The 115,343-nt window shown below is 46.4% G+C and carries 116 protein-coding genes (2 of these 116 cut by a window edge); 115 read left to right on the top strand and 1 reads right to left on the bottom strand.

Features of this window, described 5'->3' with window-relative positions:
• The 9 genes from fmt to spoVM form a co-directional block, all read left to right on the top strand.
• A protein-coding gene (fmt, locus tag AUL54_RS02760) for a methionyl-tRNA formyltransferase (RefSeq protein WP_060962818.1) crosses the window boundary here: on the top strand, positions 1-367 show its final stretch. It extends 587 nt beyond the left edge of the window; 367 of the gene's 954 nt are visible here — the last part of the coding sequence; the start codon falls outside the window, past its left edge; it ends in the stop codon at positions 365-367.
• On the top strand, positions 354-1,697 hold the full coding sequence (gene rsmB / locus AUL54_RS02755; RefSeq protein WP_060962817.1) for a 16S rRNA (cytosine(967)-C(5))-methyltransferase RsmB: 1,344 nt from the start codon (positions 354-356) through the stop codon (positions 1,695-1,697). The genes fmt and rsmB overlap by 14 nt, the downstream gene beginning before the upstream one ends.
• A gap of 3 nt (positions 1,698-1,700) precedes the next feature.
• A complete protein-coding gene (gene rlmN / locus AUL54_RS02750; protein ID WP_016936160.1) occupies positions 1,701-2,792 on the top strand; it encodes a dual-specificity RNA methyltransferase RlmN in 1,092 nt (363 codons plus the stop codon).
• Positions 2,793-2,797: 5 nt separating this feature from the next.
• The gene (locus tag AUL54_RS02745; RefSeq protein WP_060962816.1) at positions 2,798-3,559 is read left to right on the top strand and encodes a Stp1/IreP family PP2C-type Ser/Thr phosphatase; all 762 of its coding nucleotides are present in this window, start codon (positions 2,798-2,800) and stop codon (positions 3,557-3,559) included.
• Positions 3,553-5,496, top strand: a complete 1,944-nt coding sequence (gene pknB, locus AUL54_RS02740; RefSeq protein WP_060962815.1) for a Stk1 family PASTA domain-containing Ser/Thr kinase — start codon at positions 3,553-3,555, stop codon at positions 5,494-5,496. The genes AUL54_RS02745 and pknB overlap by 7 nt, the downstream gene beginning before the upstream one ends.
• Positions 5,497-5,511: 15 nt before the next feature.
• Entirely contained in the window at positions 5,512-6,402 is an 891-nt protein-coding gene (gene rsgA / locus AUL54_RS02735; RefSeq protein ID WP_047475063.1) for a ribosome small subunit-dependent GTPase A, read from the top strand.
• Position 6,403: 1 nt separating this feature from the next.
• On the top strand, positions 6,404-7,057 hold the full coding sequence (rpe, locus tag AUL54_RS02730) for a ribulose-phosphate 3-epimerase (RefSeq protein WP_060962814.1): 654 nt from the start codon (positions 6,404-6,406) through the stop codon (positions 7,055-7,057).
• Between the two features lie 67 nt (positions 7,058-7,124).
• Positions 7,125-7,769, top strand: coding sequence for a thiamine diphosphokinase (locus AUL54_RS02725; RefSeq protein WP_060962813.1), 645 nt, complete (start codon positions 7,125-7,127; stop codon positions 7,767-7,769).
• Between the two features lie 86 nt (positions 7,770-7,855).
• On the top strand, positions 7,856-7,936 hold the full coding sequence (gene spoVM / locus AUL54_RS02720) for a stage V sporulation protein SpoVM (RefSeq protein ID WP_003154329.1): 81 nt from the start codon (positions 7,856-7,858) through the stop codon (positions 7,934-7,936).
• A 77-nt stretch (positions 7,937-8,013) separates the two neighbouring features.
• On the opposite strand, the gene rpmB is transcribed toward spoVM, so the two are convergent.
• Positions 8,014-8,202 carry a 50S ribosomal protein L28 gene (gene rpmB / locus AUL54_RS02715; protein ID WP_003154328.1) on the bottom strand — a complete coding sequence of 63 codons (189 nt, stop codon included), beginning with the start codon at positions 8,200-8,202 and terminating at the stop codon, positions 8,014-8,016.
• Positions 8,203-8,460: 258 nt separating this feature from the next.
• On the opposite strand from rpmB, the gene AUL54_RS02710 reads away from it, so the two are divergent.
• The 106 genes from AUL54_RS02710 to yfmH form a co-directional block, all read left to right on the top strand.
• Entirely contained in the window at positions 8,461-8,823 is a 363-nt protein-coding gene (locus tag AUL54_RS02710; RefSeq protein WP_016936154.1) for an Asp23/Gls24 family envelope stress response protein, read from the top strand.
• A 15-nt stretch (positions 8,824-8,838) separates the two neighbouring features.
• Complete coding sequence (locus AUL54_RS02705) at positions 8,839-10,506, top strand: DAK2 domain-containing protein (RefSeq protein ID WP_047475059.1); 1,668 nt, start codon at positions 8,839-8,841, stop codon at positions 10,504-10,506.
• A gap of 142 nt (positions 10,507-10,648) precedes the next feature.
• Positions 10,649-11,311, top strand: coding sequence for an L-serine ammonia-lyase, iron-sulfur-dependent subunit beta (gene sdaAB / locus AUL54_RS02700; RefSeq protein ID WP_016936152.1), 663 nt, complete (start codon positions 10,649-10,651; stop codon positions 11,309-11,311).
• A gap of 20 nt (positions 11,312-11,331) precedes the next feature.
• Positions 11,332-12,234: an L-serine ammonia-lyase, iron-sulfur-dependent, subunit alpha gene (gene sdaAA, locus AUL54_RS02695; protein WP_060962812.1), complete on the top strand. Its 903-nt coding sequence runs from the start codon at positions 11,332-11,334 to the stop codon at positions 12,232-12,234.
• Positions 12,212-14,260 carry an ATP-dependent DNA helicase RecG gene (gene recG, locus AUL54_RS02690; RefSeq protein ID WP_060962811.1) on the top strand — a complete coding sequence of 683 codons (2,049 nt, stop codon included), beginning with the start codon at positions 12,212-12,214 and terminating at the stop codon, positions 14,258-14,260. Before sdaAA ends, recG begins: the two co-directional genes overlap by 23 nt.
• A 106-nt stretch (positions 14,261-14,366) precedes the next feature.
• Entirely contained in the window at positions 14,367-14,933 is a 567-nt protein-coding gene (fapR, locus tag AUL54_RS02685; protein WP_016936149.1) for a transcription factor FapR, read from the top strand.
• A gap of 13 nt (positions 14,934-14,946) precedes the next feature.
• Positions 14,947-15,945 carry a phosphate acyltransferase PlsX gene (gene plsX, locus AUL54_RS02680; RefSeq protein WP_007409758.1) on the top strand — a complete coding sequence of 333 codons (999 nt, stop codon included), beginning with the start codon at positions 14,947-14,949 and terminating at the stop codon, positions 15,943-15,945.
• Positions 15,946-15,963: 18 nt separating this feature from the next.
• On the top strand, positions 15,964-16,917 hold the full coding sequence (gene fabD / locus AUL54_RS02675) for an ACP S-malonyltransferase (RefSeq protein WP_060962810.1): 954 nt from the start codon (positions 15,964-15,966) through the stop codon (positions 16,915-16,917).
• Positions 16,910-17,650, top strand: a complete 741-nt coding sequence (fabG, locus tag AUL54_RS02670) for a 3-oxoacyl-[acyl-carrier-protein] reductase (RefSeq protein ID WP_016936146.1) — start codon at positions 16,910-16,912, stop codon at positions 17,648-17,650. Before fabD ends, fabG begins: the two co-directional genes overlap by 8 nt.
• An 84-nt stretch (positions 17,651-17,734) precedes the next feature.
• Positions 17,735-17,968 (top strand): acyl carrier protein, encoded by a 234-nt coding sequence (acpP, locus tag AUL54_RS02665; protein ID WP_003154310.1) that lies wholly within the window; start codon positions 17,735-17,737, stop codon positions 17,966-17,968.
• A 138-nt stretch (positions 17,969-18,106) separates the two neighbouring features.
• Positions 18,107-18,856: a ribonuclease III gene (gene rncS, locus AUL54_RS02660; protein ID WP_003154303.1), complete on the top strand. Its 750-nt coding sequence runs from the start codon at positions 18,107-18,109 to the stop codon at positions 18,854-18,856.
• A gap of 101 nt (positions 18,857-18,957) precedes the next feature.
• Positions 18,958-22,518, top strand: coding sequence for a chromosome segregation protein SMC (gene smc, locus AUL54_RS02655; RefSeq protein WP_060962809.1), 3,561 nt, complete (start codon positions 18,958-18,960; stop codon positions 22,516-22,518).
• Between the two features lie 19 nt (positions 22,519-22,537).
• Entirely contained in the window at positions 22,538-23,527 is a 990-nt protein-coding gene (ftsY, locus tag AUL54_RS02650) for a signal recognition particle-docking protein FtsY (RefSeq protein WP_047475039.1), read from the top strand.
• Positions 23,528-23,608: 81 nt separating this feature from the next.
• Positions 23,609-24,379, top strand: coding sequence for a phosphotransferase family protein (locus tag AUL54_RS02645; RefSeq protein ID WP_060962808.1), 771 nt, complete (start codon positions 23,609-23,611; stop codon positions 24,377-24,379).
• A gap of 120 nt (positions 24,380-24,499) precedes the next feature.
• Positions 24,500-24,832 (top strand): putative DNA-binding protein, encoded by a 333-nt coding sequence (locus tag AUL54_RS02640; RefSeq protein WP_003154299.1) that lies wholly within the window; start codon positions 24,500-24,502, stop codon positions 24,830-24,832.
• A gap of 13 nt (positions 24,833-24,845) precedes the next feature.
• Entirely contained in the window at positions 24,846-26,186 is a 1,341-nt protein-coding gene (gene ffh / locus AUL54_RS02635) for a signal recognition particle protein (RefSeq protein ID WP_060962807.1), read from the top strand.
• Between the two features lie 105 nt (positions 26,187-26,291).
• On the top strand, positions 26,292-26,564 hold the full coding sequence (gene rpsP / locus AUL54_RS02630) for a 30S ribosomal protein S16 (RefSeq protein ID WP_003154296.1): 273 nt from the start codon (positions 26,292-26,294) through the stop codon (positions 26,562-26,564).
• The gene (locus AUL54_RS02625; protein ID WP_007611392.1) at positions 26,564-26,809 is read left to right on the top strand and encodes a KH domain-containing protein; all 246 of its coding nucleotides are present in this window, start codon (positions 26,564-26,566) and stop codon (positions 26,807-26,809) included. The genes rpsP and AUL54_RS02625 overlap by 1 nt, the downstream gene beginning before the upstream one ends.
• An 88-nt stretch (positions 26,810-26,897) precedes the next feature.
• Complete coding sequence (locus tag AUL54_RS02620; protein WP_060962806.1) at positions 26,898-27,284, top strand: YlqD family protein; 387 nt, start codon at positions 26,898-26,900, stop codon at positions 27,282-27,284.
• A 4-nt stretch (positions 27,285-27,288) separates the two neighbouring features.
• On the top strand, positions 27,289-27,813 hold the full coding sequence (gene rimM, locus AUL54_RS02615) for a ribosome maturation factor RimM (RefSeq protein ID WP_060962805.1): 525 nt from the start codon (positions 27,289-27,291) through the stop codon (positions 27,811-27,813).
• Positions 27,810-28,541, top strand: coding sequence for a tRNA (guanosine(37)-N1)-methyltransferase TrmD (gene trmD, locus AUL54_RS02610; protein WP_045926117.1), 732 nt, complete (start codon positions 27,810-27,812; stop codon positions 28,539-28,541). Before rimM ends, trmD begins: the two co-directional genes overlap by 4 nt.
• 140 nt (positions 28,542-28,681) lie before the next feature.
• Positions 28,682-29,029: a 50S ribosomal protein L19 gene (gene rplS, locus AUL54_RS02605; RefSeq protein ID WP_003154288.1), complete on the top strand. Its 348-nt coding sequence runs from the start codon at positions 28,682-28,684 to the stop codon at positions 29,027-29,029.
• Between the two features lie 142 nt (positions 29,030-29,171).
• Positions 29,172-30,020, top strand: coding sequence for a ribosome biogenesis GTPase YlqF (gene ylqF / locus AUL54_RS02600; protein WP_047475028.1), 849 nt, complete (start codon positions 29,172-29,174; stop codon positions 30,018-30,020).
• 72 nt (positions 30,021-30,092) lie between these two features.
• Entirely contained in the window at positions 30,093-30,860 is a 768-nt protein-coding gene (locus tag AUL54_RS02595; RefSeq protein ID WP_060962804.1) for a ribonuclease HII, read from the top strand.
• A 16-nt stretch (positions 30,861-30,876) separates the two neighbouring features.
• Positions 30,877-32,580, top strand: coding sequence for a hypothetical protein (locus AUL54_RS02590; RefSeq protein WP_060962803.1), 1,704 nt, complete (start codon positions 30,877-30,879; stop codon positions 32,578-32,580).
• Entirely contained in the window at positions 32,577-32,858 is a 282-nt protein-coding gene (locus AUL54_RS02585) for a FlhB-like flagellar biosynthesis protein (protein WP_060962802.1), read from the top strand. Before AUL54_RS02590 ends, AUL54_RS02585 begins: the two co-directional genes overlap by 4 nt.
• Positions 32,859-33,032: 174 nt before the next feature.
• On the top strand, positions 33,033-34,190 hold the full coding sequence (gene sucC / locus AUL54_RS02580; RefSeq protein ID WP_016936134.1) for an ADP-forming succinate--CoA ligase subunit beta: 1,158 nt from the start codon (positions 33,033-33,035) through the stop codon (positions 34,188-34,190).
• Between the two features lie 28 nt (positions 34,191-34,218).
• On the top strand, positions 34,219-35,121 hold the full coding sequence (sucD, locus tag AUL54_RS02575; RefSeq protein ID WP_060962801.1) for a succinate--CoA ligase subunit alpha: 903 nt from the start codon (positions 34,219-34,221) through the stop codon (positions 35,119-35,121).
• A 67-nt stretch (positions 35,122-35,188) separates the two neighbouring features.
• A complete protein-coding gene (gene dprA, locus AUL54_RS02570) occupies positions 35,189-36,088 on the top strand; it encodes a DNA-processing protein DprA (protein ID WP_060962800.1) in 900 nt (299 codons plus the stop codon).
• A 181-nt stretch (positions 36,089-36,269) separates the two neighbouring features.
• A complete protein-coding gene (topA, locus tag AUL54_RS02565) occupies positions 36,270-38,345 on the top strand; it encodes a type I DNA topoisomerase (RefSeq protein ID WP_060962799.1) in 2,076 nt (691 codons plus the stop codon).
• A gap of 64 nt (positions 38,346-38,409) precedes the next feature.
• A complete protein-coding gene (gene trmFO, locus AUL54_RS02560; RefSeq protein WP_016936130.1) occupies positions 38,410-39,717 on the top strand; it encodes an FADH(2)-oxidizing methylenetetrahydrofolate--tRNA-(uracil(54)-C(5))-methyltransferase TrmFO in 1,308 nt (435 codons plus the stop codon).
• Positions 39,718-39,786: 69 nt separating this feature from the next.
• Positions 39,787-40,704: a tyrosine recombinase XerC gene (gene xerC, locus AUL54_RS02555; RefSeq protein WP_060962798.1), complete on the top strand. Its 918-nt coding sequence runs from the start codon at positions 39,787-39,789 to the stop codon at positions 40,702-40,704.
• 15 nt (positions 40,705-40,719) lie between these two features.
• On the top strand, positions 40,720-41,265 hold the full coding sequence (gene hslV, locus AUL54_RS02550) for an ATP-dependent protease subunit HslV (protein ID WP_060962797.1): 546 nt from the start codon (positions 40,720-40,722) through the stop codon (positions 41,263-41,265).
• 16 nt (positions 41,266-41,281) lie between these two features.
• Entirely contained in the window at positions 41,282-42,685 is a 1,404-nt protein-coding gene (gene hslU / locus AUL54_RS02545; RefSeq protein WP_060962796.1) for an ATP-dependent protease ATPase subunit HslU, read from the top strand.
• Positions 42,686-42,722: 37 nt separating this feature from the next.
• Complete coding sequence (gene codY / locus AUL54_RS02540; protein ID WP_013352252.1) at positions 42,723-43,502, top strand: GTP-sensing pleiotropic transcriptional regulator CodY; 780 nt, start codon at positions 42,723-42,725, stop codon at positions 43,500-43,502.
• Between the two features lie 352 nt (positions 43,503-43,854).
• Positions 43,855-44,244: a flagellar basal body rod protein FlgB gene (gene flgB, locus AUL54_RS02535; protein WP_016936126.1), complete on the top strand. Its 390-nt coding sequence runs from the start codon at positions 43,855-43,857 to the stop codon at positions 44,242-44,244.
• Positions 44,244-44,696, top strand: a complete 453-nt coding sequence (gene flgC, locus AUL54_RS02530; protein WP_016936125.1) for a flagellar basal body rod protein FlgC — start codon at positions 44,244-44,246, stop codon at positions 44,694-44,696. The genes flgB and flgC overlap by 1 nt, the downstream gene beginning before the upstream one ends.
• A 10-nt stretch (positions 44,697-44,706) precedes the next feature.
• Positions 44,707-45,027, top strand: coding sequence for a flagellar hook-basal body complex protein FliE (gene fliE / locus AUL54_RS02525; RefSeq protein WP_060962795.1), 321 nt, complete (start codon positions 44,707-44,709; stop codon positions 45,025-45,027).
• Between the two features lie 45 nt (positions 45,028-45,072).
• Positions 45,073-46,683 carry a flagellar basal-body MS-ring/collar protein FliF gene (gene fliF, locus AUL54_RS02520; protein ID WP_060962794.1) on the top strand — a complete coding sequence of 537 codons (1,611 nt, stop codon included), beginning with the start codon at positions 45,073-45,075 and terminating at the stop codon, positions 46,681-46,683.
• Between the two features lie 12 nt (positions 46,684-46,695).
• Positions 46,696-47,712, top strand: coding sequence for a flagellar motor switch protein FliG (gene fliG, locus AUL54_RS02515; protein ID WP_003154256.1), 1,017 nt, complete (start codon positions 46,696-46,698; stop codon positions 47,710-47,712).
• The gene (gene fliH, locus AUL54_RS02510; protein WP_060962793.1) at positions 47,705-48,457 is read left to right on the top strand and encodes a flagellar assembly protein FliH; all 753 of its coding nucleotides are present in this window, start codon (positions 47,705-47,707) and stop codon (positions 48,455-48,457) included. Before fliG ends, fliH begins: the two co-directional genes overlap by 8 nt.
• Positions 48,454-49,770 (top strand): flagellar protein export ATPase FliI, encoded by a 1,317-nt coding sequence (fliI, locus tag AUL54_RS02505; RefSeq protein ID WP_060962792.1) that lies wholly within the window; start codon positions 48,454-48,456, stop codon positions 49,768-49,770. Before fliH ends, fliI begins: the two co-directional genes overlap by 4 nt.
• A gap of 5 nt (positions 49,771-49,775) precedes the next feature.
• The gene (gene fliJ, locus AUL54_RS02500) at positions 49,776-50,219 is read left to right on the top strand and encodes a flagellar export protein FliJ (RefSeq protein ID WP_016936120.1); all 444 of its coding nucleotides are present in this window, start codon (positions 49,776-49,778) and stop codon (positions 50,217-50,219) included.
• Between the two features lie 11 nt (positions 50,220-50,230).
• On the top strand, positions 50,231-50,857 hold the full coding sequence (locus tag AUL54_RS02495) for a MotE family protein (protein WP_060962791.1): 627 nt from the start codon (positions 50,231-50,233) through the stop codon (positions 50,855-50,857).
• Between the two features lie 6 nt (positions 50,858-50,863).
• On the top strand, positions 50,864-52,207 hold the full coding sequence (locus AUL54_RS02490; RefSeq protein WP_060962790.1) for a flagellar hook-length control protein FliK: 1,344 nt from the start codon (positions 50,864-50,866) through the stop codon (positions 52,205-52,207).
• Positions 52,208-52,639, top strand: a complete 432-nt coding sequence (flgD, locus tag AUL54_RS02485) for a flagellar hook assembly protein FlgD (protein WP_060962789.1) — start codon at positions 52,208-52,210, stop codon at positions 52,637-52,639. It abuts the gene before it with no gap.
• A gap of 25 nt (positions 52,640-52,664) precedes the next feature.
• Positions 52,665-53,441, top strand: a complete 777-nt coding sequence (gene flgG / locus AUL54_RS02480; protein ID WP_016936116.1) for a flagellar basal body rod protein FlgG — start codon at positions 52,665-52,667, stop codon at positions 53,439-53,441.
• A 39-nt stretch (positions 53,442-53,480) separates the two neighbouring features.
• Entirely contained in the window at positions 53,481-53,696 is a 216-nt protein-coding gene (locus AUL54_RS02475) for a swarming motility protein SwrD (RefSeq protein WP_003154243.1), read from the top strand.
• Complete coding sequence (gene fliL / locus AUL54_RS02470) at positions 53,693-54,112, top strand: flagellar basal body-associated protein FliL (RefSeq protein WP_016936115.1); 420 nt, start codon at positions 53,693-53,695, stop codon at positions 54,110-54,112. The genes AUL54_RS02475 and fliL overlap by 4 nt, the downstream gene beginning before the upstream one ends.
• A gap of 33 nt (positions 54,113-54,145) precedes the next feature.
• Positions 54,146-55,144 (top strand): flagellar motor switch protein FliM, encoded by a 999-nt coding sequence (fliM, locus tag AUL54_RS02465; RefSeq protein WP_047475000.1) that lies wholly within the window; start codon positions 54,146-54,148, stop codon positions 55,142-55,144.
• The gene (gene fliY / locus AUL54_RS02460) at positions 55,134-56,270 is read left to right on the top strand and encodes a flagellar motor switch phosphatase FliY (protein ID WP_060962788.1); all 1,137 of its coding nucleotides are present in this window, start codon (positions 55,134-55,136) and stop codon (positions 56,268-56,270) included. The genes fliM and fliY overlap by 11 nt, the downstream gene beginning before the upstream one ends.
• Before the next feature lie 26 nt (positions 56,271-56,296).
• Positions 56,297-56,659 carry a chemotaxis protein CheY gene (cheY, locus tag AUL54_RS02455; protein WP_003154238.1) on the top strand — a complete coding sequence of 121 codons (363 nt, stop codon included), beginning with the start codon at positions 56,297-56,299 and terminating at the stop codon, positions 56,657-56,659.
• A 14-nt stretch (positions 56,660-56,673) separates the two neighbouring features.
• A complete protein-coding gene (fliZ, locus tag AUL54_RS02450; protein ID WP_060962787.1) occupies positions 56,674-57,327 on the top strand; it encodes a flagella biosynthesis regulatory protein FliZ in 654 nt (217 codons plus the stop codon).
• Positions 57,320-57,985 carry a flagellar type III secretion system pore protein FliP gene (gene fliP / locus AUL54_RS02445; RefSeq protein WP_016936111.1) on the top strand — a complete coding sequence of 222 codons (666 nt, stop codon included), beginning with the start codon at positions 57,320-57,322 and terminating at the stop codon, positions 57,983-57,985. Before fliZ ends, fliP begins: the two co-directional genes overlap by 8 nt.
• A 14-nt stretch (positions 57,986-57,999) precedes the next feature.
• Complete coding sequence (gene fliQ / locus AUL54_RS02440; protein WP_013352270.1) at positions 58,000-58,269, top strand: flagellar biosynthesis protein FliQ; 270 nt, start codon at positions 58,000-58,002, stop codon at positions 58,267-58,269.
• 6 nt (positions 58,270-58,275) lie between these two features.
• Positions 58,276-59,055 (top strand): flagellar biosynthetic protein FliR, encoded by a 780-nt coding sequence (gene fliR / locus AUL54_RS02435; RefSeq protein WP_016936110.1) that lies wholly within the window; start codon positions 58,276-58,278, stop codon positions 59,053-59,055.
• On the top strand, positions 59,055-60,134 hold the full coding sequence (flhB, locus tag AUL54_RS02430) for a flagellar biosynthesis protein FlhB (RefSeq protein ID WP_060962786.1): 1,080 nt from the start codon (positions 59,055-59,057) through the stop codon (positions 60,132-60,134). Before fliR ends, flhB begins: the two co-directional genes overlap by 1 nt.
• Before the next feature lie 33 nt (positions 60,135-60,167).
• The gene (flhA, locus tag AUL54_RS02425) at positions 60,168-62,201 is read left to right on the top strand and encodes a flagellar biosynthesis protein FlhA (protein ID WP_060962785.1); all 2,034 of its coding nucleotides are present in this window, start codon (positions 60,168-60,170) and stop codon (positions 62,199-62,201) included.
• Positions 62,201-63,292 carry a flagellar biosynthesis GTPase FlhF gene (gene flhF, locus AUL54_RS02420; RefSeq protein ID WP_060962784.1) on the top strand — a complete coding sequence of 364 codons (1,092 nt, stop codon included), beginning with the start codon at positions 62,201-62,203 and terminating at the stop codon, positions 63,290-63,292. Before flhA ends, flhF begins: the two co-directional genes overlap by 1 nt.
• Positions 63,289-64,182 (top strand): MinD/ParA family protein, encoded by an 894-nt coding sequence (locus tag AUL54_RS02415; protein WP_060962783.1) that lies wholly within the window; start codon positions 63,289-63,291, stop codon positions 64,180-64,182. The genes flhF and AUL54_RS02415 overlap by 4 nt, the downstream gene beginning before the upstream one ends.
• Positions 64,179-65,246: a protein-glutamate methylesterase/protein-glutamine glutaminase gene (locus AUL54_RS02410; RefSeq protein ID WP_060962782.1), complete on the top strand. Its 1,068-nt coding sequence runs from the start codon at positions 64,179-64,181 to the stop codon at positions 65,244-65,246. Before AUL54_RS02415 ends, AUL54_RS02410 begins: the two co-directional genes overlap by 4 nt.
• A gap of 5 nt (positions 65,247-65,251) precedes the next feature.
• The gene (gene cheA / locus AUL54_RS02405) at positions 65,252-67,270 is read left to right on the top strand and encodes a chemotaxis protein CheA (protein WP_060962781.1); all 2,019 of its coding nucleotides are present in this window, start codon (positions 65,252-65,254) and stop codon (positions 67,268-67,270) included.
• A gap of 22 nt (positions 67,271-67,292) precedes the next feature.
• Positions 67,293-67,766 (top strand): chemotaxis protein CheW, encoded by a 474-nt coding sequence (gene cheW, locus AUL54_RS02400; RefSeq protein WP_016936103.1) that lies wholly within the window; start codon positions 67,293-67,295, stop codon positions 67,764-67,766.
• Positions 67,767-67,781: 15 nt separating this feature from the next.
• The gene (gene cheC, locus AUL54_RS02395) at positions 67,782-68,411 is read left to right on the top strand and encodes a CheY-P phosphatase CheC (protein ID WP_014417781.1); all 630 of its coding nucleotides are present in this window, start codon (positions 67,782-67,784) and stop codon (positions 68,409-68,411) included.
• On the top strand, positions 68,408-68,908 hold the full coding sequence (gene cheD / locus AUL54_RS02390) for a chemoreceptor glutamine deamidase CheD (RefSeq protein ID WP_060962780.1): 501 nt from the start codon (positions 68,408-68,410) through the stop codon (positions 68,906-68,908). The genes cheC and cheD overlap by 4 nt, the downstream gene beginning before the upstream one ends.
• Positions 68,909-68,934: 26 nt before the next feature.
• Positions 68,935-69,699, top strand: coding sequence for an RNA polymerase sigma-28 factor SigD (gene sigD / locus AUL54_RS02385; protein ID WP_003154217.1), 765 nt, complete (start codon positions 68,935-68,937; stop codon positions 69,697-69,699).
• Positions 69,700-69,726: 27 nt separating this feature from the next.
• A complete protein-coding gene (locus AUL54_RS02380; RefSeq protein ID WP_060962779.1) occupies positions 69,727-70,203 on the top strand; it encodes a DUF6115 domain-containing protein in 477 nt (158 codons plus the stop codon).
• Between the two features lie 144 nt (positions 70,204-70,347).
• Positions 70,348-71,088, top strand: a complete 741-nt coding sequence (gene rpsB / locus AUL54_RS02375) for a 30S ribosomal protein S2 (protein WP_016936099.1) — start codon at positions 70,348-70,350, stop codon at positions 71,086-71,088.
• A 99-nt stretch (positions 71,089-71,187) separates the two neighbouring features.
• Positions 71,188-72,069: a translation elongation factor Ts gene (tsf, locus tag AUL54_RS02370; RefSeq protein WP_003154214.1), complete on the top strand. Its 882-nt coding sequence runs from the start codon at positions 71,188-71,190 to the stop codon at positions 72,067-72,069.
• A gap of 145 nt (positions 72,070-72,214) precedes the next feature.
• Positions 72,215-72,937 (top strand): UMP kinase, encoded by a 723-nt coding sequence (gene pyrH, locus AUL54_RS02365; protein WP_003154213.1) that lies wholly within the window; start codon positions 72,215-72,217, stop codon positions 72,935-72,937.
• A gap of 2 nt (positions 72,938-72,939) precedes the next feature.
• Positions 72,940-73,497: a ribosome recycling factor gene (frr, locus tag AUL54_RS02360; RefSeq protein WP_016936097.1), complete on the top strand. Its 558-nt coding sequence runs from the start codon at positions 72,940-72,942 to the stop codon at positions 73,495-73,497.
• 125 nt (positions 73,498-73,622) lie between these two features.
• Positions 73,623-74,405, top strand: a complete 783-nt coding sequence (locus AUL54_RS02355; RefSeq protein WP_060962778.1) for an undecaprenyl pyrophosphate synthase — start codon at positions 73,623-73,625, stop codon at positions 74,403-74,405.
• A gap of 3 nt (positions 74,406-74,408) precedes the next feature.
• A complete protein-coding gene (locus AUL54_RS02350) occupies positions 74,409-75,206 on the top strand; it encodes a phosphatidate cytidylyltransferase (RefSeq protein WP_016936095.1) in 798 nt (265 codons plus the stop codon).
• Positions 75,207-75,261: 55 nt separating this feature from the next.
• Positions 75,262-76,413 (top strand): 1-deoxy-D-xylulose-5-phosphate reductoisomerase, encoded by a 1,152-nt coding sequence (gene dxr, locus AUL54_RS02345; protein ID WP_060962777.1) that lies wholly within the window; start codon positions 75,262-75,264, stop codon positions 76,411-76,413.
• A gap of 6 nt (positions 76,414-76,419) precedes the next feature.
• Complete coding sequence (rseP, locus tag AUL54_RS02340; RefSeq protein WP_095240712.1) at positions 76,420-77,688, top strand: RIP metalloprotease RseP; 1,269 nt, start codon at positions 76,420-76,422, stop codon at positions 77,686-77,688.
• 31 nt (positions 77,689-77,719) lie between these two features.
• Positions 77,720-79,414: a proline--tRNA ligase gene (locus tag AUL54_RS02335; RefSeq protein ID WP_060962776.1), complete on the top strand. Its 1,695-nt coding sequence runs from the start codon at positions 77,720-77,722 to the stop codon at positions 79,412-79,414.
• A gap of 111 nt (positions 79,415-79,525) precedes the next feature.
• On the top strand, positions 79,526-83,839 hold the full coding sequence (locus tag AUL54_RS02330) for a PolC-type DNA polymerase III (RefSeq protein WP_060962775.1): 4,314 nt from the start codon (positions 79,526-79,528) through the stop codon (positions 83,837-83,839).
• A gap of 240 nt (positions 83,840-84,079) precedes the next feature.
• On the top strand, positions 84,080-84,550 hold the full coding sequence (gene rimP / locus AUL54_RS02325; protein WP_016936090.1) for a ribosome maturation factor RimP: 471 nt from the start codon (positions 84,080-84,082) through the stop codon (positions 84,548-84,550).
• Positions 84,551-84,589: 39 nt separating this feature from the next.
• Positions 84,590-85,711, top strand: a complete 1,122-nt coding sequence (gene nusA / locus AUL54_RS02320; protein ID WP_047474959.1) for a transcription termination factor NusA — start codon at positions 84,590-84,592, stop codon at positions 85,709-85,711.
• Positions 85,712-85,724: 13 nt separating this feature from the next.
• Complete coding sequence (gene rulR / locus AUL54_RS02315) at positions 85,725-86,000, top strand: RNase P modulator RnpM (RefSeq protein ID WP_003154193.1); 276 nt, start codon at positions 85,725-85,727, stop codon at positions 85,998-86,000.
• 1 nt (position 86,001) lies between these two features.
• Positions 86,002-86,304 carry a YlxQ family RNA-binding protein gene (locus tag AUL54_RS02310; RefSeq protein WP_003154192.1) on the top strand — a complete coding sequence of 101 codons (303 nt, stop codon included), beginning with the start codon at positions 86,002-86,004 and terminating at the stop codon, positions 86,302-86,304.
• 19 nt (positions 86,305-86,323) lie between these two features.
• Positions 86,324-88,477 (top strand): translation initiation factor IF-2, encoded by a 2,154-nt coding sequence (infB, locus tag AUL54_RS02305; RefSeq protein ID WP_047474957.1) that lies wholly within the window; start codon positions 86,324-86,326, stop codon positions 88,475-88,477.
• Positions 88,474-88,752: a DUF503 domain-containing protein gene (locus tag AUL54_RS02300; RefSeq protein ID WP_016936087.1), complete on the top strand. Its 279-nt coding sequence runs from the start codon at positions 88,474-88,476 to the stop codon at positions 88,750-88,752. The genes infB and AUL54_RS02300 overlap by 4 nt, the downstream gene beginning before the upstream one ends.
• Before the next feature lie 16 nt (positions 88,753-88,768).
• Positions 88,769-89,122 carry a 30S ribosome-binding factor RbfA gene (gene rbfA / locus AUL54_RS02295; protein WP_003154185.1) on the top strand — a complete coding sequence of 118 codons (354 nt, stop codon included), beginning with the start codon at positions 88,769-88,771 and terminating at the stop codon, positions 89,120-89,122.
• 83 nt (positions 89,123-89,205) lie between these two features.
• Positions 89,206-90,135, top strand: a complete 930-nt coding sequence (truB, locus tag AUL54_RS02290; protein ID WP_060962774.1) for a tRNA pseudouridine(55) synthase TruB — start codon at positions 89,206-89,208, stop codon at positions 90,133-90,135.
• 19 nt (positions 90,136-90,154) lie between these two features.
• Complete coding sequence (ribF, locus tag AUL54_RS02285; protein WP_060962773.1) at positions 90,155-91,096, top strand: bifunctional riboflavin kinase/FAD synthetase; 942 nt, start codon at positions 90,155-90,157, stop codon at positions 91,094-91,096.
• 165 nt (positions 91,097-91,261) lie between these two features.
• Complete coding sequence (gene rpsO / locus AUL54_RS02280; protein WP_003154182.1) at positions 91,262-91,531, top strand: 30S ribosomal protein S15; 270 nt, start codon at positions 91,262-91,264, stop codon at positions 91,529-91,531.
• Between the two features lie 173 nt (positions 91,532-91,704).
• Complete coding sequence (pnp, locus tag AUL54_RS02275; protein ID WP_016936084.1) at positions 91,705-93,828, top strand: polyribonucleotide nucleotidyltransferase; 2,124 nt, start codon at positions 91,705-91,707, stop codon at positions 93,826-93,828.
• A gap of 111 nt (positions 93,829-93,939) precedes the next feature.
• Positions 93,940-94,899 carry a polysaccharide deacetylase family protein gene (locus tag AUL54_RS02270; RefSeq protein WP_060962772.1) on the top strand — a complete coding sequence of 320 codons (960 nt, stop codon included), beginning with the start codon at positions 93,940-93,942 and terminating at the stop codon, positions 94,897-94,899.
• Positions 94,900-94,939: 40 nt separating this feature from the next.
• Positions 94,940-96,175 carry a M16 family metallopeptidase gene (locus AUL54_RS02265; RefSeq protein ID WP_016936082.1) on the top strand — a complete coding sequence of 412 codons (1,236 nt, stop codon included), beginning with the start codon at positions 94,940-94,942 and terminating at the stop codon, positions 96,173-96,175.
• A 74-nt stretch (positions 96,176-96,249) separates the two neighbouring features.
• Positions 96,250-96,507 (top strand): YlmC/YmxH family sporulation protein, encoded by a 258-nt coding sequence (locus AUL54_RS02260; RefSeq protein ID WP_003154176.1) that lies wholly within the window; start codon positions 96,250-96,252, stop codon positions 96,505-96,507.
• Between the two features lie 154 nt (positions 96,508-96,661).
• A complete protein-coding gene (gene dpaA / locus AUL54_RS02255; protein WP_016936081.1) occupies positions 96,662-97,552 on the top strand; it encodes a dipicolinic acid synthetase subunit A in 891 nt (296 codons plus the stop codon).
• A 2-nt stretch (positions 97,553-97,554) separates the two neighbouring features.
• A complete protein-coding gene (gene dpaB, locus AUL54_RS02250; RefSeq protein WP_060962771.1) occupies positions 97,555-98,142 on the top strand; it encodes a dipicolinate synthase subunit B in 588 nt (195 codons plus the stop codon).
• Between the two features lie 136 nt (positions 98,143-98,278).
• The gene (gene asd / locus AUL54_RS02245) at positions 98,279-99,319 is read left to right on the top strand and encodes an aspartate-semialdehyde dehydrogenase (protein WP_060962770.1); all 1,041 of its coding nucleotides are present in this window, start codon (positions 98,279-98,281) and stop codon (positions 99,317-99,319) included.
• An 88-nt stretch (positions 99,320-99,407) separates the two neighbouring features.
• Positions 99,408-100,622: an aspartate kinase gene (dapG, locus tag AUL54_RS02240; RefSeq protein WP_060962769.1), complete on the top strand. Its 1,215-nt coding sequence runs from the start codon at positions 99,408-99,410 to the stop codon at positions 100,620-100,622.
• Between the two features lie 30 nt (positions 100,623-100,652).
• Entirely contained in the window at positions 100,653-101,522 is an 870-nt protein-coding gene (gene dapA, locus AUL54_RS02235) for a 4-hydroxy-tetrahydrodipicolinate synthase (protein ID WP_003154166.1), read from the top strand.
• 178 nt (positions 101,523-101,700) lie between these two features.
• Positions 101,701-103,368 carry a ribonuclease J2 gene (gene rnjB / locus AUL54_RS02230; protein ID WP_016936077.1) on the top strand — a complete coding sequence of 556 codons (1,668 nt, stop codon included), beginning with the start codon at positions 101,701-101,703 and terminating at the stop codon, positions 103,366-103,368.
• Between the two features lie 117 nt (positions 103,369-103,485).
• Positions 103,486-104,223 (top strand): ClpP family protease, encoded by a 738-nt coding sequence (locus AUL54_RS02225; RefSeq protein WP_047474942.1) that lies wholly within the window; start codon positions 103,486-103,488, stop codon positions 104,221-104,223.
• Complete coding sequence (locus AUL54_RS02220; protein ID WP_016936075.1) at positions 104,220-104,429, top strand: YlzJ-like family protein; 210 nt, start codon at positions 104,220-104,222, stop codon at positions 104,427-104,429. The genes AUL54_RS02225 and AUL54_RS02220 overlap by 4 nt, the downstream gene beginning before the upstream one ends.
• Before the next feature lie 134 nt (positions 104,430-104,563).
• Positions 104,564-106,927 (top strand): FtsK/SpoIIIE family DNA translocase, encoded by a 2,364-nt coding sequence (locus tag AUL54_RS02215; protein ID WP_060962768.1) that lies wholly within the window; start codon positions 104,564-104,566, stop codon positions 106,925-106,927.
• A gap of 124 nt (positions 106,928-107,051) precedes the next feature.
• On the top strand, positions 107,052-107,777 hold the full coding sequence (locus tag AUL54_RS02210) for a GntR family transcriptional regulator (protein ID WP_060962767.1): 726 nt from the start codon (positions 107,052-107,054) through the stop codon (positions 107,775-107,777).
• Positions 107,778-107,948: 171 nt separating this feature from the next.
• Positions 107,949-109,118 carry a bacillibactin exporter BcbE gene (locus tag AUL54_RS02205; RefSeq protein WP_101605610.1) on the top strand — a complete coding sequence of 390 codons (1,170 nt, stop codon included), beginning with the start codon at positions 107,949-107,951 and terminating at the stop codon, positions 109,116-109,118.
• A 106-nt stretch (positions 109,119-109,224) separates the two neighbouring features.
• Entirely contained in the window at positions 109,225-109,680 is a 456-nt protein-coding gene (locus AUL54_RS02200; protein ID WP_060962765.1) for a MarR family winged helix-turn-helix transcriptional regulator, read from the top strand.
• Positions 109,680-112,799, top strand: coding sequence for an MMPL family transporter (locus tag AUL54_RS02195; protein ID WP_060962764.1), 3,120 nt, complete (start codon positions 109,680-109,682; stop codon positions 112,797-112,799). The genes AUL54_RS02200 and AUL54_RS02195 overlap by 1 nt, the downstream gene beginning before the upstream one ends.
• A 151-nt stretch (positions 112,800-112,950) precedes the next feature.
• Positions 112,951-114,231 (top strand): EF-P 5-aminopentanol modification-associated protein YfmF, encoded by a 1,281-nt coding sequence (yfmF, locus tag AUL54_RS02190; RefSeq protein ID WP_060962763.1) that lies wholly within the window; start codon positions 112,951-112,953, stop codon positions 114,229-114,231.
• Positions 114,228-115,343, top strand: partial view of an EF-P 5-aminopentanol modification-associated protein YfmH gene (gene yfmH, locus AUL54_RS02185; RefSeq protein WP_016936068.1) — the 5' portion only. The gene runs 171 nt beyond the window's last position; 1,116 of the gene's 1,287 nt are visible here — the first part of the coding sequence; its start codon is at positions 114,228-114,230; its stop codon lies beyond the right edge, outside the window. The genes yfmF and yfmH overlap by 4 nt, the downstream gene beginning before the upstream one ends.

Below are 115,343 nucleotides of genomic sequence, written 5' to 3'. Positions count from 1 at the left end.
ATCAAAAGCGACTTACGCGCCTAACATTAAGCGTGAGCAGGAGCGGATCGACTGGACAAAGCCCGGGGAAGAGATTTACAACCAGATCAGAGGCTTAAACCCTTGGCCTGTCGCCTATACAACATTAAACGGACAAAATATCAAAGTATGGGCGTCTGAAAAAGTTGCGGCAAAAACTGAAGCAGCGCCCGGAACAGTCATCCGCACGGAGCAAAACGGCATTGTCGTCGCATCGGGAAACAGCACCGCCCTTTTAATCACAGAGCTGCAGCCGTCAGGTAAAAAACGGATGAAGGGCGAGGATTTTGTAAGAGGAAAAAATGTTCAGTCAGGTGACGTGTTAGGAGCAGCAGATGAAAAAAATTAATGTCCGTGAGCTTGCCCTTGAAGCGCTTGAGAAGCTTGAACAAAATCAGGCATACAGCAACCTGCTTCTTACATCGGTTATCAAAACGAACACGCTCAGCGACCAGGACAGGGGACTGCTGACAGAGCTTGTCTACGGAACGCTGCAAAATAAAATCGCTCTAGACTATATACTGAAGCCTTTTATCCGCAAGCCGAATAAGGTGAAGCCATGGGTGATTCAGCTGTTGCGTCTGTCCGCATATCAAATGGAATATTTAGAAAAAATTCCGGATCGCGCCGCCATCCATGAAGCGGTTGAAATCGCCAAAAAACGCGGGCATAAGGGAATCGCGTCCTTTGTCAACGGCATCCTGCGCTCCCTGCAGCGTGAGGGCGCGCCGTCATTCGCTGAAATTGAAGACCCGATTCTCCGCCTTTCAACAGAGACGAGCCATCCCGAATGGCTCGTAAAGGAGTGGGTTGAGGCATACGGCTTTGAGGCGGCCGAAAAGATCTGCCGGGTTCATCTCGTTCCGCCGAAACAGACGCTCCGTGTCAATCACATCAAGGCTGACAGGGAAAAGCTGCTGAATGAGATGGAAAATGCGGGTCTGGAAGCGGAAGCCGGAGACCTTTCTCCTGATGCGATTAAGCTTTTAAAAGGAAGCATCGCAAACACGGAATTTTTCCAAAACGGGCAAGTATCCATCCAGGATGAAAGCTCAATGCTCGTCGCGCGGGCGCTGGACCCGAAGCCGGGGGAAACCGTGTTAGACGCATGCGCCGCACCCGGAGGAAAGTCGGCTCACATCGCGGAATTAATGGAGAACGAGGGGAGCCTCACATCGCTTGATCTTCACCGCCATAAAGTGAAGCTGATTAAAGAAGGCGCGGAACGGCTCGGACTTACGATCATCGACGCGCAAACGATGGATGCCAGAAAAGCTGGGGACGCTTTTGGCGCAGAACGGTTTGACCGGGTTCTCGTCGATGCCCCGTGCTCAGGTTTCGGCGTCATCAGAAGAAAGCCTGATATGAAATATACGAAGACGCCGGATGACAGCAGACGGCTGTCAGAGATCCAGCTCGGTATTTTAAGGGAAATCGCCCCATTAGTAAAAAAAGGTGGCACACTCGTATACAGTACGTGTACAATGGACCGGACAGAAAATGATGAAGTTATGCATGCGTTTATACAAGAACACCCTGAGTTTGAACCCGATTTGTCTCTTGAAAAGCGGCTGCCTGAAAAGGCGAGACCCTTTGTTCAGGATGGAAGCCTTCAAATTCTTCCGCATTATTTCGGAACAGACGGTTTCTTTATTAGCAGCATGAGAAAGAAGGGATAAAAAATGACACAATTAAAAAAGACAAGCATACGGAAAGAGCTGCGGACTGAACAGCCGTCCATTTACTCTTTTGAATTAGATGAAATCAAACAATGGCTGACCGAGAATGGCGAAAAGCCGTTCCGCGCAGCACAGATTTTTGAATGGCTTTATGAAAAACGGGTTTCTTCTTTCGAGGAAATGACAAACCTTTCAAAAAGCCTGCGTGAAAAACTCGAGAGCAATTTTGTGCTGACAACGCTGAAAACGGCTGTAAAACAGACGTCACAAGACGGCACGATGAAATTTTTATTTGAGCTTCACGACGGTTATACAATTGAAACGGTTTTAATGAGACACGAGTATGGCAATTCTGTATGTGTAACGACACAGGTCGGCTGCCGGATCGGCTGCACATTTTGCGCGTCAACACTTGGCGGACTGAAACGGAATCTTGAAGCGGGAGAAATCGTCGCTCAAGTCGTGAAAGTGCAAAAGGCGCTTGATGAAACGGATGAACGCGTCAGCTCAGTCGTCATCATGGGAATCGGAGAGCCGTTTGATAATTTCAATGAAATGCTCGCTTTCTTAAAAATCATTAACCATGATAAAGGACTGAACATCGGAGCGCGTCATATCACGGTTTCCACAAGCGGCATCATTCCGAAGATTTACGATTTCGCCGATCAAAAAATGCAGATCAATTTCGCGATTTCTCTGCATGCCCCGAATACGGAGATCAGAAGCCGTCTGATGCCGATTAACAAAGCCTATAAGCTTCCTGACCTTATGGAAGCCGTCAAATATTACATCGAGAAAACAGGCAGACGGATCAGCTTTGAATACGGTTTGTTCGGAGGCGTAAATGATCAGGTCGAACACGCGGAAGAGCTTGCAGAACTGTTAAAAGACGTGAAATGCCATGTCAACTTAATTCCGGTAAACTATGTGCCTGAACGGGATTACGTCCGCACACCGAGAGATCAGATTTTCGCATTCGAAAAAACGTTAAAATCCCGCGGTGTAAATGTCACGATCAGAAGAGAGCAAGGCCATGACATTGACGCGGCCTGCGGTCAGCTTCGCGCGAAGGAGCGTCAAGACGAGACGAGGTGAAGAGGTTGATTACAGCCTTGAAAACAGATACAGGTAAAGTCCGCCAGCATAATGAAGATGCGGCGGGCATTTTCACAAAAGAAGAAGCGGTGCTTGCGGTTGTCGCCGACGGCATGGGCGGTCATCTTGCCGGAGATGTGGCAAGCAGGATGGCGGTTGCAGCGATGGAAGAGCAGTGGAACCGGGCCGAATCCGTTCCGTCTCTGCCGTCTGATTGTGAGGTTTGGCTCAAAGACCGGATTCATGAGGCGAATGTCAGGGTGTATGAACACGCAAAAGCGAATGAAGAATGCCGGGGAATGGGCACCACCGTTGTCTGCGCTTTATTCACGGAGAAGTTTGTCACTGTGGCCCATATCGGAGACAGCCGGTGCTACCTGCTTCAAGAGGGTGAATTCGTTCAGCTGACTGAAGACCACTCGCTTGTGAATGAGCTGGTCAAGACGGGAGAAATTTCGAAAGAGGACGCTGAGCATCATCCGCGGAAAAATGTATTGACGAGAGCGCTGGGGACAGATGAAACCATCAGCCCCGACGCCCGTTCTTTTGAGCTGTCTGACGGCGATCAGCTGCTTTTATGCTCTGACGGACTTTCAAATAAAATAGAAGATCACGAGATCAAACAAATGCTTCAAGCCGAATCTGCTCCTCAGGAAAAAGTAGACCTTCTCATCAGCAAAGCGAATCAAAACGGCGGCGAAGATAATATCACGGCTGTATTGATTGAGTTTTCCGCAGATGCAAAAGAGGGTGAAGACAAGTGCTAACCGGCAAGCGGATCAGCGGGCGTTATCATATCCTCCGGCCCATTGGCGGCGGCGGAATGGCGAACGTTTTTTTAGCTGAGGACATCATTCTCGAACGTGAAGTCGCAATTAAAATTCTGCGGTTTGACTTTGTGAATGACATTGAGTTTATCAGGCGTTTCAGAAGAGAAGCACAGTCGGCATCAAGCCTTGACCATCCGAATATCGTCAGTATTTACGATATCGGGGAGGAAGGCGATATTTATTACATTGTCATGGAATATGTGGAAGGCATGACATTAAAGGAATACATAACCGCACACGGACCGCTTCATCCGAAAGAAGCGCTGTCCGTTATGGAGCAGATCGTCTCAGCCATCGCCCATGCCCATCAAAATCATATTGTGCACCGGGATATTAAACCGCACAATATTTTGATAGATCATTCAGGGCATATTAAGGTGACGGATTTCGGCATCGCCACAGCCCTCACCTCGACGACAATCACACATACGAATTCTGTGCTGGGCTCGGTTCATTATTTGTCTCCGGAGCAGGCGAGAGGCGGTCTGGCAACGAAAAAATCAGATATTTACGCACTCGGCATCGTGCTGTTTGAGCTTTTAACAGGCAAAATCCCTTTTGACGGAGAATCAGCCGTAAGCATAGCATTAAAGCACTTGCAGACAGAAACGCCTTCCGCCAGAAAGTGGAACCCTTCGATTCCGCAGAGCGTTGAAAACATTATTTTAAAGGCAACCGCCAAAGATCCGTTTCACCGCTATGACAGCGCAGAGGACATGGAAGCGGACATCAGAACGGCTTTTGACGCCGGCAGGCTGAATGAACAAAAATTTTCCGTGCAGGATGATGAGGAAATGACGAAAGCGATTCCCGTTATTACTGACGGCGCAAAAGCCGCGCCTCATGCGGAAACGCCGGAGGAGACGGACGATAAAGAACAGCAGCCCGCCAAAAAGAAAAAACGGAAATGGCCGTGGATTCTGCTGGCCGTCTGCTTCATTTTCATTATGGCGGCTGTTCTTGCAGTCACCGTGTTCCCGTCTCTGTTTATGCCCAAAGATGTAAGCGTCCCCGACGTACGGGGCATGAAGTACGAAAAAGCGGAAGCCCTGCTGGAAAAGAACGGTCTCGAAGCCGACCCTGATATGGCGGACATTGAAGATGAAAAAATCGAAGAGGGATTAATGGTCAAAACTGATCCGAAAGCGGGATCTGCCGTTAAAGAAGGCTCTTCTGTAAAACTGTACAAAAGTATCGGGAAACCGAAAACGCAGCTGATCGACGTGAAAAGCCGGCAGATCGACGACGCGAAAAAAGCGCTGAAGGATAAAGGCTTCAAACATGTCAATATAAAAGAAGAGAATGATGACAGTGCGGCAGGCACCGTGATTGACCAGAGCCCGTCAGCCGGCACCGACATGGTCGCAAGCGATGATGAAGTCAGCTTAACGGTCAGCCTCGGGCCGGCGGATGTTACGCTGAGGGACTTAAAAACTTACAGCAAAGAAGCGGCTTCGGGGTATCTTGAAGATAATGGCCTGCAGCTTGTTGAAAAAGAAGCGCATTCAGATGACGTGCCGGTAGGACAAGTCATGAAGCAAGAGCCGTCAGCCGGCACAGCGGTTAAGCCGGGAAGTAATGTTGAAGTGACGTTTTCGCTCGGACCTGAAGAAAAACCGGCGAAAACGGTAAAAGAAAAAATCAGCATTCCCTACGAACCCGAACATGAAGGGGACGAGCTTGAAGTGCAAATCGCCATCGACGATAAAGACCACAGCATCTCTGATACGTATGATTCGTTTAAAATTAAAGAGCCGACTGAAAAAACGATTGAACTGAAGATTGATCAAGGACAAAAAGGGTATTATCAAGTGATGGTCGACCATAAAGTCGTCAGCTATAAGACGATTGAATACCCTGAAGATAAAGACTGACCAAGGAGGGACCGTATGCCTGAGGGCAAAATTATTAAAGCATTAAGCGGATTCTATTATGTCTTGGATGAATCACAGAACAAGATCATTCAATGCAGGGGCCGGGGCATTTTCAGAAAAAATAAAATAACGCCTCTAGTCGGCGATTATGCCGTTTATCAGGCTGAAAATGATAAAGAAGGCTACCTGCTGGAAATCAAAGAACGAACAAACGAGCTGATCAGGCCGCCGATTTCAAACGTCGATCAGGCCGTTCTCGTCTTTTCCGCCGTTCAGCCGGCGTTCAGCACGTCATTATTGGACCGTTTTCTCGTCCTTGTGGAAGCCAACGGCATTCATCCGATCATCTGCATAACCAAAATGGACTTAGCTTCAGACGCGGAAACGAAAGAGAAGATCCTGTCTTATGTGAAAGACTATCAGGCGATCGGTTATGACGTATATGTGACGTCATCAAAAGAAAACAGCGGTTTAACAGACATTGTGAAACACTTCGAGAACAAAACCACGGTGTTTGCCGGCCAGTCCGGAGTCGGAAAATCTTCGCTTTTAAATGCGATCAGCCCGGAGCTTGAACTGAAAACAAACGAGATTTCCGCACATTTAGGACGCGGGAAACATACGACGCGCCATGTGGAGCTCATTCATACATCAGGCGGTCTTGTGGCGGATACCCCCGGGTTCAGTTCGCTTGAGTTTACCGATATTGAAGAAGAAGAGCTCGGCAGCACGTTCCCTGAGATCAGAGACATAAGCGCCTCGTGCAAATTCAGAGGCTGTCTGCATCTTAAGGAGCCGAAATGCGCGGTAAAGCAAGCGGTGGAAGAAGGAGACATCCGGACGTACCGCTATGAGCATTACAAAGAATTTATGCAGGAAATAAAAGAGAGAAAGCCGAGGTATTAATATGATTAAGGTTGCGCCATCAATTCTTTCCGCCGATTTTGCTTCACTGGGCGAGGAAATTAAAGACGTGGAAAAAGGAGGGGCGGACTATATCCATATTGATGTCATGGATGGCCATTTAGTCCCTAACATTACAATCGGGCCGCTTATCGTTGAAGCCGTCCGTCCGGTGACGGATCTGCCGCTGGATGTCCATCTTATGATTGAAAACCCGGACCGCTACATCCCGGCATTCGCAAAAGCCGGCGCGGACATCCTTTCCGTCCACGCCGAGGCATGTCCGCATCTTCACCGGACCATTCAATTGATAAAAGAGCAAGGGGTAAAAGCGGGAGTTGTGCTCAATCCGCATACGCCCGTTCAAATCATTGAACATGTGATCGATGAGCTGGACCTTGTGCTGTTAATGACGGTTAATCCGGGTTTTGGAGGACAGCGCTTCATTCATTCGGTCCTGCCGAAAATCCGTCAGGTCAAACAGCTGGCTGAGGAGAAAGGCCTTACTGAACTTTTAATCGAGGTGGACGGCGGCGTTAATAAAGAAACAGCACCTTTATGCGCTGAAGCGGGCGCCAACCTGCTTGTTGCCGGGTCTGCCGTATATAATCAGCCGGATCGGAAAAAAGCCATCGCTGACATCCGAAACGCAGAATAAACATGCTGAAAAAGAGCCCGGTGAAAGCCGCCGGCTCTTTTCGTATTTAAGAGAGAAAGGATAATATATGAAGACAATCAATATTGTTGCGGGCGGCCCCCGGGAGTTTATTCCTGAGCTGTTCGCGTACACAGACGGAGATACGACGTGGGTCGGAGTGGATAAAGGGACGGTCGCTCTTTTGGAGGCCGGGATCATTCCGCAGGAGGCTTTCGGTGATTTTGACAGCATTACAGAAGAAGAGCTCCTGCAGATTCAAGAAGCTGCCCCGTCCCTCCATGTGTATCAGGCGGAAAAAGATTATACCGATCTGGAACTCGCTCTTGACTGGGCTTTACAAAAAGAACCGGAGCACATTCGGATATTCGGTGTGACGGGCGGAAGAGCCGATCATTTTTTAGGGAACATTCAGCTGCTGTATAAAGCCGTAAATAAGGACACTGATGTCAAACTGATCGACAGGCAGAATGAGATTCAGATGTTCGGACCCGGCCATTATACAATTGAAGAAAAAAGCAACAGACGCTATGTTTCTTTTATTCCGTTTGCGGAAGCGGCAGACGGCCTGACGCTCGACGGTTTTAAATATCCTCTGGATAATTGTCATATTCCCCTGGGTTCCACACTATGTATTAGTAACGAACTCATTCATTCACGAGGTACTTTTTCGTTTGCAAAAGGCATATTAATAATGGTAAGGAGCGCGGATTAAAAAAGCGGCTTCTGCCATATGCGGAAAAAACCATGAATCCTAAAGTGATGAACGCAGCGGATACGGAACTTATAGGAGGGGACAAAATGAAATTTTATACCATTAAATTGCCGAAGTTTTTAGGAGGAATTGTCCGGGCGATGCTGGGCTCATTTAGAAAAGAGTAGGCCCAAGGAGCTGAAATCGCCCTCTTTGAACGCATAAAAAACGCCTGCCGCATAAAAGGGCAGGCGTTCATTTTTGCTTATACACGCTCAACTTTTCCGGATTTTAAAGCCCGGGCAGATACATATACTTTTTTAGGTTTGCCGTCAACGAGGATGCGGACCTTTTGAAGGTTGGCGCCCCAAGTACGTTTAGAAGCGTTCATTGCGTGAGAACGGTTGTTTCCGGCTTTTGTTTTTTTACCTGTAATAAAACATTTACGTGCCATTTGTTTCCCTCCTAACTGCGCGAAACATCTTTTCAAACATAGTGTCTCAGATGCTTTCGTTATACAATACTTTAAATAATTTACCACAGCTAAAAACCGTTTGCAACTATTGTTTACCTTACTTTCAAGAAAAATCACTTGACATGTAAAACCAATCACATTTCCGCGCTGAAGGCCGCTGTCTGTATCTTTTCTTTTCATAATGGGATACATATAGTAGAATAATGATAACTCTATGCACCTGAAGGAGGAACCTGTGTGTCCATTGAAATGAAGACAAAATACGGACAGATTGATATATCCAACGAAGTCATCGCAATGGTTGCCGGAGGCGCTGCCATTGACTGTTACGGAATAGTGGGGATGGCCTCCAAAAACCAGATTAAAGACGGTTTGTCTGAAATCCTCCGGAAAGAGAACTTCGCAAAAGGCGTACATGTCCGTCAGGAAGCCGAACAAATACATATCGACATGTACATTATTGTCAGCTACGGCACGAAAATATCCGAAGTAGCCCACAATGTTCAGACGAAGGTAAAATACACAGTAAATCAAACAATCGGACTTGCAGTTGATTCTGTAAATATTTATGTCCAAGGCGTACGAGTAACGAACCCGTAGTGAGGAGGATGAGTATTGTCTAGACGAAACTTAGATGGGAGAGCTTTTGCGGCAATGATTCTGGCGGGGGCTGAGACATTGTCTCAAAACGCATCCGCGGTGGATGCGCTGAACGTGTTTCCCGTGCCGGACGGCGATACCGGAACAAACATGAATTTATCGATGTCATCCGGTGCAAGAGAGGTAGAACACCTTGACTCACCTGACATCGGCAAAGTCGGCATCGCCCTGTCAAAAGGCCTGCTTATGGGAGCAAGAGGAAACTCAGGGGTGATCCTGTCCCAATTATTCAGAGGTTTCACAAAGAGCATTGAAAACAAAAAAGAAATAAACGCCCAAGAATTTGCCGCTGCACTCCAAGCGGGAGTGGATATGGCATATAAGGCGGTCATGAAACCGGTTGAAGGAACGATTTTAACCGTGGCAAAGGACGCGGCTAAAAAAGCGGTCGCCTCGGCCAAAGAAGAAACCGATATCATTGCTCTCATGGAGGCCGTTATTGAAGAAGCGGAAGCGTCGCTCAACCGCACGCCGGATCTGCTCCCTGTTTTAAAGGACGTCGGTGTCGTTGACAGCGGCGGAAAAGGTCTGCTTTGTGTATATGAAGGCTTTTTGGCTTCCTTAAAAGGAGAGTCCGTACCGAAAAAAGCGGTTCTTCCGGCACTCGATGATATGGTGAATGCCGAACATCATAAAAGCGCGCAGAGCATGCTGAGTACAGAAGACATTGAATTCGGATTTTGTACGGAAGTGATGGTAAGGCTGGATCAAGATAAACGGACGTTCAAAGAAGAGACGTTCAGAAATGAACTGAGCCGTTTCGGTGATTCGTTGCTGGTCGTCGCTGATGATACGCTGGCGAAAGTTCACATTCATGCCGAAGAGCCAGGGAACGTGCTCAATCTCGCGCAGCGTTACGGCGATTTGATTAAAATCAAAATTGAAAACATGAGGGAGCAGCATACGTCCATCATCAGCCAAGAACATGATGAAAAAAAGCCGGCCGGTGTAATGAAAGAAGCCCGTAAACCTTTTGGGATCGTGACTGTGGCAATGGGCGAAGGCATTTCTGAACTGTTTGCGAGCATCGGTGCCTCACACGTTATCGAAGGCGGCCAGACAATGAATCCGAGCACGGAAGATATTGTTGAAGCCGTTCAGTCTGTGAATGCGGAAACGGTTTTCATTCTTCCGAACAATTCCAATATTGTGATGGCTGCCAATCAGGCGGCGAGCGTGGCTGAAGAAAATGTCATTGTCATTCCGGCAAAAACGGTGCCTCAAGGCATGACCGCCCTGCTTGCGTTTAACCCTGACCAGCCGGCTGATGTAAATGAAGCCAATATGCTTGAAGCCATCCGGAATGTGAAAAGCGGACAGGTGACATATTCAGTCAGAGACACCCATATCGACGGCAAGGATATCAAAAAAGGTGATTTTATCGGCATTTTAAACAGTTCGATTATCGGCAGCGCCGAAGACCGGATAAATGCGGCGAAATTACTGCTGGATGAGATGATCGGGGAAGAAGATGAAATCGTCACCATCCTGTACGGAGAAGACGCGCCGGAAGAAGAAGCTGAGAAACTCGCTGAGTATATTACAAGCGTCTGTGAAGATATCGAAGTTGAAATCCATAACGGCAGACAGCCTCTTTATCCATATATATTTGCGGCAGAATAGAAGGGCTTATCAGGCCCTTCTATTCTTATGCCTTAATTTACCTGCGGCAGTGCGGCAGTGTGCCTGCTTGCCAATTGATAAATGTTCAATTAGTCTAAAGAAAAGCGCTGAATGAAGTGATGTTAAGGAGGAACAAACCAGCATGAAATATAGAAGCGTTTTTGATATTATCGGCCCGGTAATGATCGGCCCGTCCAGTTCACACACCGCAGGCGCAGCCCGGATCGGCAGAGTGGCCAGAAGCTTATTCAGACGGGAGCCCCGCCGGATCGTTGTGTCTTTTTACGGATCATTTGCAGAAACGTATAAGGGTCACGGCACTGATGTGGCGATTATTGGCGGCCTGCTTGATTTTGATACATTTGATGAACGGATTAAAACAGCGATTCAAATTGCTGAAGAGAAGGGCATAGATATAGAGTTCCGCACAGAGGATGCCGTGCCCGTTCATCCGAATACGGCGCGTATCATCATTTCTGATGATGAGGGGGAGCTTGCCTTAACCGGTATTTCAATCGGCGGCGGGAAAATAGAAATCACGGAGCTTAACGGCTTTGAGCTGCGGCTTTCCGGAAACCACCCGGCTATTTTAGTCGTTCATAATGATAAATTCGGCACAATTGCAGGCGTTGCCAATGTGCTTGCGAAATTCTCGATCAACGTCGGACATATGGAAGTGGCGCGTAAGGACGTCGGCCAGCTTGCGCTGATGACGATTGAGGTCGATCAGAATATTGAAGAAGAAGTGCTGGACGAACTTTCAACACTTCCTAATATTATACAGGTTACTAAGATAGCTGACTAAAAAGTCAGGAGGAAAATGACATGTTTCGTAATGTAAAAGAATTAATAGAAATCACTCAAGAAAAACAAATTCCGATCTCAGAAGTGATGATCACCCAAGAGATGGAAGTGACACAAAAAACGCGGGAAGAGATCTTTCAAGGAATGGAACGCAATCTTTCCGTTATGGAAGCGGCGGTTGAAAAAGGGCTGAAGGGCGTCACGAGCCAGACCGGTTTAACAGGAGGAGATGCCGTGAAACTGCAGGCATACATCCAATCGGGAAAAAGCCTGTCAGGCAATCTGATTTTAGACGCCGTGTCTAAAGCTGTGGCCACAAATGAAGTCAATGCGGCGATGGGAACGATCTGCGCTACACCGACCGCCGGCTCTGCCGGGGTTGTGCCGGGAACGTTATTCGCCGTAAAGCATAAGCTGAACCCTACGACGGAACAAATGATCCGTTTTCTGTTTACAGCCGGCGCGTTCGGTTTTGTCGTAGCAAATAACGCGAGTATTTCGGGAGCGGCGGGAGGCTGTCAGGCGGAAGTCGGATCGGCATCCGGTATGGCTGCCGCTGCGATTGTGGAAATGGCGGGCGGAACGCCTCAGCAATCAGCGGAAGCAATGGCGATTACGCTGAAAAATATGCTCGGTCTCGTATGTGATCCGGTCGCCGGCTTGGTAGAAGTGCCGTGTGTCAAACGGAACGCAATGGGAGCCTCCAATGCGATGATCGCGGCGGATATGGCGCTGGCAGGGATTACGAGCCGCATTCCTTGCGATGAGGTAATAGACGCGATGTACAAAATCGGCCAGACGATGCCGACAGCACTGCGTGAAACGGGACAAGGCGGTTTAGCCGCGACACCGACGGGAAGAGAATTAGAGAAAAAAATTTTCGGAGGAGCGCTGAAATCAAGTGAAACACCAGCAGCAAACTAGTATAGCGGAGATTAAGGGCATTGGGCCGGAAACAGAAAAAACATTGCATGAACTGGGTATCTATGATATTTCTGATCTTCTGAATTATTTCCCTTACCGTTATGACGACTATGAGCTGAGGGATTTAGCAGAAGTAAAACATGAAGAAAGAGTGACGGTAGAAGGGAAGGTTCATTCAGAACCTTCTCTTACCTATTACGGCAAAAAACGGAACAGGCTGACATTCAGAGTGCTTGTCGGCAATTATTTAATTACCGCGGTTTGTTTTAACCGTCCGTACTTAAAAAAGAAACTGACGCTCGGTTCTGTCGTCACGATATCCGGTAAATGGGATAAACACAGGCAGACCGTATCCGTGCAGGAACTAAAAAACGGCCCTCATCAAGAAGATAAAAGCATTGAGCCTGTTTATTCCGTTAAAGAAAACGTCACCGTTAAAATGATGAGACGATTTATTAAGGATGCGCTGCAGCATCATTTGGACAGTGCGGCCGATCCGCTTCCTGAAAAATTGAGAATCCGCTACAAGCTGCCCGATTACAAACAAGCCCTGCAGACGATGCACCAGCCGGAGACGAGGGAATCGCTGCAGCAGGCAAGACGCCGGTTTGTGTACGAGGAATTCTTATTGTTTCAGCTGAAGATGCAGGCGTTCCGTAAAGCGGAAAGAGAACAGTCAAAAGGCATCAGCCACGTGTATCCTGCTGAAAAGCTCGCCGCTTTCACAGACAGCCTTCCGTTTTCGCTCACGAACGCACAGATGCGCGTGCTCCGTGAAATTACCGCTGATATGACATCGCCTTACAGAATGAACCGTCTGCTGCAAGGTGATGTCGGTTCAGGAAAAACGGCGGTCGCCGCCATCGCTTTGTACGCTGCGATTCTGTCGGGGTATCAGGGGGCATTAATGGTGCCGACAGAAATTCTGGCCGAACAGCATGCTGACTCTCTCGTATCGTTGTTTGCAAATGAAGACGTGAATATCGCGCTTTTGACGAGTTCTGTAAAAGGCAAGCGGCGCAGGGAGCTTTTGGAGCGGCTTGCTCTCGGAGAGATTGATATTTTAGTAGGGACTCATGCTTTAATCCAGGATGAAGTGGAATTTAAAGCGCTGGGCCTTGTCATTACGGACGAGCAGCACCGGTTCGGGGTCGAACAGCGCAAAAAACTCAAGAATAAAGGCCAGGATCCGGACGTGCTGTTTATGACAGCCACCCCGATTCCGAGAACGCTGGCCATTACCGTCTTCGGAGAAATGGATGTTTCCGTGATAGATGAAATGCCCGCGGGACGAAAGCAAATCGAAACGTATTGGGTGAAACACGACATGCTGGAGCGGATTTTGGCTTTTGTTGAAAAAGAGCTGAAACAAGGCAGACAAGCCTATATAATCTGTCCGCTCATTGAAGAATCGGATAAGCTGGATGTGCAGAATGCGATTGACGTATATAACATGCTGTCTGATGTGTACCGCGGCAAATGGAATGTCGGTCTGATGCACGGGAAGCTCCATTCTGATGAAAAAGATCAGGTGATGAGAGAATTCAGCGCCAATCAATGTCAGGTTCTCGTGTCAACAACCGTCGTAGAAGTCGGGGTGAACGTGCCGAATGCGACGATTATGGTCATCTATGACGCCGACCGTTTCGGATTATCTCAGCTCCATCAGCTCCGCGGCCGGGTCGGACGGGGAGACCACCAATCTTTCTGCATCTTGATGGCCGATCCGAAATCCGAAGCCGGGAAAGAGCGGATGAGAATCATGTCGGAGACAAATGACGGGTTTGAACTGTCTGAAAAGGATCTTGAACTGCGCGGTCCCGGCGATTTCTTCGGAAAAAAACAAAGCGGTATGCCCGAGTTCAAGGTGGCGGATATGGTTCATGACTACAGAGCTTTGGAGACGGCCCGTCAGGATGCGGCCAATCTTGTGTCTTCAGAAGCTTTTTGGAAAGATGACGAGTACAGCATGCTTCGCGCTCAATTGCTTTCAAGCGGTGTCTTAGAAGGGGAGAAATTAAGCTGATTCTGCAAAATTCGGCGGCTTTCAAAAAACAATCATTGCATTCCAATCTATGAAATTATATACTACTATTAGTACCTAGTCTTAATTGTCCGGATGGTGTTTATAGATGAGAAGAAGCAAGAAAGAACGCCAAAAATTATTGCAGCAGACGATCAAATCGACACCCTTCATCACAGATGAAGAATTAGCGGGGAAATTCGGCGTCAGCATTCAGACGATCCGTTTAGACCGCTTAGAGCTCTCAATACCGGAGCTGAGGGAAAGAATTAAAAACGTGGCAGAGCAAACGCTTGAAGATGAAGTGAAATCACTGCCTTTAGATGAAGTGATCGGTGAAATCATTGATCTGGAGCTTGACGGCCAGGCCATTTCTATATTAGAAGTAAGACGCGAACATGTTTTCAGCCGCAATCAGATTGCGCGGGGGCATCATTTGTTTGCGCAGGCGAACTCACTCGCCGTAGCCGTCATAGATGATGAGCTGGCGCTGACCGCAAGCGCAAATATCCGCTTTACAAGACAGGTGAAAGAGGGCGAGCGCGTCGTTGCGAAAGCCAAAGTGACGGCAGTCGAAAAAGAAAAAGGCAGAACGGTAGTGGAAGTAAACAGTTATGTGGGAGAAGAAGTCGTATTCTCCGGCAACTTTGACATGTACCGTTCAAAACAATCATAAAGGTGGAGCATGCATGAGAATAGCTGTAGATGCAATGGGAGGCGACAACGCACCCAAAGCTGTTATTGACGGAGTAATGAAGAGTATTGAGGCATTTGATGACCTTCATATTACGCTGGTCGGTGACAAGACAACGATAGAATCACACTTGCCAACAACATCAGACCGCATCACCGTATTGCACGCCGATGAAGTGATTGAACCGACGGATGAACCGGTCCGCGCCGTACGCAGAAAGAAAAATTCTTCTATGGTGCTGATGGCGCAGGAAGTGGCTGAAAACAGAGCGGACGCCTGCATTTCAGCGGGGAATACGGGTGCATTGATGACAGCGGGACTGTTTATTGTCGGCAGAATTAAAGGAATCGACCGGCCGGCCCTTGCGCCGACGCTTCCGACCGTATCAGGCGACGGTTTCCTTCTTTTAGACGTGGGCGCCAATGTCGATGCCAAGCCGGAGCACCTTGTCCAGTACGGAATAATGGGGTCTGTATATGCCCGGCAGGTTCTCGGAATCAGCTCGCCGCGCGTCGGCTTGTTAAATGTCGGCACGGAAGAAAAGAAAGGAAACGACCTGACAAAAAAGACGTTTGAACTATTAAAAGAAACAAACGTGAATTTTGTCGGAAACGTTGAGGCGAGAGACTTGCTCGAAGGCGCTGCTGACGTCATCGTCACAGACGGCTTTACGGGCAACGTCACGTTGAAAACATTGGAAGGTTCAGCGTTATCGATTTTCAAAATGCTGAAAGATACACTGACTTCAAGTTTTGTTTCTAAGCTCGCAGCGGGAGTGCTGAAGCCGAAGCTGATGGAAATGAAACTGAAAATGGACTATTCTGAGTACGGCGGGGCGAGTCTTTTCGGTTTGAAAGCGCCCGTCGTTAAAGCGCACGGCTCTTCTGACGCACGCGCTGTTTACCATGCGCTGCGCCAGGCGAGAGAAATGGTCAGCCAAAACGTGGCCGCATTTATAGAAGAAGAAGTAAAAGAAGAAAAAACAGATGAGTAGTCTGGAGGTTACCGCATCATGAGTAAGATTGCATTTTTATTTCCCGGACAGGGATCACAATATATCGGTATGGGAAAAGACCTGTACGAACGCGAAGAAGCGTCAAAACGTATTTTTGATGAAGCGGACGAAACGCTTGAAACAAAGCTGAGCTCGCTCATTTTTGAAGGTGACGCCGAAGAATTGACCCTTACATACAATGCGCAGCCCGCGCTGTTGACAACGAGCATTGCCGTATTGGAAAAGTTTAAAGAATCCGGCATCACGCCTGATTTCACCGCCGGCCACAGCCTCGGAGAATATTCGGCGCTTGTTGCGGCGGGAGCGATGACATTTAAAGATGCCGTTTACACGGTAAGAAAACGGGGAGAATTCATGAATGAAGCCGTGCCGGCCGGAGAAGGCGCCATGGCCGCTATTCTCGGCATGGATGCGGAGTCATTGAAAAAGGTGACGGATCAAGTGACGGAAAGCGGTCATCTCGTACAGCTTGCAAACTTGAACTGCCCCGGCCAGATCGTAATTTCCGGAACGGCAAAAGGCGTGGAGCTGGCTTCAGAGGAAGCGAAAAACAACGGAGCAAAACGGGCAATCCCATTAGAAGTAAGCGGACCGTTCCATTCTGAATTAATGAAGCCGGCAGCGCAAAAACTCGAGGAGGTGCTCAGCGCCTGTGAGTTAAAAAATGCGGCTGTTCCCGTGATTTCAAACGTTTCGGCTGACGTTATGACAGAAAAAGACGATATCAAGAAAAAACTGATCGAACAGCTGTACTCACCTGTTCGCTTTGAAGAAACCATTAACAAACTGATTGACGAAGGCGTCACGACGTTTGTTGAAATCGGGCCGGGAAAAGTGCTTTCAGGCCTTGTGAAAAAAGTGAACCGCCGCCTTAAAACAATCGCGGTTTCTGACCATGAAACCATCGAACTGGCGATTCAAACGCTGAAGGAGGAGAATCAGGATGCTTAATGAAAAAACAGCAGTCGTAACGGGAGCGTCCCGCGGAATCGGGCGGGCGATCGCGCTTGATCTTGCGAAAAACGGATGTAACGTAGTTGTCAACTACTCCGGAAGTGAAGCGAAAGCGAACGAAGTCGTAGATGAAATCAAATCTTTGGGCCGAAACGCGATCGCGGTAAAAGCCGATGTATCAAATTCCGAAGAAGTACAAAACATGATGAAAGAGGCTGTCGCCGAATTCTCTTCAATCGACATTCTCGTGAACAATGCGGGAATCACAAAGGACAATCTCCTGATGAGAATGAAAGAAAATGAATGGGATGACGTCATCAACATTAACCTGAAAGGTGTTTTCAACTGCACGAAAGCCGTGACAAGACAGATGATGAAACAGCGCTCCGGCCGGATTATCAACGTATCATCAATCGTCGGCGTCAGCGGAAACCCGGGCCAGGCGAACTATGTGGCGGCAAAAGCCGGTGTGATCGGCTTGACAAAGTCCTCTGCCAAAGAGCTTGCGAGCCGTAATATTACGGTCAACGCCATCGCTCCGGGCTTTATTTCGACGGATATGACGGACAAGCTTTCTAAAGAAGTCCAAGATGAAATGCTGAAGCAGATTCCGCTCGCGCGTTTCGGTGATCCTTCCGATATCAGCAGCGTTGTCACGTTCCTTGCTTCTGAAGGATCGCGTTATATGACGGGTCAGACCCTCCATATTGACGGCGGAATGGTGATGTAAAGATTTGTTTTTAAAATTTCATCCTAGTTTCTCTAGTTTTTTAAAAACGAATCCTCTATAATACTTGAGGGGAGGTGAATTGCTATGGCAGATACATTAGAGCGTGTAACGAAAATCATCGTAGACCGCCTTGGCGTTGATGAAGCTGACGTCAAACTTGAAGCTTCTTTCAAGGAAGACTTAGGTGCTGATTCCCTAGATGTAGTTGAGCTTGTTATGGAACTTGAAGACGAGTTTGATATGGAGATTTCTGACGAAGATGCTGAAAAGATTGCAACAGTCGGCGACGCTGTGAACTACATACAAAACCAGCAATAAGCTGATGCTAAAAGTCCCGCCTGACAGCGGGGCTTTAGCCCTTTAACCGTTCGGTTACCGGCGTCTGACGCTGAACGCGCTGCCGATTCCGTTTACGGCGGGAAGCGCGGTGAACCTGATGTGCCTATGGAGGTTACTATGTCAAAACACTCACATTTTAAAGATAAAAAAAAGTTCTATAAAAAAATAGAGCAATTTAAAGAGTTCCAAGAACGGATTTCAGTTCATTTTCAAAACGAGAAACTTTTGTATCAAGCATTTACACATTCATCTTATGTGAATGAGCATCGGAAAAAGCCGTATGAAGACAATGAAAGGCTTGAATTTTTAGGTGACGCTGTTTTGGAACTGACGATCTCCCAATTCTTATTTGCCAAATATCCGGCCATGAGTGAAGGAGATTTGACGAAGCTGAGAGCCGCTATCGTATGCGAGCCGTCACTCGTCTCCCTTGCCCACGAATTGTCATTCGGCGATCTTGTTCTTTTGGGTAAAGGAGAAGAAATGACGGGCGGCAGAAAGCGTCCTGCGCTTTTAGCGGATGTGTTTGAAGCGTTTATCGGCGCACTGTATCTGGATCAGGGCCTTGAGCCGGTTCAGCAATTCCTGAAAGAGTACGTGTTCCCTAAAATAAACGATGGTGCTTTTTCTCATGTGATGGATTTCAAAAGCCAGCTTCAAGAATTTGTGCAGAGGGACGGAAAAGGATCGCTTGAGTACAAAATTCTCAATGAAAAAGGACCTGCCCACAACCGGGAATTCGAGGCGCTTGTCTCTCTTAAAGGTGAGGCGCTCGGCATCGGGAACGGACGTTCCAAAAAAGAAGCCGAGCAGCATGCAGCACAGGAAGCTCTTGCAAAATTGCAAAAACACCATACGAAACAATAAAATCCCCCTGTATCCCTAGGGGGATTTCAATATGTCTGCGCCTGATATAAGCGGGGGATTATGATAATATTGAGATACTTATACGATAAGGAGGATCTGGGATGTTCCTCAAACGTTTAGACGTTATAGGATTTAAATCATTTGCAGAACGGATATCCGTTGACTTTGTAAAAGGCGTCACGGCCGTTGTCGGTCCGAACGGCAGCGGAAAGAGCAACATTACCGAAGCCATCCGCTGGGTGCTCGGCGAACAATCAGCCCGCTCGCTTCGGGGCGGAAAAATGGAAGATATCATTTTTGCCGGAAGTGATTCACGCAAGCGGCTTAACCTTGCGGAAGTCACGTTAACGCTTGATAATGAAGATCATTTTCTCCCGATCGATTATCACGAAGTCAGCGTGACGAGACGGGTTTACCGTTCCGGAGAAAGTGAATTTCTCATCAATAATCAGCAGTGCCGCCTGAAAGACATCATTGACTTATTTATGGACTCCGGGCTCGGGAAAGAAGCGTTTTCCATTATCAGCCAGGGGAAAGTCGAAGAGATTTTAAGCAGCAAAGCGGAAGACCGCCGCAGTATTTTTGAAGAAGCGGCCGGCGTGCTGAAATATAAAACACGAAAGAAAAAAGCGGAAAACAAACTGTTTGAGACGCAGGATAACTTAAACAGGGTGGAAGATATTCTTCACGAGCTCGAAGATCAGGTCGAACCGCTGAAAATCCAGGCATCAATCGCCAAAGACTACTTAGAAAAAAAGAAAGAGCTTGAGCACGTCGAAATCGCCCTAACAGCCTTTGATATCGAAGAACTGCATGGCAAATGGTCGGGTTTAAAAGACAAGGTGCAGGCTGCTAAAGAAGAAGAATTGGCGGAATCGTCGGCGATCTCCGCTAAAGAAGCGGCGATAGAAGAGACGAGAGATAAAATCCACGCGCTTGACGAATCCGTCAACGAGCTGCAGCAGGTTCTGCTCGTGACAAGTGAAGAGCTTGAAAAGCTGGAAGGCCGGAAAGAAGTGCTGAAAGAGCGCAAAAAAAACGCCGCGCAAAACCGGGAACAGCTTGAGGAATCGGTCACACATTACACAAAGAAAGAAGCAGAACTGAAATCGGCTATTGAAAAACAATCTGCCGTCTTTGATAAGCTGCGTTCCGAAGTGAAGCGGTTAAATGCCCAGGTGAAAGAAAAGCAGCAGGCGCTCAGCCTTCATAATGAAAACGTTGAAGAGAAAATCGAACAATTGAAAAGCGATTACTTCGAATTGTTAAACAGCCAGGCGTCGATCCGCAACGAGCTGCAGCTTTTAGATGACCAGATGTCCCAATCTGCCGTCCAGCAGGCGAGACTGACCGCAAACAATGAAAAATATCTTCAGGAACGAAATGATATTTCCGTCCGCAAAGCGGCATGCGAAGAAGAACTGGCCGCAGTTGAAGCGGATATTGACAATCAGGTCGGCCGCTTTCGCGACGTCCAGACCGCATATGAACAGAAAAAACGCCAGTATGAAAAGAAAGAATCAGCCCTGTATCAGGCGTATCAATTTGTACAGCAGGCCAGATCCAAAAAAGATATGCTTGAAACGATGCAAGGCGATTTTTCAGGGTTTTACCAAGGCGTAAAAGAAGTACTGAAGCAGAAGGAGCAGCTTGGCGGCATCCGCGGCGCCGTTCTCGAACTGATTTCCACTGAACAAAAATATGAAACGGCGATCGAGATTGCACTCGGCGCGGCGGCGCAGCACGTTGTCACAGACGATGAGCAGGCGGCGCGGAAAGCGATTCAATATTTAAAAGCGAATTCCTTCGGCCGCGCGACGTTTCTGCCGCTTACGGTCATGAAACCGCGCCAGCTCCAAACCCGTGATGAACAGACGGCTTCGAAGCATCCTTCTTTCCTCGGTGCAGCGAGCGGGCTTGTCACGTATGATGCGGCGTATCGGAATGTCATTGAAAACCTTCTCGGCACCGTGCTGATCACTGAAGATTTAAAAGGTGCGAATGAACTCGCCAAGCTTGTCGGGCACCGCTACCGCATCGTGACGCTTGAAGGCGATGTCGTCAATCCCGGCGGATCAATGACAGGCGGCGCAGTTAAAAAGAAAAACAATTCTCTGCTCGGCAGAAGCCGTGAGCTTGAGACGGTGACGGCACGGCTCGCCGAAATGGAAGAAAAAACAGCTAGCCTCGAAAAAGAGGTCAAATCGCTGAAACAAGCCATTCAAGAGCTTGAACATACGCTGAACGGTCTCCGTGAAGCCGGCGAGGCTTTCAGAACAAAGCAGCAGGATGTAAAAGGCAGGCTGTATGAACTCGAAGTCGCCGAAAAGAACATCAATACCCATCTGGAGCTTTACGATCAGGAGAAAGCATCACTGACGGAAAGCAGCCGGGAAAAAGAGGCGCGGAAATCAGCATTGGAAGAACAGCTGAGCGAGGCATCCGGACAGCTGAAAGAGCTTGAGGAAGAGATGGACAGGCTGACAAAACAAAAGCAGACCCTATCCTCAACAAAAGAAACGCTCTCTCATGAACTGACGGAATGTAAAGTGGCGGCGGCGAAAAAAGAACAGGCTTGCTCAAGTGAGGAAGACAACCTCAAAAGGCTGAAAAAAGAGCTTGAAGAAACGCAGCTCGCCCTGAAAGAAACACGGGAAGATTTAAGCCTCCTGACCTCAGAGATGACGTCCAGCACAAGCGGTGAGGAGCAGCTTGAAGAAGCAGCCCAACATAAGCTTCACGATAAAACGAGAACGATCGAATTGATCGCCAGCCGGCGCGATCAGCGTGTGAAACTTCAGAGGGCGCTTGATACGAACGAGCTTGAACTGAAAGAGATGAAGCGTCTGTACAGGCAAAAAACAGACATTCTGAAAGATGAAGAGGTAAAACTCGGCCGGATGGAAGTTGAGCTTGATAACCTCTTGCAATATTTACGTGAGGAGTACAGCTTATCCTTTGAAGGGGCAAAAGAACAATATCAGCTCGAACTCGAGCCTGAAGAGGCGAGAAAACGGGTCAAACTGATCAAGCTTTCAATTGAAGAGCTCGGAACGGTCAATCTCGGCAGCATCGATGAGTTTGAAAGAGTGAACGAACGGTATCAGTTTTTAACGGAGCAGAAAAATGATCTGACGGATGCGAAAAATACACTGTTCCAAGTCATTGAAGAAATGGATTCCGAAATGACGAAGCGGTTCCATGAAACGTTTATCCAGATCCGTTCTCAATTCAACGACGTGTTCCGTTCCTTGTTCGGAGGAGGGCGCGCTGAACTGAAGCTGACCGATCCGAATGACCTTCTCAACTCAGGGGTGGACATTATCGCCCAGCCTCCGGGCAAAAAACTGCAAAACTTAAATCTTTTGTCAGGGGGAGAACGGGCGCTGACCGCCATTGCCCTTTTATTCTCCATTTTGAAAGTAAGGCCCGTTCCGTTCTGCGTGCTTGATGAAGTGGAAGCCGCGCTTGATGAAGCCAATGTATTCAGGTTTGCGCAATACTTAAAAAAATACAGCAGCGACAGCCAGTTTATCGTCATCACCCACAGAAAAGGCACCATGGAAGAAGCGGATGTCCTCTACGGTGTGACGATGCAGGAATCCGGCGTTTCCCGAATGGTTTCGGTCAAACTGGAAGAAACAAAAGAATTCGTTCAGTAACGAGGAAAGAGGTTGAAAGATGAGCTTTTTTAAAAAATTAAAAGAGAAAATCACGAAACAGACAGACTCCGTCTCTGAAAAATTTAAAGACGGTCTCGAAAAAACAAGAAATTCCTTCTCAAATAAAGTGAACGAGCTCGTCTCCCGCTACCGGAAAGTCGACGAAGATTTCTTCGAAGAGCTTGAGGAAGTGCTGATTAGCGCTGACGTCGGTTTCACAACGGTCATGGAACTGATCGACGAGCTCAAAAAAGAAGTGAAGCTGAAAAACATCCAGGACCCTCAGGAAGTGCAGTCCGTCATTTCTGAAAAGCTCGTCGACATTTATAATAGCGGCGACGAACAGATTTCTGAACTGAATATTCAGGACGGGCGCTTAAATGTTATTCTGCTTGTCGGCGTAAATGGCGTCGGAAAAACGACAACGATCGGAAAGCTGGCCCATAAGCTGAAGAATGAAGGCAAATCCGTTGTGCTTGCTGCCGGAGACACCTTCAGAGCCGGGGCGATTGAACAGCTTGAAGTGTGGGGGGAGCGTACTGGCGTGCCTGTCATTAAGCAGGCTGCCGGGAGCGACCCTGCAGCGGTTATTTACGATGCCGTACACGCGGCTAAAGCAAGAGGCGCGGATGTGCTGATTTGTGATACGGCCGGCCGCCTTCAGAATAAAGTAAACTTAATGAAAGAGCTTGAAAAAGTCAAACGCGTCATCGAACGAGAAGTGCCTGAGGCTCCGCATGAGGTTCTGCTCGCGCTTGACGCGACGACAGGTCAGAATGCGATGGCGCAGGCGAAAGAATTCTCCAAAGCGACGAATGTGACGGGTATCGCGTTAACGAAGCTTGACGGCACCGCAAAAGGCGGTATCGTCCTGGCGATCCGCAATGAGCTTCACATCCCCGTGAAATTGGTCGGCCTCGGAGAAAAGGTTGACGATCTCCAGCGGTTTGATGCAGAATCTTACGTATACGGTCTCTTTTCTGATTTAGTTGAAAAAGCCGAGGATTAATGAATAAAAAACGAGTATAAAACCGTCCATTTTATACTCGTTTTTTTATACGCATTGATACTCGGAATGGAGGGGCAGTTGTTGGACAAATGGCTGAAAGCTGAATTGGAAAGTAAGATCGGCGCGATAAAACATATGTCGCTGCTGGATGAACAGGGAGGCACTTCAACCGTTCGAAAAATAGTGACCGGCCAAGGCGCATTTCTGCTGAAAAGTTCTTTTCAACAGAGGTATCGGGAATGGTTAAGGAGAGAAGCCTTTGTTTTGCAGAAGCTCACAAAAACTCATCATCTGCCTGTTCCCGTTTATTATGGATTTATACAGGAACGGCACGCCAGCCATATCGTCATGTCATTTGAGGATGGAATCACCTTGACTTCTGCTTTAAGAAAAGCAAAAGGGGATACTGAAAAGAAAAAGCTGATCAAAAGTTTCGGCCAGTTTCTGCAACGGCTGCATGAAACCGAAATGGTACCTGGTTTACAGCCGGAAACAGACTGGCTCGATCTGCAAATCAAACGAGCCGGGGAATATGTCAAAAAAGGACAGGCTGAAGGAAGTGAAGAGCTTTTGAAAGCATTGGACCGGTACAGACCTGTTCCTGTTCAGCAGACAATGATTCACGGTGACTGCACGGCTGATAATGTGCTGGTGAAAGACGGAGAGGTCTGTCTGTTTATCGATGCTGCGGGAATATCGGCGGGAGATCCGCGATATGATGAATCATTAGCGATCCGTCATTTTGTCACAAAGGAAGCATACCTCAATGCTTTTTACGAAGGCTATTGCCGCTATCGTGTATCAAAACAAGAATTCGAGTATTTTAACGGCGGTCTATATGAATTTTTTTAATAAACTTATTATGTAAAAAGAGCCTCATGCTTTGACAAGATAAAAACTTGACACACGCTCTGAAACCATGTAAACTATGTTTTTGTAAAGGGATTTGACTTAACAAAGGGGAGAGCTCAAATGTCGCTCGAAAAAACGACGAGAATGAACTATTTGTTTGACTTCTATCAGTCGTTGCTGACGTCAAAACAAAAGAGCTATATGTCGCTTTATTATCTGGACGATTTCTCCCTTGGTGAAATAGCCGAAGAGTATGACGTTTCAAGGCAAGCCGTTTACGATAACATCAAACGGACTGAAGCGATGCTTGAACAATATGAAGAAAAACTGCTCCTTTTTAAAAAGTTTCAGGAGCGTAAAGAAATGTTTACAAAGCTGAAAGAGCTTGCTTCCGGCTTGCAGGAAGAGGAAAAAATGACGGCTCTGATTGAAGCGCTTGAGAAATTAGATTAGGAGGCGGCAAACAATGGCATTTGAAGGATTAGCCGACCGACTGCAAAAGACGATTTCAAAAATCCGCGGAAAAGGAAAAGTCAGCGAACAAGACGTAAAAGAGATGATGCGTGAAGTTCGTCTTGCGCTTCTTGAGGCTGACGTTAACTTTAAAGTCGTAAAGGATTTTGTGAAAAAAGTAAGTGAACGGGCTGTCGGACACGAAGTCATGAAGAGTCTGACACCCGGTCAGCAGGTTATTAAAGTCGTAAAAGAAGAGCTTACCGAGCTGATGGGCGGCGAAGAAAGCAAAATTGCCGTCGCCAAACGCCCGCCGACCGTTATTATGATGGTCGGGCTCCAAGGTGCCGGTAAAACGACAACCACGGGGAAGCTCGCCAACCTGCTGCGCAAAAAACATAACCGCAAACCGCTGCTCGTGGCTGCAGATATTTACCGCCCCGCTGCGATTAAGCAGCTGGAAACACTGGGGAAACAGCTTGATATGCCGGTCTTTTCGCTTGGCGATCAGGTCAGCCCGGTGGAAATTGCCAGACAGGCGATTGAAAAAGCGAAGGAAGAGCATCATGATTATGTGATTTTAGATACCGCCGGACGGCTGCACATCGATCACGAACTGATGGATGAGCTCTCAGGTGTAAAGGAAGTCGCAAACCCTGAAGAAATTTTCCTTGTTGTCGATTCAATGACCGGTCAGGATGCGGTGAACGTCGCCAAAAGCTTTAATGACCAGCTCGGTTTAACGGGCGTCGTTTTAACAAAGCTTGACGGGGATACCCGCGGAGGTGCGGCGCTTTCTATCCGCGCAGTCACTGAAACGCCGATTAAATTCGCCGGAATGGGAGAAAAACTCGACGCTTTAGAAGCGTTCCATCCCGAGCGTATGGCATCCCGGATTCTCGGAATGGGTGACGTGTTAACCCTGATTGAAAAAGCTCAGGCGACAGTTGATGAAGACAAAGCCAAAGAGCTTGAGCAGAAAATGAGAACGATGAGCTTCACATTGGATGATTTTCTTGAGCAGCTCGGCCAGGTCCGAAACATGGGGCCTCTTGACGAACTGCTGCAAATGATGCCCGGCGCAGGCAAAATGAAAGGCTTAAAAAACATCCAAGTCGATGAAAAACAGCTGAATCATGTGGAAGCGATCATTAAATCAATGACCGTTCTTGAAAAAGAACAGCCGGATATCATTAACGCCAGCCGGCGGAAGCGGATTGCCAAAGGAAGCGGAACATCCGTTCAGGAAGTCAACCGTCTTTTAAAGCAGTTTGAGGAAATGAAAAAAATGATGAAGCAGATGACCAACATGACAAAAGGGAAGAAAAAAGGCTTCAAATTACCTTTTATGTAATCGGTTATACATGATAAAACCGTTGTTAAGAAAAAACACTTTACAAACACTTTTATCATTGTTAATATACTATCTTGTTGAAATATTTTCGGAGGTGCTAGTAAAATGGCAGTAAAAATTCGTTTAAAACGTATGGGAGCAAAAAAATCTCCTTTCTATCGTATTGTTGTAGCAGATTCTCGTTCACCGCGTGACGGCCGTTTCATCGAAACAGTCGGAACATACAACCCGGTTGCAAAGCCGGCTGAAGTGAAAATCAACGAAGAGCTTGCTCTTAAATGGCTGCAAACAGGAGCTAAACCTTCTGATACAGTCCGCAACTTGTTCTCAAGCCAAGGAATTATGGAAAAATTCCACAACGCTAAACAAGGCAAGTAATGACTGATCAGAACTTGGAAGATTTGATTGTCAGCATTGTGGCTCCGCTTGTCGACCATCCGGAAGACATAACGGTCACAAAAGAAGAGACCGATCAAAAGATTGCGCTGCGCTTATCTGTCAATAAGTCAGATACCGGTAAAATTATCGGAAAGCAAGGCCGGACTGCAAGAGCGATTCGAACCGTCGTTTTTGCAGCTGGCGCACAGTCTTCTAAGAAAGTTCAATTTGAAATATTTGACTGAAAGGGAGAGGGCCGGCACCTCCCCTTTTTTTACACGTAAAAAAGGAAAATGAACAGAAATATGTTGGAAGAGTGGGGAGTCTGGTCCTATGCAGATTATTCACAGGGTAACCGTTATGCAAGTTCTGACCGAGCAAAGCAAGGAAAAGCTTTTGGCCTCTTTTGCAGAAAAAAAGCAAACGCTTGAACGAGAATGCAGCCAGCTCTATTTTCAGCTTAGAAAACATGAAAAAGATCCGCAGAATCCCGATGTGGCGGAATCTTTTAAAAAAGCCATTGAAAAAAGACAAGACAAAATCAAAATGATCGATTTCCAAATAAGCCAGACACATTCGCTCCCGCTCGGAAGCGAAGTGAAGGAAAAGGAGATCGATGCGCTGCTTTCAATCAACGTCGGTGATAACTGGCATGAAAAAACAGCGGCAAATACCATCGTCATAAAAGACGGGGTAGTAATTGAAATTCGCCCGAGGTGATAATATGACAAACAGATGGTTTAATGTAGGCAAAATTGTAAATACCCACGGCATTAAAGGCGAAGTGCGGGTCATTTCTAAAACGGACTTTGCCGAAGAAAGGTACAAGCCCGGCAATACGCTCTATTTGTTTGCGGAAGGGGCTGCGGAGCCAATCAAGGTAACGGTCAGCACCCACAGGCTTCACAAGCAGTTTCACCTGCTGCAATTCAAAGAAATGCCGAGTCTTAATGAAGTCGAACACCTAAGAAACATGGTGATCAAAGTCCCTGAAGAAGACTTGGGAGAGCTTGAAGAAGATGAATTTTATTTTCATGAAATCATCGGCTGCGAAGTGGTATCAGAGGACGGGGAACTGATCGGCACAGTGAAGGAAATCTTGACGCCCGGGGCTAATGACGTATGGGTGGTTGCAAGAAAAGGGAAAAAAGATGCGCTCATTCCGTATATCGCTTCTGTGGTCAAGGATATTAATATAAATGAGAAGACAATTAAGATTCATGTAATGGAAGGGTTAATAGACGAATGAAAATCGACTTTTTAACACTGTTTCCCGAGATGTTTCAAGGGGTTCTCGGCTCATCCATCCTGCAAAAAGCACAGGAAAAAGAGGCTGTCCGTTTTGACGTCATCAATTTCCGGGCTTTTTCGGATAATAAACACCAAACGGTTGATGATTACCCGTACGGCGGGGGAGCCGGGATGGTGTTAAAGCCGCAGCCTGTGTTTGATGCTGTTGAAAAGCTGACAGCCGGTACGGACGCCAAGCCGCGCATTATTCTCGTCTGCCCGCAAGGTGAACGTTATACGCAGAAGAAAGCCGAGGAGCTGGCGGAAGAGGAACATCTGATGTTTATTTGCGGACATTATGAAGGGTATGATGAACGGATCCGGGAACACCTTGTCACGGATGAAATCTCCATCGGGGACTTTGTGCTGACAGGCGGAGAGCTCCCGGCCATGATGATTGCCGACAGCGTTGTCAGGCTTTTGCCGGGTGTCCTCGGAAAAGAAGCATCCCACGTGGAGGATTCCTTCAGCACGGGGCTTTTAGAGCATCCGCATTATACAAGGCCTGCAGATTATAAAGGCTTAAAAGTGCCTGAGACGCTTCTGTCCGGCAACCATGCCAAAATAAAAGAATGGCGCAATAAAGAATCAATCAGAAGAACCTTTTTAAGACGTCCGGACCTTCTTGAAAACTATCCTCTCACCGATGAGCAAAGAAAATGGATTTCCGAGTGGGAAAACGAATAGATTCTATTGCGCAGGCAATGAAGATATGATAAGATACTACTTGTGGCTTAAGAAGGCTTATCCTTCAAAAGCTTGAAAACGATGTTCCGCTGTGCCTTGCAGTTGTGGCTAAGAGCATCTGTTGGAAGGAGTTGAAAACGATGCAAAAACTAATTCAAGATATCACAAAAGAACAGCTTCGCACTGATCTTCCTGCGTTCCGTCCTGGTGACACTTTACGTGTACACGTAAAAGTTGTTGAGGGTAACCGTGAGCGTATCCAGATCTTCGAAGGTGTTGTGATCAAGCGTCGTGGTGGTGGAATCAGCGAAACGTTCACAGTTCGTAAGATTTCTTACGGTGTTGGCGTTGAACGTACATTCCCTGTACACACACCAAAAATCGCGAAAATCGAAGTTGTACGTTACGGTAAAGTACGTCGCGCTAAGCTTTACTACTTGCGTGAACTTCGCGGAAAAGCGGCTCGTATTAAAGAAATCAGACGATAATGATAACGAACGAAAAGAGCTTGTTACCCGTAACAGGCTCTTTTTTTATATGACATTTGTAAAAGCGGAACAAGCAACGTAAAATACATAAGAGATCACCGGGACATACAGTTCCGGCAAATAAGGCAGGTGTCGAAGTCACATGACCATTCAATGGTTCCCGGGCCATATGGCTAAAGCGAGACGGGAAGTAACAGAAAAGCTGAAGTTAATTGATATCGTCTACGAATTGGTGGATGCAAGAATACCGATGTCATCGAGAAATCCGATGATTGAGGAAATTTTAAAAAACAAGCCGCGCATTATGCTTTTAAATAAAGCCGATAAGGCCGATGCGGCTGTAACGGCCCAATGGAAGGATCACTTTCAGGGACAGGGGATTCCCTCTCTTTCAATAAATTCCGTTAACGGACAGGGGCTGCATCAAATCGTGCCGTCCTCGAAAGAACTGCTGAAAGATAAGTTCGATAAAATGAAAGCAAAAGGCATTAAGCCAAGAGCGATCCGCGCATTAATCATCGGCATTCCGAACGTCGGGAAATCGACGCTCATCAACCGTCTGGCCAAAAAAAATATTGCCAAGACGGGAGACAGGCCCGGCATTACCACTTCACAGCAGTGGGTAAAGGTAGGGAAAGAATTAGAGCTGCTCGATACACCGGGGATTTTATGGCCTAAATTTGAAGACGAGCTTGTCGGTTTGCGCCTGGCGATCACCGGGGCGATTAAAGATTCCATTATCAACCTTCAGGATGTGGCCGTTTTCGGGCTGCGCTTTCTGGAAGAGCATTATCCAGACCGCCTAAAGGAGCGTTACGGACTCCAGGAAATCCCTGAGGATATCGCCGCTCTTTTTGACGCGATCGGTGAAAAACGCGGCTGTTTAATGGGCGGCGGACTGATTGACTACGATAAAACGACAGAAGTCATCATCCGGGACATCCGGACGGAAAAGTTCGGCAGGCTTTCATTTGAAACACCATCAGAATAAAGACGCGCAGCGATGCGGGTCTTTATTTTTTCCGCAGAATACCGATATACATAATGTAAGGGAGAAGAGCACGTGAATACATTAACCGTAAAAAGCGTAAAAGAACGCCTGCAAGAGGTCAAAGATGAAAGAGACCCATTCCTTGCCCAATGTGAAAAAGATCCGAGAAAAAGCGTACAGACGCTTTTAGAGCAATGGCTGAAAAAACACGCGAAGGAAAAAGCCCTTAAAGAGCAGTGGCTGAACATGACGGCATACGAAAGGCTGTCATACAAAAAGGGTTTCCGCCTGATTGCAGGCGTTGACGAAGCGGGAAGAGGGCCGCTTGCCGGACCGGTTGTCGCGGGTGCTGTCATTTTGCCGGCAGAATGCGAGATTCTCGGGCTCACGGACTCGAAGAAACTGTCGGAAAAGAAGCTCGGGGAGTATTACGATCGGATTACGGAAGAAGCCGCAGCGATAGGAGTAGGCATTGTCCATGCGGATGTCATTGACCGGATCAACATTTATGAGGCCGCGAGACTCGCGATGGTAAAAGCGGTCAATGCTTTATCGGAAACACCTGATTATCTGCTTGCAGATGCCATGACGCTTCCGCTTGACATTCCGCAGTCATCTGTTATAAAAGGGGATGCCAAAAGCGTGTCAATTGCCGCCGGAGCCTGCATTGCTAAAGTAACGCGGGACCGTCTCATGGCGGAGTACGCCAAAACCTATCCCATGTACGGCTTTGAAAAAAATAAAGGCTACGGAACGAAAGAACATCTTGAAGCTCTTCAGGCATACGGACCGACAAATATTCACCGTAAAACATTCGCTCCCGTTCAATCTTATTGTTAGAAAAGAGGCTTAAGACATGAACATAAGCGGCGAAATCCAAGCGGCTTTCAGACAGCTGACGTCGGAAATCTCTCAGGATCGGCAAGACGGCGGTAAAGACAGCGGCGAAAAAAGACTGCTGTTAGGGAAGGTTCTCCGTTTGCTGGACGATCAAAGCGCGCTTATCCAAATCGGCGGCCGGACGATGCAGGGAAAGCTTGAAACCGCCCTCCGTCCTCAGGCGTATTACTGGTTTTCTTATGACAGACAGCCGGCGGAAAAAATGGGCCGGCTTCATGTTGTTGACCAATTTGAAGGAAGCCCGAAAACCGTTCAGGAAGCGGCGGGAAGACTGTTAAACGCTCTTTCCGTCAAACCGAACCCGGTATCTCTGCAGATTGCCGAAACGTTTATGCAGCAGAAGCTCCCAATGACGGAAAACAGCCTCAAAGCCTGCATCCGCTGGGCTGAATCGCTTCCGGCCGCCGAATCGAAAAAGGCGGCAGAAACAATCGTATTTGCGCTGAAACGGGAACTGCCCGCGCATCCGGAAGTCTTGTCAGCCATTCATGCGGTTAAATATCCGGTTCCGGCCCGCCGCCTTCTTTCCGGACTGCTTCAGGCAATCAATCAGGCTCCGCAATCGGCAAAAGAGCTGTCCGCGCTTCAAGAGGCGGTTTCTGACGTGTTAGACGCGGAAACGGATCTTCATGCTGAGCGCCTCTTGAAGAAGCTTGCCGAGGCCGCACGCATGCCGATTTCAGAAATCGGGCCGATGGATAAAGGAGAACGGACGGAATTAAAACAATCACCAATTGTCCGAGAGACTCGTGAAAACGTAAAGGCAGTCTCAAGCCGCCCTTCTCCTCCGCATGCCCGGACAGATACGGAGCTGCCTGAAAAAGCGGCAAGACAGCTTATCGAAAAATTAATGACATCAGCCGAAAAGAATGAAAACCGTCCAGTAAAAGAAACAGCGGACATCATCAAGGCTTTCATTTCTCAAGAAAAAACATCCAAAACAGCACTTGTTCTCCAAAACGTACATCTGACAGAACAGGAGGCGGCTGTTTTCGAAAAAGCCGTTCAGCTTACTGAACTGAAATATGCAGAAAAACATGACGTATTAAGCCTTTTGCAAAGAATCAAAAAAGGGTTGGGCACCCGTGATGAATTATCATTCATTACAGCGCTTGAAAAAGGCGTGACTCCGCAGCCGGAGAAACAAGCGCTGAAAACGGCTCTCCAAGCCGTCCGGACGCTCCAAGACGCGCCCCAATCCGTTAAACAAGAGGCGGAACCGCTCATTCATAAATTAAACGGGCAGCTGTTTATTGAGCAGCAGAACCCATCTTTTACACAGATGGTGCTGTCATTTCCGCTGGGAGCGTCCGCATATGAGAATGACATCACAGTTCTCTTTAAAGGACGGAAGAAGCCGGACGGAAAACTCGATCCGTCACATTGCAGGCTTCTGTTTTTGCTGCATCTTGAAACGCTGCAAGAAACCGTCGTGGACTGCATGATTCAGCAAAATGTAATGACCATTACGGTTGAAACCGATTTTGAGCTTCAGGCGGCCATCGACCCTCTCGTACCGGCTTTAAAAGAGGCTGTAAAAGAAACGGGCTTCAGTCTGTCGGGCGTTACGGCTAAAAAGCGGCGACCGAAAGACCAGAGCGCTCTTGTGGAAGAGTTTATACAAAAAGACGGCGGACGAAAAGTGGATGTGAAAATATGAAAGAGCAAACACCGTTAAGAAGAGCTGTCGCCCTGCATTACGACCGGCAGAAAGACCAAGCCCCGAAGGTTATCGCGACAGGCAGGGGGCATGTCGCGGAAAGTATCATAAAAGAAGCTGAGAAGGCGGGGGTTCCCATTCAGGAAGACAGAACCCTTGTCGAATTAATGCGCCATTTGACGGTCGACGATCAGATACCGGAAGCGCTTTATGAGACCGTTGCTGAAATTTTTTCATTTGTTTACCGACTGGATGAAAGCCTGAAAAACGAAAAATAAGGAACATTCATTTCCCAGACTCCGTATAAATTTATATTTTCAATAAAATAAAAGTTAGAATGTTCGGAAGGATATAAAGATTTTGTTTTGAACCCTAGACAATTCTTCCAGTATTATATAGAATGAAAGCGCAGTCTATTTTTAGTTTTGCTACATAAGTTAGGAGGATGGGAAATGAATATCCATGAGTACCAGGGAAAAGAAGTCCTCAGAAAATACGGGGTGTCTGTTCCTGAAGGTAAAGTGGCTTTTACAGCAGAGGAAGCAGTTGAAAAAGCAGAGAGCCTGTCAAGCTCGGTTTATGTCGTAAAGGCGCAAATCCATGCTGGCGGCCGCGGCAAAGCTGGTGGGGTAAAGATTGCAAAAACAATAGATGAAGTGAAGGGGTATGCCGAAGAACTGTTAGGCAAGACGCTCGTCACCCATCAAACGGGTCCGGACGGACAAGTAATAAAACGCTTACTTATTGAAGAAGGCTGCGATATTAAAAAGGAATACTATGTCGGGCTTGTACTTGACCGCGCCACTTCAAGAATCGTTTTAATGGCGTCTGAAGAAGGCGGAACGGAGATTGAAGAAGTAGCGGAAAAAACACCTGAAAAAATTAAAAAAGCGGTTATTGATCCGGCTGTCGGCCTTCAAGGCTATCAGGCAAGGGAAATTGCATTCGCAATTAACATCCCGAAAGAGCTTGTCGGCAAAGCCGCTAAATTTATGCTCGGTTTATATAAAGCATTTGTTGAGAAGGACTGCTCCATCGCCGAGATCAACCCTCTCGTCGTCACGGGAGACGGAAACGTCATGGCGCTTGATGCTAAGCTGAACTTTGACAGCAATGCGTTATACAGACAAAAAGATATTATGGAATACAGAGATTTAGATGAAGAAGATCCGAAAGAAATCGAAGCGTCAAAATACGATCTGAGCTACATTTCCCTTGATGGAAATATCGGCTGTATGGTAAACGGTGCGGGTCTTGCAATGTCTACAATGGATATCATTAAACACTACGGCGGAGAACCTGCAAACTTCCTGGATGTCGGGGGCGGCGCAACCGCTGAAAAAGTAACGGAAGCTTTTAAAATCATTCTTTCCGATCAAAACGTAAAAGGAATTTTCGTAAATATTTTCGGAGGCATCATGAAGTGTGATGTCATCGCCGAGGGTGTTGTTGAAGCGACGAGACAAGTCGGATTGACATTGCCGCTGGTCGTGCGCCTTGAAGGGACAAACGTAGATTTAGGAAAGAAAATCCTGAATGAATCAGGCTTAAACATTACATCTGCGGAATCAATGGCAGACGGCGCGCAGAAAATCGTATCCTTAGTTTAGGAAAGAATGAAAGGCAGGGGACCAGATAATGAGTGTTTTTATCAATAAAGATACGAGAGTTATTGTACAGGGGATTACAGGTTCTACCGCTTTATTTCATACAAAGCAGATGCTGGAATACGGCACGAATATCGTTGGCGGTGTAACACCTGGCAAAGGCGGAACGGAAGCAGAAGGCGTACCGGTATTCAATACGGTCGCAGAAGCAGTTCATACAACAGGCGCTGATGCGTCAGTCATTTACGTGCCGGCTCCGTTTGCGGCGGACGCAATTATGGAAGCGGTTGACGCGGAAATTGATCTTGTCATTTGTATCACTGAGCACATTCCGGTTTTGGACATGGTGAAAGTGAAGCGCTTTATGGAAGGCAAGAAAACGAGATTAATAGGGCCGAACTGTCCGGGTGTTATTACGCCTGAAGAATGCAAAATCGGCATTATGCCGGGATACATTCATAAGAAGGGGCATGTAGGCGTTGTATCCCGTTCGGGTACATTGACATACGAGGCCGTCCATCAGCTTTCAGAAGCCGGCTTAGGCCAATCTACCGCTGTAGGAATCGGCGGTGACCCAGTCAACGGCACGAACTTTATTGACGTGTTAAAAGCGTTCAATGAAGATCCTGAAACACATGCCGTCATCATGATCGGAGAAATCGGCGGCACGGCTGAAGAGGAAGCGGCTGAGTGGGTGAAAGCAAACATGACGAAGCCTGTTGTCGGCTTTATCGGCGGTAAAACCGCTCCTCCGGGAAAACGCATGGGCCATGCGGGCGCCATCATCTCCGGAGGAAAAGGCACGGCAGAAGAAAAAGTCAAAACGATGAACGCCTGCGGGATTGAAGTGGCGGAAACCCCTTCTGTAATGGGTGAAACGCTGATTAAGGTGTTAAAAGAAAAAGGCTTATTTGAAACGTGCAAAACGCACTGACCGAAGCAGGGGCAGCCGTATCGGCTGTTCCTGTTTTTACTGTGAAAAAAAGAGGAGGTTGCCAGATTTGGATCAAGCATCGCGCTGTTTAATGGTCTGCAGTATCAATCAAATCATTTCCCCGTCTCTTCTATTAAAATGGTGGAAAGCTGATCACTCCCTGTCTTTTTTACGGGACCCGCATCCATTAACCGTTTTGTCAGAAGGAAAAACAGCTCCGAAAGCCATTTTTCGAGAAATAGAGCGCAAGGATCCGGAACTCGATGAAGTTCTGTCCGAATACCGCCGCGAAGGCATTACTGTCATCCCGATTTCATCAAGCCGCTATCCTTCATGGCTTAAAACGATTTATGATCCGCCCGTCGTCTTGTTTGCAAAAGGGAACACGCAGCTTCTTGAAAAAGGCCGAAAAATTGGTATTGTGGGCACGCGGAAACCGACGGAAGACGGAATAAAAGCGGTTGGGCATCTTACCGCCGAACTCTCAAAAAAAGGCTGGGTCATCGTAAGCGGGCTTGCATCCGGCATAGACGGATTGTCTCATAAGGCGAGCATCAGGGCAAAAGGGCTTACGATCGGCGTGATAGCCGGCGGATTCCATCACATTTATCCCCGGGAAAATCTCCTGTTAGCAGAATACATGGCTGAACACCACCTCCTACTCTCAGAACATCCTCCTGAAACAAAGCCGAAAAAGTGGCACTTTCCGATGAGAAACCGTATAATCAGCGGATTAAGTGAAGGAATTGTAGTCGTGCAGGGAAAAGAAAAAAGCGGTTCATTAATCACAGCTTACCAGGCCCTCGATCAAGGGAGAGAGGTATTTGCCGTTCCCGGTTCCATATTTAATCCATATTCCGGAGGACCTATAAAACTCATTCAAGAAGGGGCGAAAGCTGTATTGTGCGCAGAGGATATTGACGGAGAGCTGACCGCCCGATGCGTTCAGTATACGGAACCCTTTTGAAATATCGTTTGACAAACGGTATTGTAATATTTAATAATAGTGAGGATTTAAAGTTGCATATTATTTTCATGTATAAAATGACGTTCATCATAAAGAATGAAATGTTGAAAGCCATAAAAAGGCAGCTCTAAAATGAATTGATACTTGAAAAGAGAGAGAACACCTCTTGAGGGGGATGAAAATGTCTGATTATCTAGTCATCGTCGAATCGCCGGCAAAGGCGAAAACGATTGAACGTTATTTAGGAAAGAAATATAAAGTCAAAGCTTCAATGGGACATGTCCGGGATCTTCCAAAAAGTCAAATGGGAGTTGACATCGAACAGAACTTTGAACCGAAATATATTACGATCCGCGGAAAAGGCTCTGTTTTAAAAGAATTAAAAACAGCGGCAAAGAAAGCAAAAAAAGTCTATCTCGCGGCCGACCCCGACAGAGAAGGGGAAGCGATTGCATGGCATCTCGCGCACAGTCTTGATCTGGATCTCAACTCTGACTGCCGGGTCGTCTTTAATGAAATAACAAAAGACGCCATTAAGGAATCATTTAAACATCCGCGCATGATTAACATGGATCTTGTCGATGCGCAGCAGGCGCGCCGCATACTAGACCGGCTCGTAGGATACAAAATCAGCCCGATTCTTTGGAAAAAAGTAAAAAAAGGCCTCAGTGCGGGCCGCGTGCAATCCGTTGCGCTCCGGATTATCATTGACCGGGAAAAGGAAATCAACGACTTTAAACCTGAAGAGTACTGGACGATTACCGGCTCATTTCTAAAAGGAAAAGAGACGTTTGAAGCCGGCTTTTTCGGAAAAAACGGCAAAAAGCTTCCTTTAAAAAGCGAAGAAGACGTAAAAGCCGTTCTTGCTGAGCTGAAAGGCAATAAGTATACAGTAGACAAGGTTACGAAAAAAGAGCGGAAACGAAATCCCGCTCTGCCGTTTACAACGTCCACCCTGCAGCAGGAGGCTGCAAGAAAGCTGAATTTCAGAGCAAAGAAAACGATGATGATCGCTCAGCAATTATATGAAGGAATTGATCTCGGCAAAGAAGGTACAGTCGGACTCATCACGTATATGAGAACGGACTCAACGAGGATTTCCAACACGGCCGTTGAAGAGGCGTCAGCTTTTATTGATCAGGCGTACGGAAAAGAGTACTTAGCGGGAAAACGGAAACCGGCAAAGAAAAATGAAAACGCTCAAGATGCCCACGAAGCGATCCGCCCGACTTCAGTACTCAGAAAACCTGCTGATTTAAAAGCGGTGCTTGGCAGAGACCAGCTCAGATTATACAAGCTGATTTGGGAGCGCTTTGTTGCAAGTCAGATGGCGCCAGCCGTTCTGGATACGATGAGTGTCGATCTCAGCAATAACGGATTGACATTCCGGGCAAACGGAAGTAAAGTCAAATTCGCCGGCTTCATGAAAGTCTATGTAGAGGGTAAAGACGATCAGCTGGAAGAAAAAGACCGCATGCTTCCGGACCTTAAAGAGGGAGACACGGTTTTGTCGAAAGATATTGAGCCAGAGCAGCACTTTACTCAGCCGCCGCCGCGTTACACAGAGGCGCGCTTGGTTAAAACGCTTGAAGAACTCGGTATCGGCCGTCCTTCCACATATGCGCCGACTCTTGACACGATCCAGAGGCGCGGTTACGTGGCATTAGACAATAAACGGTTTGTGCCGACTGAGCTCGGACAGATTGTACTGGATCTCATCATGGAGTTTTTCCCGGAAATCATTAACGTTGAATTCACGGCAAAAATGGAAAGAGACCTTGACCATGTTGAAGACGGTCAGACAGAATGGGTTCAAATCATTGACAGCTTCTATTCCGATTTCGAAAAGCGTGTGAAAAAAGCGGAAGCCGAAATGAAAGAAGTGGAAATTGAACCTGAATACGCCGACGAAGATTGTGAGTTATGCGGCTCCCGGATGGTTTATAAAATGGGCCGGTACGGCAAATTCATGGCGTGCTCCAACTTCCCTGACTGCCGGAATACTAAACCGATTGTTAAACAAATCGGCGTGAAATGTCCTAAGTGTCATGAAGGAAACATTGTCGAACGAAAATCAAAAAAGAAACGCGTCTTTTACGGCTGTGACCGTTATCCTGACTGTGACTTCGTATCTTGGGACAAACCGATTGAACGAAAATGCCCGAAATGTGAAAATATGCTCGTAGAGAAAAAGCTTAAAAAAGGCATACAAGTCCAATGCGTCGAATGCGATTATAAGGAAGAACCACAGAAGTAGCGGTGAGCAGAGCCTTGCTCACCTTCTTTGTGTGGAAGTAACAAACAACAGGAGATGAAAAGAAATGAACCAGCAAACAGTTAATGTAATCGGAGCAGGCCTTGCCGGAAGTGAAGCGGCATGGCAGCTTGCAAAACGAGGAATTCAAGTAAAACTATATGAAATGCGGCCCGTAAAGCAGACGGCAGCCCATCATACTGATAAATTTGCCGAACTGGTATGCAGCAACTCCCTCCGTTCAAATACGCTTGCCAATGCGGTAGGCGTATTAAAGGAAGAAATGCGGGCGCTTGACTCTGCAATCATTCAATCTGCTGATAAATGTTCGGTTCCGGCAGGGGGAGCGCTTGCCGTTGACCGTCATGAATTTGCGCAAAGCGTGACGGATCTCGTGAAAAACCATCCGAACGTAACGGTGCTTACTGAGGAAGTAACAGAAATTCCGGAAGGTCCGACAGTTATTGCGACCGGACCGCTTACGTCAGAATCGCTTTCACAGCAGCTGAAAGAACTCACCGGAGAAGAGTACCTGTATTTTTATGACGCGGCGGCGCCGATTGTTGAAAAAGACAGCCTTGATATGGATAAAGTGTACTTAAAATCCCGTTATGACAAGGGAGAAGCGGCATACTTAAACTGCCCGATGACAGAAGAAGAGTTTGACCGTTTCTATGAAGCGCTGACGACGGCTGAGACGGTTCCGTTAAAAGAATTCGAAAAAGAAATTTTCTTTGAAGGCTGCATGCCGATTGAGGTCATGGCGAAAAGAGGCAAGAAAACGATGCTGTTCGGGCCGATGAAACCGGTCGGACTGGAAGATCCTAAAACAGGCAAGCGGCCTTATGCAGTCGTGCAGCTCAGACAGGATGACGCGGCGGGAACGCTATATAATATTGTAGGTTTTCAGACACATTTAAAATGGGGAGACCAAAAAGAAGTGCTTAAACTGATCCCCGGACTTGAAAATGTTGACATTGTCAGATACGGCGTCATGCACAGAAACACATTTATCAACTCGCCTAGTCTCTTGAACCCGACATATCAATTTAAACAGCGGAACGACCTGTTTTTCGCGGGCCAAATGACCGGCGTAGAAGGTTATGTTGAATCTGCAGCTTCAGGCCTTGTGGCGGGAATCAATGCGGCCAAACTTGTGCTCGGTCAGGACCTTGTGACCTTCCCTCAGGAGACGGCGATCGGAAGCATGGCTCATTACATTACGACGACGAACCAGAAGAACTTCCAGCCGATGAACGCAAACTTCGGTCTGTTAAAAGAACTGCCTGTTAAAATTAAAAACAAAAAAGAACGAAATGAAGAATACGCTAAACGCGCAATTGAGACTATTCAAACTATTTCGAAAACGATATAGCTTTTCATTGCAACTTCAATGCATTATATGATACCATTTAAAAGCCCTTCGGAGAGGGAGGTCATAATAATGGCGGAGAATGTTAACTTTTTTTTAAAGTTATTCGTTGAATATTTACAAATTGAAAAAAATTATTCACAATATACTATTGTGAATTATGTTAATTCGATTGAAGAATTTGGGATGTTTCTGCATGCTCAAAATATAAATGGATTGAAAGAAGCTGCATATCATGATGTGAGAATATTTTTGACAGAAGCTTATGAAAAAGGCCTGTCAAGAAAAACAATCAGCAAGAAGATTTCAGCTTTGAGAAGCTTCTATAAATTTTTGATGAGGGAAAAGCTTGTTGAAGAGAATCCGTTTCAGCTTGTTCATCTGCCGAAACAAGAGAAACGGATTCCGAAGTTTCTTTATGAAAAAGAACTTGAGGAACTATTCGCTGTTTCAGACAGAAGCAAGCCGTCAGGGATGCGCGATCAGGCCTTGCTTGAGCTTCTATATGCGACCGGAATGAGGGTCAGTGAGTGCTGTACGCTCACTGTCGGCGATCTTGACTTATCTATGGATACGGTGCTCGTTCACGGGAAAGGCAGGAAGCAGCGCTACATCCCGTTCGGCTCATATGCCCGTGATGCGCTGGAGCTGTATATCAATAGCGGAAGGCCGTGCCTGCTTGAAAAAGCAAAAGAGCCTCATGATTTGCTGTTTGTCAATCAAAGAGGCGGTCAACTTACCGCCAGAGGCATCCGGTATATTTTAAGCGGGCTTGTAAAAAAGGCATCCGGCACTTTACATATACACCCGCATATGCTTCGGCATACGTTTGCGACCCATCTGCTGAATGAAGGGGCTGACTTAAGAAGCGTCCAGGAGCTTTTGGGCCATTCTAATCTGTCTTCCACGCAGATATACACGCATGTATCGAAGGAAATGCTGAGAAACACATATATGTCCCACCATCCGAGAGCTTTTAAAGAAAATTAAAAGGAGGCCCTTCTCATGTCATCTTTTCATGCGACAACGATTTTTGCCGTCCAGCATAAAGGAAAAAGCGCTATGTCAGGAGACGGCCAGGTCACATTCGGTCAGGCTGTAGTCATGAAACATACTGCGAGAAAAGTGAGAAAGCTGTTTAACGGAAAGGTTCTGGCCGGCTTCGCGGGATCTGTTGCAGACGCTTTCACACTTTTTGAAATGTTTGAGGCGAAGCTTGAAGAATACAACGGCAATTTAAAACGTGCGTCGGTTGAGCTTGCGAAAGAATGGCGCAGCGATAAAGTGCTGCGCAAGCTGGAAGCCATGCTGATTGTCATGAACCAGGATACCTTGCTTCTCGTATCGGGAACAGGTGAAGTGATTGAGCCGGATGACGGCATTTTGGCAATCGGCTCCGGCGGAAACTACGCCCTGTCAGCAGGAAGAGCGCTGAAAACTTATGCCGGAGAAAACCTGTCCGCCAAAGAAATTGCAAAAGCCGCTTTGAAAATCGCAGGCGAGATTTGTGTGTACACAAACGATCAGATCATTTTGGAAGAACTTGAATAGAAAGGACTTGAGGCTCATGGAAAACAAACCGTTAACACCGAGACAAATCGTAGATCGGTTGGATCAATACATTGTAGGACAGCAGGATGCAAAAAAAGCTGTCGCCGTGGCATTAAGAAACCGCTATCGCAGAAGTCTTCTTGATGAAAAACTGAGAGATGAGATCGTTCCCAAAAACATCCTGATGATGGGTCCGACAGGGGTGGGGAAAACAGAAATCGCCAGACGGATCGCCAAGCTTACCGGTGCGCCATTTATAAAAATTGAAGCGACAAAATTTACAGAAGTCGGCTATGTAGGCAGAGATGTCGAATCAATGGTCAGAGACCTTGTTGAGACATCCGTGCGGCTCATTAAAGAAGAAAAAATCAGCGAAGTGAAAGAACAGGCTGAAGAAAATGCAAACAAACGCATTGTGCGGCTTCTCGTACCGGGAAAGAAAAAACAAGCGGGTGTGAAAAATCCGTTTGAAATGCTTTTCGGAGGAAGCCAGCCGTCAAGCGATGATGAAAGCGATCAGCAGGAAGAAGCGAGCCTTGAAGAGAAAAGAAAGCGCATGGCGCATCAGCTCGCATTGGGAGAGCTCGAAGACCATTACGTCTCCGTAGAGGTGGAAGAGCAGCAGCCGTCGATGTTTGACATGCTGCAAGGCTCCGGCATGGAGCAGATGGGCATGAATATGCAGGATGCGCTGAGCAATCTGATGCCTAAAAAAAAGAAACGCCGCAAAATGACGGTCAGAGAGGCAAGAAAGATTCTGACCAATGAAGAGGCAAGCAAATTAATCGATATGGATGAAGTCAGCCAAGAGGCCGTGTTAAGAGCGGAAGAGGGCGGCATCATTTTTATTGACGAAATAGATAAAATCGCAAAAAACGGAGGAGCTTCTTCCTCAGCCGATGTCTCGAGAGAGGGCGTCCAAAGGGATATCCTTCCGATTGTCGAGGGCTCGACCGTCGTCACGAAATACGGCTCCGTCAAAACCGATCACGTGCTGTTTATAGCCGCTGGGGCATTCCATATGGCCAAACCGTCTGATCTGATTCCGGAGCTGCAGGGGCGCTTTCCGATTCGTGTAGAACTGAGCAAGCTGACGGTGGATGATTTTGTGAAAATTCTCGTCGAACCTGATAATGCGCTGTTAAAACAATATCAGGCTTTATTGCAGACAGAAGGTATATCTCTTGAATTTTCTGACGAAGCTATTCGTAAGATCGCCGAAGTGGCTTATCATGTGAATCAGGATACGGACAACATCGGAGCAAGAAGGCTTCACACGATATTGGAACGTCTCTTGGAGGACCTGTCGTTTGAAGCGCCGGACGTGACGATGGAAAAAGTCGCCATCACGCCGCAATACGTTGAAGAAAAGCTCGGATCGATTGCAAACAACAAAGATCTAAGTCAATTTATATTGTGAAAATTTAATAAGAGGAATTCTAGGAGGATTATTTAACATGGCTTTACTACAAAAAACACGAATTATTAACAGCATGCTGCAGGCTGCGGCAGGCAAACCCGTAAACTTTAAAGAAATGGCAGAAACGCTTCGCGACGTCATTGATTCTAATATTTTCGTCGTCAGCCGCAGAGGAAAGCTTTTGGGCTACTCTATTAATCAGCAGATCGAAAATGACCGCATGAAAAAAATGCTTGAAGACCGCCAGTTCCCGGAAGAGTACACGAAAAACCTTTTCAACGTTCCGGAGACGTCTTCAAACCTTGATATCAACAGCGAATATACGGCTTTCCCTGTTGAAAACAGAGACCTGTTCCAAGCAGGCTTAACGACGATTGTGCCGATTATCGGCGGAGGAGAGCGCCTGGGCACATTGATCCTGTCCCGTCTGCAGGACCAATTTGAAGATGATGATCTCATTCTTGCTGAATACGGAGCAACCGTTGTAGGAATGGAGATTTTAAGAGAAAAAGCAGAAGAGATCGAAGAAGAAGCGCGAAGCAAAGCAGTTGTTCAAATGGCGATCAGTTCTTTGTCTTACAGTGAACTTGAAGCGATTGAGCATATCTTTGAAGAGCTTGACGGAAACGAAGGCTTACTTGTGGCAAGTAAGATTGCCGACCGTGTAGGCATTACCCGTTCAGTCATCGTTAACGCACTGAGAAAGCTCGAAAGCGCCGGCGTTATTGAATCCAGATCACTGGGAATGAAGGGGACTTACATTAAAGTTCTGAACAACAAATTCCTTATTGAATTGGAAAACCTAAAATCTCATTAATCCAAAAGCAGGATCCCTAAAAGCGGGGGTCCTGCTTTTTTTATGGACAATAGGTGAAAAGTTGCAGTTTAAAGTTGATTATTGGTATCTGATTTGAGATAATCCATCTTGCTGTGTGAAAAATGGGGAAGATACAGAAATTCGGCTATTTTCAGTCTTATATTAATCAAATGCTTGTAGTCCAAATACTCTAGGACTTAATACCTATGTGCAAAATAGATACAAATGAGCACTTTTTTTTAGCCCAACTTCATAGACTTTAAGCCTGTTATTTCTTACAATAAGCATATGGTTTTACAATTCTCGACAAGGATTTTTAGGAGGAAAATATCTGAAATGGAGGTAAGTGGATTTGGACTTATTTTCTGGAACTATACAAAATCTTGAGAATGCCTTGGGGAGAGCGGACATTAAGCAAAAAGTCTTAACTAATAATATCGCCAATATAGATACACCGAACTATAAGGCAAAAAAAGTCTCTTTCCGAAATTTGTTAGATCAGGAAACATCCAATCTTGAGGCTGTAAAAACCGACTATCGACACGTTGACTTTACGGATTCGGGGGACGATTATTCCATCGTGTCCAGCGGTGATACATCGTACCAGCAAAACGGAAACAATGTCGATATCGACAAAGAAATGACAGATTTAGCCGAAAACCAAATTAATTATCAAGCTTTGGTTGAAAGAATGAGCGGCAAATTCAATTCCCTGAAAACAGTCTTGACAGGAGGAAAATAATGAGTGGCTTTCAAAGCTTAAATATTTCTGGGTCTGCTTTAACTGCACAGCGTGTCCGGATGGACGTCGTATCGTCCAACCTGGCCAATATGGACACAACGAGAGCGAAGCAGGTCAATGGCGAGTGGGTGCCTTACAGAAGAAAGCTGGTTTCTCTCCAATCCGGAGGCGAATCATTTTCGTCCCTTTTAAATTCCAAGATGAACGGAATCGGAAACGCCGGAAATGGCGTAAAGGTATCTTCGATTACGGAAGACCCATCCGCTTTTAATCTCGTTTACGATCCGGAAAATCCCGATGCGAATAAAGACGGATATGTACAAAAACCTAATGTAGACCCATTAAAGGAAATGGTGGATCTTGTCAGCAGCACGAGATCATATGAAGCAAACGTGACGGCATTGAACGCCTCCAAAGGCATGCTTTTAAAGGCTTTAGAAATCGGAAAGTAAGGTGATGTAAGTGGTTAACGCTATTACTCCTTTTCAGCTTCAACAAACCCAAAACACTCAAAACGTAACGAATCAATTAAATCAAGCTCAAAAAACTGATTCTTCAAATCAAACAAGCTTTTCGGAGCTTTTAAAAAACTCGATTGATTCGTTAAATGAGTCGCAAGTGCAATCTGACCAAATAACGAACGAACTGGCTGCAGGAAAGGATGTAAACCTTGACGAGGTCATGATCGCTGCCCAAAAAGCAAATATTTCTCTGACGGCCGCTACCGAATTCCGCAATAAAGCCGTGGAAGCCTATCAGGAAATCATGAGAATGCAGATGTAGTGGTGGTCAGATGAAAGAGAATGACTGGAATGACCGGGGGTTAACATGAATCGTACTCTAACGCAAATGAAAACCAAAACGGCAGCGTTTTGGAATAACAGATCAAAAACACAGAAGATACTCATGGTAAGCGGCTTGGCCGCATTCATTATTTTACTCATCGTCGTTATTATTTTTACTTCGTCTGAAAAGATGGTGCCTCTTTATAAAGACTTGTCCGCGGAAGAAGCGGGGAAGATTAAAGAAGAGCTCGATACGAAAAAGGTGTCTTCTGAACTTGCTGACGGCGGCACGGTCATTAAGGTTCCTGAGAGCCAAGTGGATTCGCTTAAAGTCCAGCTTGCCGCGGAAGGCCTGCCGAAAACGGGATCAATTGATTATTCGTTTTTCGGACAGAATGCGGGCTTCGGCCTGACAGATAATGAGTTTGACGTTTTAAAGGTTGAGGCGACTCAGACTGAATTGTCAAACCTGATAAATGAAATGGACGGTATTAAAAGCTCGAAGGTCATGATCAATATGCCGAAAGAAGCCGTGTTTGTCGGTGAAGATCAGCCGGAAGCATCCGCATCGATCGTTTTGCAGATTAAACCGGGCTACTCGCTTGATCAAAGCCAGATCAACGGGCTGTACCATCTCGTTTCGAAAAGCGTCCCGAACTTAAAAGAAGATAATATCGTCATAATGGATCAAAATTCTACATATTATGACAAAAGTGACAGCGGCGCAGGGTCCGTTTCTGACAGTTATGCTTCTCAGCAAGGTATTAAGTCGCAGGTCGAAAAGGATATTCAAAAACATGTTCAGTCCCTGCTCGGCACAATGATGGGACAGGATAAAGTCGTGGTTTCGGTTACGGCAGATGTTGACTTCACGAAAGAAAAACGCACTGAAGACATTGTCGAGCCTGTCGATAAAGATAACATGGAAGGCATAGCGGTAAGCGCCGAAAAAGTTGCGGAAACGTATAAAGGCGATGGCGCGGCCAACGGCGGAACAGCCGGAACGGGCAGCAATGACACCGCCAACTATAAACAGGCAAATGACGGTTCAAACAGCGGAGACTACGAAAAAAGCAGCAATAAAATCAACTATGAAGTCAACCGCATTCATAAAGAAATCGCAGAAAGCCCGTATAAAGTGCGTGATTTAGGCATTCAGGTCATGGTGGAACCGCCGAATCCGAAAAATGCCGCCTCATTATCAGCGCAGAGACAGGCTGATATACAGAAGATTTTAGGAACGGTTGTCAGAACGTCCCTTGATAAAAATGAAACGCAAAATCAAAACCTGACAGCCAATGATATCAACAATAAAATCGTTGTATCCGTACAGCCGTTTGACGGAAAAACAAGCCTGAACACAAATTCGGCACAATCTTCGGGTCTCCCGATCTGGGTATACATTACAGGCGGGGTGCTGCTTGCAGCCATTATTCTGCTTATTATTCTCCTCATCAGAAAGAAACGCTCTCAAGAGGATGAATATGAAGAATACGAATATGAAACGGCGCCGGAGCCGGTTCGACTGCCTGATATCAACGAAGAGAAAAATGAAACGGAAGAAACAGTCAGACGAAAACAGCTTGAAAAAATGGCTAAAGAAAAACCGGAAGACTTTGCAAAATTGCTTCGAAGCTGGCTGGACGAGGATTAGGGGGAATGGAAAATGGCGAAACGTGATCAGAACAAGCTTACAGGAAAACAAAAAGCAGCCATCCTCATGATTTCCTTAGGTCTTGATGTATCAGCCTCTGTGTACAAGCATTTGTCTGAAGAAGAAATTGAAAGATTGACTCTCGAGATTTCGGGAGTCAGAAGCGTCGATCATCAGAGAAAAGATGAAATCATTGAAGAATTTCATAATATCGCAATCGCTCAGGATTATATTTCTCAAGGCGGTTTAAATTACGCCCGCCAAGTGCTTGAAAAAGCGCTCGGAGAAGACAAAGCGGTAAGCATTTTAAACAGGCTGACCTCTTCATTGCAGGTAAAGCCGTTTGACTTCGCAAGAAAAGCGGAGCCCGAACAGATTTTGAATTTCATTCAGCAAGAACATCCGCAAACGATGGCGCTGATTTTATCCTACCTTGACCCGGTGCAGGCCGGACAGATTTTGTCTGAGCTGAACCCGGACGTTCAGGCTGAGGTGGCGAGAAGGATTGCGGTTATGGACAGGACGTCTCCTGAAATCATAAATGAAGTGGAGCGGGTCCTTGAACAAAAGCTGTCCTCCTCCTTTACGCAGGATTATACGCAGACAGGCGGCATAGAAGCCGTTGTTGAAGTGTTAAACGGCGTAGACAGAGGAACTGAAAAAACGATCCTTGATTCATTAGAAATACAAGACCCTGAATTGGCGGATGAAATCAAAAAACGGATGTTTGTCTTTGAAGATATTGTCACCCTTGATAACCGTGCGATTCAGCGCGTGATCAGAGACGTTGAAAATGACGACCTCCTGCTGTCATTGAAGGTTGCGAGCGAGGAAGTCAAAGAGATCGTCTTCAGCAATATGTCACAGCGTATGGTTGAAACGTTTAAAGAAGAAATGGAAATTATGGGGCCTGTGCGTTTGCGTGATGTGGAAGAGGCGCAATCAAGAATCGTGGGCGTCGTCCGCAAGCTTGAAGAAGCCGGTGAAATTGTAATCGCGCGAGGCGGAGGAGACGATATTATTGTCTAATATCATTAAACAGCAATCATCATTTTCTCCTGAACAAAAACGGCGCAAGCTTTCCTTGCAGGAAGTCAGGAAAACGCATCCCCAGCTCGGCCTGGAGGAAGAAAATCCTGAGGCTCTCATGGCTTTTGCCAAAGCAGAAGCCGACAGGGTATCTGAAGAAGCGAAAAATCAGCTGGAGTACACCCTCCGGCAGATTGAGGAAGAGAAAAGCCGCTGGGCGGATGAAAAACAAAGACTGATAGAAGAGGCAAAGGCAGAAGGATATAACGAAGGCATGGCATTGGGAAAAGCTGAGGCTCAGGCCGAATACGCAGACCTCATCAGCCGGGCCAATGCCGTTATGGAAATGGCCAGACAGTCAGTCGAGGAAAAGCTGGAAAGCGCTGAGGAAGAAATCATTGAGCTTTCCGTTGCGCTCGCTAAAAAAGTTTGGCGGCAAAAAAGTGATGATAAAGAAGCTTTTCTTCTGTTAGTCAAACAGGTAATAGCCGAAGTGAAAGATTATGATGACATTTCCATTTATGTGGACCCGGAATATTATGAGACGGTTCATCAGCATATGGATGAAATTCAGCAGCTGTTGTACAAAGAATGCAGGTTAAGCTTGTATGCCGATGAAAAAGCTGCAAAGGGAACGTGCTCCATAGAAACACCGTTCGGACGGGTGGATGCAGGAATAGACACCCAGCTGATGCAATTAAAGCAAAAGCTTTTAACGGCGCTTGAGGCAGGAGCGGAGCAATGAAGGCACAGTATTTAATAGACTCGATTGAAACAGCGGATCCGTACAAACGCTACGGTAAGGTTAAACGTGTTATCGGGCTGATGATTGAATCAAAAGGGCCCGAAAGCTCGATCGGAGATGTTTGTCTCATTTATCCGAAAGGTCATTCAAAAAAAGCAATTAAAGCTGAGGTTGTAGGCTTCCAGGATGAAAACATACTGTTAATGCCTTATCTGGAAGCGGCAAGCATTGCCCCGGGCAGCATTGTGGAGGCTACCGGCGAGTCTCTCCGTATCAAAGTAGGCGCAGGTTTAATCGGACAGGTTGTTGATGCGTTCGGTGAGCCTCTTGACGGCAGGGCGCTTCCTAAAGGATTGTCTCCCGTTTCGACCGAACAGCCGCCGCCAAACCCGATGAAACGGCCGCCGATACGGGAAAAGATGGGTGTCGGTGTCAGGTCGATTGACAGTCTGCTGACAGTAGGAAAAGGGCAGAGAATCGGAATTTTTGCCGGAAGCGGAGTCGGAAAAAGCACTTTGATGGGAATGATCGCAAAGCAGACCGAAGCCGATCTAAACATCATCGCACTCGTCGGTGAACGGGGGCGCGAGGTGCGGGAATTCATTGAGAAGGATTTAGGCGAAGAAGGCTTGAAACGCTCGATTGTCGTAGTCGCGACTTCTGATCAGCCTGCATTAATGCGTTTGAAAGCGGCATATACAGCGACCGCCATTGCGGAATATTTCCGTGATAAAGGCCGGAATGTCATGTTCATGATGGACTCCGTCACGAGGGTTGCGATGGCTCAGCGTGAAATCGGGCTGGCAGCGGGGGAACCGCCGACAACAAAAGGATATACACCTTCCGTGTTCGCTATTCTGCCCCGTTTGCTAGAAAGAACGGGTGCGAATGAACAAGGGACGATAACCGCTTTTTATACGGTTCTCGTTGACGGAGACGACATGAATGAACCGATTGCCGATACGGTGCGCGGTATATTAGACGGTCATATCGTTCTCGATCGGGCGCTTGCCAACAAAGGGCAGTTCCCGGCGGTGAATATCCTGAAGAGCATCAGCAGGGTTATGTCTAATATTTCAGACGCCGCGCATATAGAGGCGGCCAACAAATTCCGCGATCTTCTGTCAACTTATCAAAACTCTGAAGACCTCATTAATATCGGGGCTTACAAAAGAGGGTCATCGAGAGAAATTGATGAAGCGATTCAGTTTTATCCGCAGCTCATTCAATTTTTAAAACAAGGAACTGAAGAACCTGCTCAATTGGAAGACAGTATTGCGGTATTGACGAGTATGACAGGAAAAGAGGAATAAACATCGTGGCGTACCAATTCAGATTTCAAAAGCTGCTGGAATTAAAAGAGAATGAAAAAGACCAAACATTGTCTGAATACAGACAATCGGTTTCTGAATTTGAAACAGTGGCTGAAAAACTATATGAAAATATGAGCAAAAAAGAATCGCTCGAAAAAGACAAAGAATCAAAGCTGAAATGCGGGATGAGCGTTCAGGAAATGAGACATTATCAGCAATTCGTCTCCAATCTTGAGAACACCATCTATCATTATCAAAAACTTGTCATTATGAAACGAAATGAAATGAATGAGAAGCAGGAACAGCTCACCGAAAAAAACATTGAAGTAAAGAAATTTGAAAAAATGCGGGAAAAACAATTTAATATGTTTGCTCTTGAAGACAAAGCTGCAGAAATGAGGGAAATGGACGATATTTCAATCAAGCAGTTTATGATTCAGGGGCATTAGGAGCGAATAAAATGGCCGATAAAGAAAAGGGATCTGGAAAGTTCGGTTCAATCCTGCTTTTTATCATTATCCCGCTGGTTTTTCTGATCATCGTTGCAAGCATCGTCCTTTGGGCTGCCGGCGTAGATGTGATGAAGCCGATTCAGGAAACAGCCGCAAAAACGCCTGTTTTAAAAGAATTGGTTCCCGAAACGAAAGAAACAAAAAGCGCAGCGGAAAAGCAGAAGGAAGACCGAACGGCTTCTCTTGAAAAGACCATAAAGGAACAAAAAAGTGAAATCAACATTTTAAATAAAGATTTGGACACAAGCAAATCCGAAATCGACAATCTGAACCAGAAAATCCGTTCATTGAAACAGGAAGCTGAACAGCAGCAGAAAACGGAACAGCAGCAGAAAACGGATGAAACGAAAAAAGACGCTTCGGGTTCAGCGGGAAAAGATAAAATGATCAACATCTATAAAAGTATGGACAGCGGTAAAGCGGCAAGCATTATCGTAAAGCTGAAAGAAAAAGAAGCCCTCGATATTTTAAACGGACTAAGTAAAAAGCAGCTTGCTGAAATCTTGACGAAAATGACTCCTGAACAAGCGGCTAAATATACAGAAAAACTATCCGCTGACGGAAATAAGGAGTGATGTAAGTTGAAGCTGCTTGAAATAACGGGGAATCGCACGCAGACTGCGCAAAACAGCAATGTGAAGATGAATGTAAACAGCTTAGGCCTATTTCAGAACCGGCTTCTGTCGGAAATCACTTCTCAACAGAAGCCCGGAGATGAGGCGAAAACAAGTGATGCAGAGCTGAATGATGCTCTCTCGAAAATCGGTGATTGGCTGAAAGCCGGCCCGCAAGATAAAGAACTTCAGCTGAAACAGCTGCTTGAGGCTGTCAAAGCCCTTGAAGGAAAGCAACCGGCTGAAACCGCTCTTCCTTTATTGAAGCAGCTTGCTGAATCTGTTGAAGACATGTTAGCCGGCAAACGGCATGGGGTGAAGCCTGAAAAGATTGAGCCGGGTTCTCCCGCTAATGACGGGGATTCCGGGCGAGACGCGCTTGAAACGGGCCTCCTTTTCATTCAAGAAGCCGCAGCCCAGCTATTTGCGCACCAAGAGAATCAGCCGGACAGCGCACAGGCAAAGGCGGTTTATCAGGAAGGTGACCGTTTATTAGCGGCGTTGAAAAAACAAGGCGTACCGGACCGCGTGATTCAAGACCTGCGGCAGACGCTATTTCCGAAAAATGAATCTGCATCTAAGCTTTATTCTATGTCTACCGCTGAGCTGAAGAGCTTTCAAAGCGTCGCTGAGCAGCTTGCGGGCCTTTCTCAAAAAGGAACAAAGGAATGGAATATGGCTGAAACTGAGCTGAAAGCTTTTGTGTTATCTCAATCATCTGAATCATCCCAAGAGTCAGCCGGGAAAACGGAACAGCAAAACAGCGGCACGATTTCTCAAGTGAAAGCATCTGACAGCAAATTGTCCGAGCATATACTGTTTTCGGGAACGAGAAGTCTTGCCGGCATTCAGCAAGCGTCCGCAGGAGCCGAACAGCCGCCGGCAGAAAATAAACCGTTAACAGACCAGGTCATCAGCGGCTGGAAACAGATGAAATACACGCCTTTCGGGAAAACGACCGGAAGCTTTACGATTCGTCTTAATCCTGAGAACCTCGGTTTTGTCACGATTAAGGTGACAAACGAAAACGGGATGTTTCAAAGCAAAATAATCGCATCAAGCCAGTCTGCGAAAGAGCTGCTGGAACAGCATCTTCCTCAGCTGAAACAGTCGCTTCCGAATATGTCGGTCCAAATCGACCGTTTTACCGTCCCGCTTCAAAGCGGGGATCAGCAGCCGGTTTACGGTCAGACAGCCGATCACAATAAACAGCAGCAGCAGGGACAGAGAGAGCAGAAAAACCAGCAGCAGTCTGGTGATTTCGGAGATATGCTGGAGGAGCTTTCTCTCAATGAAATGGAGGAAGAATAGTTGACTTCTGTAAACTCGGATTATGCCGCAGCGGGCGCTTCTAATACGAAGAGCACCGCCGCCGTAAACAGCAGCACGAATTTAGGGAAAGACGAATTTCTAAAGATCTTAATGACGCAGGTTCAGAACCAGGATCCGCTCAATCCGGTTGATGACAAAGAATTCATCAGCCAGATGGCAACATTTTCTTCATTGGAGCAAATGATGAATATGAATACGACGATGACTAAATTTGTAGCAAATCAAGATCCGTTTACGATGTATGTGAACTGGATCGGCAAAAATGTCACATTCAGCGACAGCGACGGGAAGGATCAGACAAGCCCAGTCAATTCAGTCAAGCATTCAAACGGCAATTACGTGCTCGTGCTTGAAAATGGCAAAGAGGTCAGTCCGTGGAATGTCACGGCCGTCAGCGAAACATCTAAATAAAAAGAAAACCCAGGGGGAATTTAACATGTTACGTTCATTATATTCCGGTATCAGCGGCATGAAAAACTTTCAGACAAAACTAGATGTAATCGGCAATAACATCGCCAACGTCAACACAGTGGGATTTAAGAAAAGCCGCGTTACGTTTAAAGATTTGATCAGCCAGACAGTCGCCGGCGGTTCAAACGTGACCAATTCAAAACAAATCGGCTTGGGTGCCGCGACTTCTTCCATTGATGTCGTTCATTCAACCGGCGCCCCGCAGGCTACACAGAATAAAACCGACCTAGCCATTGACGGAGACGGCTACTTTCAGATTAATACAGGTGCGGGAATCGTTTACACACGTGCGGGGAATTTTGGGAAGGACAATAAAGGCAACCTTGTTACGACTGACGGCTACTACCTTGAAAAAATCGGCGGGGGCAAAATCAATATTCCGACTGACGCGAAAGATTACAGTATCGGTGCAGACGGAACCGTTACATACACTGATGCAGGCGATGCGGTTCATGATGCCGGACAAATCGGTCTGGTCACGTTCCCTAACAGCGCCGGTCTGGAAAAAATCGGAGGAAACCTTTACAGACAATCATTAAGTTCAGGAGCTGCGAGTGCTGTCACCGCTCCGGGCGAAAACGGCTCAGGTAAGCTTTTGGCAGGCTATCTTGAAATGTCAAACGTTGATCTGACAGATGAATTTACCGAAATGATCGTTGCTCAGCGCGGTTTCCAATCAAACTCAAAAATCATTACGACTTCAGATGAAATCCTTCAGGAGCTGGTTAATCTGAAACGGTAAGGAGGGAGGGGAGGCGGTAAGGCCGCTTCTCCGAATTGAATGATTCAAGTCACCCGTTTAAACGGCCAGCCTTTTACGCTGAACGCGCTGTTTATCGAACAGATTGAGTGCTTCCCCGACACGACGATTACGCTGTCCAACGGCAAAAAGTTCGTAGTGAAAGAACCGGAAGAAGCAGTTCTTAAAAAAGTCATTTCGTTTTACCATAGCATACAAATATTTTCACTGGATCAGGGAATAGAGGAAGAAGAATGAAAAAAAAATTAGTCATTATTATGCTGATTATTTTAATTGTCGTTGCCGGCCTCGGAACGGCAGCATATTTTGTCGTCAGCGGACATTCAGACAAAGACAAAAAGCCTACAATCGATGAAGTCGTTGCAGCTACTGTGTCTGTCGATGATATCACGACGAACTTAAAGTCCGACAGCATCATCCGCATCGGCATCAAGCTTGAAACCGACTCGGAAAAAGCGAAGGAAGAACTAGAAAAACGCGATTTTCAGGTGAAAGACAACATCATTTCCATTTTAGCCGATACAAGCGCCGGAGAGATTGAGGGAGATAAAGGAAGAGAAGCGTTTAAACAATCCTTAAAAGAAAAAGTAAACAGCTATCTCCAAGAAGGAAAAGTTCAGAAAGTGTACATTACCTCCTTTAATCTGCAATAAAAACAAATTTGACAGAATACGGAGGTGAAGAAAATGTCAGGAGAAGTTCTCTCTCAAAATGAAATAGACGCACTGCTTTCAGCCATTTCGACGGGTGAGGCGGATGCGGAAGAGCTGAAAAAGGAAGTTAAAGAGAAAAAAGTAAAAGTATATGATTTTAAACGGGCGCTCAGGTTTTCGAAAGATCAGATACGGAGTTTAACCCGGATACATGATAACTTTGCGAGGCTTCTCACAACACACTTTTCCGCCAAGCTCAGAACGTATATCCATATATCTGTCAGCTCAGTTGACCAGGTGCCGTATGAAGAATTTATCCGCTCCATACCGAACATGACGATCCTGAATTTGTTCGATGTTCATCCGATGGAAGGCAGGATCATGATGGAGGTTAATCCCACCATCGCATACGCCATGCTTGACCGCGTCATGGGAGGCATCGGCATCACCCATAACAAAGCTGACAATCTTACGGAAATAGAAACGAACATTATTTCTAATTTATTTGAAAATGCACTGGGCAACTACAAAGAAGCTTGGCAATCCATTGCTGATATTGATCCTGAAATGACTGAATTTGAAGTGAATCCTCAGTTTGTACAGATGGTTTCGCCAAATGAAACCGTCGTGGTCATTTCTCTCAATACGCAGATCGGTGAAATCAGCGGTGTCATTAATCTTTGTATTCCCCATGTCGTGCTTGAGCCGATAATCCCTAAGCTTTCCGTACATTATTGGATGCAATCAGATCGGAATGAAGCGAAGCCCGAAGAAACAAAGTTGCTTGAAAAGCGCATCATGACGGCACAAATTCCCGTAGTAGCTCTCTTGGGAGCTTCTGAACTGACAATAGAAGAATTTTTAAGTTTGGAAGCCGGGGACTGTATAACTCTGGACAAATCAGTGACTGATCCTCTTACTGTATTGGTCGGAAACAAACCGAAGTTTTTAGGGCAGGCCGGCCGGGTGAATCGAAGACAGGCAGTGCAAATTTTAGATCACGACATAAGAGGTGAACAAGATGAACAATAGATTATCTCAAGATGAAATCGATGCTCTTCTTAATGGCACAGGAAGTCAAGAGGATACAGAACAGCCTCAAAAGGCGAACTTGTCTGAACTTGAGCGCGATGCGATCGGAGAAATCGGGAATATTTCATTCGGCAGCTCGGCTACGGCGCTGTCCACTCTTTTAAATCAAAAAGTGGACATTACGACACCGAGTGTGACCGTCATTTCAAAAAGCAAAATCAGTGATGAATTTCCTCATCCGTATGTTGCCATTGAAGTGAACTACACAGAAGGATTTGACGGCAGCAATTTGCTCGTCGTAGAACAAAGCGACGCAGCCATCATCGCGGATTTGATGATCGGCGGAGACGGCCAAGGCGCCGATCCGTCACTCGGGGAAATCCACCTGAGCGCCGTGCAGGAAGCAATGAATCAAATGATGGGCTCGGCTGCTACGTCGATGTCGACCGTATTCAGTAAAAAGATCGACATTTCTCCGCCGCGGGTTGAACTTCTGGATGTGACGGAAGAAAAAGGGACGGACAGAATACCGGAGGATGACCTGCTTGTAAAAGTTTCATTCCGCCTGAAAGTCGGTGAATTAATCGATTCGAGCATCATGCAGCTTTATCCGCTTACGTTTGCGAAGGATCTGATCGCGGAGCTGATGAATACAGATCAGCCTGTGGCAGAAGCCGCAGAAACCGTGTCAGAACCGCAGGAAACATACGAAACGCCACAGCAGGAACCGGCCGTTCAGCAGGAACCGCAGGCAAAACCCGAGCTTCCGAAGAGACAGGGAACCGCTAAAAAAGCTGCTCCCGTTCAAGTCGCTCCGGTGGAATTCCAGGCGTTTGATCAAAATGCAGCGGCGGCGCACGGTTCAAGAAACAACCTTGATATGCTGATGGATATCCCGCTTTCCGTTACGGTCGAGCTCGGCAGAACGAAGAGAAGCGTCAAAGAAATCCTTGAACTTTCTGCGGGAAGCATAATTGAGCTTGATAAGCTGGCGGGTGAACCCGTTGACATCCTGGTCAATCAGCGGATCGTAGCAAAAGGCGAGGTCGTTGTCATAGAAGAAAACTTCGGCGTGAGAGTTACTGACATTTTAAGTCAGGCAGACCGCCTTAACAATTTAAAATAAGCGAACATAGAGGAGAGAAACAGATTATGGCACACAGAATTTTAATTGTAGACGATGCAGCATTTATGAGAATGATGATCAAGGATATTTTGGTGAAGAACGGTTTTGACGTTGTAGCTGAAGCTTCAGACGGAGCACAGGCGGTCGAAAAATTCAAAGAGCATTCACCCGACCTTGTGACAATGGATATTACAATGCCTGAAATGGACGGGATTACCGCATTAAAGGAAATTAAACAAATCGATCCGCAGGCGAAAATCATCATGTGTTCGGCAATGGGCCAGCAGTCAATGGTCATTGACGCGATTCAAGCCGGCGCAAAAGACTTTATCGTGAAGCCGTTCCAAGCGGACCGCGTGCTTGAAGCCATTAATAAAACATTAAGCTAAAGGGTGTACGACTGTTGAAAAAGAGTCATGGTTTACTAGCTTTGATTTGTTGTTTCGTTTTACTCAATGTACATCCGTTCCCTGCTTTTGCGGCGGAGTCTGATAATTCCACCGTCAACGAATGGTTTGACAAACAATCAACAAACAAAACAGAGAAAAAAAACGATACATCGAAACAAACGGCTGATCAAGAGATAGGGGATGCTTCTGCATCTTCTGTCTCCGCTTTTGATTTTGTAAAGATGATTGGGGCGTTATTATTTGTCATTCTGCTGATCTATGGATTTGTCAAACTGATGAATAAAAGAAACCGTCTGCTGAAGCCGTTTCAATATGTAGAAAATATCGGCGGAACGTCAGTCGGCCAAAACCGTTCCGTGCAGCTGATTAAAGTGGGAAACAGCGTACTTGTGGTCGGTGTCGGCGAGACGATACAGCTTTTAAAAGAAATTGAAGATGAAAAAGAGCGCGAGGCGATTCTGAGCCAATACGAAGAGGCGATGTCCTCAAAAGTGGAATGGAACAAACTCGTAAAGCCGCGTAAGGATGGAGAAAAAAAGCCGCAAACGATGCTTCCGTCGTTTTCAAAAGCGCTGAAAGAACAGCTGAGCGAGCTGAAACAAAGCCGTTCTGAAGGAAAAAAGAAAGGCCCGTATCATCATGAATGAATTTATTAATCTTTTTAATTCAAGCAGTCCGACCGAAGTCAGTTCTACTGTTAAGTTACTGCTGCTTTTGACCGTCTTTTCAGTGGCTCCGGGTATTTTGATTTTGATGACCTGCTTTACGAGAATCGTCATCGTCCTGTCTTTTGTGAGAACCTCACTGGCGACGCAGAACATGCCTCCGAATCAGGTATTAATCGGTCTTGCACTGTTCTTGACGTTTTTTATTATGGCTCCGACTTTTTCAGAGATTAATAAGGATGCCTTAACGCCGCTGATGAACAACAAAATCAGTCTCGATGAAGCATATACAAAAGCCGAGAAGCCGATTAAAGAATACATGAGCAAGCATACAAGGCAAAAGGATCTGGCGCTGTTTATGAACTACGCCAAAATGAAAAAGCCCGAATCGATTCAGGATATTCCTTTGACGACGATGGTGCCCGCTTATGCGATCTCGGAACTCAAGACCGCTTTTCAAATGGGCTTTATGATTTTCATTCCGTTTTTAATTATCGATATGGTCGTGGCGAGCGTCTTAATGTCAATGGGAATGATGATGCTTCCGCCGGTCATGATCTCTCTGCCCTTTAAAATATTGCTTTTCGTTTTGGTCGATGGATGGTATTTAATCGTGAAATCTTTGCTTGACAGCTTTTAGGGTAGGTGCTAATTGTGAGTTCAGAATTTGTAATTTCCATGGCGGAAAAAGCCGTATACGTAACATTGATGATCTGCGGGCCGCTGCTAGCGATCGCGCTGATCGTCGGTTTGCTCGTCAGTATCTTTCAAGCGACAACTCAAATCCAGGAACAGACGCTTGCGTTCATTCCGAAAATCGTGGCGGTAATGCTCGGACTGATCTTTTTCGGTCCTTGGATGCTGTCGACGATTCTTTCGTTTACAACTGATCTGTTCTCTCATCTGAACCGATTTGCAGGGTAGAATCAAATGAATTCCATCATTGATTTATTTCCCGCTTTTTTATTGGTTTTTATTAGAATTTCTGCTTTTTTTGTAACGGTGCCGATATTCGGGCACCGGAATCTGCCGGCGGTTCACCGAATCGGTTTTGCTTTCTTTCTTTCGGTGATCTGCTTCAGTACGCTGAAACATGCGCCGTCAGTTGACATAGGGGAACAGTATATGCTGCTTGTCATAAAAGAGGCCGTTGTGGGCTTGAGCCTCGGGCTGATTGCTTTCATGATGCTGGCAGCCATTCAGATCGCGGGTTCCTTTATTGATTTTCAGATGGGTTTTTCCATCGCGAATGTCATTGATCCGCAATCAGGAACGCAAAGCCCGCTGATCGGCCAATTCGTTTATACGCTGGCGCTGTTATTTATGCTCAGCGTAAACGCCCATTATCTATTATTGGACGGGATTTATTACAGCTTTCAGTATATTCCGCTTGATCAGGCATTTCCGTCGTTTGGAAATGAGCACTTTGGACTTTTTATCGCAAAAAGCTTCAATGCCATGTTTATTATCGCTTTTCAAATGTCTGCGCCGGTTGTAGCCAGTCTGTTTTTAGTTGATTTGGCGCTTGGCATTGTGGCGAGAACGGTGCCGCAGCTGAACGTTTTCGTTGTCGGGCTTCCTCTTAAAATAGCCGTGAGTTTTATTATGCTTATCGTTTGTATGGCGGTGATGTTTGTCCTCGTCCGCAATATCTTCAGCCTTACCGTTGAAACAATGCGAAATTTATTGGCATTGGTCGGTGTGACGTGATGAGACTCAGACTGAATCTGCAATTCTTTGCCGGTGAAAAAACGGAGAAAGCCACCCCGAAAAAACGAAAAGATACAAGAAAGAAAGGTCAGGTCCCGAAAAGTACGGATGTGAATACAGCCGTTTCTTTACTGATTATCTTTCTTTCGCTGATCGCGCTCGGCCCTTACATGCGGGACAGGCTGCTGTCCTTTATTAAAACGTTTTATACGAAATCGATAGCATTAGATCTGTCAGCGTCTAACGTACATGAGCTTTTTGTGGATACAGTGAAAGATATCAGCCTCATCCTTGCGCCGATTATGCTGGTCGCGCTTGTGGCAGGTGTCGTGAGCAACTACATGCAGGTGGGTTTTCTGTTTTCTGCGGAAGTTCTCAAACCTGACCTGAACAAGCTCAGCCCGCTGAAAGGATTTAAGCGGATATACAGCATGAGGGCGATTGTTGAACTGGTTAAATCGATTTTGAAGATTGCCGTAGTCGGTTTTGCCGCCTTTATGGTGCTCTGGCTGCATTATGGCGATATTCTCCGTCTTCCGCTTTTAACGCCTGCGGAAGTGCTCACATTCGTATCTAAGCTCACTCTTTGGATGGGGCTTGCGGGTTCAGGGGCTTTAATGCTGCTGGCCGGGCTCGATTACTTATATCAGCGTTTTGACTATGAGAAAAACATCAGAATGTCAAAGCAGGATATAAAAGATGAATACAAAAAATCGGAGGGCGACCCGATTATCAAGTCCAAAATTAAGCAGAAGCAGCGGGAAATGGCGATGAGGCGAATGATGCAGGAAGTGCCGAAAGCTGATGTCATCATTACCAACCCGACCCACTATGCGATCGCTCTAAAATATGATGAAAAGAAAATGGATGCCCCTTACATTGTTGCCAAAGGGGTCGATCATCTCGCATTAAAAATCAGGCAGATCGCCAAAGAACATGAGGTCATGACGATTGAAAACAGGCCGCTCGCGCGTGCGTTATATGATCAGGTTGACATCGACCAGGCCGTGCCGGAAGAGTTTTTCAAAGTCATTGCGGAAATTTTGGCTTATGTCTATAAAACAAAACAAAAAGTATAGTGAATTTCAGATTCAAAAGGAGAGAAAAACAGCATGTCAACAAGAGATTTATCGGTTTTAATAAGTGTTGTCCTCATTGTGGCAATGCTGGTGATTCCATTCCCTCCATGGTTGTTAAGTATATTGATCATCATTAATATCTCTCTTGCGTTGATCGTGCTTCTCACCACAATGAATATGCAAGAACCGCTGCAATTTTCGATATTCCCGTCATTGCTGCTGTTATTGACGCTGTTTCGGCTTGCGCTCAATGTGTCGACGACTCGTTCGATTCTTTCTCACGGAGAAGGGGGAAAGGTTGTTGAGACATTCGGGAATTTCGTTGTCGGCGGAAATGTGCTGGTAGGGCTTGTTGTCTTCATTATCTTGATTATTATTCAGTTTATCGTCATTACAAAAGGCGCCGAGCGGGTATCGGAAGTGGCGGCGAGATTTACGCTCGATGCGATGCCCGGAAAACAAATGAGTATTGACGCCGATTTAAACGCCGGCATGATTACGGAGCAGGACGCGAAACACAGACGTGAAAAAGTCGCCCGGGAAGCGGATTTTTACGGCGCGATGGACGGTGCGAGCAAATTTGTCAAAGGGGATGCGATCGCGGGTATCATCATCGTGATGATCAATATTATTTTCGGGATCGTAATCGGCATGCTGCAGCAGGGGATGAGCATACAAGAAGCTGCTTCTCACTTTACAATGCTGACGGTCGGTGACGGTATCGTTTCTCAAATGCCGGCTTTGCTTATTTCAACGGCTACGGGGATTGTCGTGACGAGAGCGGCATCTGAAGGGAACCTCGGTCATGATATTACAGGCCAGCTGTTCGCTTATCCGAAGCTCTTATATGTAGCCGCAGGAACTGTTCTTTTGCTTGGTCTTCTCACGCCGATCGGCATTCTGCTGACGGGGCCGATTGCCGGTCTGCTTGCATTCGGCGCTTATAAGCTGTCCAAAACGGATAAGCCGAGCGAAGAAGAGGAAGAAATTCTTGAAGAAGAGGCTCAGGCGGATGAACTGAAAAGCCCGGAAAGCGTTGTGCAGCTTTTACATATTGATCCGATTGAATTTGAGTTCGGATACGGACTGGTGCCGCTCGCAGACGCGGGGCAGGGCGGTGATCTTCTTGACCGCATCGTCATGATCAGACGACAGCTGGCGCTTGAATTAGGGCTTGTCATTCCGGTTGTGCGCATCAGGGATAATATCGCGCTTCAGCCGAATGAATACAGATTGAAAATTAAAGGCAATGAAGTCGCTAAAGGAGAGCTCCTGCTTGATCATTACTTAGCGATGTCACCGACGCCTGAAGATGACGTGATTGAAGGAATTGAAACGATTGAACCGTCATTCGGGCTTCCCGCAAAATGGATCAGCGAAGCTGCAAAAGATGAAGCGGACATGCTGGGGTATACAGTTGTTGATCCGGCGTCAGTCGTATCTACGCATATTACGGAAAAAATTAAGCAGCATGCCCATGAACTGGTCGGCAGACAGGAAACAAAGCAGCTGATCGATCATCTGAAGGAAAATTATCCTGTGCTTGTTGAGGAAGTCACGCCAAATCCTCTTTCTGTCGGCGATATTCAAAAGGTGCTTGCTAAATTGCTGAGAGAAAAAGTTTCAATCAGAAACTTGGTGACCATTTTTGAAACACTTGCCGATTACGGAAGATTAACGACCGATTCAGATCTTTTGACGGAATACGCGAGACAGTCGCTCGCCAAACAAATCACGGCCCAATATGCGAGAGACCATGAAACGCTGAAGGTCATCACATGCTCAGGCCGGGTCGAAAAAGCAATTGCAGACGGCGTGCAGCAGACTGAACAGGGCAATTACTTGTCGCTTGATCCTGAGGTTTCAGATAGTATCATCCGTTCTGTCGCTAAAGAGGCCGAGCAGCTTTCTATCCGGCAGGAGACGGCGATTCTTCTCTGTTCGCCTGCTGTCAGAATGTATGTAAAACAGCTGTTAGAACGCTATTTCCCTGATCTTCCGGTTCTTTCTTATAATGAGCTGGAAGCAAACGTTGAAGTACAGAGCATTGGAGTGGTGGATATTTAATGAAAATAAAAAAATTTACAGCCGCTTCAATGCAGGATGCCGCGAAGCAAATTAAAAAGGAACTCGGCAACGATGCCGTCATTTTACATTCCAAACAAGTAAAGAAGCGAAAATGGCTTGGGCTGCGGTCACAGCCGGCTGTTGAAGTGGTCGCTGTTTTAGATCGTGACGTCAGAGAAACGAGAAAAACGCCGCCGGCTGCCGATGAAGACATGAAAAAGACGGAAACGGCGAAAAAAGCCGAGCCTGTTCAGCCGCCGCGTCTTCAGGATCATGCTGCATCCGGTGATCTGGTGCGTTATAAAGAAGTGCTCCCCGAACCAATAAAAAAAGCCGAGAGACTACTGAAGCAAGCAGGTCTTCCTGATTACACGCAAAACGCCGTTTTGAGTGAATTGCTTCGTTCTTCGATTGCCACCGGTGATTTAACTGAAGACAATGTCAGCCCGAAATTGCAGGATTTGTTAGTGGAAAAACTCCCCTCAGCAGACAGGTGGCAGGAAGGGATTCAATCAAAATACGTCGTGCTTTTCGGTTCAACCGGGGCCGGCAAAACGACCACACTTGCAAAACTTGCAGCCGCATCAACGCTGACAGAGCACAAAAAAATTGCATTTATGACGACGGATACTTACCGGATTGCCGCAGTCGAACAGCTGAAGACATATGCGGAGCTGCTTCAGGCTCCTCTTGAAGTATGTTATTCAAAAGAAGACTGTCTGAAGGCGCAGGAAAAATTCGCTGAATATGACCATGTTTTCATTGATACAGCCGGAAGAAACTTTAAAGAAGAGCAGTATATTACGGAATTACAAGAGATGATTCCGTTTGAAGCAGGCTTACAATCCTTTCTCGTATTATCTTCATCTGCAAAATATGAAGATATGAAACAGGTGCTGAAACAATTTTCCGGTGTGCCGGTCAATCAATTCATTTTTACGAAAACGGATGAAACCGCCTCACTCGGCTCCGTGTTTCAAGTGCTTTCTGAATCGAGAATCGGGGCCGCCTATTTGACAAATGGACAAGATGTGCCTGAAGACATCCTGTCGGCTTCACCAGAACAATTTGTCAGGATGCTTTTGACATGAAACCCGATCAGGCAGAGTCATTAAGAAGAAAAATGAGACAGCGGCAAATGGCCAAGCCGGAGCTGTATGAAAAAAAAGCGAAGACATTAGCCGTCATCAGCGGCAAAGGCGGTGTCGGAAAATCTAATTTAACATTAAACATGGCCGTTGCCCTGCAGGAAAAAGGAAAAAAAGCACTCATCATTGATCTTGACATCGGGATGGGCAACATTGATGTGCTGATCGGTGCGGCATCTGCACGCACTATTATTGATGTGATGGAGAATCGGTACGCGTTGGCTCAATCACTGTCCTCCGGTCCGAAAGGCCTTCACTACATATCCGGAGGAACGGGGCTTGAGGCGATTTATCAAGCTGACAGAGAGAAGTGGTCAGCATTTATGAATGGTCTTTCCGCTGTATTAAGCGATTTTGATTACGTTCTGTTTGATATGGGAGCGGGACTTTCAAAAGAACAGCTGCCGTTTATTTTATCGGCAGAAGATATTCTCGCCGTGACAACGCCTGAGCCGACGGCAATTATGGATGCCTACAGCGCGATCAAACATCTTACCCTCGCGGATGAGCGGCTGACCGTAAACATTGCCGTCAATCGCGCTCGGACCCAAAAACAGGCGCTGGACACGTACAGCCGTCTTTCTTACGCGATTCACACGTTTTTAGGCGCGGAGGTGCGTTTCGCCGGCTCCATCCCGGATGATCCGCTGGTAAGTCAAGCTGTCATTGACCAGGTGCCTTTTTTAATAAAAAGTCCTCAAGCAAAAGCCAGCAAGTCCGTCCGTCTTCTGACGGATGTCTTGTTTCAAACGGAAGAAAACAAACCAAGAGAAGAGAAACCGGCATTTATTGAGAGATTATCTTCTTTTTTAATGAGGAGGACTTTACAGTGATTCGTGTGCTTGTCGTTGATGACTCAGCTTTTATGAGAAAAATGATTACCGATTTTCTGGCTGCGGAAGTGCAGATAGAAGTCATCGGGACAGCCAGAAACGGAGAAGAGGCGCTGAAAAAAATAGAGCTTCTCAAGCCGGATGTTGTCACGCTTGATATTGAAATGCCGGTCATGAACGGAACGGATACATTGCGGAAAATCATCAGCACATACAAACTTCCCGTAATCATGGTATCAAGTCAGACGCAGCAAGGAAAAGACCGAACGATCAACTGTCTGGAAATGGGTGCCTTTGATTTTATCACCAAGCCTTCCGGAGCGATATCACTTGATCTTTATAAAATTAAAGAACAGCTGATTGAAAGGGTGATTGCCGCGGGACTGTCCCTCGCAAAAGAAACTGAGCCGGCGGTGAAAGAGCCCCTCACCCCGGAACGTCCGGCTGCTGTGGGATTTGAGAGGCCGAAAGCAAAATCTGCTAAGCAGGCCGTATTCATTGCGACCTCTACAGGCGGACCGCGGGCTTTGCAAAAGGTGATTCCGAAGCTGCCGAAGGATTTACAGGCGCCTGTATTTGTCGTGCAGCACATGCCTGAAGGCTTTACCGCTTCACTTGCAGACAGGCTGAACCATTTGTCAGATATTCAAGTGAAGGAAGCGGAAAACGGTGAAGAGGCTAAAGACGGATGGGTGTACATCGCGCCCGGCGGAAAAAATATGACGGTTGCCGAGGAAGGCGGAAGGCTCCGTATCATTCTTGACGTTCATGATACGGAAAGCCGGCATAAACCGTCGGCCGATTATTTGTTTCGTTCGGCAAGCCGATTGTCCGATTATGAAAAGGTAGCCGTCATTATGACCGGCATGGGCAGCGACGGAACCGAGGGCGTAAAAGAAATGCTCAGAACAGGCGGCGTTAAAACGATTGCGGAATCCGACGAATCCTGTGTTGTGTTCGGGATGCCGAAGTCAGCGATAAAAGCGGGCCTCATTCATGAAATTAAACATGTGGAAGAAATCGCGGCATCCATCACCGGATGTGTGAAAAAAGAGAGGGTGTGAATCAATTGGATATGAATCAATATTTAGATGTCTTTATTGATGAAAGTAAAGAGCACTTACAGACATGTAACGAAAAGCTGCTGCTGTTGGAAAAAGATCCGTCAGACCTTCAGATTGTGCATGACATCTTCAGAGCTGCCCATACGCTGAAAGGCATGAGCGCAACGATGGGATATACTGATCTGGCGCATTTAACTCACTTGATGGAAAATGTGCTGGACGCCATCCGCAACGGAGAGATGCCGGTCACATCAGATTGGCTGGATGTGCTGTTTGAAGCGCTGGATCATCTTGAAGAGATGGTGCAGTCCATTATTGACGGAGGAGACGGCAAACGTGATATTTCAGAAGTGAGCGCAAAACTCGATGTAAACGCGGTGCATGAGACTGCCGCTTCAGCTGAAACAGCAGAACCGCCGGCTTCAACGAAACAGGCTTCAGCTGAATGGAATTATGATGAGTTCGAACGGACTGTCATCGAAGAGGCAGAAGAGCAAGGATTCAGCCGCTATGAAATAACGATTTCCCTGAATGAAAACTGCATGCTCAAAGCTGTGCGCGTGTACATGATATTTGAAAAGCTGAATGAAGCGGGGGAAGTCGCAAAAACGATACCCGCCGCGGAAGTGCTTGAGACGGAAGATTTCGGAACGGATTTTCAGGTGTGCTTCTTGACAAAGCAGCCTGCTGAGGAAATTAAAGACCTCATCAGCGGCATTTCAGAAGTGGAGAACGTCGAAATTTCTGTCGGCGCGCCGTTAAAAACGGCCGAAAAACCGCAAGCAGCTGAACCGGTGAAGGACGTTCCGGTTAAAAAGACTGACAAGCAGCCGAACCCGCAAGCGAAAACGGAAGAACAGCCGAAGCATCACAGCGGCTCGAAAACGATTCGTGTCAACATTGAAAGACTGGATTCTTCAATGAACCTTTTTGAAGAGCTTGTCATTGACCGCGGACGTCTTGAGCAGATCGCCAAAGAGCTAGATCACAATGAATTGACTGAAACCGTCGAACGCCTGACCAGAATCTCAGGAGACCTTCAATCTATTATTCTGAATATGCGGATGGTTCCGGTAGAAACCGTCTTTAACCGTTTCCCGAGAATGATCCGCCAGCTTCAAAAGGAATTAAATAAGAAAATTGAATTGTCCATCATCGGCGCTGAAACAGAGCTTGACCGCACGGTGATTGATGAAATCGGCGATCCGCTTGTCCATTTAATCAGAAACAGCATCGATCACGGCATCGAAGCGCCTGAAGTGCGGGTGAATAAAGGAAAACCGGAATCAGGCCATGTCGTGCTTAAAGCATATCACAGCGGCAACCACGTCTTTATTGAGGTTGAAGATGACGGGGCCGGCCTGAACAGAAAGAAAATTCTCGAAAAAGCGCTCGAACGGAATGTCATCACCGAACGTGATGCCGAAACGCTTGAAGATAATGAGATTTACGAGCTTATTTTTGCTCCGGGCTTCTCGACTGCCGATCAAATTTCTGATATTTCAGGCCGTGGTGTCGGCCTGGACGTTGTGAAAAACAAACTTGAATCACTCGGCGGTTCGGTCAGTGTCAAATCCGCGGAAGGCCAGGGTTCTCTTTTCAGTATTCAGCTTCCGCTGACACTTTCAATTATATCCGTCCTTCTCATTAAACTTGAAGAAGAGACGTTTGCGATACCGATCTCTTCTATTATAGAGACGGCTGTGATTGAAAAGAAAGATATCCTGCAGACGCATGACAGAGAAGTGATTGATTTCAGAGGACAGATTGTTCCGATTGTCTACCTGAAAAAAGAATTCGGCATTACGGATTCAAAACAGGATGCGGATCAGTTCCATGTGATCGTCGTGAAAAAGGGCGATAAATCTACCGCTTTTGTCGTGGACTCTTTTATCGGCCAGCAGGAAGTCGTACTGAAATCACTCGGAGACTATTTAACGAACGTCTTTGCGATTTCCGGCGCTACGATTCTCGGAAACGGAGAAGTGGCGCTGATTATTGATTGTAATGCGCTGATCTACTAAAACGACACGAGGAGGTGCCCTTATGACTGCTGAAATCAAAACAGGTGAAAAAATGATTGTGTTTATGATAAACGGGAAAGAATACGCTATCTCAGTTTCCCAGGTGAAATCAATTGAAAAGTGGCAAAAACCGACGAGAGTCCCGGGTGTGGAACCTTATATCCGCGGTGTTATCAATCTGCGCGGGGTGATTACGCCGGTTCTTGATTTAAGAAAACGTCTGAACCAGCCTGAACAGGACATCACAGAAGAGACGCGGATTATCATTATTTCTTACCGCGACGCCGATGTCGGGTGGGTTGTGGATGAGGCTAATGATGTCATCACCGTGCATGAAAATGAAATTGAATCCGCGCCCGAAAGCCAGACAAAGGAAGCGGATGTGTGGATTAAACAGATCGTCAAGCAAGATAACAGGCTCCTCAATATTATTGATGCGCATGCGGTGCTGGATAAAGGTGCTTCTGCATCTGCATCCGGAGAGCCGAATGCTTAAAGGGGATAAGACAACATGAGTAAGTTTGAAGCGATCAAAGAAGAGCAGATGGATATTTTGCGGGAAGTCGGAAATATCGGGGCGGGTCACTCAGCCTCTGCCATGGCTCAGCTGCTGAACAGAAAGATAGATATGGAAGTGCCATTTGCGACTTTGTTGACATTTGATGAGCTCGCTGATTTTTTCGGAGGTGCCGAAACACCGGTCGCCAGTATCTTTTTAAGAATGGAAGGCGACATGACCGGGTCTATCTTTCTCATCATGCCTTTTGATCAAGCGGAACAGTTTATCAGAGAACTGATCGGAAATCCGGATTTTGACATTGACCAGTTGGGTGAAGATCATTTGAGTTCTTCTGCTTTACATGAGTTCGGCAATATTTTAGCAGGTTCCTATTTAACGGCATTGGCTGATTTGACGAAGCTTGAGATTTATCCGAGTGTGCCGGAAATCTCACTGGATATGTTCGGTGCGGTTATCAGTGAAGGACTCATGGAGCTCAGCCAAGTCGGGGAACATGCCATTGTCGTGGATACTTCTATTTTTGACCAAGGCAGCAGGCAGGAGCTCAAAGCCCATATGTTTATGCTCCCGGACTATGATTCTTTTGAAAAGCTCTTCGTCTCATTGGGTGCGGCTTTATGAGCCGTGCGGAAGCCGCAGTCATTAAAGTGGGGATCGCGGATGTTCAAATCGCGCGTTATCCGGATAAAATCCGGACTTCGGGACTCGGTTCATGCGTGGGACTGGTTTTATACGATAAAGACAAACAAACGGCGGGACTCGTTCACGTGATGCTGCCGGACTCCGGTTTATCGAAAACAGCGGAACTGAACCGCGCAAAATATGCGGACACCGCCGTAAAGACGACGATTGACATGCTTTTGAAAGCCGGATGCCGCAAGTTTGCCCTGAAGGCAAAGCTCGCAGGGGGAGCGGAGATGTTTAAGTTTAAAATGACAAACGATCTGATGAAAATCGGCCCAAGGAACGTAGCGGCCATTAAAGAACAGCTTTCATTGTATAACATTCCGGTCATCAGTGAAGATACCGGCGGCTCAAGCGGCCGGACGATTGAATTTGAGCCAAAGTCCTGCATGCTGCACATCCGCACTGTTAAACAAGGTGAAACAACGATTTAATTAAGGTATGAGGTAGGGGGATAACAATGCAATCCTTGAATTATGAAGATCAGGTGCTTTGGTCGCGCTGGAAAGAGTGGAAAGATCCTAAAGCCGGTGATGATTTAATGCGCCGTTACATGCCGCTGGTCACATATCATGTCGGCAGAATTTCCGTCGGACTGCCGAAGTCGGTGCATAAAGACGATCTAATGAGCCTTGGTATGCTTGGTTTATATGATGCCCTAGAAAAATTTGACCCCGGCCGGGATTTAAAATTTGATACCTATGCCTCGTTTAGAATTCGCGGTGCAATCATCGACGGGCTGCGTAAAGAAGATTGGCTGCCCAGAACTTCACGGGAGAAGACAAAAAAAGTCGAAGCGGCGATCGAAAAACTTGAACAGCGCTACCTTCGGAATGTGACGCCTTCAGAGATCGCAGAAGAACTGGGGATGACGGAGCAAGACGTAGTATCAACGATGAATGAAGGGTTTTTTGCCAATCTCTTATCAATTGATGAAAAGCTTCACGACCAGGATGACGGTGAGAATATTCAAGTGATGATCAGAGATGACAAAAATGTGCCGCCGGAAGAAAAAATCATGAAGGACGAGCTGATCGCCCAGCTTGCAGGCAAAATTCACGAGCTCTCTGAAAAAGAACAGCTTGTCGTCAGCTTATTTTATAAAGAAGAACTGACTCTGACTGAAATCGGACAAGTCCTGAACCTTTCGACTTCCCGGATTTCGCAGATTCATTCAAAGGCGCTGTTTAAATTAAAGCATCTGCTTGAAAAAGTAATTCAATAATGAACTCATGGTTAGCGAGTGAAAAACATGTCAACACTATTATGGCTTTTAAGCTTTGTGCTTCACGGCATACTGCTTTATGCCGTCATTATTCTGTACACGAGGTTTTCAGCCCTCAAGGAGACGGAGCGTCAGCAGAAGAAGATTCTTGAAGAGACGGAAAACACCCTTGCTGCGTTTCTGCTTGAGTTAAAAGAAGAAAATGAAAGACTCGAAGATGCCAAAAACCGGGCTGATCAAGCGCCGGACGCAGAAGACGCGGAATCCCGGCCCGTCAAACCGCAAAAAGAGCTTGATATTCCGGATCACATGGAAAAGCTCATCAGTGCAACGGAACAGGCCGAAAGTGAGGAAAACAGCGGCGCGCATTCGTTTGAAGAACGCGTTTCAGAATTATATGAACAGGGGCTCACTCCCGCGGAAATTGCCAAACGGATGAAGAGCGGAAAGACAGAAATCGAGCTGTTTTTAAAATTTCGCGGCAAAGCTGTAAAGGATTCTTGATTGTCGCATAAAGCTGTGTTATATTATGTCTTGGTGTTAAATACACACGCTTAACGATTTATGCAGAGGGTGCTGCAGGCGGCAGTTCTGTACAAAAATGACTTAAGCGGAGGAAAAAAAACCATTATATTAGGAGGAAATAACATGTCAGTCATTTCTATGAAGCAATTGCTTGAAGCTGGTGTTCACTTCGGCCACCAAACACGCCGCTGGAACCCAAAAATGAAGCGTTACATTTTCACGGAGCGTAACGGAATCTACATCATTGACCTTCAAAAAACAGTCAAAAAAGTAGAGGAAGCTTACAACTTCACGAAAAATCTTGCTGCTGAAGGCGGAAAAATTCTTTTCGTCGGAACAAAAAAACAAGCTCAAGATTCTGTTAAAGAAGAAGCTCAGCGCTCTGGCATGTACTTTGTCAACCAACGCTGGTTGGGCGGTACATTAACAAACTTTGAAACAATCCAAAAACGCATTAAGCGTCTGAAAGACATTGAAAAAATGCAAGAAAACGGTACGTTTGAAGTGCTTCCGAAAAAAGAAGTTGTTCAATTGAAAAAAGAATTAGAGCGTCTTGAAAAATTCCTCGGCGGAATTAAAGACATGAAGGATCTTCCTGATGCATTATTCATCATCGATCCTCGCAAAGAGCGCATCGCTGTTGCGGAAGCTCGCAAATTGAACATTCCTATCATCGGAATCGTAGATACAAACTGTGATCCTGATGAAATTGATGTCGTAATCCCTGCAAACGATGACGCAATCCGCGCTGTCAAACTTCTTACTTCTAAAATGGCAGATGCAATCTTAGAAGCGAAGCAAGGCGAAGAAGAAGCGGAAGCTGCTGAAGAGACTGCACCTGAAACAGAAACGACAACTGCGTAACCTAATCAAAAGGTGATAAGAGGGACTGCCTTTTATCACCTTTTTTCAAGAAAAATGTATCTATACATATCTTGTTTACACATATAAGGAGGAATTTAAATGGCTATTACTGCACAGCAGGTAAAAGAACTGCGTCAAAAAACAGGCGCTGGTATGATGGACTGTAAAAAAGCGTTGACTGAAACTGACGGAGATATGGACAAAGCAATCGACCTTCTGAGAGAAAAAGGAATTGCGAAAGCAGCTAAAAAAGCTGACCGTATCGCTGCTGAAGGTTCTACTCTTATTAAAACTGACGGCAACAAAGGCGTTATCTTAGAAGTAAACTCTGAAACTGACTTCGTTGCGAAAAACGAAGGCTTCAAAGAGCTTCTGAACACGCTTGCTGACCATCTTCTTGCAAACGCTCCTGCTGACCTTGAAGAAGCAATGGGACAAAAGATGGAAAACGGTTCTACTGTTGAAGAATACATCACAAGCAACGTTGCTAAAATCGGAGAGAAAATCACTCTTCGCCGTTTTGCTGTTCTTACAAAAGAAGACAGCGAAGCGTTCGGTGCTTACCTTCACATGGGTGGCCGCATCGGCGTATTATCTGTTCTTAGCGGAACAACTGACGAAGATCTTGCAAAAGACATCGCCATGCATGTTGCAGCGGTAAACCCTCGTTACATTTCACGCGACCAAGTGTCTGAAGAAGAAGCTAACCACGAGCGTCAGATCCTGACTCAGCAAGCTCTTCAAGAAGGCAAACCGGAAAACATCGTAGCTAAAATGGTTGAAGGCCGTCTGAACAAATTCTTCGAAGAAATTTGCTTATTAGACCAAGCTTTCGTTAAAAACCCAGACGAAAAAGTGAAACAAGTTGTCGCTGCGAAAAACGCATCTGTTAAAACTTACGTCCGCTACGAAGTTGGAGAAGGTATTGAAAAACGCCAAGAAAACTTTGCTGAAGAAGTTATGAACCAAGTGAAAAAATAATGGCGGAAAGCCTCGGCGAATCTTTCGCGGCTTTTCAGGCAGTATAGGGGACACTACTTGTGTTCCCTATTTTTAAAACTATATTTACAAACTTTTTTTTCTCTTGCATAATAGGAAACGGCAATGTTTACACTTGGAGGTTATTATGGAAAAACCAAAATACAATCGTATCGTTTTAAAGCTTAGCGGAGAAGCGTTGGCAGGAGAACAGGGAAACGGGATTAATCCGACTGTTATCCAATCCATCGCTAAACAGGTAAAAGAAATCGCTGAGCTTGACGTCGAAGTGGCCGTAGTCGTAGGCGGCGGCAACTTATGGCGCGGAAAAACAGGCAGTGACTTAGGAATGGACCGTGCGACTGCCGATTATATGGGCATGCTTGCCACTGTCATGAACTCACTTGCCCTGCAGGACAGTCTTGAAACGCTCGGAATCCAGTCCAGAGTGCAGACATCAATTGAAATGCGTCAGGTCGCTGAACCTTACATCAGAAGAAAAGCCATCCGCCACCTGGAGAAAAAACGCGTTGTGATTTTTGCGGCGGGAACAGGAAACCCTTATTTCTCTACGGACACAACCGCAGCGCTGCGTGCCGCTGAAATCGAAGCGGATGTGATCTTAATGGCGAAAAATAATGTCGACGGTGTGTATAATGCTGATCCGAGAAAAGATGAGTCAGCCGTTAAATACGAAAAATTATCTTATCTCGATGTGTTAAAAGACGGGCTGGAAGTCATGGATTCTACGGCTTCTTCACTATGTATGGATAATGATATTCCGCTGATCGTCTTTTCTATTATGGAAGAAGGAAATATTAAGCGTGCCGTAATCGGCGAATCAATCGGAACGATCGTAAGGGGGAAATAACGTTGTCAAACGAAGTATTAACACAAACAAAAGAACGCATGGAAAAAGCGGTTGCCGCTTATTCACGGGAGTTGGCGTCAGTCCGCGCGGGACGTGCCAACCCGTCTCTATTGGATAAAGTGACAGTAGAATACTACGGTGCCCAAACACCTTTAAACCAGCTGTCTTCCATCAATGTGCCTGAAGCGCGTATGCTTGTTGTCACACCGTATGACAAAACAGCAATCGGCGATATTGAAAAAGCGATCCTGAAAGCTGATCTTGGCGTAACTCCGACAAGTGACGGCACAATTATCCGCATCGCGATCCCGGCTCTGACGGAAGAAAGACGTAAAGAACTTGTCAAAGTCGTGAAAAAATATGCCGAAGAAGCGAAAGTAGCAGTCCGTAATGTCCGCCGTGACAGCAATGATGAACTCAAGAAGCTTGAGAAAAACGGAGACATTACAGAAGACGAGCTTCGTGCTTCCAGTGAAGACGTTCAAAAGCTGACAGATGAATATGTGTCAAAAATTGACAGTGTCACAAAGGACAAAGAAAAAGAAATCATGGAAGTTTAATGAAAAACTATGTACAATAGATAATGTGAAAAGACCCTCTCATGTTTACAGGGGGTTTTTTTGTTAATACTGTTGATTACATTGATCATCAGCAATGCAACCTTTTTGGGTGACGGAGGAATCTCATGCTCAACATACTCAAAAATTGGAAGAATCAGCAGAATGCGGCTTCCAACTTAGAACGGTATACAAAAGAAGACATACTGAAGGGTGAAATTCCCGCACACATCGCCATTATCATGGACGGAAACGGGCGCTGGGCGAAGAAACGCTCACTTCCGCGGATTGCCGGACATCATGAAGGAATGAAAGTGGTAAAAAGGGTGACAAAGCTCGCAAATCAGCTCGGCGTCAAAGTTCTGACGCTTTATGCGTTTTCCACGGAGAACTGGAAGCGCCCGAAGATGGAAGTCGACTTTTTAATGAAGCTTCCGGAAGAGTTTCTGAATACGTACCTTCCTGAATTGATAGAGGAAAATGTACAGGTGAAAATTATCGGAGACGAATCTGCGCTCCCTTCTCATACGTACAGGGCGATTGAGAAGGCCGTAAAAGATACAGAACAAAATGACGGGCTGATTCTCAATTTCGCTTTGAACTACGGCGGGCGCACGGAAATCGTCAATGCGGCAAAAGCATTGGCCGAACAGGTGAAAAGCGGCACGCTGAATATCGAAGACATTGATGAAACGCTCTTTTCCGGGCATTTAATGACAGAATCACTTCAGGACCCGGAGCTCCTTATCAGAACGAGCGGAGAAATCAGACTGAGCAATTTTATGCTTTGGCAGGTGGCTTACAGTGAATTTGTTTTTACAGATGTCCTGTGGCCCGATTTTAAAGAAGATCACTTTCTGCAGGCAGTGGGAGAATTTCAGCAGCGGGGCCGGAGGTTTGGCGGAATTTAGAGGATGGTGGAAATGAAACAAAGATTGTTAACGGGTGTTCTGGCAGCGGCACTATTTTTATTTTTGGTTATTTTCGGAGGATTGCCGTTCACCGTATTTGTTTACGTGATGGGAAGTATAGCGCTTTTTGAGCTTTTGCGGATGAAAAAGCTCAGATTTTTTTCTTTTCCGGGGCTGATCAGCCTCTTGCTGTTATGGCTGTATATGATGCCGGATGAGTATCATTTTTTTGACGCGAAAATGGAAGTGACGATTTTCGCCGTACTGATACTGCTCAGCTATACGGTGCTTGTGAAAAACACCTTTACGTTTGACGAAGTCGGGTTCATCGTCCTCGCGACGGTATATATCGGACTGTGTTTTCATTATTTTATTGAAATCAGAAACATTGAAACAAACGGGCTTTTGTATATCTTTTATGCCTGCGTTGTCATATGGTCAACAGACTCGGGCGCATATTTCGTCGGAAAGTCGCTCGGGAAGCGGAAGCTGTGGCCTGAAATCAGTCCCAACAAAACGGTGGAAGGGTTTCTTGGCGGTATTGCGATCGCTCTTATTTTTACGGCTGTTTTCCAACTGTTTGCGCACCTTCCGATTTCATACCCGATTCTTTTGGTCATCACACTTGTTCTGTCTGTTTTCGGACAGATCGGGGATTTGGTTGAATCAGCGCTTAAGCGGCACTATGATGTGAAGGATTCGGGAAAAATCCTTCCCGGGCACGGCGGCATTTTAGATCGATTTGACAGCTTTTTGTTTGTCATGCCGTTCTTATACTTTCTGCTTGCGCTTTTTTCATGAGAAAGGCTAATATGAAAACAAGACCGATCTGGACGCATAGAATGGGAGTGGCATTTTGAAGAATATTTGTCTTTTAGGAGCAACAGGATCAATAGGAGAGCAGACGTTAGACGTATTGCGCATGCATCAAGATCAATTCCGTCTCGTCTCGATGACTTTCGGTAAAAATGCCGAGAAAGCGATACCGTTGATCAGAACGTTTCAGCCGAAATATGTAGCAGTCGGCGACATGGATACATATCAAAAAGTGAAAGAAGCATCTTTTCCTCATGAATGTCAAATCGGCATCGGAGAAGAAGGCCTGATTGAAGCGGCAGTCATGGATGAAGTGGATATCGTGGTCAATGCGCTGCTCGGAAGCGTCGGTTTAATTCCGACTTTGAAAGCGATTGAACAGAAAAAAACAATTGCGCTTGCAAATAAGGAAACTCTCGTCACTGCCGGGCATATAGTGAAAGGACACGCAAAACAATACGGCGTTCCTCTTCTTCCGGTCGACAGCGAACATTCCGCTATTTTTCAGGCGCTGCAAGGCGAGCAGAGCAAAAATATCGAGCGTCTGATCATTACAGCATCCGGCGGCAGTTTCAGAGATAAAACGCGGCAGGAGCTTGAATCTGTAACGATTGCCGACGCCCTTAATCACCCGAACTGGTCGATGGGCGCAAAGATTACGATTGACTCGGCTACAATGATGAATAAAGGGCTTGAAGTCATTGAAGCGCATTGGCTGTTTGACATTCCGTATGAACAGATTGACGTTGTTTTACATAAGGAGAGCATCATTCATTCGATGGTTGAATTTCACGACAGAAGCGTCATCGCCCAGCTCGGAAATCCGGACATGAGGGTGCCGATTCAATACGCGCTGACATATCCGGACCGGCTGCCTCTGCCTGAAACAAAAAGGCTTGAATTATGGGAGATCGGAAGCCTCCATTTTGCGAAAGCTGACTTTGAAAGGTTCCGCTGCTTACAATTTGCCTTTGAATCAGGTAAAATAGGGGGAACGATGCCGACGGTTTTAAATGCGGCCAATGAAGAAGCAGTTGCCGCTTTTCTTGACGGACGGATTTCGTTCTTAACGATTGAGGATCTGATTGAAAAAGCATTGAACCGCCACAGCGTAATTCAGGATCCGAGTCTTGCGGATATCCAAGAAGTGGACAAAGACACCCGGGGATACGTTAATTCAATACTCACATAAGGTGGTATGTTCGTGAATACAGTTATCGCGTTTATTATTATTTTCGGAACGCTCGTTTTCTTCCATGAGCTGGGGCATTTACTGCTCGCCCAAAGAGCGGGAATCCTTTGCCGTGAGTTTGCGATCGGCTTTGGGCCCAAAATCTTCTCATTTAAAAAGAATGAAACCGTGTATACGATCAGGCTTCTTCCGGTCGGCGGGTTCGTCCGCATGGCCGGTGAAGATCCGGAGATGATTGAAGTCAAACCGGGTTATACCGTCGGTCTTCTTTTTAATAAAGACGACGAAGTGGAAAAAGTCATCATTAATCAAAAGGAAAAATACCCCGACGCTTTAATTATCGAGGTAGAGACGGCTGATCTTGAGCACGAAATGAAGATTACCGGGTACGAGCAGGGGAAAGAAGATGAGCTGGCGGCCTTTACTGTCAGCCAGACCTCTTTTTTCATCGTAGACGGAGAAGAAGTGCAGATTGCGCCTTACAACCGTCAATTCGGGTCAAAACCCGTATGGCAGCGGATTAAGGCGATTGCTGCCGGTCCGATTATGAACTTCATCTTAGCGTATGTCATTCTCGTCATGCTTGGATTTATTCAGGGTGTGCCTTCGAATCAGCCTGAGCTCGGGAAGCTGACAGACAATGGACGTGCTGCGGCTGCCGGTTTACAAGAAGGCGACTATATACAGAGCATTAACGGTGAAAAAATGCGGTCATGGACTGACATCGTGACAGCGGTAAAAGACAATCCCGGGAAAAAAATCGATGTCGCCGTCAAGCGGGACGGCAAATCGTTTCATATCTCGGTTACTCCTGAAGCCGTAAAAGATGAAAACAAAAAAACAATCGGCCGCTTCGGCTCTTATGCGCCGACTGAAAAAGGCGCGTTCGCAGCGATCGCTTACGGCGCGACATCTACGGTTGATGTCACAAAGGCGATCCTGACCAACTTAAGCAAAATCGTGACAGGCCAGTTTAAGCTTGATATGCTTTCGGGTCCTGTGGGGATTTATGATATGACGGATCAGGTTGCAAAAACCGGCATCATCAATCTATTCCAGTTTGCGGCATTTTTAAGCATCAACCTTGGAATCGTCAACCTGCTGCCGATCCCGGCGCTTGACGGCGGACGGCTGCTGTTTTTATTCATTGAAGCAATCCGCGGTAAGCCGATTAACCGTGACAAGGAAGCATTTGTCGTATTTATCGGCGTAGCTTTCTTAATGCTTCTTATGCTGGTTGTCACATGGAACGATATCCAGCGTTTATTCTTATAATTGACTAGTAAAAAATCAGAGGTGCGAAGACATGAGACAAAGTTTGACGCTTATTCCGACCCTGAGAGAAGTGCCGGCTGATGCTGAAGCAAAAAGCCATAAGCTTCTGCTGAGAGCGGGATTTATCAGACAAAATACGAGCGGGGTTTACAGCTACATGCCCCTTGCTTACAGGGTCATTCAAAACATTCAGAAGATCGTGCGTGAAGAAATGGAAAAAATCAACGCGGTCGAAATGCTGATGCCGGCCCTTCAGCAGGCTGAAACATGGCAGGAATCAGGCAGATGGTATACGTACGGGCCTGAATTGATGCGTCTGAAAGACCGTCACGGCCGTGAATTTGCTTTAGGCGCGACACATGAAGAAGTCATTACTTCTCTCGTGCGCGACGAGGTGAAATCTTATAAGCGTCTGCCGCTCACTCTTTACCAGATCCAGTCTAAATTCAGAGATGAGAAACGCCCGCGTTTCGGGTTATTGCGGGGACGCGAATTTATCATGAAAGATGCGTATTCTTTCCATGCCTCTGAAGAAAGCCTGGAGGAAACATACCAAAACATGTACGGTGCTTACAGCAGCATTTTCGCACGGTGCGAATTAAACGTCCGTCCCGTTATCGCTGACTCAGGCGCAATGGGCGGAAAAGACACGCATGAATTTATGGCTCTTTCCGAAATAGGGGAAGACACCATCGCTTATTCCGATGAATCCTCTTACGCAGCCAACACGGAAATGGCCGAAGTTGTCATGAAAAGCGAGCCTTCCAATGAAAAACCCGAGGCGCTGGAGAAAATTGATACGCCGAATGTTAAAAGCATTGAAGAGCTGGCTTCTTTCCTTCAGATTGAACCGAGCGCATGCATCAAATCCATGCTGTTTAAAGCGGATGACCGGTTTGTTCTCGTGTTAGTAAGAGGCGATCATGAGGTCAATGACGTAAAAGTGAAAAACCTTCTGAACGCAGAAGCGGTTGAGCTTGCGTCTCATGAAGAGGTAGCGGAGAAGCTTGGCACGGAGCCGGGATTTGCGGGGCCGATCGGCGCTGCCGGCGACATTGAGATTTATGCCGACCAGGCTGTGAAAGTCATGGTAAACGCCGTAAGCGGCGCGAATGAAAAAGACCGCCATTACCGAAACGTAAACATCGAACGCGATGCGTCCGTAAAAGCATATGCCGATCTTCGAATCATTCAGGAAGGCGATCCGTCACCTGACGGAAAAGGCACGATCCGTTTCGCTGAAGGAATTGAGGTCGGACAAGTCTTTAAGCTCGGTACGCGTTACTCTGAAGCGATGAATGCGACATACCTTGATGAAAACGGGCGTGCGCAGCCGATGCTGATGGGATGTTACGGAATCGGCGTATCAAGAACGCTTTCAGCAATCGCCGAACAGCACCACGACGAAAAAGGCCTGATATGGCCGAAAAGCGTTGCTCCGTATGATCTTCATATTTTGGCGCTGAATATGAAAAACGAAGCGCAAAAAGAGCTTGCCGAGCAGCTATACGGTAAATTCCAAGCCGAAGGTTATGAAGTGTTATACGATGACCGCGCTGAACGCGCAGGCGTGAAATTTGCTGACTCTGACCTGATCGGCCTTCCGATCCGCATCACTGTCGGTAAACGTGCAGATGAAGGCATCGTAGAAGTGAAAATCCGCAAAACCGGTGAATCTGCCGAAGTTTCAGTGGATGAGCTTTCTGAATTTATCAAGACGAAGTAATCACCATAACGAATCGTACAAAATCATGTTAAAATAGAGAAAAAAGAAGGTACCTCATCACCTGCGGAGGTACCTTCACTTATGATGTTTTAAGGGAGGGATACTGTCTGAATGGAACAGTTATCAGTAAACAGAAGACAGTTTCAGATTCTTCTTCAGCAGCTTAATATGACAGATGATACCTTCATGACATACTTTGAAGACGGAGAGATTGATAAACTGACAATCCATAAAGCAGAAAAGGCCTGGCACTTTCAATTTCGCTTTAAGGCTCTTTTGCCGTATCAAATATATGACTCATTCATGATGAGATTAACACAATCGTTTGCTCACATCGCCCGGGTCACGTCGTCCATTCAAGTCATTGATCCTAGAGTGTCAGAGGAGCTTGTACAGGATTATTGGACACGCTGTATCGAAGAGCTTGAAGGAACCTCGCCGCCGATGGTGGCACTTTTGAATCAGCAGAAACCGAAGCTCAAGGGAAACAAGCTGATCGTGAAAACAAAAACAGATACAGAAGCATCGGCGCTCAAAAATAAATACAGCGCTCTGATTCAGCACAGCTATCGTCAATTCGGTTTTCCGGAACTGCAGCTGGATACCGAAACTTTCGTGTCTGACCAAGAAGTCCAGAAATTCCGCGAGCAAAAGCTTGCTGAAGATCAGGAACGGGCGATGCAGGCGCTTATCGAAATGGAGAAGAAGGAAAAAGAGGGCGATGAGGATCAAGCGCCGTCCGGACCGCTTGTCATCGGCTATCAAATTAAAGAGAACGAAGAAATCCGGACGCTTGACAGCATCATGGATGAAGAAAGAAGAATTACGGTGCAGGGATATGTGTTTGATGCTGAAACACGCGAGCTGAAAAGCGGACGCACGCTCTGCATTTTCAAAATCACCGACTATACAAACAGTATTTTAGTAAAAATGTTTGCAAGAGAAAAAGAAGACGCCGCCCTGATGAAAACACTGAAAAAGGGCATGTGGGTGAAAGCGCGGGGAAGCATCCAAAACGATACATTCGTCAGAGACCTCGTCATGATTGCAAATGACGTAAATGAAATAAAAGCCGAAACCCGTGAAGACACCGCTCCTGAAGGCGAAAAGCGGGTAGAGCTTCATCTGCATTCCCCGATGAGTCAAATGGACGCTGTAACGGGAATCGGAAAGCTTGTCGAACAGGCGAAAAAATGGGGGCATGAAGCGATTGCCTTAACTGATCATGCCGTTGTGCAGTCCTTCCCGGATGCCTATTCCGCCGCGAAAAAACACGGTATTAAAATGATTTACGGAATGGAAGCCAATATCGTAGATGACGGCGTTCCGATCGCATACAATCCCGCTCACCGTCTCCTGGAAGAGGACACATATGTCGTCTTTGACGTTGAAACGACAGGTCTGTCCGCGGTGTATGACACGATCATTGAGCTTGCCGCAGTCAAAATAAGAGGCGGAGAAATCATTGATAAATTTGAAGCGTTCGCCAATCCGCATCATCCGCTGTCAGCAACGACGATAGAGCTTACCGGGATTACGGATGATATGGTCCGCGACGCTCCCGATGTCGTTGACGTCGTCCGGGATTTTAAAGAATGGATCGGCGATGATGTGCTTGTGGCTCATAACGCCAGCTTTGATATGGGATTTTTAAATGTAGCGTACAAGCGCCTTCTGAAAACGGAAAAAGCGAAAAATCCGGTTATTGATACGCTGGAACTTGCGCGTTTCCTGTATCCTGAATTTAAAAATCACCGCTTAAATACGTTATGTAAAAAGTTTGATATTGAATTAACCCAGCATCACCGTGCGGTCTTTGACGCTGAAGCAACGGGATACCTGCTGTTGAAAATGCTCAAAGACGCGGCTGAAAAAGATATTTTTTATCATGATCAGCTGAATGAGAATATGGGACAATCCAATGCTTACCAAAGATCGAGACCTTATCACGCAACATTGCTTGCCGTAAATGAGACCGGCCTGAAAAATCTGTTTAAGCTCGTGTCGATTTCTCATATTCAATATTTCTACAGAGTGCCGCGCATTCCGAGGTCACAGCTTAATAAATACAGAGAAGGCCTGTTAATCGGCTCTGCCTGTGACAGGGGAGAGGTTTTTGAAGGCATGATGCAAAAATCACCTGAAGAGGTTGAAGATATCGCATCATTCTATGACTATCTTGAAGTGCAGCCGCCGGAAGTATACAGACACCTGCTGCAGCTTGAGCTCGTCCGGGATGAAAAAGCGCTGAAAGAAATCATCGCCAACATTACGAAGCTCGGGGAAAAATTGAATAAGCCGGTCGTTGCCACGGGGAATGTCCACTATTTAAACGATGAGGATAAAATTTACCGGAAGATCTTAATTTCTTCCCAAGGCGGCGCCAACCCGTTAAACAGGCACGAACTGCCAAAAGTGCACTTCAGAACGACAGATGAAATGCTGGAGGCTTTCTCTTTTCTGGGTGCGGAAAAAGCGAAAGAAATCGTAGTTCATAATACGCAGAAAGTCGCTTCGATGATCGAAGAGATCAAGCCGATTAAAGACGATCTGTACACGCCGAAAATTGAGGGTGCTGATGAAGAAATCCGTGAAATGAGCTATCAGCGCGCGAGAAGCATTTACGGTGAGGAGCTTCCTGAAATTGTTGAAGCGAGAATAGAAAAAGAATTAAAAAGCATCATCGGCCACGGATTCGCCGTTATTTATCTCATTTCACATAAGCTTGTCAAACGGTCTTTGGATGACGGCTATCTCGTCGGCTCCCGTGGGTCCGTCGGTTCATCACTTGTGGCGACCTTAACGGAAATTACTGAAGTGAACCCGCTCGCTCCGCATTATGTATGCCCGAGCTGCCGGTATTCCGAATTCTTTAATGACGGATCAGTCGGTTCCGGTTTTGACCTTCCGGATAAAAGCTGCCCGTCTTGCGGCACTCCTTTGAAAAAGGACGGACATGATATTCCGTTTGAAACGTTCTTAGGCTTTAAAGGTGACAAAGTACCCGATATCGATTTGAACTTCTCAGGTGAATATCAGCCGCATGCCCATAACTACACGAAAGTGCTGTTCGGGGAAGATAATGTTTATCGCGCGGGAACAATCGGCACCGTTGCGGAAAAGACGGCTTACGGATATGTGAAAGGCTATGCGGGTGACCACAACCTTCATATGCGCGGCGCGGAAATCGACCGCCTTGTACAGGGATGCACCGGCGTTAAGAGAACGACCGGTCAGCACCCTGGGGGCATTATCGTTGTGCCGGATTACATGGATATTTACGATTTTTCACCGATTCAATTCCCTGCTGATGCGACGGGGTCTGAATGGAAAACGACTCACTTTGACTTCCACTCCATTCATGACAACCTGCTGAAGCTTGATATATTGGGGCACGATGATCCGACAGTCATCCGGATGCTTCAGGATTTAAGCGGAATTGATCCGAAGACGATTCCGACAGATGATCCGGAAGTCATGAAGATTTTCCAAGGCACAGAATCGCTCGGCGTCACTGAAGAACAGATCGGCTGTAAAACGGGGACGCTCGGCATTCCTGAATTCGGGACGCGATTTGTGCGGCAGATGCTTGAGGATACAAAGCCGACGACGTTCTCTGAGCTTGTCCAGATTTCCGGGCTTTCCCACGGAACGGACGTATGGCTCGGCAATGCACAGGAACTGATACACAACAATACGTGTGAACTGAGCGAAGTGATCGGCTGCCGCGATGACATTATGGTTTACTTGATTTATCAGGGCCTTGAGCCTTCACTGGCCTTTAAGATCATGGAATTTGTCCGTAAAGGCAAAGGCCTGACGCCGGAATGGGAAGAAGAAATGAAAAAGAACAATGTGCCGAACTGGTATATTGATTCATGCAAAAAAATCAAATACATGTTCCCGAAAGCCCACGCCGCTGCATACGTGCTGATGGCGGTGCGGATTGCATACTTTAAAGTACATCACGCGCTTTTATATTATGCTGCGTATTTTACTGTGCGCGCAGATGACTTTGACATTGATACGATGATTAAAGGCTCGACTGCCATCAGAGCGGTGATGGATGATATCAGCTCTAAAGGGCTTGATGCTTCGCCGAAGGAAAAAAACCTCCTGACCGTGTTAGAGCTTGCGCTTGAAATGTGTGAACGCGGCTATTCTTTCCAGAAGGTCGATCTATACCGTTCAAGCGCTTCGGAATTTATCATTGACGGCAACAGTCTGATTCCGCCGTTCAACTCGATTCCGGGGCTTGGAACCAATGCCGCTCTCAATATTGTAAAAGCGCGGGAAGAAGGAGAGTTCCTTTCAAAAGAGGACCTTCAAAAACGCGGAAAAGTGTCAAAAACCATTTTAGAGTATTTAGACCGCCACGGCTGTCTGGAGTCGCTCCCGGATCAAAATCAGCTGTCTCTGTTTTAAGCTTTGAGCACAGCCGTCTGAGCGGAGTTTGATTTGCATTAAATATATGGTTATGGTATAGTTTTATTGGAAATGCTAACGATTACCGAGGCAAAGAGTGGGGAAACCCGCTCTTTTGTATTGAACAGGCAATTTTGCCTCGACATGTCCATCGTTTTCTCAAAGCCCCTGCTCTTTAGAAGCAGGGTTTTTATGCAGAGGAACGGCTGATATGATATCGACAGCACAAGGAGGAAAAACATGAGCAAAAAAGTGACTGATACCGTTCAAGGAATGGCTCAGCCCATACTGGATGACCTTCAGCTTGAACTCGTAGACATTGAATTTGTCAAAGAGGGTCAAAACTGGTTCCTTCGCGTGTTTATTGATTCCGATAACGGTGTTGATATTGAGGAGTGCGCCAAAGTCAGCGAAGCGTTAAGCGAAAAGCTGGATGAGGCCGATCCGATCACTCAGAACTACTTTCTTGAAGTATCTTCTCCTGGAGCCGAGCGTCCATTAAAGAAAAAAGCCGACTTCGAAAAATCACTGGGCAAAAATGTGTACATGAAAACGTACGAACCGATTGACGGTTTAAAAGTGTTTGAAGGCAAATTGGCTGAATTTGATGGACAAACTGCTACAATAGAGATGACGATTAAAACAAGAAAGAAACGGGTCAATATTCCGTATGAAAAAATAGCTAACGCAAGATTAGCTGTAACATTTTAATGAATGAAGTATTAGTGTTTAAGGGGGGAGACCGCTAACATGAGCAGTGAACTATTAGATGCCCTCACGATTCTTGAAAAAGAAAAAGGCATCAGTAAAGACATTATCATCGAAGCAATTGAAGCTGCCTTAATTTCTGCGTATAAGCGAAATTTTAACCAGGCGCAAAACGTACGGGTTGATCTGAACCGTGAAACGGGCACCATCCGCGTGTTCGCAAGAAAAGATGTCGTAGACGAGGTATACGATTCAAGGCTTGAAATCTCGCTTGACGACGCCCAGCACATCCATCCGAACTATCTTGTCGGAGATGTCGTTGAAATAGAAGTAACGCCGAAAGACTTCGGCCGCATTGCCGCGCAGACGGCGAAACAAGTTGTGACGCAGCGTGTCCGTGAGGCTGAGCGCGGCGTGATTTACTCAGAATTTATCGATCGTGAAGAAGACATCATGACGGGAATTGTTCAGCGCTTAGACAGCAAATTTATTTACGTGTCTCTCGGCAAGATTGAAGCGCTGCTGCCCGTTAACGAACAAATGCCGAATGAGAGCTATAAACCTCACGATCGGATTAAAGTATTTATCACAAAAGTCGAAAAAACGACAAAAGGGCCGCAGATCTATGTATCAAGAACGCATCCCGGTCTGTTGAAGCGTCTTTTTGAAATCGAAGTTCCGGAAATTTATGACGGAACGGTCGAGCTGAAATCCGTTGCCAGAGAAGCGGGCGACCGATCTAAAATCTCTGTCCGCACTGATGATGCTGACGTTGATCCCGTCGGTTCATGCGTCGGTCCTAAAGGCCAGCGCGTGCAGGCGATCGTCAATGAACTGAAAGGCGAAAAAATTGATATCGTCAACTGGTCTGATGATCCGGTTGAATTTGTTGCCAATGCGCTCAGCCCATCTAAAGTGCTGGATGTCATCGTCAACGAAGAAGAAAAAGCCACGACTGTCGTTGTTCCTGATTACCAGCTTTCTCTGGCGATCGGAAAAAGAGGGCAAAACGCCCGCTTAGCTGCGAAACTGACAGGCTGGAAAATTGATATCAAAAGTGAAACGGATGCAAGAGAACTTGGCATCTATCCGAGAGAGCATGAAGAAGATGACGATTTAGAGCCGCTCTTTATGGAGCCTGAAACAGCCGAATCGGATGAATAAGAGGTGACTTTAGGTGAATAAGCGAAAAAAAATTCCTCTGCGTAAATGTGTGGTAACGGGGGAAATGAAGCCTAAAAAGGAACTGATCCGAATTGTCCGTTCAAAAGAAGGAGAGATTTCAGTCGATCCGACAGGCAAGAAGAACGGGCGGGGTGCCTATATCACCCTTGAGAAAGAATGCATCTTAGCTGCGAAAAAGAAAAACACATTGCAAAATCAATTTCAATCACAAATCGATGACCAGATTTTCGAAGAATTGCTGGAACTGGCGGAAAAGGTGAAAAAATAACATGTCTGGAATGGAATGGTTTCCCTTGCTGGGTCTGGCCAATCGAGCTCGTAAGGTCGTGTCGGGCGAGGACTTGGTTATAAAAGAAATTAGAAATGCGCGTGCAAAACTTGTTCTGCTGACAGAAGATGCATCTGCGAATACTGCAAAAAAAGTATCCGATAAATGCAATTATTATAAAGTACCTTATAAAAAAGTCGAAAGCCGCGCGGATCTCGGCCGCTCTATCGGCAAGGAATCACGTGTCGTTGTCGCCGTCACTGACCAAGGTTTTGCGAATAAGCTGATCAGCTTGCTCGATTAATATTTTTGGGGGTGAACGAATGGCTAAAATGAGAGTATACGAATATGCAAAAGCCATCAATGTTTCAAGTAAGGAAATTTTGACTGCGCTGAAAAACATGGATATAGTAGTAAATAACCATATGGCAACGCTTGAAGAAAAGACCATTAAGCAGCTTGATGCGAAATTTAAAAAAGGCGGCGCCGGCGTTAAATCTCAAAAGCCTGCGGAAACGAACAAAAACAAGCAGCCGCAAGGGGTTAATCAGCAGCCTGCTGGGAATCAACCAAACAAAATTCGAGACGGAAAGAAGAATGACGTGCAGAATAATCAATTTAACAAAAACAAGAAGAATAACAACAACAACAAAAACAAAAACAAACGCAATCATAACAACAAAAATCAGTATCAGCAAAAACCGCTGAAGCCGAAAAAAGAGCTTCCTGAGAAAATTACGTTTTCCGGCTCTTTAACAGTCGGAGCTTTAGCCGAGGAACTTGGCAAAGAGCCGTCTGAACTCATTAAAAAACTGATGCTTCTGGGCGTAATGGCTACGATTAACCAGGAGCTTGACAAAGACACAATCGAACTGATCGCATCTGAATACGGTGTGGAAACAGAAGAAGTGATTGTGCTTGAAGAAACTGAGCTTGAAAAGTATGAAGAGGCTGACAAAGAAGAAGATCTTCAAATCCGTCCGCCTGTCGTGACGATCATGGGCCACGTTGACCACGGGAAAACGACCCTTCTTGACAGCATCAGAAAAACAAAGGTTGTTGAAGGAGAAGCGGGCGGAATCACCCAGCATATCGGGGCTTACCAGATCGAAGAAAACGGCAAAAAAATCACGTTCTTGGATACACCGGGACACGCGGCGTTCACAACAATGCGCGCGCGCGGAGCGGAAGTAACCGATATTACCATTTTAGTCGTAGCGGCCGATGACGGCGTTATGCCGCAAACAGTCGAAGCCATCAACCATGCGAAAGCGGCTGAGGTTCCGATTATCGTTGCCGTGAATAAAGTGGATAAAGAGAGCGCGAACCCTGACCGTGTCATGCAGGAGCTGACTGAATACGGACTCGTACCTGAAGCATGGGGAGGAGAAACGATTTTCGTTCCTCTGTCCGCGCTTACAGGCAAGGGAATTGACGAGCTTGTTGAAATGATTCTGCTTGTCAGTGAAGTGGAAGAGCTGAAAGCCAATCCGAACCGTCAGGCAAAAGGAACGGTTATTGAAGCTGAGCTCGATAAAGGAAGAGGATCTGTCGCGACACTTCTCGTTCAAACGGGAACATTGCATGTCGGAGATCCGATCGTTGTCGGAAACACATTCGGCCGCGTGCGGGCCATGGTCAATGATCTCGGCCGCCGCGTGAAAACAGCCGGACCGTCCACACCTGTAGAAATCACGGGCTTAAACGACGTACCGCAGGCTGGCGATCAATTCCTCGTCTTTAAAGACGAAAAAACAGCCCGTTCTGTCGGTGAAGCGCGCGCTTCCAAACAATTAGACGAACAGCGCAGCGACAAAGCGAAGCTGAGCCTCGATGATCTGTTTGAACAAATTAAACAAGGCGATGTCAAAGACATCAACTTAATTGTAAAAGCGGACGTTCAAGGTTCTGCAGAAGCATTAACGGCCGCTCTTCAAAAAATTGAAGTAGAAGGCGTAAAAGTGAAAATCATTCACACAGGCGTCGGTGCGATTACGGAATCAGACATCATTCTCGCATCTGCTTCAAATGCAATCGTTATCGGGTTTAATGTGCGCCCAGACGGAAATGCTAAGAGCACGGCTGAAGCAGAAAATGTAGATATCCGCCTTCACCGTATCATTTACAAAGTCATCGAAGAAATTGAAGCGGCGATGAAAGGAATGCTTGATCCAGAATACGAAGAAAAAGTCATCGGCCAGGTTGAAGTGCGCCAAACATTCAAAGTGTCAAAAATCGGCACGATTGCCGGCGGATATGTAACAGACGGCCACATTACACGTGACAGCGGACTCCGCTTGATCCGTGACGGCGTTGTCATCTTCGAAGGGGAAGTAGACGTTCTGAAACGCTTCAAAGATGATGTGAAAGAAGTTTCACAAGGATATGAATGTGGTATTACAATTAAGAAATACAATGACATTCGCGAAGGTGATATCCTTGAAGCGTATGTCATGCAGGAAATCGAAAGAAAGTGATCGGATTTGCGGAATGTGAATGCATCATTTACGATGCGGGATCATTAAAGGAGAAACGCGCCGTTCTGAAGCGGATTATAACGAGGGTCCGGAATAAGTTCAACGTGTCGGCCGCAGAAATCGGCTATCAGGACACTTGGCAGAGGACCAGCTTCGGAATCGCCGTCGTCTCCTCCTCTCACGTTCAGGCGGAAAAGGAGATTCAGCGCGTACTCGCGTTTATTGACTCCTTTCCCGAAATAGAACGGACGATCACTAGAACAGAGTGGTTTTAACTTAGAGGTGATTGAATTGAGTATGAGAGCAAACCGTGTCGGCGAACAGATGAAAAAAGAGCTCGGAGATATTATCAGCCGAAAGCTGAAAGATCCGAGAATCGGATTTCTGACTGTAACAGACGTACGTGTTTCAGGTGATTTGCAAATAGCGAAGGTGTATATCTCCGTTCTCGGCGGAGAGAAAAAGAAAGAGGAGGCGCTGAAAGGGCTTGAGAAAGCGAAGGGATTTATCCGTTCTGAAATCGGCAGCCGAATCAGACTCCGCAAAACGCCAGAGCTTGAATTTGAATTTGATGAATCAATTGAATACGGCAACCGTATTGAAACACTGATTCACGAACTGCATTCAGATAAACCGTCTGAATAACGGGAAAAGAGGATGGGCGTTGTCGTCTGTCCTCTTTTCTGCGTTTTACAGGGATACAATGATAACGAAGGAGCGAAAGACAGATGGTTAACGGAGTTCTCCTTTTACATAAACCGGTCGGCATGACTTCTCACGACTGTGTAATGAAAATAAGAAAACTGTTAAAAACAAAGAAAGTCGGGCATACGGGAACGCTTGATCCGGAAGTGTCAGGCGTACTGCCGATCTGTGTCGGACGGGCCACAAAGATTGTTGAGTACGTCACCGACAAATCAAAAACGTACGATGCTGAGATCACTCTCGGCTTCTCCACATCGACTGAAGACCAGACGGGGGAAACCGTCAGCGTAAAACCTGTCAAGGAGCCGATAAAAGAAGCGGATATCAAAGCTGTTTTAGACGAACTGAAGGGGCCGCAGGAACAAGTGCCGCCGATGTATTCCGCGGTAAAGATCAACGGGAAAAAGCTCTACGAATATGCCAGAGCCGGTATTGAAGTGGAGCGGCCGAAGCGGAATATCACGATTGAGGATATCGCGCTTACTTCACCTGTCACTTATAAGGATGATACAGCGTCATTCCGTTTCACAGTCACGTGCTCAAAAGGCACTTACGTCAGAACATTGGCGGTGACAATCGGTGAAAAGCTTGGCTATCCCGCTCATATGTCCCACCTCATCCGCACCGCTTCCGGCGATTTCAGCCTGGATGAGTGTTTTACGTTTGAGGAGCTTGAGCAGCAGGTTTCAGCCGGCACGGTTGCAGAGCATGCGGTGCCTATCGAAAGAGCGCTCAATCATTTGCCGAAATGGGTCATAAGTGATACATTAGCTAAGAAAGCTGAAAACGGGTCAGTGTTTGACATACCGGCGGAATTTTCTGCAATGACAGCTGACGCCCGTATAGCTGTCTGTACCGAAGCCGGAGAATGTGTGGCCATTTATATGCCGCACCCTTCAAAACACGGACTGCTGAAACCGGCTAAAGTGCTGATGCAAAAAAGCGAACAATAAGAAAAAAGGTGACCGTTCTGTGAAGACGATACATATTTCTCATCCGCATCATTTACAAAAAGAAGAGCAGCCGGCGTCTGTCATGGCCCTCGGCTACTTTGACGGCGTTCATTTGGGACATCGGAAAGTAATCGGAACAGCCAGACGAATTGCCGAAGAAAAAAACCTGTCGCTTGCCGTTATGACGTTTCATCCGCACCCCTCCCATGTTCTGGGCAGGGACAAAGAGCCAAAGGATCTGATTACGCCGCTTGAAGATAAAATCAGCCAGATCAGCCGTTTAGGCGCTGATGTGCTGTATATCGTAAAGTTTGATGAATCGTTTGCGGCTCTTTCTCCAAAACAGTTTGCCGAGGAGTATATTTTAGGATTGAACGCCCGGCACGCGGTGGGAGGCTTTGATTTTACGTACGGAAAATACGGAAAAGGCACGATGGCTACGCTGCCGGACGATTTAGACGGCAAGGCCGAATGCACGACTGTCGAAAAACAGACCGAGCAGGACAGAAAGATCAGCTCCACTTATATCCGGTCAGCGCTGCAGGATGGCGACGTGGAGCTGGCACACACGCTCCTCGGCCAGCCGTATTTTATCAGGGGCACTGTGATCCACGGAGACAAAAGAGGCCGCACCATCGGCTTTCCGACGGCGAATATCGGTCTGCACAACAGTTATATCGTGCCGCCGACAGGCGTGTATGCCGTGAAGGCCGAAATAAAAGGCAGGGTGTATGAAGGCGTCTGCAATATCGGCTACAAACCGACCTTTTATGAAAAGCGTCCCGATCAGCCGTCAATTGAAGTTCATTTATTTGATTTTCAACAGGATGTATACGGAGAAGACGTTAAAATCGAGTGGTATAAACGCATCCGGAGCGAACGGAAGTTTAACGGCATCGACGAACTGACGGCTCAGATTGAGAAAGACAAACAAGAAGCGATCCGTTTTTTCAGCAAATAACGGAAAAAACATCAAAAGTACACAAATTTTATTCTAAAAGATTTGCATATGGGCGCGATTTTTAGTATTATATGTTTCGTAGTCTTAAAACCATTGCTTGGCAATCCGAAGTCACCGACGGTTGCTAGGTAACTGGGGCTAATTATGATATGGAGGTGAAACAGGATGGCAATTACTCAAGAGCGTAAAAATCAACTCATCAGTGAGTTCAAAACACACGAATCTGATACTGGATCTCCAGAAGTTCAGATCGCTATCCTAACAGACTCAATTAACAACTTGAACGAGCATTTACGTACTCACAAGAAAGATCACCACTCACGTCGCGGTCTTCTTAAAATGGTAGGTAAACGTCGTAATCTTCTTACGTATCTGCGTAATAAAGACGTAACTCGTTACCGTGAGTTAATTAACAAACTAGGCTTACGTCGATAATCGTAAAAAGCGGGAGGATTCCCGCTTTTTTATCGTATTAAAGCGAAAAAAATAATAATAAAAAACAATGAAATCCTTTTACATACTACTTTGACATTGATATGTTCAATTCATTTCGTTCATAATAGGAGTAATTGATTATTTCACACATTAAGAGAGGAGCTCGTAATCGAATGGGACAAGAGAAACATGTCTTTACCATAGATTGGGCCGGCAGACAGCTTACAGTAGAAACCGGCCAGCTTGCCAAACAGGCAAACGGCGCTGTTATGGTCCGCTACGGCGATACCGCAGTGCTCAGCACAGCAACCGCATCAAAAGAACCGAAACCGCTAGATTTTTTCCCGCTTACCGTTAATTATGAAGAAAGATTATACGCAGTCGGTAAAATTCCGGGCGGCTTTATTAAAAGAGAAGGCCGTCCGAGTGAAAAGGCCGTTTTAGCCAGCCGTCTGATTGACCGCCCGATCCGCCCGCTTTTCGCAGACGGATTCCGTAACGAAGTACAGGTCATCAGCATTGTCATGAGTGTCGATCAAAACTGCTCATCTGAAATGGCTGCAATGTTCGGCTCATCACTTGCTCTTTGCGTTTCCGATATTCCGTTTGAAGGCCCGATTGCGGGTGTGACGGTAGGCCGCATTGACGGGGAGTTCATCATCAATCCGACGGTTGACCAGCTTGAAAAAAGTGATATTAACCTTATCGTCGCAGGCACAAAAGACGCCATCAACATGGTGGAAGCGGGAGCGGATGAAGTTCCTGAGGAAATCATGCTTGAAGCGATTATGTTCGGCCACGAAGAAATTAAGCGCCTGATCGCTTTCCAAGAAGAAATTGTTGCGGCAGTCGGCAAAGAAAAAACGGAAATCGCACTGTATGAAATTGACGCAGAGCTCAGCGAAAAAGTAAAAAGTCTTGCGGAGCCGGATCTGCTCAGCGCCATTCAAGTTCATGAAAAGCATGCGCGCGAAGATGCGATCAGTAAAGTGAAAGATGCAGTCGTCGCGAAATTTGAAGAAGAAGAGCACGATGAAGATACGATCAAAAAAGTGAAACAGACACTGTCTAAACTTGTGAAAAACGAAGTGCGCCGTTTGATCACAGAAGAAAAAGTCCGTCCTGACGGCCGCGGCGTCGATCAAATCCGCCCGCTTTCTTCAGAAGTCGGCCTTCTGCCGAGAACGCATGGCTCAGGGCTGTTTACGAGAGGACAGACCCAGGCGCTCAGCGTATGTACATTAGGCGCTCTTGGCGACGTTCAGATTCTTGACGGTTTAGGCGTGGAAGAATCAAAACGGTTTATGCATCATTATAACTTCCCGCAATTCAGCGTAGGGGAGACAGGCCCGATGCGCGGACCGGGACGCCGTGAGATCGGTCACGGGGCTCTTGGAGAGCGTGCGCTTGAGCCGGTCATTCCGAATGAAAAAGACTTCCCGTATACGGTTCGCCTCGTATCCGAAGTGCTTGAATCAAACGGTTCCACTTCACAGGCCAGCATTTGCGCGAGCACGCTTGCCATGATGGACGCCGGTGTTCCGATTAAAGCGCCTGTTGCAGGTATCGCAATGGGACTTGTGAAATCAGGCGAGTACTACACAGTATTAACGGATATTCAAGGAATGGAAGATGCCCTCGGTGACATGGACTTTAAAGTAGCCGGTACGGAAAAAGGCGTAACAGCGCTGCAAATGGACATTAAAATCGAAGGCCTTTCAAGAGAAATCCTTGAAGAAGCGCTTCAGCAGGCGAAAAAAGGAAGAATGGAAATCCTGAACAGCATGCTCAGCACGCTTGGTGAATCAAGAAAAGAACTTTCTCAATATGCACCGAAAATTTTAACGATGACAATCAATCCGGATAAAATCCGTGACGTTATCGGGCCGAGCGGCAAACAAATCAACAAAATCATTGAAGATACCGGTGTTAAAATTGACATTGAACAAGACGGCACCATCTTTATTTCTTCTACTGATGAAAGCAGCAACCAAAAAGCGAAAAAAATCATCGAAGATCTTGTCAGAGAAGTCGAAGTCGGCCAGCTTTACCTCGGTAAAGTCAAACGGATTGAAAAATTCGGCGCTTTCGTTGAAATCTTCAGCGGAAAAGACGGTCTCGTTCACATCTCTGAACTTGCGCTCGAACGGGTCGGCAAGGTTGAGGATGTTGTGAAAATCGGTGACGAAATCCTTGTGAAGGTAACGGAAATTGACAAACAGGGACGTGTCAACCTGTCGCGTAAAGCAGTACTGCGCGAAGAGAAAGAAAAAGAGCAGGAACAACAACAATCTTAAATGAAAACCTAACAAGGAGCCTGGGAGACCCGGCTTCTTTATTTTGAGAAAGACAACAGCTGGTTCTACCTTGTCCTCTTCATACATAATGTGTGATGAGGGGGGAAGGACATGTTGAAAAAATTCGTGCCGTTTGCCGTTTTTTTATTTCTTTTTTTTGTTTCGTTTGAAATGATAAAAAACCCGTATACAGTTGATTACATAGACGCAATGAAAAAAGATGCAGTGACTGTGTCAGCATCAAAAGATCCGCTTTATGAGGAATTGCTGCAAAAAGCGCCGGAGTATGAAGTGAAGCCGCAAGATGCAAGGATTGATAAAATATGGAAGAGTATACCGGGATATAACGGATTAAAGGTCAATGTGGAAAAATCCTATAAACAAATGAAAAAGGACGGAGAATTTCATGAAGATGATCTTGTCTATGAGCAGGTAAAACCGAAAGTCCATCTCGATTCTCTTGCGCCCGAACCCATTTATAAAGGAAATCCCGATAAACCGATGGTCGCTTTCCTGATCAATGTCGCCTGGGGAAATGAATACGTGGAGCAAATGCTGCCTATTCTGAAACAGCATCAGGTCAAAGCAACTTTCTTTCTTGAAGGGAAATGGCTGAAAAACAATCAGGAACTTGGGAAAAAAATAGCGGCAGACGGACATGAAATCGGAAATCATTCATACAATCACCCAGATATGAGCAAACTGACTTCAGGAAGCATTTCCGAACAGCTTGACAAAACCAATGCACAAATCAGCGAGACGCTCGGCATAAAGCCGAAATGGTTTGCGCCGCCAAGCGGCAGCTTCAGAAAAGCCGTGGTCGACCTTGCGGCGGAAAAAGGAATGGGCACCATCATGTGGACCGTTGACACCATAGACTGGCAAAAACCGTCTCCGGCTGTTTTACAAACAAGGGTGTTGAGCAAAATACATAACGGAGCCATGATTTTAATGCATCCGACTGATCCGACAGCGAAAAGCCTGGAAACACTGATTACAAAAATCAAAGAAAAAGGCTATGCGCTCGGCTCGGTGTCTGACTTAATGGATGAAAACAGGCTGATGAAGTAGCAGGCGGCAGTTTGCCTGTCTTTGAATAGGAGGAACAAACTTGATAAAACGCTATACATGCCAAAACGGTGTAAGAGTTGTGCTTGAAAATAATCCAACGGTGCGGTCTGTGGCAATCGGCGTCTGGATCGGAACGGGATCACGCCATGAAACGCCGGATACAAACGGTATTTCGCACTTTCTCGAGCATATGTTTTTTAAAGGAACAAATACCAGGTCCGCACGGGAAATCGCAGAATCCTTCGATCGGATAGGCGGCCAAGTGAATGCCTTCACTTCAAAAGAATATACGTGTTATTACGCCAAAGTGCTGGATGAGCATGCCAACTACGCACTTGATGTGCTTGCTGATATGTTCTTTCATTCTGCTTTTGACGAAGATGAACTCAAAAAAGAAAAGAACGTCGTATATGAAGAAATCAAAATGTACGAAGACGCGCCGGACGACATTGTCCACGATCTGCTGAGCAAAGCGACATACGGCAATCATTCGCTCGGCTACCCGATTCTCGGGACGGAGGAAACCCTTTCATCGTTTAACGGCGATTCTCTCAGACAGCATATGGATGACTTTTACACACCGGACCGCGTCGTCATTTCTGTCGCCGGAAATGTTACGGAACAATTCATTAAAGACGTGGAGAAATGGTTCGGTACATACGAAGCGAAGGGCAAAGCTAGCGGCATCAGCGAGCCTGAGTTTCATTATGAAAAGCTCACCAGAAAAAAAGACACTGAACAGGCGCACCTCTGCCTTGGTTTCAAAGGTCTGAAAGTCGGAGATCCGGATGTTTACGATTTAATCGTTTTAAACAACGTGCTGGGCGGGAGCATGAGCAGCCGTCTTTTCCAGGATGTGCGTGAAGATAAAGGACTGGCTTATTCTGTATACAGCTATCACAGTTCTTATGAAGACAGCGGTATGCTGACGATTTACGGAGGCACCGGCGCCAATCAGCTCGATCTTCTGTCTGAAACCATTCAAGAAACGTTATCGGTGTTAAAACGTGACGGCATTACCCCGAAAGAACTGGAAAACAGCAAAGAGCAAATGAAGGGAAGTTTAATGCTCAGCTTAGAAAGCACAAACAGCAAAATGAGCCGGAACGGGAAAAACGAACTTCTGCTCAGAAAGCATAAGACGATGGATGAAATTATCGCTGAATTAAATGCAGTCAGCCTGGAAAGCGTCAACGGTCTCAGCCGCCGGTTATTTACGGATGATTACGCATTATCGCTCATCAGTCCGACCGGAAATATGCCGGCCTCATCTTAAACGGGAAGTCTGCCTCTCTAAGGGGCAGGCATTTTTTTTTGCCCGGAATCATATAGTACAAGGGGGTGGCTATCATGAGGCTCAGTGAACTGTCAGGTAAAGAAATTGTAGACATTAAACGGGCGGAGCGGCTCGGCGTGCTCGGCCAGACTGATTTGGAAATTAATGAACAGGACGGGCAAATTACCGCGCTGTTGATCCCGACGGTGAAATGGTTCGGATTGCGAAAACAAGGCCACGACATCCGTGTCCCCTGGAACCATATTCAAAAAATCGGGTCAGACATGATCATTTTAGACGTTCCCGGGGAGATCACTCCTCCTGAAGAGTAGACTATTCATTTTTTGCAAGCACCGGCTAAAACAGCCGGTGCTTTTTTTATGAAAAAGACGCTGTACATTCACCGCCCTTTCTCTTTGCACATACGATGATGAGGAGGATGACACTTAAAAGATCCAGTAACTGTAAAGAAGGTGAACGTTTCAAATGTTAACCGGATTGACAATTGCGATTATTGGCGGTGACGCAAGACAGCTTGAGATTATAAGGAAGCTGACAGAACAGCATGCTGATATTTATCTTGCAGGATTTGACCAATTGGATGACGGTTTTACAGGAACCGTCAAATGTAAAATTGATGAGATTCCATTTCCGAAAATAGACAGTATCATCCTGCCTGTATCGGCAACGACCGGAGAAGGCATTGTCTCAACGGTTTTTTCAAATGAAGAAGTGGTATTAAAGCAGAGCTATCTTGAGCAGACACCGGAGCATTGCGTGATTTATTCAGGCATCTCTAATGCATACCTTGAGGGCATCGCCAGCGAAGCCGGCCGCAAGCTTGTTAAATTATTTGAGCGAGATGACATCGCGATATTCAACTCGATTCCCACAGTTGAAGGGACAATCATGATGGCGATTCAGCATACGGATTATACCATTCACGGGTCAAATGTCGCCGTTCTCGGCATGGGGCGCACCGGTATGACGATCGCCCGGACGTTTGCAGCATTGGGAGCGAAGGTAAAAGTGGGCGCGCGGAGTTCGGCTCATTTGGCCCGTATATCGGAAATGGGGCTTTCTCCTTTTCAAATTGAAGAACTTACTGATCATGTAAATGATATTGATATTTGTATTAACACCGTACCGAGTCTGATTCTGAATCAAAGCGTTTTATCGCGCATGACGCCGAAGACCTTGATTTTAGATTTAGCATCCCGTCCGGGCGGAACGGATTTCAAATATGCTGAAAAACAGGGCATTAAAGCGCTGCTTGCTCCGGGGCTTCCGGGAATTGTGGCTCCGAAAACAGCCGGACAGATTATTGCGAACGTATTGAGCAAGCTTTTGGCAGACTTAAAGAAAGAGGGGAATTAGCCATGTCTCTGAATGGGAAAAGAATCGGATTCGGATTAACCGGCTCGCATTGCACATATGAGGAGGTTTTTCCGCAAATAGAAGCACTTGTCAGTCAAGGGGCTGAAGTCCGGCCGATTGTGACGTCGACCGTCCAATCGACCGATACGCGCTTTGGAGAGGGGGGAGATTGGATCAGAAAAATTGAAGAAGCAACAGGTTTTGAGGTAATTGATTCCATCGTAAAAGCGGAGCCTCTCGGGCCGAAACTTCCGCTCGACTGCATGGTCATCGCCCCCTTAACCGGAAACTCAATGAGCAAACTCGCAAATGCGATGACTGACAGCCCCGTCCTTATGGCTGCGAAAGCCACGATCCGCAACAGCCGCCCGGTCGTGCTCGGAATTTCGACAAATGACGGCCTCGGTTTAAACGGGACGAATTTAATGAGGCTGATGTCCGCAAAAAACATATTTTTCATCCCGTTCGGCCAGGATGACCACGTGAGAAAACCGACATCTCTTGTCGCCAGAATGGATCTCCTTCCGATTACGGTAGAAAAAGCGCTTTTGCATCAGCAGGTTCAGCCTGTGCTTGTACAGCATCAGTAATAAAAAATCAAGACACATAAAATCATTCCGGAATAAAAAAATTCGGTCAATCCGTGACTATTCTATGGTAAAATAAAACGTAAAATGCAAAGTCAATTCAACAAATGATGCTTAATTGGCGGAAGGAGTTTTACAGATGGGAAGAGGATTACACGTAGCAGTTGTCGGAGCGACGGGAGCCGTAGGGCAGCAAATGCTGAAAACATTGGAAGACAGAAACTTTGAAATCGAAACACTCACACTACTATCCTCAAAGCGTTCTGCTGGTACGAAAGTAACGTTTAAAGGCGAAGAGTATACGGTGCAGGAAGCTGTTCCGGAAAGCTTCGAAGGCGTTCATATCGCATTATTCAGCGCCGGCGGGAGCGTATCACAAAGCCTGGCGCCTGAGGCTGTAAAACGGGGAGCCATCGTAATTGACAATACCAGCGCATTCCGCATGGATGAAAATACACCGCTTGTAGTGCCTGAGGTGAACGAAGGTGATCTGCATAAACATAACGGCATTATCGCCAACCCTAACTGTTCAACGATTCAGATGGTGGCGGCGCTTGAACCGATCCGCAAAGCATACGGCTTGCAAAAAGTCATTGTATCTACTTACCAAGCTGTGTCCGGAGCCGGCAATGAAGCGGCGAAAGAACTGTACAGCCAGACGAAGGCGATTTTAAACAATGAGCCTGCAGAACCGTCCATTATGCCGGTTAAAGGGGACAAAAAGCATTATCAAATCGCTTTTAACGCCATTCCGCAAATTGATAAATTCCAAGATAACGGCTACACGTTTGAGGAAATGAAAATGATTAATGAAACGAAAAAAATCATGCATATGCCGAAGCTGGAAGTGGCTGCGACATGTGTCAGACTGCCGATTGAAACAGGACACTCAGAATCTGTTTACATTGAGCTTGACCGTGATGACGCAACCGCAGAAGACATTAAACAGCTTTTAAAAGAGGCTCCGGGTGTTACGCTTCAGGATGATCCGGCGGAGCAGCTTTACCCGATGCCTGCTGATTGCGTCGGCAAACGGGATGTATTTGTAGGAAGAATCCGTAAAGATTTGGATAGAGCAAACGGTTTTCATTTGTGGGTTGTTTCTGATAACCTGTTAAAAGGCGCCGCTTGGAACTCAGTTCAAATTGCGGAAAGCCTGCAAAAACTGAACCTCGTATAAAACAAACGTATTTTCTATAGGCGAACAGAAGAGAGTATGGCTCTGCCTGCTCTCTTCTGTTACGTCAGACTAATTTGGAGTGAAAATAGTGAAAATCATTGTTCAAAAATTCGGCGGAACATCCGTAAAAGATGACAAAGGCCGCAAGCTTGCGTTAGCACACATTAAAGATGCCATCAGTGAAGGATATAAAGTTGTTGTTGTCGTATCGGCGATGGGAAGAAAAGGAGACCCGTACGCGACGGATTCTTTGATCGGGCTTCTTTACGGCAGCCAGTCCGACATTTCTCCTAGAGAGCAGGATATGCTTCTGTCTTGCGGAGAAACGATTTCGTCTGTTGTTTTTACCAGCATGCTGAAGGAAAACGGCATAAAAGCCGCAGCTTTAACAGGAGCCCAAGCTGGCTTTTTAACCAATGCCCAGCATACTGACGCCAAAATTATAGAAATGAAAACAGAGCGGCTGTTCGCGACACTCGCCAGCCATGAAGCCGTCGTTGTGGCAGGATTTCAGGGAGCGACTGAAAAAGGCGACACGACGACGATCGGCAGAGGAGGTAGCGATACATCAGCAGCGGCGCTCGGCGCGGCGGTTGATGCTGAGTTTATCGACATTTTTACGGACGTGGAAGGCGTCATGACAGCTGATCCGAGAATCGTGGAAAATGCTAAGCCGCTTCCGAATGTCACATATACGGAAATCTGCAACCTTGCCTATCAGGGCGCGAAAGTCATTCATCCGCGCGCGGTGGAAATCGCCATGCAGGCAAAGGTGCCGATCCGCGTGCGCTCGACTTATTCAAAAGACAAAGGAACTCTGGTGACGTCCCATCATTCGTCTAACGTCGGCAGCGATGTGTTCGAACGGCTGATCACGGGAATCGCTCATGTAAAAGACGTAACGCAATTTAAAGTTCCCGCCAAAATGGGGCAATACAATGTTCAGACAGAAGTCTTTAAAGCAATGGCGAACGCCGGCATCAGCGTAGATTTCTTTAACATTACGCCGAGTGAAATCGTTTATACCGTATCAGGCAGTAAAACGGAAGCCGCGCGCAGCATTTTGGCCGAATTAGGCTATGAACCGACAGTGACGGAAAGCTGTGCGAAAGTGTCAGCGGTCGGTGCCGGAATAATGGGTGTGCCGGGTGTTACGTCAAAAATCGTCTCCGCACTTTCAGATAAAGGCATTCCGATTCTGCAATCCGCCGACAGCCATACGACAATCTGGGTGCTCGTTCATGAAAAAGATATGGTAACGGCCGTAAATGCGCTGCATGAAGTGTTTGAACTTTCAAAGTAAATGTGATTGAATCATGATGAGGTGAAAAAAATGAATGTCGGAAATATTTCTACAGCGATGATTACCCCTTTTGACAGTAAAGGGAATGTAGACTTTCAAAAACTGTCTACATTAATCGACTATTTGTTGAAAAACGGCACGGATTCTTTAGTCGTCGCAGGGACGACCGGCGAATCTCCGACACTTTCAACTGAAGAAAAGATTGCACTCTTTGAATTTACAGTCAAAGAAGTGAACGGACGCGTGCCTGTTATTGCGGGTACGGGAAGCAACAATACGAAAGACTCCATCAAACTGACAAAAAAAGCTGAAGAAGCCGGCGTCGATTGCGTTATGCTTGTCACGCCTTATTATAATAAGCCTTCCCAAGAGGGCATGTACCGTCATTTTAAAGCCATAGCTGAAGAAACGTCTCTTCCTGTTATGCTTTACAACGTGCCGGGCAGAACGGTCGCTTCGCTTGCGCCGGAAACGGCCATCAGACTTGCGGAGATTCCGAATATCTCTGCGATTAAAGAAGCGAGCGGTGATCTTGACGCGATTACGAAAATCATCGCCGAAACACCGGAAGATTTTTACGTCTATTCAGGTGATGACGGGTTAACCCTTCCTATTCTTGCAGTCGGCGGAAGAGGAGTCGTGTCAGTGGCCAGCCATATTGTAGGTTCTGACATGCAGCAAATGATTAAAAACTATACAAACGGGCAGACGGCAACCGCGGCACTGATTCATCAGAAGCTTCTCCCGATCATGAAGGAGCTCTTTAAAGCGCCTAATCCGGCTCCCGTCAAAACGGCGCTTCAGCTGAAAGGCCTTGATGTCGGATCTGTGCGTCTTCCTCTTATTCCGCTGAATGAAGATGAACGCCTGAGCCTGAGCAGCGTCATCAGCGAACTGTAAGAAAAAATTTATACAGTTAAAATACGCGGTCATTCTCATTTTTATCGTGAGTTTGACCGTTTTGTCTACATATTGGTTTTCCCTAAACCTTCCGCTTCTTCTTGTTTTCTAAAATTGATATCAGTTATAATAGGAACAAGTGATGATGGACGGGTATGAGACTAGGAGGATACAGATTTTGAAAAAGAAAAATACAGAAAACGTCAGAATTATCGCCCTTGGCGGTGTCGGAGAAATTGGGAAGAACCTATATGTCATTGAAATTGACTCGGACATATTTGTAGTAGACGCGGGGCTCATGCACCCTGAAAATGAAATGCTCGGTATTGATGTCGTGATTCCGGATATTTCTTACTTGGTAGAACGGGCTGACCGCGTGAAGGCCATTTTTCTGACACACGGACACGATGAAAACATCGGAGGCGTCTTTTATTTATTGAACAAGCTGTCGGTGCCGGTATACGGAACGAAGCTAACGCTTGCTTTGCTGAGAGAAAAACTCAAGCAGTACGGGCATAATCGAAAAGCTGATTTGCGTGAAGTTCACTCCAAATCAGTCATTACATTTGAATCAACAAAAGTATCGTTCTTTAAAACGATCCACAGCATTCCGGATTCAGTGGGAGTCAGCTTTAAAACATCACTTGGCTCTATTGTATGCACGGGAGACTTCAAATTTGACCAGACGCCTGCTTATCACCAATCATGTGATATCGGCGAAATCGCCAAAATCGGAAACGGCGGTGTGCTTGCCCTGCTTTCTGACAGCGCCAATGCGGAGCGCCCGGGATATACTCCGTCAGAAGCACATGTAAGCGGTGAAATTTCCGATGCGATGTACAATTCAGACAACCGCGTCATCGTTGCCGTATTCGCGTCTAATATCAACCGGATTCAGCAAGTGATTCAGGCTGCCGCCCAGAACGGCCGCAAACTCGCAATCGCCGGAAAAAATCTGCAAAACGTGCTTCAGCTTGCGCGCAAGCTCGGCTATATTGAAGCAGAAGATGAATTGTTCATTCCGGTGCAGGATGTGAAAAAATATCCGAAACGGGAAGTGGCAATTGTTACAGCCGGAAGCCATGGTGAGCCGTTAGCCGCTCTTACGCGGATGGCCAAGCAGGCGCACAAGCAGCTTAACATTGAAGAAGGAGATACCGTTGTCATTGCATCAACACCGATTCCGGGACATGAATTGGTATATTCCAAAACCGTCAACCAGCTTGTCCGCGCCGGGGCTCAAGTTATTTTCGCCCAAAAACGCGTGCATGTGTCCGGTCACGGTTCGCAGGAAGAATTAAAACTCATGCTTAATTTGTTAAAACCGAAATATTTAATTCCGGTTAACGGTGAATTCAGAATGCAAAAAGCGCATTCCAAAATCGCTGAAGAAATCGGCATGAAACGCAGCGACATTTTCTTAATTGAAAAAGGCGACGTCGTTGAATTTCGCGGCCAGAATGTGAAAATCGGGGATAAAGTCACGTACGGAAACGTTCTGATTGACGGCCTAGGTGTCGGTGACATCGGCAACATCGTGCTGCGAGACCGCCGCTTATTGTCACAAGACGGCATTCTCATTGTCGTGATTACGCTTGATAAGCAGAAAAAGAACCTCGTATCGGGTCCTGAAATCATTACGCGCGGTTTCGTATATGTCAGAGAATCAGAAGGCTTAATTGTACAAGCTACTGAGCTCGTCCGGTCAATCGTGACAGAAGCGACGGAAACATCCGCCGTAGAATGGTCCACGCTGAAACAAGCCATGCGCGATGCGCTGAACCAATTCCTTTATGAAAAAACAAAACGCAAACCGATGATCATTCCGATCATTATGGAAGTATAATGTACACAAAAGCCGGAGCGCACATGATGCTCCGGCTTTGTTTTTGTTCATCTCCCGGATGGAAACCCGCTTCTTTGTTCATAATACAAAGAGACATTCGGAAAGGGTGAAGATAAAATGGATCATCGTATGGAAAACACCGAAGAACAGCAGCCCGAAAAATCAGATGCGAAAGACAGCATTATGAGCAAAATTCAGCAGCTGGGAGAGACATCTCTGCCGCAAATGTCGCAAGATACCAATATTCACTGTCTGACAATCATCGGCCAAATTGAGGGGCATGTCCAGCTGCCGCCGCAAAATAAAACAACCAAATATGAACACGTCATTCCGCAAATCGTCGCCATTGAGCAAAATCCGAAAATTGAAGGACTTCTGATTATCTTAAACACCGTCGGCGGTGATGTGGAAGCGGGGCTTGCGATTGCAGAGATGCTCGCATCTTTGTCAAAACCGACCGTTTCAATCGTACTCGGCGGGGGACACTCGATAGGTGTGCCGATCGCCGTGTCATGTGATCATAGTTTTATCGCGGAAACAGCGACTATGACCATTCACCCCGTTCGGCTTACAGGTCTGGTTATCGGGGTTCCGCAAACATTTGAATACTTGGACAAAATGCAGGAGCGGGTCGTCAACTTTGTGACCCATCATTCAAATATTTCCGAAGAAAAATTCAAAGAACTGATGTTTTCAAAAGGAAACCTGACCAGGGACATCGGAACGAACGTAGTCGGAAAAGATGCGGCTGATTACGGATTAATTGATGCCGTCGGCGGCGTCGGACAGGCGATAAAAAAGCTGAATCAGCTGATTGAAGAACGAAAGGGCGAGGAAGGAATGATGATTCAATGATCCTTTATACCGTCATGCCTCAAGAAGTCGTTTACGGTCAGGAAAGAGAGCAAAGCGCGCATGAACAGGTAGACTATGCCGGTGTGCCGCTGTTAGTCGAAATGAAGGGAAATGAAGCTGAAGTCGTACAGATTTTAAGTACGAACCCGATGGATTTTCTGAATCCGGACATCGCCCCGGGACAAAAAATCAAGTTGAAAATCTAACCGGCATTCAGTCCGTTTCTCGGGGGCAAAATATGCTATAATAGGGGAATCCTACAGAAAAACGCAGCCGGTAAAAGGCTGCTTTTCTTCATGATGTATGATTTTACATTTTTTAACGCAGTAAGGTGATGAGTGTGGCAAAGAAAAAACGGAAATCTAAAAAGAAACAAGAGAGTAAGCTCAATCTAAAATACGAACTAAGCGGACTGCTCTGCGTTGCAATCTCGATTATTGCTGTTTTGCAGCTCGGCGTTGTGGGACAGACATTTGTGTACTTGTTCCGTTTTTTTGCCGGAGAGTGGTTTATTTTATGCTTAATTGCGCTCTTCCTTCTGGGAATTTCGCTGTTTTGGAAAAAGAAGAGTCCAAGTCTTTTAACGAGAAGGAAAGCCGGATTGTACTGTATTATCGCCAGTATTTTGCTGCTGTCTCACGTACAGCTCTTTAAAAATCTGTCTCATCACGGGTCGATTCGGTCCGCAAGTGTCATCGGCAACACGTGGGAGCTGTTTATGATGGATATGAAACAGCAGGCCGCCTCGCCTGATTTGGGCGGCGGTATGATCGGCGCGGTACTGTTTGCAGCTTCCCACTTTTTATTTGCATCAACGGGTTCACAGATCATGGCGATCGTGCTGATCTTAATGGGGCTGATTCTTGTAACGGGGCGTTCACTGCAGGAAACGCTCAAAAAGTGGACGAGCCCCGTCGGCCGGTTTATTCGCGGTCAATGGCAGGCATTTCTTGAGGATATGAAAACGGTCAGAACGAACATGTCTTCGCCGAAAACAAAAACCAAATCGGGCAAAAAACAAAAACGGGTTCAAAAGAAAAAAGAAGTGCCTGAGCCGGAAGAAGAGGATGAGGAAATCATTTCGCCGCTCATCCATTCAGAGCCTATTATTTCAAGCTTCTCAGACCGTCAGGAGAAGCGTGACGAACCGGTGATTCCTGAAGAGACGCAGGAGACGGCTCAAATGGTAAATGGAGAGCCCTCCGGCGGCGCTCAAGACAGTGACGAACCGGCGGCTGCGGCTCCGCCCATGACGTTTACAGAGCTTGAAAATAAGGATTATCAAATGCCTTCATTGGACATTCTGGCTGACCCGAAACATACAGGCCAGCAGACCGATAAGAAGAACATTTACGAGAATGCAAGAAAACTCGAACGGACTTTTCAAAGCTTCGGCGTAAAGGCAAAAGTGACACAGGTTCATCTCGGTCCGGCGGTCACAAAATATGAGGTCTATCCGGACGTCGGGGTCAAAGTCAGTAAAATTGTGAATCTGAGTGATGACCTCGCGCTCGCGCTTGCCGCGAAGGATATCCGGATAGAAGCGCCGATTCCGGGGAAATCAGCAATCGGCATCGAGGTGCCGAACGCTGAAGTCGCGATGGTTTCGTTAAAAGAAGTGCTCGAATCCAAGCTTAACGACAAGCCGGATGCGAAACTTCTGATCGGGTTGGGGCGAAACATTTCCGGGGAGGCTGTGCTTGCCGAACTGAACAAAATGCCCCATCTGCTCGTCGCTGGGGCCACGGGAAGCGGGAAAAGCGTCTGTGTCAACGGTATTATTACGAGCATCCTGATGCGAGCCAAACCGCATGAAGTGAAAATGATGATGATTGACCCGAAAATGGTTGAGCTGAATGTGTATAACGGCATTCCTCATCTGCTTGCGCCGGTCGTGACAGATCCGAAAAAGGCCTCACAGGCTTTGAAAAAGGTCGTCAATGAAATGGAGCGCCGCTATGAACTGTTCTCCCATACGGGCACGAGAAATATAGAAGGCTATAACGATCATATCAAGCGGTCAAATGCCGAAGAAGAAGTAAAGCAGCCCGAACTGCCGTACATCGTCGTTATCGTTGACGAGCTTGCCGATCTGATGATGGTCGCTTCTTCCGACGTGGAAGATTCGATTACGAGACTTTCACAGATGGCCCGGGCGGCAGGCATTCATTTGATTATCGCGACACAGCGGCCTTCAGTCGATGTCATTACCGGAGTGATTAAAGCCAACATTCCGTCGAGAATTGCCTTCAGCGTCTCATCTCAGACCGATTCACGGACGATTTTAGACATGGGCGGCGCTGAAAAGCTTCTGGGCCGCGGAGATATGCTGTTTCTGCCTGTAGGCGCGAATAAGCCGGTGCGGGTCCAGGGAGCATTTTTATCGGATGAAGAGGTTGAGCATGTCGTAGATCATGTCATCACACAGCAAAAAGCACAGTACCAAGAAGAAATGATTCCGGAAGAAACCGCGGAAACACACAGTGAAGTGACGGATGATCTGTATGACGAAGCGGTCGATTTGATTATCGGTATGCAGACGGCATCTGTCTCCATGCTTCAAAGACGGTTCAGAATCGGATACACGAGGGCCGCGCGTCTGATCGACGCAATGGAGGAACGGGGCGTCGTCGGGCCGTATGAAGGAAGCAGACCGAGGGAAGTACTATTATCAAAAGAACAATATGATGAGCTCTCTTCTTAAAAAGGAGAGAGCTTTCGCTTAAAATGATACCGCCAAAATCATTCCTATTTATTTTTTTATCAAAACATGATATAGTTGTCCCAATTGTTCAATAATTTATGAAAGTGGTTTACGGAGGGGAAACATGTCTACAAAAGCTGACAATCGTCACTTGTATTTAAAAGTGATTGAGCGAATCAAAGAGGATATACAAAACGGAATTTACACCGAAAAGGAAAAGCTTCCTTCTGAATTTGAGCTTTCAAAATCGATGGGTGTCAGCCGGGCAACTCTGCGTGAAGCTTTACGTATCCTTGAAGAGGAGCATGTGATTATCAGAAGGCACGGTGTGGGCACTTTCGTCCATACAAAACCGCTGTTTCTTTCAGGTATTGAACAGCTCAACAGTGTGACGAAAATGATTCAGCAAGCGAACATGGTGCCGGGTACGATTTTTTTGTCGTCTCAGGTTATTACACCGTCTGATGAAGATATCGCAAGATTCCGGCTTGAGCCTGAGCAGGAGCTTTTTTATTTGGAGCGCGTGAGAACGGCAAGCGGCACTCCGGTCGTTTACTGTCTGGATACGATTCCGATGGACATTCTGCCGAATTCTTTCTGTCATGAACAGGAGTCCATTTTTGATCTCTTGGAAAAAAACTCCGGATCTGTGATCAGCTATGCCGTTGCTGATATTGAACCGATCGGATACCACGATACGATTTCACCGGTTTTGGAATGCGAACCGGAGACGGCGCTTTTATTGCTGAAACAAACCCACTATAATCAGCATGATGAGCCTGTGCTGTATTCATTAAATTATTTCCGGGCTGATAAGTTCAGCTTTCATGTTGTCAGAAAACGTTTTTAAGACAGACGCGTCATGTGTCTGTTTTTTTATTTGCGCCGTTCGTACATACTTTGTTTGCCGCAAGGCACAATAAAACAGGAAACAACCAAGTATAGTGAATGGGTGAATAAGTTGAGTAAGAAGAAAAATGGAACGAAAAATATCATTGCTTTGGCTTCTGTACCGCTCGTCATGACACTCGGGAATTCGATGCTGATTCCCGTCCTTCCGATGATTGAAAAGAAGCTGTCCATATCGTCTTTTCAAGTATCGTTAATTATAACGGTATATTCGATTGTGGCGATTATTTGTATTCCGATTGCCGGATATCTGTCCGATAAATTCGGAAGAAAAAAGGTCCTTCTGCCTTGTCTTCTCATAGCCGGTGCGGGCGGCGCCATTGCTGCGATAGCTTCGACCGCATTCAAGCATCCATATCCCATTATCTTGGCGGGACGGGTGCTTCAGGGAATCGGTTCGGCAGGGGCGGCTCCTGTTGTGATGCCGTTTATCGGTGATTTGTTCAAGGGGGATGATGAGCGGATTACCGCGGGGCTCGGCGACATTGAAACGTCTAACACAGCCGGGAAAGTTCTAAGTCCGATTCTCGGGTCGCTCTTGGCTGCTTGGTTTTGGTTTATGCCGTTTTGGTTCATTCCGTTTTTTTCGCTCATCAGTTTTTTTCTCGTTTTGTTTTTGGTGGCAAAGCCGGAGAAACAAAAAGAAGTGCCTTCTATTTCCGAATTCGTGAAAAATGTGGGTCACATATTTAAGCGGGACGGCCGCTGGCTCTTTACGGTATTTATCATCGGCTGCGTGATTATGTTTTTGCTGTTCGGGGTTCTGTTTTATTTATCAGACTCGCTGGAGAAGAAGTACGGAATTGACGGTGTGGCTAAAGGAGCGCTGTTAGCAATCCCGCTTTTATTTCTATCCGTTAGTTCATATATAGCAGGCAGAAAAATCGGGAAAGACCAAGGCAGAATGAAGTTTTGCATTGTTTTTGGAATGAGTGCCGTGACACTGTCATTTATCGGCCTGTGGTGGAATCACAGTTTTTATTTATTATTTATCTTCCTCTGTGTAAGCGGTACCGGAATCGGAATGGCATTGCCGGCGTTAGACGCTGTCATCACAGAAGGCGTAGACAACGAGGAATCGGGAACCATCACCTCATTTTATAACAGCATGCGGTTTATCGGAGTAGCGGCGGGACCGCCGATATTTGCTGCGCTGATGTCAAATGCAGGCTGGCTGATTTTCATTTTATCCGCTTTTTTCGGCATTGTATCAGTATTTTTAGCGCTGTTAAATATCTCTTCACAAGCAAAAGAAAAAAAGGAATCATTAAAGACGGTGTAATCTGCACTGTCTTTTTTTATTTGATTCTGAATATTGACATGATACCGTCAGCTCGTTATTCTTTAATAGTTAAACATATTAACTACTATTAAAGGAGGGGGAAAAGGTGCATGAAGAAAAAGTAAAACAGCTCATTCAGCGTTATTCCGATGTATACCTGCACGTCTTAAAAAAAATTGACAGCATTATCGCCGAAAAAGTGAACAAAGAGCTGACATTGGATCAATATTACATACTCCGCTATATTATGCTCAATCCCGATTGCAAATCAATTGAACTGGCAGCGGTATGCCACGTCAACAAAAGCGCCATTACATCCATGACGAACCGCCTGTATGAAAAAGGATACATCAAAAGAGAACGGAGCCAAAGCGACCGCCGGAGCATTCTGTTAAACGTCACGGAAAAGGGGACGGAAGTATTTCACCGGGTGGAGCGGCGGATTGAGGATCTCGTCCGTTCATACATTATGCATTTTGATGAAGACGAGGCGGAAATGTTCGTTAATACATACGAAAAATTATATCGACTGATGATGACAGAGGAGGATCGGCAGACATAATGAAAAAGATTATCCAAGCCCGCTGGATCATCGCCGCGGCATGGATCGCCGCAACGGTGATATTTATGCTTACAGCGCCTGATATGGCTGAATTGACACGGGAGAAAGGCCAGATTTCCGTACCGGACGGATATTCCTCTTCTTACGCCCATAAACTGCTTGATGAAATGTCTGATTCAGACGCACCGTCTTCTTCAGCCGTCATCGTATTTCACGAGAAAGGCTTAATGACAGACAAAAAAGCTCGTTTGCCGGAGGCTGTGGACACTTTATCTGAACATAAAAAAGCGCTTCATATTAAAACGGTGACCTCATATTTCGGGGAAAAAAATGAAGACGTCAAGAAACAGCTGCTGTCAAAAGACAGACAAACGATGCTCGTTCAGCTTCAGCTTGATACATCAAAAAATGACATCATCAAAATAAAAGACAAAATTGATAAAGAACTGAAACCGTACGGCGTATCATACGGCATCACAGGCCAGTCCCTGATTGACGAAGATGTGTTAAAAAGCTCGCAGGACGGCTTAAAAAAGACCGAATATATTACGGTTGCCTTTATCCTGATCGTGCTGATTCTTGTATTCCGGTCAGTGGTTGCACCGTTTGTGCCGCTTTTATCTGTATTAATTTCTTATTTAGTCAGCCAGTCCATTGTCGCATTTTTAGTCGATCAGCTGGATTTCCCGCTCTCAACCTTTACGCAGATTTTTATGGTTGCGATTATGTTCGGAATCGGCACCGACTATTGCATCCTGCTTCTCAGCCGCTTTAAAGAAGAACTGTCTCACGGCGCTGATATAAAAGAAGCGATCGTTGTGACCTATAAAACGGCCGGAAAGACGGTTTTATACAGCGGCGGAGCGGTATTGATCGGATTTGCCTGCATCGGATTTGCGACATTTAAACTGTATCAGTCGGCAGCAGCCGTTGCGGTCGGCGTCGCGGTGCTGCTGCTTGCACTCATGACGATTGTGCCGTTTTTTATGGCTGTTTTAGGAAAAAGACTGTTTTGGCCTGTAAAGGGCGATATTTCCCATCCGCAAAGCAAAGCATGGGAAACGGCAGGGCGGTTTTCATTTAAAAGGCCGCTCATCAGTCTGGCAATCGTGGCGGTATTCACCGTCCCGCCTATCCTTCTTTACAAAGGCGCTCTATCTTACAACAGCCTTGACGAAATCGGGGATAAATATGAATCCGTCCGCGCGTTTAATACAATTTCAGACGCATTCGGACCCGGAGACCTTCTGCCGGCGACAGTTGTCATCAAAAATGACGACAAATTAAATACTGAGAAACACCTGATTGATATCGAAAAAATCAGCAGAGAACTTGAAAAGACAGAGGGTGTGAAAACGGTCAGAAGCGCCACGCGCCCTGCGGGAAACGGATTGAATCAATTATTTGTCACAAATCAGGCAAAACAGCTTCAAGAAGGGCTTGATAAAGGCAATACAGGACTTGAAAAAATAACGGACGGTTTAGGGCATGCCGCAAAGTCGTTAGCTGATTCACAGCCGCAGATCGAAGAGTCGGGAAAAAGCGTCAATCAGCTTATTGACGGAACACTGTCTCTGAAATCCGGGCTTTCTGATATAGGAGAAAACCTGAATAAACTGCAGGCGGGCGTCAATAAGAATAAAGCCGGCGTCGCTCAAATGAGAAAGCAGATTGAAGAACAGAAACAAATGCTCTCTATGCAGCTCAGCCAAAACAGCGGTCTCGCTTCAGAAACGCAAAACGCTTTAAAGCTGGTCAAAACCGTTCTGCCAATGAAAAATGAAGCGAGCAGGCAGCTTGCTGATTTGAACAAACAGCTTAACCGGCTGCCGTTTGCAAAACTGGAAGCATCGATACCGGCAGTGAAAGCTGATCCGTCCTATCAAGTGATCAAATCGGCTTTTACAGATGTACAGTCAGCCGTTTCCAAAGCAAATAGAGACGCAGAAGCGTTTTCTAAAGAGGTTGACAGTCAAAAGGATCATCTGCAGCAAGCGGAAAAACAATTTTCCCGACTGTCAGCCGCCCAGAAAAAAATTGACACCCAAATTAACGCAATGATTAACGGTCTGACCCAAATTGAAAATGGCCTTCAGCAAGTGTCAGACGGCCAGGGGGCTCTTGCCGGACAAATGCCGCGCCTTGAATCGGCGGCAGGGCAGCTCGCGGAGGGGCAGAAAAAAATGCAGAGCGGTCTCGGTGATTTTTCTTCCCAGCTCAGCAATCTTTCTTCTGGACTTAACGATAGTGTAAAAGGGCTTAAGCAAGTGTCGAGCGGCATGATGGGGGCGAATGATTATCTGGGTGAGCTTCATAAGGCGTCAGACAAAGAAATGGCCGGCTGGTTTGTGCCGAAAGAAGCCTTGGAAAACAGCGATTTCACAAGCGTGTTTAATACGTACATGTCAGATGACAGAAAAACGACAGAATTAACCGTCGTTCTTGATAACAACCCTTATTCAAATACGGCTATTCAAGATATTGAAGCGATCAAAGCGAGCGTTAAAAGAATCATTCCGAACACCGATCTGAAAAATGCCTCTTTCGGCGTCTCCGGGGTTTCCAGCATGAATGCCGATTTAAAAGAAGTATCGGATTCAGATTTCAAACGGACGGCAATGTTTATGTTGGCGGGTATTTTTCTGATTCTCATCGTGATGCTGCGCTCCCTCATTATGCCGGTTTATTTAGTGGCTTCGCTCGTCCTGACGTATTTCGCATCCATCGGGGTGACGGAATACATCTTTACTCACTTCTTCGGGTATCCGGGCGTAAACTGGGCCGTGCCGTTCTTCGGCTTTGTCATTCTGATGGCTCTTGGTGTGGATTATTCCATCTTTTTAATGGACCGTTTTAATGAGCTGAAAAAAGAAGGAACGGAAGCCGCGATGATCAGCAGTATGAAAAATATGGGCTCGGTCATCATTTCGGCGGCCATTATTTTAGCGGGAACCTTTGCGGCCATGCTGCCGTCAGGCGTTCTTTCCCTTTTGGAGATTGCAACCGTGGTATTAACCGGCCTCCTCATGTATGCAATTGTTGTCCTTCCGTTTTTTGTACCGGTCATGGTGAAAATCTTCGGAAGAGCCAACTGGTGGCCTTTCAATTTGAAAAAATAACGTACAATGCCTCTGCCTGTTTTCGGGCAGAGGTTTTTTGTTTCCTTATAAATCCTCCAGTTGATATAATTACATCTGCACACTCTTTTTTGCGAATGCTGAGTTTTGGTCATAATACATACTATTAAAGAATGAACGAAGGAGGTTTCACATGACTTACGTAAATGAAATGAAGTCAAAGCACGGCGGAATCACCGCCCACATCGTAAAGACTGAGAAATTTAAAACCGTTTCACTGACGTTTAAAATGCTGGCTCCTTTAACGAAAGAGCTCGTAACAAAAAGGGCGCTGTTTCCTCATGTGCTTCTCCGCGGTACAGAAAGCCGGCCGAAAACCGCTGATTTGCGTTCTTACTTCGATGAGCTGTACGGGACATCCGTTTCCGCTGATCTGACAAAAAAGGGAGAACGTCATGTTATTACGTTCCGGCTTGAGATTCCCAATGAAAAATATCTGAAGGACCGCACACCATTATTGGAAAAAGGGCTTCAGCTTTTATCAGAGCTTGTCTTTTCGCCTGCTTTGGAAAACGGCGCCTTCCTGCCCCTTTATGTCACGCAGGAAAAACGGACGCTGAAACAGCGGATTCAAGCCGTATATGACGATAAAATGAGATATTCTAATCTCCGTCTCGTTCAGGAAATGTGCAAAAGCGAACCGTATGCCCTTCACGTCAACGGCGAGATCGATGATGTCGAACACATTACGCCGCAAGATCTGTATGAAGCCTATCAAAAAGCCATCCGCGAAGATCAGCTGGACCTGTATGTCATCGGTGATGTTGACACAGATCAAGTGAAAACAGCTGTTGATACGTATTTTAAAACGGACGAACGGGCGCAGCAGCCTTTAGAAAGAAGCACGGCGAATGAACAGCCTGACCCGAAGGAAGTCATTGATGAAGAGGACGTCAAACAAGGCAAACTGAATATCGGATTCCGGACCAATACGACATACACAGACCCGGACTATCCGGCATTGCAAGTGTTTAACGGGCTGTTCGGAGGTTTCTCTCATTCAAAGCTGTTTATAAATGTCCGTGAAAAAGCGAGTCTCGCCTATTATGCAGCCTCAAGGGTGGAAAGCTTCAAGGGGCTCCTGATGGTCATGTCAGGCATTGAAGTGAAAAATTATAAGCAGGCCGTCACCATTATTGAAGAACAATTTCAAGCTATGCAAAACGGTGACTTTTCAGACGACGATATCGCCCAAACGAAAGCCGTTATTAAAAACCAAGTGTTAGAAACGATTGATACGGCATACGGCTTAGCGGAATTTCTGTATCAGCAGGCTTCAGCCCAAGTGGAGATACCGATCGAAACTTTCCTTGACAATATCGAGAAAGTGACGAAAGAGGACATTATCAATGTCGGAAAGAACATCAAGCTGGATACGACTTATTTCTTAAAAGGGACGGGGGGAGCATCTTGACTAAACCGATAAACTACGAACAGCTGCAAGAAACGCTGTATCATGAAAAAATGGCAAACGGCCTTGATGTCTATGTGCTGCCGAAACAGGGCTTTAATAAAACATACGCCGTGTTTACGACAAAGTACGGTTCCATTGACAATCAGTTCGTTCCTTTAAATAAGGAAGAAATGGTTCACGTCCCTGACGGAATCGCGCATTTTCTTGAGCATAAACTGTTTGAAAAAGCGGACGGCGACGTGTTTCAGGACTTCAGTAAGCAGGGGGCGTCGGCAAATGCCTTTACTTCATTTACACGAACCGCTTATCTGTTCTCCAGCACTTCAAATGTAGAGAAAAACCTGGAAACACTCGTGGATTTTGTTCAGGATCCGTATTTCACGGAAAAATCAGTGGAAAAAGAAAAAGGCATCATCGGCCAAGAAATTAACATGTATGATGATAATCCGGATTGGCGGCTGTTTTTCGGCCTTATCGAAAATATGTATAAAGACCACCCCGTGAAAATTGACATTGCCGGAACGGTAGAAAGCATCTCACATATTACGAAAGATCTGCTGTATGAGTGCTATGAAACATTTTATCACCCGAGCAATATGCTGCTCTTTATCGTCGGTCCCGTTGATCCTGAAGCGATCATCAGCCAGGTGCGGAAAAACCAGGAGAAAAAGCCGTTTACAGATCAGCCTGAAATCAAACGTGAAGAAGTTCAGGAGCAGGAAGCGGTTTTCCGCCGGGAGCAGGAATTAAAAATGAACGTCCAAGGCTCAAAATGTCTTGTCGGCTTAAAGGCGAAAAACCCTTATAAAACGGGGCGGGAGCTGTTGAAGCACGAGCTCAGCATGAACCTCATGCTTGAATGTCTCTTCGGAAAAAGCTCACCGCATTACGGCGACTTGTACGACAAAGGCTACATTGATGAAACCTTCAGCTTTGATTATACGGCTGAATACGGATTCGGTTTTGCCTCTGTCGGAGGAGATACACCGGAGCCGGATAAGCTTGCTGACGAATTAAAACAGATGCTGCTTGATGCGGGATCAGCCGTGACTGCGGAAAAGCTTGACCTGGCGAGAAAAAAGAAAATCGGGTCATTTTTAAAAGCGCTCAAT

Source organism: Bacillus sp. SDLI1 (assembly GCF_001553895.1).
Taxonomy (GTDB): domain Bacteria; phylum Bacillota; class Bacilli; order Bacillales; family Bacillaceae; genus Bacillus; species Bacillus siamensis.
The sequence above is the reverse complement of the archived record's forward strand: the minus strand, read 5'-3'. Positions and strand labels throughout refer to the sequence as shown.

Coding starts and splice junctions, on each gene's coding strand:
- AUL54_RS02225 (WP_047474942.1), top strand. CDS start 103,486: ATGGATCATCGTATGGAAAACACCGAAGAACAGCAGCCCGAAAAATCA.
- fabD (WP_060962810.1), top strand. CDS start 15,964: ATGAGTAAGATTGCATTTTTATTTCCCGGACAGGGATCACAATATATC.
- infB (WP_047474957.1), top strand. CDS start 86,324: ATGGCTAAAATGAGAGTATACGAATATGCAAAAGCCATCAATGTTTCA.
- flgG (WP_016936116.1), top strand. CDS start 52,665: ATGTTACGTTCATTATATTCCGGTATCAGCGGCATGAAAAACTTTCAG.
- fliP (WP_016936111.1), top strand. CDS start 57,320: ATGAATGAATTTATTAATCTTTTTAATTCAAGCAGTCCGACCGAAGTC.
- acpP (WP_003154310.1), top strand. CDS start 17,735: ATGGCAGATACATTAGAGCGTGTAACGAAAATCATCGTAGACCGCCTT.
- AUL54_RS02625 (WP_007611392.1), top strand. CDS start 26,564: ATGACTGATCAGAACTTGGAAGATTTGATTGTCAGCATTGTGGCTCCG.
- hslU (WP_060962796.1), top strand. CDS start 41,282: ATGGAAAACAAACCGTTAACACCGAGACAAATCGTAGATCGGTTGGAT.
- ftsY (WP_047475039.1), top strand. CDS start 22,538: ATGAGCTTTTTTAAAAAATTAAAAGAGAAAATCACGAAACAGACAGAC.
- hslV (WP_060962797.1), top strand. CDS start 40,720: ATGTCATCTTTTCATGCGACAACGATTTTTGCCGTCCAGCATAAAGGA.
- flhB (WP_060962786.1), top strand. CDS start 59,055: ATGAGACTCAGACTGAATCTGCAATTCTTTGCCGGTGAAAAAACGGAG.
- rpsO (WP_003154182.1), top strand. CDS start 91,262: ATGGCAATTACTCAAGAGCGTAAAAATCAACTCATCAGTGAGTTCAAA.
- AUL54_RS02380 (WP_060962779.1), top strand. CDS start 69,727: ATGTCAACACTATTATGGCTTTTAAGCTTTGTGCTTCACGGCATACTG.
- sdaAA (WP_060962812.1), top strand. CDS start 11,332: ATGTTTCGTAATGTAAAAGAATTAATAGAAATCACTCAAGAAAAACAA.
- sigD (WP_003154217.1), top strand. CDS start 68,935: ATGCAATCCTTGAATTATGAAGATCAGGTGCTTTGGTCGCGCTGGAAA.
- AUL54_RS02620 (WP_060962806.1), top strand. CDS start 26,898: ATGCAGATTATTCACAGGGTAACCGTTATGCAAGTTCTGACCGAGCAA.
- fliM (WP_047475000.1), top strand. CDS start 54,146: ATGTCAGGAGAAGTTCTCTCTCAAAATGAAATAGACGCACTGCTTTCA.
- AUL54_RS02590 (WP_060962803.1), top strand. CDS start 30,877: ATGAACATAAGCGGCGAAATCCAAGCGGCTTTCAGACAGCTGACGTCG.
- fapR (WP_016936149.1), top strand. CDS start 14,367: ATGAGAAGAAGCAAGAAAGAACGCCAAAAATTATTGCAGCAGACGATC.
- cheW (WP_016936103.1), top strand. CDS start 67,293: ATGACTGCTGAAATCAAAACAGGTGAAAAAATGATTGTGTTTATGATA.
- AUL54_RS02350 (WP_016936095.1), top strand. CDS start 74,409: ATGGTGGAAATGAAACAAAGATTGTTAACGGGTGTTCTGGCAGCGGCA.
- rpe (WP_060962814.1), top strand. CDS start 6,404: ATGATTAAGGTTGCGCCATCAATTCTTTCCGCCGATTTTGCTTCACTG.
- AUL54_RS02195 (WP_060962764.1), top strand. CDS start 109,680: ATGAAAAAGATTATCCAAGCCCGCTGGATCATCGCCGCGGCATGGATC.
- ffh (WP_060962807.1), top strand. CDS start 24,846: ATGGCATTTGAAGGATTAGCCGACCGACTGCAAAAGACGATTTCAAAA.
- AUL54_RS02415 (WP_060962783.1), top strand. CDS start 63,289: ATGAAACCCGATCAGGCAGAGTCATTAAGAAGAAAAATGAGACAGCGG.
- rlmN (WP_016936160.1), top strand. CDS start 1,701: ATGACACAATTAAAAAAGACAAGCATACGGAAAGAGCTGCGGACTGAA.
- pyrH (WP_003154213.1), top strand. CDS start 72,215: ATGGAAAAACCAAAATACAATCGTATCGTTTTAAAGCTTAGCGGAGAA.
- trmFO (WP_016936130.1), top strand. CDS start 38,410: ATGAACCAGCAAACAGTTAATGTAATCGGAGCAGGCCTTGCCGGAAGT.
- rncS (WP_003154303.1), top strand. CDS start 18,107: ATGTCAAAACACTCACATTTTAAAGATAAAAAAAAGTTCTATAAAAAA.
- fliF (WP_060962794.1), top strand. CDS start 45,073: ATGAATCGTACTCTAACGCAAATGAAAACCAAAACGGCAGCGTTTTGG.
- fliG (WP_003154256.1), top strand. CDS start 46,696: ATGGCGAAACGTGATCAGAACAAGCTTACAGGAAAACAAAAAGCAGCC.
- ylqF (WP_047475028.1), top strand. CDS start 29,172: ATGACCATTCAATGGTTCCCGGGCCATATGGCTAAAGCGAGACGGGAA.
- rpsP (WP_003154296.1), top strand. CDS start 26,292: ATGGCAGTAAAAATTCGTTTAAAACGTATGGGAGCAAAAAAATCTCCT.
- fliL (WP_016936115.1), top strand. CDS start 53,693: ATGAAAAAAAAATTAGTCATTATTATGCTGATTATTTTAATTGTCGTT.
- AUL54_RS02220 (WP_016936075.1), top strand. CDS start 104,220: ATGATCCTTTATACCGTCATGCCTCAAGAAGTCGTTTACGGTCAGGAA.
- AUL54_RS02335 (WP_060962776.1), top strand. CDS start 77,720: ATGAGACAAAGTTTGACGCTTATTCCGACCCTGAGAGAAGTGCCGGCT.
- AUL54_RS02310 (WP_003154192.1), top strand. CDS start 86,002: ATGTCTGGAATGGAATGGTTTCCCTTGCTGGGTCTGGCCAATCGAGCT.
- dpaB (WP_060962771.1), top strand. CDS start 97,555: ATGTCTCTGAATGGGAAAAGAATCGGATTCGGATTAACCGGCTCGCAT.
- cheD (WP_060962780.1), top strand. CDS start 68,408: ATGAGCCGTGCGGAAGCCGCAGTCATTAAAGTGGGGATCGCGGATGTT.
- AUL54_RS02270 (WP_060962772.1), top strand. CDS start 93,940: ATGTTGAAAAAATTCGTGCCGTTTGCCGTTTTTTTATTTCTTTTTTTT.
- truB (WP_060962774.1), top strand. CDS start 89,206: ATGGTTAACGGAGTTCTCCTTTTACATAAACCGGTCGGCATGACTTCT.
- AUL54_RS02640 (WP_003154299.1), top strand. CDS start 24,500: ATGTCGCTCGAAAAAACGACGAGAATGAACTATTTGTTTGACTTCTAT.
- AUL54_RS02260 (WP_003154176.1), top strand. CDS start 96,250: ATGAGGCTCAGTGAACTGTCAGGTAAAGAAATTGTAGACATTAAACGG.
- flgC (WP_016936125.1), top strand. CDS start 44,244: ATGAGTGGCTTTCAAAGCTTAAATATTTCTGGGTCTGCTTTAACTGCA.
- sdaAB (WP_016936152.1), top strand. CDS start 10,649: ATGAAATATAGAAGCGTTTTTGATATTATCGGCCCGGTAATGATCGGC.
- pnp (WP_016936084.1), top strand. CDS start 91,705: ATGGGACAAGAGAAACATGTCTTTACCATAGATTGGGCCGGCAGACAG.
- codY (WP_013352252.1), top strand. CDS start 42,723: ATGGCTTTACTACAAAAAACACGAATTATTAACAGCATGCTGCAGGCT.
- rsgA (WP_047475063.1), top strand. CDS start 5,512: ATGCCTGAGGGCAAAATTATTAAAGCATTAAGCGGATTCTATTATGTC.
- rimP (WP_016936090.1), top strand. CDS start 84,080: ATGAGCAAAAAAGTGACTGATACCGTTCAAGGAATGGCTCAGCCCATA.
- trmD (WP_045926117.1), top strand. CDS start 27,810: ATGAAAATCGACTTTTTAACACTGTTTCCCGAGATGTTTCAAGGGGTT.
- fliI (WP_060962792.1), top strand. CDS start 48,454: ATGAAGGCACAGTATTTAATAGACTCGATTGAAACAGCGGATCCGTAC.
- AUL54_RS02585 (WP_060962802.1), top strand. CDS start 32,577: ATGAAAGAGCAAACACCGTTAAGAAGAGCTGTCGCCCTGCATTACGAC.
- rpmB (WP_003154328.1), bottom strand. CDS start 8,202: ATGGCACGTAAATGTTTTATTACAGGTAAAAAAACAAAAGCCGGAAAC.
- dapA (WP_003154166.1), top strand. CDS start 100,653: ATGAATGTCGGAAATATTTCTACAGCGATGATTACCCCTTTTGACAGT.
- fabG (WP_016936146.1), top strand. CDS start 16,910: ATGCTTAATGAAAAAACAGCAGTCGTAACGGGAGCGTCCCGCGGAATC.
- AUL54_RS02205 (WP_101605610.1), top strand. CDS start 107,949: ATGACACTCGGGAATTCGATGCTGATTCCCGTCCTTCCGATGATTGAA.
- fliY (WP_060962788.1), top strand. CDS start 55,134: ATGAACAATAGATTATCTCAAGATGAAATCGATGCTCTTCTTAATGGC.
- spoVM (WP_003154329.1), top strand. CDS start 7,856: ATGAAATTTTATACCATTAAATTGCCGAAGTTTTTAGGAGGAATTGTC.
- cheY (WP_003154238.1), top strand. CDS start 56,297: ATGGCACACAGAATTTTAATTGTAGACGATGCAGCATTTATGAGAATG.
- sucD (WP_060962801.1), top strand. CDS start 34,219: ATGAGTGTTTTTATCAATAAAGATACGAGAGTTATTGTACAGGGGATT.
- tsf (WP_003154214.1), top strand. CDS start 71,188: ATGGCTATTACTGCACAGCAGGTAAAAGAACTGCGTCAAAAAACAGGC.
- rplS (WP_003154288.1), top strand. CDS start 28,682: ATGCAAAAACTAATTCAAGATATCACAAAAGAACAGCTTCGCACTGAT.
- dpaA (WP_016936081.1), top strand. CDS start 96,662: ATGTTAACCGGATTGACAATTGCGATTATTGGCGGTGACGCAAGACAG.
- nusA (WP_047474959.1), top strand. CDS start 84,590: ATGAGCAGTGAACTATTAGATGCCCTCACGATTCTTGAAAAAGAAAAA.
- rpsB (WP_016936099.1), top strand. CDS start 70,348: ATGTCAGTCATTTCTATGAAGCAATTGCTTGAAGCTGGTGTTCACTTC.
- smc (WP_060962809.1), top strand. CDS start 18,958: ATGTTCCTCAAACGTTTAGACGTTATAGGATTTAAATCATTTGCAGAA.
- xerC (WP_060962798.1), top strand. CDS start 39,787: ATGGCGGAGAATGTTAACTTTTTTTTAAAGTTATTCGTTGAATATTTA.
- plsX (WP_007409758.1), top strand. CDS start 14,947: ATGAGAATAGCTGTAGATGCAATGGGAGGCGACAACGCACCCAAAGCT.
- flhF (WP_060962784.1), top strand. CDS start 62,201: ATGAAAATAAAAAAATTTACAGCCGCTTCAATGCAGGATGCCGCGAAG.
- AUL54_RS02355 (WP_060962778.1), top strand. CDS start 73,623: ATGCTCAACATACTCAAAAATTGGAAGAATCAGCAGAATGCGGCTTCC.
- cheC (WP_014417781.1), top strand. CDS start 67,782: ATGAGTAAGTTTGAAGCGATCAAAGAAGAGCAGATGGATATTTTGCGG.
- topA (WP_060962799.1), top strand. CDS start 36,270: ATGTCTGATTATCTAGTCATCGTCGAATCGCCGGCAAAGGCGAAAACG.
- sucC (WP_016936134.1), top strand. CDS start 33,033: ATGAATATCCATGAGTACCAGGGAAAAGAAGTCCTCAGAAAATACGGG.
- AUL54_RS02495 (WP_060962791.1), top strand. CDS start 50,231: ATGGCCGATAAAGAAAAGGGATCTGGAAAGTTCGGTTCAATCCTGCTT.
- AUL54_RS02330 (WP_060962775.1), top strand. CDS start 79,526: ATGGAACAGTTATCAGTAAACAGAAGACAGTTTCAGATTCTTCTTCAG.
- AUL54_RS02475 (WP_003154243.1), top strand. CDS start 53,481: ATGATTCAAGTCACCCGTTTAAACGGCCAGCCTTTTACGCTGAACGCG.
- yfmF (WP_060962763.1), top strand. CDS start 112,951: ATGACTTACGTAAATGAAATGAAGTCAAAGCACGGCGGAATCACCGCC.
- rseP (WP_095240712.1), top strand. CDS start 76,420: ATGTTCGTGAATACAGTTATCGCGTTTATTATTATTTTCGGAACGCTC.
- rimM (WP_060962805.1), top strand. CDS start 27,289: ATGACAAACAGATGGTTTAATGTAGGCAAAATTGTAAATACCCACGGC.
- asd (WP_060962770.1), top strand. CDS start 98,279: ATGGGAAGAGGATTACACGTAGCAGTTGTCGGAGCGACGGGAGCCGTA.
- flhA (WP_060962785.1), top strand. CDS start 60,168: ATGTCAACAAGAGATTTATCGGTTTTAATAAGTGTTGTCCTCATTGTG.
- AUL54_RS02725 (WP_060962813.1), top strand. CDS start 7,125: ATGAAGACAATCAATATTGTTGCGGGCGGCCCCCGGGAGTTTATTCCT.
- fliR (WP_016936110.1), top strand. CDS start 58,276: ATGAATTCCATCATTGATTTATTTCCCGCTTTTTTATTGGTTTTTATT.
- rsmB (WP_060962817.1), top strand. CDS start 354: ATGAAAAAAATTAATGTCCGTGAGCTTGCCCTTGAAGCGCTTGAGAAG.
- AUL54_RS02210 (WP_060962767.1), top strand. CDS start 107,052: ATGTCTACAAAAGCTGACAATCGTCACTTGTATTTAAAAGTGATTGAG.